General features: G+C 58.9%; 113 protein-coding genes, 6 tRNA genes, 2 rRNA genes and 1 other annotated feature (1 of these 122 cut by a window edge). Of the genes, 32 read left to right on the top strand and 89 right to left on the bottom strand.

The genetic code is table 11. The annotated features are described in order from the left end of the window. The 20 genes from mraY to EJL02_RS07940 all read right to left on the bottom strand — a co-directional run. Positions 1-622 carry the 5' portion of a phospho-N-acetylmuramoyl-pentapeptide-transferase gene (mraY, locus tag EJL02_RS08035; RefSeq protein WP_125115892.1) on the bottom strand. Its footprint begins 380 nt before the window's first position, so 622 of the gene's 1,002 nt are visible here — the first part of the coding sequence; its start codon is at positions 620-622; the stop codon falls past the left edge of the window. After that, positions 619-2,001 carry a UDP-N-acetylmuramoyl-tripeptide--D-alanyl-D-alanine ligase gene (locus tag EJL02_RS08030; protein ID WP_125115891.1) on the bottom strand — a complete coding sequence of 461 codons (1,383 nt, stop codon included), beginning with the start codon at positions 1,999-2,001 and terminating at the stop codon, positions 619-621. Before EJL02_RS08030 ends, mraY begins: the two co-directional genes overlap by 4 nt. A 50-nt stretch (positions 2,002-2,051) precedes the next feature. Next, a complete protein-coding gene (locus EJL02_RS08025) occupies positions 2,052-3,494 on the bottom strand; it encodes a UDP-N-acetylmuramoyl-L-alanyl-D-glutamate--2,6-diaminopimelate ligase (RefSeq protein ID WP_125115890.1) in 1,443 nt (480 codons plus the stop codon). 10 nt (positions 3,495-3,504) lie between these two features. Continuing rightward, a complete protein-coding gene (locus EJL02_RS08020; RefSeq protein ID WP_125115889.1) occupies positions 3,505-5,910 on the bottom strand; it encodes a penicillin-binding transpeptidase domain-containing protein in 2,406 nt (801 codons plus the stop codon). Positions 5,911-6,003: 93 nt separating this feature from the next. Further along, positions 6,004-6,465, bottom strand: a complete 462-nt coding sequence (locus EJL02_RS08015) for a hypothetical protein (protein WP_125115888.1) — start codon at positions 6,463-6,465, stop codon at positions 6,004-6,006. A 52-nt stretch (positions 6,466-6,517) separates the two neighbouring features. Next, the gene (rsmH, locus tag EJL02_RS08010) at positions 6,518-7,453 is read right to left on the bottom strand and encodes a 16S rRNA (cytosine(1402)-N(4))-methyltransferase RsmH (protein WP_125115887.1); all 936 of its coding nucleotides are present in this window, start codon (positions 7,451-7,453) and stop codon (positions 6,518-6,520) included. A 21-nt stretch (positions 7,454-7,474) separates the two neighbouring features. After that, the gene (gene mraZ / locus EJL02_RS08005) at positions 7,475-7,903 is read right to left on the bottom strand and encodes a division/cell wall cluster transcriptional repressor MraZ (protein WP_243114429.1); all 429 of its coding nucleotides are present in this window, start codon (positions 7,901-7,903) and stop codon (positions 7,475-7,477) included. 398 nt (positions 7,904-8,301) lie between these two features. Then, positions 8,302-8,757: a hypothetical protein gene (locus EJL02_RS08000; RefSeq protein ID WP_125115886.1), complete on the bottom strand. Its 456-nt coding sequence runs from the start codon at positions 8,755-8,757 to the stop codon at positions 8,302-8,304. Positions 8,758-8,760: 3 nt separating this feature from the next. Beyond that, the gene (coaD, locus tag EJL02_RS07995; protein ID WP_125115952.1) at positions 8,761-9,246 is read right to left on the bottom strand and encodes a pantetheine-phosphate adenylyltransferase; all 486 of its coding nucleotides are present in this window, start codon (positions 9,244-9,246) and stop codon (positions 8,761-8,763) included. Between the two features lies 1 nt (position 9,247). After that, positions 9,248-9,802, bottom strand: coding sequence for a 16S rRNA (guanine(966)-N(2))-methyltransferase RsmD (rsmD, locus tag EJL02_RS07990; protein ID WP_125115885.1), 555 nt, complete (start codon positions 9,800-9,802; stop codon positions 9,248-9,250). Between the two features lie 3 nt (positions 9,803-9,805). Then, positions 9,806-11,629 (bottom strand): excinuclease ABC subunit UvrC, encoded by a 1,824-nt coding sequence (gene uvrC / locus EJL02_RS07985; protein WP_125115884.1) that lies wholly within the window; start codon positions 11,627-11,629, stop codon positions 9,806-9,808. Between the two features lie 85 nt (positions 11,630-11,714). Further along, positions 11,715-11,978 (bottom strand): HPr family phosphocarrier protein, encoded by a 264-nt coding sequence (locus EJL02_RS07980; RefSeq protein ID WP_107632189.1) that lies wholly within the window; start codon positions 11,976-11,978, stop codon positions 11,715-11,717. A 205-nt stretch (positions 11,979-12,183) separates the two neighbouring features. Then, positions 12,184-14,577: an endonuclease MutS2 gene (locus EJL02_RS07975; protein ID WP_125115883.1), complete on the bottom strand. Its 2,394-nt coding sequence runs from the start codon at positions 14,575-14,577 to the stop codon at positions 12,184-12,186. A gap of 21 nt (positions 14,578-14,598) precedes the next feature. Continuing rightward, positions 14,599-15,345 carry a DNA repair protein RecO gene (recO, locus tag EJL02_RS07970; RefSeq protein WP_125115882.1) on the bottom strand — a complete coding sequence of 249 codons (747 nt, stop codon included), beginning with the start codon at positions 15,343-15,345 and terminating at the stop codon, positions 14,599-14,601. After that, positions 15,346-16,242: a GTPase Era gene (era, locus tag EJL02_RS07965; protein WP_125115881.1), complete on the bottom strand. Its 897-nt coding sequence runs from the start codon at positions 16,240-16,242 to the stop codon at positions 15,346-15,348. It abuts the gene before it with no gap. Then, positions 16,239-16,706, bottom strand: coding sequence for a diacylglycerol kinase family protein (locus tag EJL02_RS07960; RefSeq protein ID WP_125115880.1), 468 nt, complete (start codon positions 16,704-16,706; stop codon positions 16,239-16,241). The genes era and EJL02_RS07960 overlap by 4 nt, the downstream gene beginning before the upstream one ends. Before the next feature lies 1 nt (position 16,707). Beyond that, positions 16,708-17,202, bottom strand: a complete 495-nt coding sequence (ybeY, locus tag EJL02_RS07955; RefSeq protein WP_125115879.1) for an rRNA maturation RNase YbeY — start codon at positions 17,200-17,202, stop codon at positions 16,708-16,710. A gap of 15 nt (positions 17,203-17,217) precedes the next feature. Continuing rightward, complete coding sequence (locus EJL02_RS07950) at positions 17,218-18,237, bottom strand: PhoH family protein (RefSeq protein ID WP_442858007.1); 1,020 nt, start codon at positions 18,235-18,237, stop codon at positions 17,218-17,220. 210 nt (positions 18,238-18,447) lie between these two features. Next, complete coding sequence (locus tag EJL02_RS07945) at positions 18,448-19,668, bottom strand: sporulation protein YqfD (RefSeq protein WP_125115878.1); 1,221 nt, start codon at positions 19,666-19,668, stop codon at positions 18,448-18,450. Between the two features lie 18 nt (positions 19,669-19,686). Beyond that, the gene (locus EJL02_RS07940; protein WP_125115877.1) at positions 19,687-19,944 is read right to left on the bottom strand and encodes a YabP/YqfC family sporulation protein; all 258 of its coding nucleotides are present in this window, start codon (positions 19,942-19,944) and stop codon (positions 19,687-19,689) included. A gap of 88 nt (positions 19,945-20,032) precedes the next feature. Between EJL02_RS07940 and EJL02_RS07935 the strand changes: the two genes are divergently transcribed. The 3 genes from EJL02_RS07935 to EJL02_RS07925 are packed head-to-tail and all read left to right on the top strand — an operon-like array spanning position 20,033 to position 22,904. Then, positions 20,033-21,076: a hypothetical protein gene (locus EJL02_RS07935; RefSeq protein ID WP_125115876.1), complete on the top strand. Its 1,044-nt coding sequence runs from the start codon at positions 20,033-20,035 to the stop codon at positions 21,074-21,076. Positions 21,077-21,112: 36 nt separating this feature from the next. Beyond that, positions 21,113-21,352: a hypothetical protein gene (locus tag EJL02_RS07930; protein ID WP_125115875.1), complete on the top strand. Its 240-nt coding sequence runs from the start codon at positions 21,113-21,115 to the stop codon at positions 21,350-21,352. Further along, positions 21,342-22,904 (top strand): D-alanyl-D-alanine carboxypeptidase family protein, encoded by a 1,563-nt coding sequence (locus tag EJL02_RS07925; RefSeq protein WP_164510344.1) that lies wholly within the window; start codon positions 21,342-21,344, stop codon positions 22,902-22,904. Before EJL02_RS07930 ends, EJL02_RS07925 begins: the two co-directional genes overlap by 11 nt. A gap of 50 nt (positions 22,905-22,954) precedes the next feature. Here the strand turns inward: EJL02_RS07925 and EJL02_RS07920 are convergent, their stop codons facing one another. Next, positions 22,955-24,085, bottom strand: coding sequence for an FtsW/RodA/SpoVE family cell cycle protein (locus tag EJL02_RS07920; RefSeq protein ID WP_125115873.1), 1,131 nt, complete (start codon positions 24,083-24,085; stop codon positions 22,955-22,957). Positions 24,086-24,253: 168 nt separating this feature from the next. Here EJL02_RS07920 and EJL02_RS07915 point away from each other — a divergent pair, with 168 nt between their 5' ends. From EJL02_RS07915 to EJL02_RS07900, 4 genes are all read left to right on the top strand, one after another. Further along, the gene (locus EJL02_RS07915) at positions 24,254-25,924 is read left to right on the top strand and encodes a formate--tetrahydrofolate ligase (RefSeq protein ID WP_125115872.1); all 1,671 of its coding nucleotides are present in this window, start codon (positions 24,254-24,256) and stop codon (positions 25,922-25,924) included. A gap of 76 nt (positions 25,925-26,000) precedes the next feature. Next, positions 26,001-26,933, top strand: a complete 933-nt coding sequence (locus tag EJL02_RS07910) for an AEC family transporter (protein WP_125115871.1) — start codon at positions 26,001-26,003, stop codon at positions 26,931-26,933. 125 nt (positions 26,934-27,058) lie between these two features. After that, on the top strand, positions 27,059-27,550 hold the full coding sequence (locus EJL02_RS07905; protein ID WP_125115870.1) for an Lrp/AsnC family transcriptional regulator: 492 nt from the start codon (positions 27,059-27,061) through the stop codon (positions 27,548-27,550). Further along, positions 27,544-28,713: a pyridoxal phosphate-dependent aminotransferase gene (locus tag EJL02_RS07900; protein WP_206426957.1), complete on the top strand. Its 1,170-nt coding sequence runs from the start codon at positions 27,544-27,546 to the stop codon at positions 28,711-28,713. Before EJL02_RS07905 ends, EJL02_RS07900 begins: the two co-directional genes overlap by 7 nt. A gap of 57 nt (positions 28,714-28,770) precedes the next feature. Here EJL02_RS07900 and pyrE read toward each other — a convergent pair whose 3' ends face one another. The 5 genes from pyrE to ilvB form a co-directional block, all read right to left on the bottom strand. Further along, positions 28,771-29,433: an orotate phosphoribosyltransferase gene (pyrE, locus tag EJL02_RS07895; protein ID WP_125115868.1), complete on the bottom strand. Its 663-nt coding sequence runs from the start codon at positions 29,431-29,433 to the stop codon at positions 28,771-28,773. A gap of 117 nt (positions 29,434-29,550) precedes the next feature. Continuing rightward, the gene (gene ilvD / locus EJL02_RS07890) at positions 29,551-31,173 is read right to left on the bottom strand and encodes a dihydroxy-acid dehydratase (protein ID WP_243114436.1); all 1,623 of its coding nucleotides are present in this window, start codon (positions 31,171-31,173) and stop codon (positions 29,551-29,553) included. Between the two features lie 299 nt (positions 31,174-31,472). Next, positions 31,473-32,468 (bottom strand): ketol-acid reductoisomerase, encoded by a 996-nt coding sequence (ilvC, locus tag EJL02_RS07885; RefSeq protein ID WP_125115867.1) that lies wholly within the window; start codon positions 32,466-32,468, stop codon positions 31,473-31,475. Between the two features lie 60 nt (positions 32,469-32,528). Continuing rightward, positions 32,529-33,005 carry an acetolactate synthase small subunit gene (gene ilvN, locus EJL02_RS07880; RefSeq protein ID WP_125115866.1) on the bottom strand — a complete coding sequence of 159 codons (477 nt, stop codon included), beginning with the start codon at positions 33,003-33,005 and terminating at the stop codon, positions 32,529-32,531. A gap of 16 nt (positions 33,006-33,021) precedes the next feature. Beyond that, positions 33,022-34,686, bottom strand: a complete 1,665-nt coding sequence (gene ilvB, locus EJL02_RS07875; RefSeq protein WP_125115865.1) for a biosynthetic-type acetolactate synthase large subunit — start codon at positions 34,684-34,686, stop codon at positions 33,022-33,024. 54 nt (positions 34,687-34,740) lie between these two features. Continuing rightward, positions 34,741-34,988: a binding site (T-box leader), on the bottom strand. Between the two features lie 152 nt (positions 34,989-35,140). On the opposite strand from ilvB, the gene EJL02_RS07870 reads away from it, so the two are divergent. The 5 genes from EJL02_RS07870 (at position 35,141) to EJL02_RS07850 (ending at position 38,027) form a co-directional block, all read left to right on the top strand. Then, on the top strand, positions 35,141-35,815 hold the full coding sequence (locus EJL02_RS07870; RefSeq protein WP_125115864.1) for a DUF421 domain-containing protein: 675 nt from the start codon (positions 35,141-35,143) through the stop codon (positions 35,813-35,815). A gap of 1 nt (position 35,816) precedes the next feature. Next, positions 35,817-36,155, top strand: coding sequence for a DUF4363 family protein (locus tag EJL02_RS07865; RefSeq protein ID WP_125115863.1), 339 nt, complete (start codon positions 35,817-35,819; stop codon positions 36,153-36,155). A gap of 119 nt (positions 36,156-36,274) precedes the next feature. After that, on the top strand, positions 36,275-36,907 hold the full coding sequence (locus EJL02_RS07860) for a flavin reductase (protein WP_125115862.1): 633 nt from the start codon (positions 36,275-36,277) through the stop codon (positions 36,905-36,907). Positions 36,908-37,013: 106 nt separating this feature from the next. Beyond that, entirely contained in the window at positions 37,014-37,421 is a 408-nt protein-coding gene (locus EJL02_RS07855; protein ID WP_125115861.1) for a zinc-ribbon domain-containing protein, read from the top strand. 6 nt (positions 37,422-37,427) lie between these two features. After that, positions 37,428-38,027, top strand: coding sequence for an NAD(P)H-dependent oxidoreductase (locus EJL02_RS07850; RefSeq protein ID WP_125115860.1), 600 nt, complete (start codon positions 37,428-37,430; stop codon positions 38,025-38,027). Between the two features lie 56 nt (positions 38,028-38,083). Here the strand turns inward: EJL02_RS07850 and EJL02_RS07845 are convergent, their stop codons facing one another. The 25 genes from EJL02_RS07845 to EJL02_RS07725 all read right to left on the bottom strand — a co-directional run bounded on the left by EJL02_RS07845 (position 38,084) and on the right by EJL02_RS07725 (position 64,021). After that, complete coding sequence (locus EJL02_RS07845) at positions 38,084-39,319, bottom strand: CapA family protein (protein ID WP_125115859.1); 1,236 nt, start codon at positions 39,317-39,319, stop codon at positions 38,084-38,086. Positions 39,320-39,344: 25 nt separating this feature from the next. Continuing rightward, entirely contained in the window at positions 39,345-39,824 is a 480-nt protein-coding gene (locus EJL02_RS07840) for a pyridoxamine 5'-phosphate oxidase family protein (RefSeq protein WP_125115858.1), read from the bottom strand. Positions 39,825-39,905: 81 nt separating this feature from the next. After that, positions 39,906-40,781 carry a C39 family peptidase gene (locus tag EJL02_RS07835; protein ID WP_243114428.1) on the bottom strand — a complete coding sequence of 292 codons (876 nt, stop codon included), beginning with the start codon at positions 40,779-40,781 and terminating at the stop codon, positions 39,906-39,908. A gap of 333 nt (positions 40,782-41,114) precedes the next feature. Then, on the bottom strand, positions 41,115-41,438 hold the full coding sequence (hisE, locus tag EJL02_RS07830) for a phosphoribosyl-ATP diphosphatase (RefSeq protein ID WP_125115857.1): 324 nt from the start codon (positions 41,436-41,438) through the stop codon (positions 41,115-41,117). A 115-nt stretch (positions 41,439-41,553) separates the two neighbouring features. Next, on the bottom strand, positions 41,554-41,886 hold the full coding sequence (hisI, locus tag EJL02_RS07825) for a phosphoribosyl-AMP cyclohydrolase (RefSeq protein WP_125115856.1): 333 nt from the start codon (positions 41,884-41,886) through the stop codon (positions 41,554-41,556). A gap of 3 nt (positions 41,887-41,889) precedes the next feature. Continuing rightward, on the bottom strand, positions 41,890-42,654 hold the full coding sequence (gene hisF, locus EJL02_RS07820) for an imidazole glycerol phosphate synthase subunit HisF (RefSeq protein ID WP_125115855.1): 765 nt from the start codon (positions 42,652-42,654) through the stop codon (positions 41,890-41,892). Further along, positions 42,654-43,367: a 1-(5-phosphoribosyl)-5-[(5-phosphoribosylamino)methylideneamino]imidazole-4-carboxamide isomerase gene (hisA, locus tag EJL02_RS07815; protein WP_125115854.1), complete on the bottom strand. Its 714-nt coding sequence runs from the start codon at positions 43,365-43,367 to the stop codon at positions 42,654-42,656. The genes hisF and hisA overlap by 1 nt, the downstream gene beginning before the upstream one ends. Then, a complete protein-coding gene (hisH, locus tag EJL02_RS07810) occupies positions 43,364-43,981 on the bottom strand; it encodes an imidazole glycerol phosphate synthase subunit HisH (RefSeq protein ID WP_125115853.1) in 618 nt (205 codons plus the stop codon). Before hisH ends, hisA begins: the two co-directional genes overlap by 4 nt. Next, the gene (gene hisB / locus EJL02_RS07805; protein ID WP_125115852.1) at positions 43,981-44,556 is read right to left on the bottom strand and encodes an imidazoleglycerol-phosphate dehydratase HisB; all 576 of its coding nucleotides are present in this window, start codon (positions 44,554-44,556) and stop codon (positions 43,981-43,983) included. The genes hisH and hisB overlap by 1 nt, the downstream gene beginning before the upstream one ends. Next, positions 44,543-45,844 (bottom strand): histidinol dehydrogenase, encoded by a 1,302-nt coding sequence (gene hisD / locus EJL02_RS07800; protein ID WP_125115851.1) that lies wholly within the window; start codon positions 45,842-45,844, stop codon positions 44,543-44,545. Before hisD ends, hisB begins: the two co-directional genes overlap by 14 nt. 1 nt (position 45,845) lies before the next feature. Continuing rightward, the gene (gene hisZ, locus EJL02_RS14570; protein WP_125115850.1) at positions 45,846-47,480 is read right to left on the bottom strand and encodes an ATP phosphoribosyltransferase regulatory subunit; all 1,635 of its coding nucleotides are present in this window, start codon (positions 47,478-47,480) and stop codon (positions 45,846-45,848) included. 62 nt (positions 47,481-47,542) lie between these two features. Further along, positions 47,543-48,508, bottom strand: coding sequence for a DUF3658 domain-containing protein (locus EJL02_RS07790; RefSeq protein WP_125115849.1), 966 nt, complete (start codon positions 48,506-48,508; stop codon positions 47,543-47,545). A gap of 2 nt (positions 48,509-48,510) precedes the next feature. Next, a complete protein-coding gene (locus EJL02_RS07785; protein WP_125115848.1) occupies positions 48,511-48,855 on the bottom strand; it encodes a DUF6054 family protein in 345 nt (114 codons plus the stop codon). A 30-nt stretch (positions 48,856-48,885) separates the two neighbouring features. Continuing rightward, positions 48,886-53,262, bottom strand: a complete 4,377-nt coding sequence (locus tag EJL02_RS07780) for a PolC-type DNA polymerase III (protein ID WP_125115847.1) — start codon at positions 53,260-53,262, stop codon at positions 48,886-48,888. An 18-nt stretch (positions 53,263-53,280) separates the two neighbouring features. Beyond that, on the bottom strand, positions 53,281-54,339 hold the full coding sequence (ispG, locus tag EJL02_RS07775) for a flavodoxin-dependent (E)-4-hydroxy-3-methylbut-2-enyl-diphosphate synthase (RefSeq protein WP_125115846.1): 1,059 nt from the start codon (positions 54,337-54,339) through the stop codon (positions 53,281-53,283). After that, the gene (gene rseP / locus EJL02_RS07770) at positions 54,336-55,376 is read right to left on the bottom strand and encodes an RIP metalloprotease RseP (RefSeq protein ID WP_164510343.1); all 1,041 of its coding nucleotides are present in this window, start codon (positions 55,374-55,376) and stop codon (positions 54,336-54,338) included. Before rseP ends, ispG begins: the two co-directional genes overlap by 4 nt. Positions 55,377-55,411: 35 nt before the next feature. Beyond that, a complete protein-coding gene (locus EJL02_RS07765) occupies positions 55,412-56,545 on the bottom strand; it encodes a 1-deoxy-D-xylulose-5-phosphate reductoisomerase (RefSeq protein ID WP_125115844.1) in 1,134 nt (377 codons plus the stop codon). Then, complete coding sequence (locus EJL02_RS07760; RefSeq protein WP_125115843.1) at positions 56,542-57,399, bottom strand: phosphatidate cytidylyltransferase; 858 nt, start codon at positions 57,397-57,399, stop codon at positions 56,542-56,544. The genes EJL02_RS07765 and EJL02_RS07760 overlap by 4 nt, the downstream gene beginning before the upstream one ends. Before the next feature lie 24 nt (positions 57,400-57,423). Further along, positions 57,424-58,170 (bottom strand): isoprenyl transferase, encoded by a 747-nt coding sequence (locus EJL02_RS07755; RefSeq protein ID WP_125115842.1) that lies wholly within the window; start codon positions 58,168-58,170, stop codon positions 57,424-57,426. Between the two features lie 79 nt (positions 58,171-58,249). Beyond that, positions 58,250-58,807 (bottom strand): ribosome recycling factor, encoded by a 558-nt coding sequence (gene frr, locus EJL02_RS07750; protein WP_442858008.1) that lies wholly within the window; start codon positions 58,805-58,807, stop codon positions 58,250-58,252. Continuing rightward, positions 58,801-59,526, bottom strand: coding sequence for a UMP kinase (gene pyrH / locus EJL02_RS07745; RefSeq protein ID WP_125115840.1), 726 nt, complete (start codon positions 59,524-59,526; stop codon positions 58,801-58,803). Before pyrH ends, frr begins: the two co-directional genes overlap by 7 nt. Before the next feature lie 206 nt (positions 59,527-59,732). Next, entirely contained in the window at positions 59,733-60,668 is a 936-nt protein-coding gene (gene iolE, locus EJL02_RS07740; protein WP_125115839.1) for a myo-inosose-2 dehydratase, read from the bottom strand. Positions 60,669-60,866: 198 nt separating this feature from the next. Next, positions 60,867-62,039 carry an NAD(P)-dependent malic enzyme gene (locus tag EJL02_RS07735; RefSeq protein WP_125115838.1) on the bottom strand — a complete coding sequence of 391 codons (1,173 nt, stop codon included), beginning with the start codon at positions 62,037-62,039 and terminating at the stop codon, positions 60,867-60,869. A 150-nt stretch (positions 62,040-62,189) separates the two neighbouring features. After that, the gene (locus EJL02_RS07730; protein ID WP_125115837.1) at positions 62,190-63,155 is read right to left on the bottom strand and encodes a transketolase family protein; all 966 of its coding nucleotides are present in this window, start codon (positions 63,153-63,155) and stop codon (positions 62,190-62,192) included. 14 nt (positions 63,156-63,169) lie between these two features. Next, on the bottom strand, positions 63,170-64,021 hold the full coding sequence (locus EJL02_RS07725; protein WP_125115836.1) for a transketolase: 852 nt from the start codon (positions 64,019-64,021) through the stop codon (positions 63,170-63,172). Between the two features lie 546 nt (positions 64,022-64,567). On the opposite strand from EJL02_RS07725, the gene EJL02_RS07720 reads away from it, so the two are divergent. After that, entirely contained in the window at positions 64,568-65,323 is a 756-nt protein-coding gene (locus EJL02_RS07720; protein WP_125115835.1) for a DeoR/GlpR family DNA-binding transcription regulator, read from the top strand. A gap of 63 nt (positions 65,324-65,386) precedes the next feature. Here the strand turns inward: EJL02_RS07720 and EJL02_RS07715 are convergent, their stop codons facing one another. After that, positions 65,387-66,268, bottom strand: coding sequence for a helix-turn-helix transcriptional regulator (locus EJL02_RS07715; protein WP_125115834.1), 882 nt, complete (start codon positions 66,266-66,268; stop codon positions 65,387-65,389). A 337-nt stretch (positions 66,269-66,605) separates the two neighbouring features. Between EJL02_RS07715 and EJL02_RS07710 the strand changes: the two genes are divergently transcribed. Further along, positions 66,606-67,412, top strand: a complete 807-nt coding sequence (locus tag EJL02_RS07710; RefSeq protein ID WP_125115833.1) for a 5-deoxy-glucuronate isomerase — start codon at positions 66,606-66,608, stop codon at positions 67,410-67,412. A 77-nt stretch (positions 67,413-67,489) separates the two neighbouring features. Beyond that, on the top strand, positions 67,490-69,451 hold the full coding sequence (gene iolD, locus EJL02_RS07705; RefSeq protein WP_125115948.1) for a 3D-(3,5/4)-trihydroxycyclohexane-1,2-dione acylhydrolase (decyclizing): 1,962 nt from the start codon (positions 67,490-67,492) through the stop codon (positions 69,449-69,451). Positions 69,452-69,558: 107 nt separating this feature from the next. Here the strand turns inward: iolD and EJL02_RS07700 are convergent, their stop codons facing one another. The 14 genes from EJL02_RS07700 to EJL02_RS07635 all read right to left on the bottom strand — a co-directional run bounded on the left by EJL02_RS07700 (position 69,559) and on the right by EJL02_RS07635 (position 85,732). Further along, a complete protein-coding gene (locus EJL02_RS07700) occupies positions 69,559-69,963 on the bottom strand; it encodes a VOC family protein (RefSeq protein WP_125115832.1) in 405 nt (134 codons plus the stop codon). A gap of 123 nt (positions 69,964-70,086) precedes the next feature. Beyond that, positions 70,087-71,811: a solute:sodium symporter family transporter gene (locus tag EJL02_RS07695; RefSeq protein ID WP_125115831.1), complete on the bottom strand. Its 1,725-nt coding sequence runs from the start codon at positions 71,809-71,811 to the stop codon at positions 70,087-70,089. Positions 71,812-72,226: 415 nt separating this feature from the next. Continuing rightward, a complete protein-coding gene (locus tag EJL02_RS07690) occupies positions 72,227-74,170 on the bottom strand; it encodes an LTA synthase family protein (protein WP_125115830.1) in 1,944 nt (647 codons plus the stop codon). A gap of 68 nt (positions 74,171-74,238) precedes the next feature. Continuing rightward, on the bottom strand, positions 74,239-76,050 hold the full coding sequence (gene aspS / locus EJL02_RS07685) for an aspartate--tRNA ligase (protein ID WP_125115829.1): 1,812 nt from the start codon (positions 76,048-76,050) through the stop codon (positions 74,239-74,241). Between the two features lie 5 nt (positions 76,051-76,055). Next, positions 76,056-76,262, bottom strand: a complete 207-nt coding sequence (locus EJL02_RS07680) for a hypothetical protein (protein WP_125115828.1) — start codon at positions 76,260-76,262, stop codon at positions 76,056-76,058. Between the two features lie 22 nt (positions 76,263-76,284). Then, positions 76,285-77,643, bottom strand: coding sequence for a histidine--tRNA ligase (gene hisS / locus EJL02_RS07675; protein ID WP_125115827.1), 1,359 nt, complete (start codon positions 77,641-77,643; stop codon positions 76,285-76,287). 78 nt (positions 77,644-77,721) lie between these two features. Further along, positions 77,722-78,132, bottom strand: a complete 411-nt coding sequence (locus tag EJL02_RS07670; RefSeq protein ID WP_125115826.1) for a methylglyoxal synthase — start codon at positions 78,130-78,132, stop codon at positions 77,722-77,724. A 126-nt stretch (positions 78,133-78,258) separates the two neighbouring features. Further along, positions 78,259-79,002, bottom strand: coding sequence for a nucleotide-binding protein (locus EJL02_RS07665; protein WP_125115825.1), 744 nt, complete (start codon positions 79,000-79,002; stop codon positions 78,259-78,261). Positions 79,003-79,102: 100 nt separating this feature from the next. Beyond that, positions 79,103-81,403, bottom strand: coding sequence for a penicillin-binding transpeptidase domain-containing protein (locus EJL02_RS07660; RefSeq protein ID WP_125115824.1), 2,301 nt, complete (start codon positions 81,401-81,403; stop codon positions 79,103-79,105). A gap of 21 nt (positions 81,404-81,424) precedes the next feature. Then, positions 81,425-81,934 (bottom strand): rod shape-determining protein MreD, encoded by a 510-nt coding sequence (mreD, locus tag EJL02_RS07655; protein WP_125115823.1) that lies wholly within the window; start codon positions 81,932-81,934, stop codon positions 81,425-81,427. 4 nt (positions 81,935-81,938) lie between these two features. Next, complete coding sequence (mreC, locus tag EJL02_RS07650; RefSeq protein ID WP_164510342.1) at positions 81,939-82,766, bottom strand: rod shape-determining protein MreC; 828 nt, start codon at positions 82,764-82,766, stop codon at positions 81,939-81,941. Positions 82,767-82,803: 37 nt separating this feature from the next. Then, the gene (locus EJL02_RS07645; RefSeq protein WP_125115821.1) at positions 82,804-83,394 is read right to left on the bottom strand and encodes a Maf family protein; all 591 of its coding nucleotides are present in this window, start codon (positions 83,392-83,394) and stop codon (positions 82,804-82,806) included. Beyond that, on the bottom strand, positions 83,394-85,424 hold the full coding sequence (locus EJL02_RS07640; RefSeq protein ID WP_125115820.1) for a U32 family peptidase: 2,031 nt from the start codon (positions 85,422-85,424) through the stop codon (positions 83,394-83,396). Before EJL02_RS07640 ends, EJL02_RS07645 begins: the two co-directional genes overlap by 1 nt. Continuing rightward, on the bottom strand, positions 85,421-85,732 hold the full coding sequence (locus tag EJL02_RS07635; protein ID WP_164510341.1) for a cell division protein ZapA: 312 nt from the start codon (positions 85,730-85,732) through the stop codon (positions 85,421-85,423). Before EJL02_RS07635 ends, EJL02_RS07640 begins: the two co-directional genes overlap by 4 nt. A gap of 258 nt (positions 85,733-85,990) precedes the next feature. On the opposite strand from EJL02_RS07635, the gene proB reads away from it, so the two are divergent. The 8 genes from proB to EJL02_RS07600 all read left to right on the top strand — a co-directional run bounded on the left by proB (position 85,991) and on the right by EJL02_RS07600 (position 92,954). Continuing rightward, positions 85,991-86,803, top strand: a complete 813-nt coding sequence (gene proB / locus EJL02_RS07630; RefSeq protein WP_125115818.1) for a glutamate 5-kinase — start codon at positions 85,991-85,993, stop codon at positions 86,801-86,803. Further along, positions 86,800-86,952 (top strand): hypothetical protein, encoded by a 153-nt coding sequence (locus EJL02_RS14155; RefSeq protein ID WP_164510340.1) that lies wholly within the window; start codon positions 86,800-86,802, stop codon positions 86,950-86,952. The genes proB and EJL02_RS14155 overlap by 4 nt, the downstream gene beginning before the upstream one ends. 46 nt (positions 86,953-86,998) lie before the next feature. After that, positions 86,999-88,246 (top strand): glutamate-5-semialdehyde dehydrogenase, encoded by a 1,248-nt coding sequence (locus EJL02_RS07625; protein WP_125115817.1) that lies wholly within the window; start codon positions 86,999-87,001, stop codon positions 88,244-88,246. Next, entirely contained in the window at positions 88,246-88,851 is a 606-nt protein-coding gene (locus EJL02_RS07620; protein WP_125115816.1) for a CYTH domain-containing protein, read from the top strand. The genes EJL02_RS07625 and EJL02_RS07620 overlap by 1 nt, the downstream gene beginning before the upstream one ends. 209 nt (positions 88,852-89,060) lie before the next feature. Continuing rightward, positions 89,061-90,557 carry a sodium/proline symporter PutP gene (gene putP, locus EJL02_RS07615; RefSeq protein ID WP_125115815.1) on the top strand — a complete coding sequence of 499 codons (1,497 nt, stop codon included), beginning with the start codon at positions 89,061-89,063 and terminating at the stop codon, positions 90,555-90,557. Beyond that, positions 90,558-91,430, top strand: a complete 873-nt coding sequence (locus tag EJL02_RS07610; protein ID WP_125115814.1) for a ComEC/Rec2 family competence protein — start codon at positions 90,558-90,560, stop codon at positions 91,428-91,430. Next, positions 91,427-91,660: a DUF3006 domain-containing protein gene (locus EJL02_RS07605; RefSeq protein ID WP_164510339.1), complete on the top strand. Its 234-nt coding sequence runs from the start codon at positions 91,427-91,429 to the stop codon at positions 91,658-91,660. The genes EJL02_RS07610 and EJL02_RS07605 overlap by 4 nt, the downstream gene beginning before the upstream one ends. 25 nt (positions 91,661-91,685) lie before the next feature. Then, complete coding sequence (locus tag EJL02_RS07600; protein WP_125115812.1) at positions 91,686-92,954, top strand: diaminopimelate decarboxylase; 1,269 nt, start codon at positions 91,686-91,688, stop codon at positions 92,952-92,954. 41 nt (positions 92,955-92,995) lie between these two features. On the opposite strand, the gene EJL02_RS07595 is transcribed toward EJL02_RS07600, so the two are convergent. From EJL02_RS07595 to EJL02_RS07575, 5 genes are all read right to left on the bottom strand, one after another. Beyond that, the gene (locus EJL02_RS07595) at positions 92,996-93,235 is read right to left on the bottom strand and encodes a hypothetical protein (protein WP_125115811.1); all 240 of its coding nucleotides are present in this window, start codon (positions 93,233-93,235) and stop codon (positions 92,996-92,998) included. 16 nt (positions 93,236-93,251) lie between these two features. After that, positions 93,252-93,779, bottom strand: coding sequence for a hypothetical protein (locus EJL02_RS07590; RefSeq protein WP_125115810.1), 528 nt, complete (start codon positions 93,777-93,779; stop codon positions 93,252-93,254). A gap of 40 nt (positions 93,780-93,819) precedes the next feature. Beyond that, positions 93,820-94,368, bottom strand: a complete 549-nt coding sequence (locus tag EJL02_RS07585; RefSeq protein ID WP_125115809.1) for a tRNA (mnm(5)s(2)U34)-methyltransferase — start codon at positions 94,366-94,368, stop codon at positions 93,820-93,822. 60 nt (positions 94,369-94,428) lie between these two features. Beyond that, positions 94,429-95,136: an ATP-binding protein gene (locus EJL02_RS07580; protein ID WP_125115808.1), complete on the bottom strand. Its 708-nt coding sequence runs from the start codon at positions 95,134-95,136 to the stop codon at positions 94,429-94,431. Positions 95,137-95,283: 147 nt separating this feature from the next. After that, complete coding sequence (locus EJL02_RS07575) at positions 95,284-96,471, bottom strand: DUF819 family protein (protein WP_125115807.1); 1,188 nt, start codon at positions 96,469-96,471, stop codon at positions 95,284-95,286. A 206-nt stretch (positions 96,472-96,677) separates the two neighbouring features. Between EJL02_RS07575 and pepV the strand changes: the two genes are divergently transcribed. Both pepV and EJL02_RS07565 read left to right on the top strand, forming a co-directional pair. After that, a complete protein-coding gene (gene pepV, locus EJL02_RS07570) occupies positions 96,678-98,045 on the top strand; it encodes a dipeptidase PepV (protein WP_243114427.1) in 1,368 nt (455 codons plus the stop codon). A 35-nt stretch (positions 98,046-98,080) separates the two neighbouring features. Next, positions 98,081-99,172 carry a dipeptide epimerase gene (locus tag EJL02_RS07565; protein WP_125115806.1) on the top strand — a complete coding sequence of 364 codons (1,092 nt, stop codon included), beginning with the start codon at positions 98,081-98,083 and terminating at the stop codon, positions 99,170-99,172. 64 nt (positions 99,173-99,236) lie between these two features. Here EJL02_RS07565 and EJL02_RS07560 read toward each other — a convergent pair whose 3' ends face one another. Continuing rightward, on the bottom strand, positions 99,237-99,953 hold the full coding sequence (locus tag EJL02_RS07560) for a peptidoglycan recognition protein family protein (RefSeq protein ID WP_125115805.1): 717 nt from the start codon (positions 99,951-99,953) through the stop codon (positions 99,237-99,239). A gap of 135 nt (positions 99,954-100,088) precedes the next feature. On the opposite strand from EJL02_RS07560, the gene cysK (EJL02_RS07555) reads away from it, so the two are divergent. Beyond that, entirely contained in the window at positions 100,089-101,018 is a 930-nt protein-coding gene (gene cysK, locus EJL02_RS07555; RefSeq protein ID WP_125115804.1) for a cysteine synthase A, read from the top strand. Between the two features lie 79 nt (positions 101,019-101,097). Here the strand turns inward: cysK (EJL02_RS07555) and thiE are convergent, their stop codons facing one another. The 4 genes from thiE to EJL02_RS07535 are packed head-to-tail and all read right to left on the bottom strand — an operon-like array spanning position 101,098 to position 103,462. Further along, positions 101,098-101,730, bottom strand: a complete 633-nt coding sequence (gene thiE, locus EJL02_RS07550) for a thiamine phosphate synthase (RefSeq protein ID WP_125115803.1) — start codon at positions 101,728-101,730, stop codon at positions 101,098-101,100. A 12-nt stretch (positions 101,731-101,742) separates the two neighbouring features. Beyond that, positions 101,743-102,468 (bottom strand): nitrilase-related carbon-nitrogen hydrolase, encoded by a 726-nt coding sequence (locus EJL02_RS07545; protein ID WP_125115802.1) that lies wholly within the window; start codon positions 102,466-102,468, stop codon positions 101,743-101,745. Beyond that, on the bottom strand, positions 102,456-102,929 hold the full coding sequence (locus EJL02_RS07540; protein ID WP_125115801.1) for a YbaK/EbsC family protein: 474 nt from the start codon (positions 102,927-102,929) through the stop codon (positions 102,456-102,458). The genes EJL02_RS07545 and EJL02_RS07540 overlap by 13 nt, the downstream gene beginning before the upstream one ends. A 2-nt stretch (positions 102,930-102,931) precedes the next feature. Further along, positions 102,932-103,462: a DUF1836 domain-containing protein gene (locus EJL02_RS07535; RefSeq protein ID WP_243114434.1), complete on the bottom strand. Its 531-nt coding sequence runs from the start codon at positions 103,460-103,462 to the stop codon at positions 102,932-102,934. Between the two features lie 148 nt (positions 103,463-103,610). Here EJL02_RS07535 and EJL02_RS07530 point away from each other — a divergent pair, with 148 nt between their 5' ends. The 4 genes from EJL02_RS07530 (at position 103,611) to rbr (ending at position 106,718) form a co-directional block, all read left to right on the top strand. Continuing rightward, complete coding sequence (locus EJL02_RS07530; RefSeq protein WP_164510338.1) at positions 103,611-104,828, top strand: polysaccharide deacetylase family protein; 1,218 nt, start codon at positions 103,611-103,613, stop codon at positions 104,826-104,828. Positions 104,829-104,983: 155 nt separating this feature from the next. After that, the gene (gene trhA, locus EJL02_RS07525; protein WP_125115798.1) at positions 104,984-105,637 is read left to right on the top strand and encodes a PAQR family membrane homeostasis protein TrhA; all 654 of its coding nucleotides are present in this window, start codon (positions 104,984-104,986) and stop codon (positions 105,635-105,637) included. A gap of 99 nt (positions 105,638-105,736) precedes the next feature. After that, entirely contained in the window at positions 105,737-106,126 is a 390-nt protein-coding gene (locus EJL02_RS07520; RefSeq protein WP_125115797.1) for a Fur family transcriptional regulator, read from the top strand. A 55-nt stretch (positions 106,127-106,181) separates the two neighbouring features. Beyond that, complete coding sequence (rbr, locus tag EJL02_RS07515) at positions 106,182-106,718, top strand: rubrerythrin (RefSeq protein WP_125115796.1); 537 nt, start codon at positions 106,182-106,184, stop codon at positions 106,716-106,718. A 58-nt stretch (positions 106,719-106,776) separates the two neighbouring features. Here the strand turns inward: rbr and EJL02_RS07510 are convergent, their stop codons facing one another. The 5 genes from EJL02_RS07510 to gluQRS form a co-directional block, all read right to left on the bottom strand. Next, positions 106,777-107,355 (bottom strand): GerMN domain-containing protein, encoded by a 579-nt coding sequence (locus EJL02_RS07510; RefSeq protein WP_125115795.1) that lies wholly within the window; start codon positions 107,353-107,355, stop codon positions 106,777-106,779. 104 nt (positions 107,356-107,459) lie between these two features. Continuing rightward, positions 107,460-107,630, bottom strand: a complete 171-nt coding sequence (locus EJL02_RS07505) for a TA system antitoxin ParD family protein (RefSeq protein ID WP_125115794.1) — start codon at positions 107,628-107,630, stop codon at positions 107,460-107,462. Positions 107,631-107,657: 27 nt separating this feature from the next. After that, positions 107,658-107,918 carry a hypothetical protein gene (locus EJL02_RS07500; protein ID WP_125115793.1) on the bottom strand — a complete coding sequence of 87 codons (261 nt, stop codon included), beginning with the start codon at positions 107,916-107,918 and terminating at the stop codon, positions 107,658-107,660. A 32-nt stretch (positions 107,919-107,950) separates the two neighbouring features. Then, complete coding sequence (locus EJL02_RS07495; RefSeq protein WP_125115792.1) at positions 107,951-108,961, bottom strand: SPFH domain-containing protein; 1,011 nt, start codon at positions 108,959-108,961, stop codon at positions 107,951-107,953. Positions 108,962-109,067: 106 nt separating this feature from the next. Beyond that, on the bottom strand, positions 109,068-109,985 hold the full coding sequence (gluQRS, locus tag EJL02_RS07490) for a tRNA glutamyl-Q(34) synthetase GluQRS (RefSeq protein WP_125115791.1): 918 nt from the start codon (positions 109,983-109,985) through the stop codon (positions 109,068-109,070). A 115-nt stretch (positions 109,986-110,100) separates the two neighbouring features. On the opposite strand from gluQRS, the gene EJL02_RS07485 reads away from it, so the two are divergent. Both EJL02_RS07485 and cysK (EJL02_RS07480) read left to right on the top strand, forming a co-directional pair. After that, positions 110,101-111,258, top strand: coding sequence for a glycoside hydrolase family 3 N-terminal domain-containing protein (locus EJL02_RS07485; protein ID WP_125115790.1), 1,158 nt, complete (start codon positions 110,101-110,103; stop codon positions 111,256-111,258). 163 nt (positions 111,259-111,421) lie between these two features. Continuing rightward, complete coding sequence (gene cysK, locus EJL02_RS07480) at positions 111,422-112,354, top strand: cysteine synthase A (protein WP_125115789.1); 933 nt, start codon at positions 111,422-111,424, stop codon at positions 112,352-112,354. Positions 112,355-112,394: 40 nt separating this feature from the next. On the opposite strand, the gene EJL02_RS07475 is transcribed toward cysK (EJL02_RS07480), so the two are convergent. The 8 genes from EJL02_RS07475 to EJL02_RS07440 form a co-directional block, all read right to left on the bottom strand. Further along, a tRNA-Thr gene (locus tag EJL02_RS07475) sits at positions 112,395-112,470 on the bottom strand. Positions 112,471-112,505: 35 nt separating this feature from the next. Further along, positions 112,506-112,582: transfer RNA gene (locus tag EJL02_RS07470), tRNA-Asp, on the bottom strand. 16 nt (positions 112,583-112,598) lie between these two features. Next, positions 112,599-112,675 (bottom strand) — tRNA-Ile (locus EJL02_RS07465). Between the two features lie 61 nt (positions 112,676-112,736). Next, a tRNA-Asn gene (locus tag EJL02_RS07460) sits at positions 112,737-112,812 on the bottom strand. Positions 112,813-112,841: 29 nt separating this feature from the next. Further along, positions 112,842-112,958 (bottom strand): 5S ribosomal RNA (gene rrf / locus EJL02_RS07455). 75 nt (positions 112,959-113,033) lie between these two features. Further along, positions 113,034-113,108 (bottom strand) — tRNA-Glu (locus EJL02_RS07450). A gap of 76 nt (positions 113,109-113,184) precedes the next feature. Then, positions 113,185-113,260 (bottom strand) — tRNA-Lys (locus EJL02_RS07445). 80 nt (positions 113,261-113,340) lie between these two features. Then, positions 113,341-113,464: ribosomal RNA gene (locus EJL02_RS07440) — 23S ribosomal RNA — on the bottom strand; the annotation flags it as partial.

Genomic DNA, 113,464 nt, shown 5'->3' with positions numbered 1-113,464 from the left:
CGCCCGCGTCACCGCGCGCGATGCCGACGAACACAAAAAACACCGCAACCGGCAGCGTCACGCCGGCCGCCAGACCGTCGATGCCGTCGGTCAGGTTGACCGCATTATCCGCGCCGACGATGACAAACGCCGCAAAGATGATGTACAGCGGCCACGGCCAGACAAACGTAATATCGGTAAACGGGATCCAGAGGCGCGGCGCGCTGTCCGACCCGAGGAAGAGCACAAGAATGAATGCGCCCGCCACAAGGATCTGCAGCACCAGCTTCTGCTTGGGTGTCAGGCCCGCGTTTTCCTTTTTGCGGATCTTGGCATAGTCATCCACCATGCCGACCGCACCATATGCCACGGCCAGACCGAGCACCGCCAGCGAAGAAACGCAGATATGGCCCGCAAAGCTGTTGCCCGCGGCCACCGCAACGGCGATGCCGATGATGAACATAAAACCGCCCATCGTCGGGATATTCTGTTTGTTCATATGCCATTTCGGCCCGATCTCCAGGATCTTCTGGCCGAACTTCATTTTACGAAGATAACGGATCACAGCCGGACCGATCGCCGCGGTCAGCACAAACGCAACCGCACAGGCAACCAGTGCCGTATAAAGATTTGCTGGTGTCATTCTTCCACGTCCTCCCCTAAGAACATCGCAAGCGCGCGTTCCATCCGCATGCCGCGGCTGCCCTTGAACAGCAGCGCGTCACCCTTGGCGGCATCCTGCCGCAGCGCCGCGACCAACGCGGCCTGATCCTCGAACGCGAACGCCCGCTCCATTCCATTTTCCTTTGCGCCCGCGACCATCGCCTGCGCATCCGGTCCGTAGGCATACAGCGCATCCGCATGCTTGGCCGCTGCGCGGCCCGCCCTGCGGTGGCCTTCCTCCGCATAATCGCCCAGCTCCAGCATCGAACCGAGCACGGCAAAGCGGCGTCCTTCCGGCGCCATACCGCCCAGCACGGCCAGTGTTGCTTCCATCGCGTCCGGGCTGGCGTTGTAGCAGTCGGCATAAATATGGAAGCCGTTCTGCTCATAGATATTCTGCCGCATGCCGCTCGCCTCGTAGGACGCAAGGCCCTCGGCGATCTGCGCAGGCGTCTCGCCCAGCAGCAAACCAACCGCGGCCGCCGCCAGCGCGTTGAGCACATTGTGTGCGCCCGGGATCGCAAGCTTTGCGGCGAAGCGTTCGCCGCACGGCAGCGCCACATCGGGCAGATTGTTGTTTATAATATCAAATGTACCGTCTTTATGCAAGCATGCGGTCAGATCGCATGCGGAATTTTCCACACCATAGGTGACCACCCGGCAGCCAAGCTGCTCCCGTTTGTCCCACAGCAGCGGTTCATCGCCGCAGAAAACGGCGCAGCCGTCCGGCTGCAAACCTTCCAGAATTTCTAGTTTTGCCTTGCAGATGCCCTCGCGCGAACCGAGAAATTCGATATGCGAGGTGCCGATGTTGGTGATGACCGCGATATCCGGCTGCGCCGCCGCGGTCATGCGCGACAGCTCGCCAAAGTGGTTCATACCCATCTCGGCCACCATGACTTCGGTGTCCCGCGTCATGCGGAACAGAGTCAGCGGCAGGCCGATCTCATTATTCAGATTGCCTTCGGTTTTCTGGGCGCGCAGGCCCTGCGACAGCACCGCGTACAGCAGTTCCTTGGTCGTGGTCTTGCCGACCGAGCCGGTCACGCCGACCACCTTGCCGCCGCACAGCCGCCGGTAGCCGCCCGCCAGATCGAGCAGCGCCTGCGAGGTGTTTTCCACATACAGCGCCGGCACCGGATATTCCTCGTGTTCGCGGTGCGACATCACGGCAGACGCCCCGTTCTCGATCGCCTTGCCGATGAAATCATGCCCGTCAAACCGCTCGCCCTTGATCGGCAGGAACAGCGCATCAGGCGGGATAACCCGGGAATCGGTTGAAACCGCGGTCAAAACCGCGTCCCCAGCCGCTTCTCCTCCGGTCCATTCCGCTGCCTGCGCCAGCGTAAATTGTTCCATGCACTCTTTTCCCCCATTGTTGTGAATTTGCGCATCCGCTGCGCTTTTCCTTATCCTTTTTTGCTGAAGAACGACGCGACGATTTCGCGTTCGTCCATATGATGCTTGACATGGTTGACTTCCTGATAGGTTTCGTGTCCCTTGCCCATCAGCACAATCACGTCATCCTTTTTCGCATGCGCCAGCGCCCAGTGGATCGCTTCCGGGCGGTCCACGATCACCTGCATCGGAGTCTTGGTGCCCTGCATGCCTTCGAGGATATCGTCGATGATCGCCTTTGGATCTTCCGTGCGCGGGTTATCGCTTGTCACCACGCAGAAATCCGCCAGATCCGCCGCGATCTTGCCCATCTTGGGACGCTTGGTGCGGTCACGGTCGCCGCCGCAGCCAAACAGCGCGATCACGCGCCCCTTGGCAAACCCGCGCACCGCGCGCAGCACGTTTTCCACACCGTCCGGCGTGTGTGCGTAGTCGATCAGCACGGTATAATCCGTGTCGGTCGGCACGACCTCGACGCGGCCCTTGACGCCGGTCGCGGTAGCAAGCGCGTGCGCCGCGTCCGCCAGCGGCATACCGACCTGCAGCACGATACCCAGCGCTGCCAGCGCGTTTTCCACCGAGAAATGTCCGGGGATCGGCAGCTTGACGCGCGCCAGATCGCCCTTGGTGGTCGCAACAAACTCCACGCCGTCCGCGTGCAGACGGATGTTCTTCGCCGTCAGGTCGGCGGCATCCTTCTCGCACGAGAAAGTCAGGCACGGGCACTTGGCGTCGGCCAGCATGGCCTGCGCTGCATCGTCATCCAGATTGATGACGCCCTTGTCGCTGATGGTGAACAGGATCGCCTTTGCCTTGCGGTATCCCTCCATGGTCTTGTGGAAGTCCAGATGGTCCTGCGTCAGGTTGGTGAACGCGCCGACCGCAAAGCGGATGCCGTGCACACGGTCGAGCACGAGCGAATGCGAGGATACTTCCATGATGACATGGGTGCAGCCCGCGTCGCGCATACGCGCGAACAGCGCGTGCAGCTCGTAGCTTTCGGGCGTGGTGCGCTCGGTTTCGATCACCTCGTCGCCGATCAGGTTCTGATTGGTGCCGATCAGGCCGACCTTGTGCCCCGCCTGCTCGAGCATATGTTTGACCAGATAGGTCGTCGTCGTTTTGCCGTTGGTGCCGGTCACGCCCAGCATGACCATGCTGTCTGCCGGATGGCCGAACCGGTTGGCCGCGATCTCCGCGAGTGCCTGACGGGCGTTTTCCACCACGACCGCCGGCGCGCCCTCGGGCGCTTCCTCACAGACGATTGCCGCCGCGCCCTGCTCGAGCGCTTTGCCGATATACTGATGTCCGTCGGTTGCAAAGCCGCGGATCGCGACGAACAGGTCGCCCGCCTGCACGGCACGCGAATCGTACCGCACCTCGCGGATCTCCAGATCGTCCGCCGCCGTGCTGCTTTTCACCGCAACCCCGCGGAACAGTTCCTGTAATTTCATGTTTCTCCTCCTATCGGTCGTTGACGTTTGTGGTATCCGAGAACTCTACCGTTACCACCGCGCCGATATTCACCTTTGTGCCGGCCGCCGGGCTTTGCTTGCTTGCGGTTGTGCTGCCCGTGACCTGCGAGGACGCAACGCCCTTCTGTTTCAAATACAGCCCATATTCTTCCAATGTACTACGACATTCATCCGGTGTCAAGCCCGTAAGGTCGGGTACGGAGATTTGTTCGGTCGGTTTGCTCTCACCCATATACAGGATGACCTTGCCGCTTGCCGGGATGCGCACGCCGCTCGACGGCACCTGATCGGTGACCGTATCGCCGTCGCCCACCACGCGGTATTCAAAGCCCGCCTGTGCCAGCGTTGCCGCCGCCTGTTCCTCGGTCGAGCCGATCACGCTCGGAACGGTCAGTTCGCGGCGGTCGTTTTCCTCATCCGAGTAAACCGGCGTTACGCCGATGTACGGCAGCACATCCTCCATGATGCGGCCGACCACCGGTGCGGCGATCGCACCGCCGCCGTGGGGTGCGGACTCCGGCAGGTCGTTGATGGAAACGAGCACTGCGATCTGCGGGTCGTCCATCGGCGCCACGCCGATAAAGGATGCGGTATAGCGGTCTTCTGTGTCGATGACCTTGCCCTCGTCATCGTATTCGGGCAGGATCTCCGAAGTCGCGGTCTTGCCGCCGATCCGATAACCGGATACATAAGCATTTTTACCGGTGCCGCCCGATACGACCGCTTCCATCGCCTCGCGCATGTACGCCGAGGTCTCCTCCGAGATCACCTGGCGGATCACGTTGGTCTCGGTTGTCGATTTGACCGAACCGTCCGAACCGAGAACCTCCTTGACCACATACGGCTGCTTGAGCTTGCCGTCGTCCACGATTGCGCAGACCATGTTCAGCTCCTGCAGCGGCGTGACCTTAAAGCGCTGGCCGAACGATGCAACTGCCAGCGAAACCTCATTCCACGCGCTGGTATCATTCAGATCGAAGAAAATGCCCGAGCTCTCATTCGGCAGATCGATGCCGGTTTTCTCGGTCAGGCCGAACGCCTTGTAAAATTCATAAAAACGATCCATGCCGGTCTTAGCCGCGATCTGCATCATGGCCACGTTGCAGGAATTCATCAGCGCCTCAGTCAGCGTCTGCGTGCCATGGCCGCTGGTGTTCGAGCACCGGATCGGCTGCGACCAGTCGCCGACCATCAGCGAACCGCCACAATAATATGTGTCCTGTTCACTGGTCAGCCCCAGTTCATACGCCGTTGCAACCGTCATCAGCTTGAACGTAGAGCCCGGCTCGTATGTGTCGCTGACTACCGGATTATACCACATTTTATACAGCTGCTGCGACCGGATTTGTGTCAATTTATCGACCAGTTCCTCGTTTTGCTGCACGCTCTCCGGCAGGTTGGCGAGGCCGCCTTCCTGGTAATATTTATCGCTGATCTCGGCCGTGACGCCGGCCTCCGCCAGCGCGGCCTGTACATTGGTTTTGAGTTCCTCGATATAGCGCTCATCCGTAATGGTGTACGAGCTGTTCGGATCATAGTCCGGCAGCGACGCCATCGCCAGCACTTCGCCGGTCTTGACGTTCATCACGATGCCGGAAACGCCGTCGCGCGCCTGCGGGTTATCTGCCAGCGCAGTTTCCAGATGCTTTTCCAAAAAGTTCTGGATGTCGCTGTCGATGGTCAGCACCAGCGAATCGCCGTCCTGCGCGGGGATATACTGTTCGGTCTCCGGCGTCATATCCTGATTCTGCGCATTTTGCACGCGGACAATACGTCCCGCCGTGCCGGAAAGCACATCGTTGTACTGTGCTTCCAGACCATATGCGCCGTTGTTGTCGTTATCCACATAGCCGAGCACCGCGGACAGGAACGAGCCCTGCTGATAATACCGTTTGGTATCCGGCTCGGAATACACGCCCGTGCAGCCTGCCTCATCCAGCTTGGCGTACAGCTCCTTGGAAACGTCCTTATCGACTTTCTGCGCGATGATCTCGTACTCGGAATTGGTTTTCTGGACTTTCGCCAGCACCGTGTCATAATCCAAGCTCAGCTCATCGGCCAGAATCTGCGCCAGCGTCTGCTGCTGTGCCTGCGCGGAGATGCCTTTGTTCACCTTGGCCTCATCCACCACGCCCTTGGGCGAAATGACAATGCGCTCTACCTCTGCCGATTCCGCCAAAACCTGCATGTTGGCGTCATAGATCTTACCGCGGTTGGGGGTAATAAAGGTATCGCGCGTTTGCAGCGACGCGGCCTGCTGGCTGTAAAAATCATAGTGGAACACCTGCATATACAGCAGGCGAACGCCAACCAATCCAAAGCCAAGCACCACAAAAGCCAGCGTCATCATGCCGATTCGTGCGCGCATTTGATTGTTCGGTCCCTTTGCTGCCATGTGTATTCCATGCCTCCATAATTTCGATAAAAAAAGCGTAAGGAGTCAGAAGTTTCCACCTCTCACTCCCCTGTACGCATCCTATTCATTTCCTTACCGGATATATTCCACAATTGCCGAAAAGCTGTGTGCCAGACCGGCAAACAGAGAACCGAGCGAGACACCGCTGTCCGCGACCGTCACCGTATCCGGATTGGTCAGCTCGACGTATTCGATCTGGGAATTGTCCATCTTGACCATGCCGAGCGTATTGACCGCGTAATCCTCTACCTCGTCCAGATTCATGCTGTTCATCTGCTTGGTCGTCAGCGAAACATTTTCCGCCGTCAGCTCGCTGAGCAAGTCGTTCTGCTCGCCGACCTCGGCGCTGAGCTGCGTCAGCTGCATCTGACAAAACAGGATATACACCGCAGCAATCACGACAACCGCAATGCAGCCGAACAGGCTGGGTCTGACGCGTGCTTTCTTGCGGCGGCGCGGTGTGGGCGCTACGCGCAAATCACGCTTCTGCTCCTGTTTCACCGGAAAACGCTCTTCATATTGTTTGTAGGCCACGCTTTCCCTGCTGGCAGTCATCATTGCATTTCCTTTCTCCTGCGGTTGCTGTTCATATCTTTTCGCAAACACGCAGCTTCGCGCTGCGGGCTCTTGGATTCTCCCCGATCTCTTTTTCATCCGGAAGGATCGGCTTACGCGGAGTCAGCCGCACCTTCGGTTTTTTACCGCACACACAAACCGGAAATTCTTTCGGGCAGGTGCACCCCTGCGCCGCCTGTTGGAATGCTGCCTTGACAATACGGTCTTCCAAACTGTGGAATGTGATCACCGCAAGCCGTCCGCCCGGATTGAGGCAATCAATCGCTTTGTCCATCGCTTCCCGCACCGCGCCAAGCTCATCGTTTACCGCAATCCGAATCGCCTGAAAGCTGCGCTTTGCAGGATGCTGTTTTTCCCGTTTTGCCTTGCCCGGCATCGCGCCTTTGATCACATCGACCAGCTCGAGCGTGGTCTCGATCGGCTTTTTCGCGCGCTCCCGTTCGATCGCCGCGGCAATGAGCGGTGCGTACCGTTCCTCGCCGTACTCGAACAAAATCCGCCGGATCTCGTCCCGGCTCCACTCGTTGACCACCTCGTACGCGGTGAGCTTTTGCGTCCGGTCCATCCGCATGTCGAGCGGCGCGTCGTGCATGTAGGAAAAGCCGCGTTCCGCATGGTCGAGCTGCGGCGAAGAAACGCCCAGATCGAACAAAATGCCGTCCGCACCCGGCAAACCCAGCGACTCCAGCACATGGTCGATCTCCCGGAAATCGCTCTTGACCGTCGTCACGCGCTGCCACACATCATGCAGCCGGACTTTGGCATTTTCCAGCGCCTCGTCATCCCGGTCGATGCAGATCAAACGGCCGGTATCATGCAAACGCTCCGCAATGCGGAGCGAATGTCCGGCGCCGCCGGTCGTCGCATCGACATATACGCCGTCCGGTTTGATCTGAAGCGCCTCCAGGCACGGTTCAAGCAGAATGGATACGTGATGAAATTCCATACTCTCCTCCTGCCTGTCCCATTAGAAATCCATATCTTCCACGTCAGCGGCAACGCTCTCGGCATCAATTGCCTCGTTGTAAACGCGCCACTTTTCACTGTTCCAAATTTCCGCGTGATCCAGCTGGCCGATGACCACAACATCCTTTTGCAGGTCGGCAAACTCACGCAGATTTGCGGGGATGAGGATTCGTCCCTGCGCATCGAGCTGCGCATCAAACGCATTGGCAAAATAATACCGCTTAACGCGGCGTGCCTTTTCCCCATTGCCCAGACTGCGGATGCGATCTTCCAAGGCTTCCCACTCTTTTTCGGGATAAACCGCAAGGCATCCATCCAGGCCCTTGGTGACGGTGAAGCGCTCTCCCAGCTCCTCACGCAGTTTGGCCGGCATTGCCAGCCGTCCCTTTGCGTCAACGGAATGCTTGTATTCGCCCTTCACCAGATTCACACCACACTTTCGCTTTGGTGGAATCTGTGACACTTTGCCCCACTTCTCACCACCTTGTTTCCATTATAGCTGGACGCATGGTGGATTGCAAGATTTTTTTCGCATTATTTTGCAGAAGATTCTAGCCAGATATTCGTGATTTCGACGGTTTTTGCAATTTTCAAACACTTGTTCGATAGTTTTCGTTTTTCCCTGCCAAGCCCCGCCAGTGGGGGAAATTCCCACCAGTTCTCCACCCTCACGCAGGCATTCTTCCTGTTTGGTGGCAGGCGGCCGCGCCGCTCACGCCCTGTGTGGGACAAAGTGGGAAACACCTTTCACCGAGGGTGCCGGACGAGCGCGACCGTCTCCCCATAAAAAAAACAGCTGCCCAAACGGCAGCTGTTTTTTCAGTTCCATCATTTTGCCACGCTCTTGAACCGCTGGCGTGCCTTGCGCACTTCCTCCAGCGAAAGCGCCACCGCTTCCTCGGTCCGCTTGAGCGTATCTTCGCAGTACTCGTTGGCCACGCGGCGCAGCTCACGCGCCTGAATTTCCGCGTTGCCCTGCACTTCCTTGGCCTTGCGGCGTGCCGCGACCACGATTTCGGTTTCCGAAACCATCTGGCGGGCGTCTTCCTCCGCCTGACGGCGGATCGCTTCCGCCTCACGTTTGCCGGAAGCGAGCATCTCGCTGCGTTTGGCTACGATATCCTGCGCGGCCTGCAAATCATTCGGCAGCGTCGCGCGCAGCTCATCGAGCAGATCGAGCAGATGGTCACGTTCGATAATGCACTTCTCACCCGCCAGCGGGATTCCCTTAGCGTCCTGCACCATATCGTACATGCTGTTGATCAGTTCGTCCAAAGTTGCCATCGTTTAGCCTTCCTTTCTTGTGCGGCGCACAATATCCTGCATGATCCCGTCTGGGACAAAGCCGGCGACACTGCCGCCGTGTACCGCGATGTCCTTCACCACCGAGGAGGACAGGTACATATATTCCGCGCTCGTCATCAGGAAAACCGTATCCAGATCCGGGTTCAGCTTCCGATTGGCCAGCGCCATCTGAAACTCATATTCAAAATCCGAAACTGCGCGCAAGCCCTTGACCACCGCGCACGCTCCCTGCTGCTTGGCGTAATCCGCCAGCAAGCCGCCGAAGGAAGCAATCTCAACATTCGGAAGGCCGGCCGTTGTCCGTCGGAGGAACTCCATGCGCTCCTCCACCGAAAACATCGGCTGTTTGTTCTGATTATGCATCACCGCCACAATCAGCCGGTCAAACATGACCGACGCACGGCGGATGATATCCAAGTGGCCCAAAGTGACCGGGTCAAAGCTGCCCGGATAGATCGCAGTTCTCATGTTATTCATCCGTTCCGCCGTCCCGCAGACGCAGAACGGTAATCAAAGTTGCGCCATAGCGGCGCTCACGAAGGGTCTCAAACCCATGCGCGAATCGATCCTCTACTGCACTTTCGCATATTATTATACCATTTGTAGACAGAATGTCAAACGTTTCTATCTGTAATAATGCATTTTCCAAAATCCTGCCTCCGTACGGCGGATCGAGGAAAATCAGGTCGTACCCCCGCTTTGCCGCATGGGAAACAAACGCATCTGCTTCCGCGCGGTGCAGGCCGGCACGGTCCGCCACGCGGGCGGTTTCTGTATTTTTACACACGATGTTGTATGCTGTTTTGTTGTGCTCCACAAAATCACAGTGCTGCGCCCCACGCGAAAGCGCCTCGATCCCGAGCTGTCCCGTGCCCGCAAACAGGTCGAGCACCCGCGCGCCGCGCACATGATCCTGAATCAGATTGAACACATTTTCCTTGACGCGGTCGGTCGTCGGCCGGGTGTTCATCCCGGGTACGGGCTGCAATTTGCAGCCTCTTGCCGTGCCGGATACCACACGCATGGGTCAGTCCTCCTTGTGGAAATAGTCAAACACCGCCTGCGCGGCATTGCGCGGCAGGATGCGGGCCAGCTCCTGCTCGCTCGCCTGCCGGATGTTCTCAATGCTGCCGAAATGCCGCAGCAGATCGGCGCGGCGCTTGTCGCCCACGCCGGGAATCTTGTCCAGCGTTGAGCCGCGCACCTTTTTCCCGCCCAGCTTGCGGTTGTACTCGATCGCAAACCGGTGCACCTCTTCCTGGATGCGCCCGATAAGCGCAAACAGCGCGGGCGTGGCCGAAATGCCGAATTCGCTTCCGTCGGGCGCGACCAGCGCGCGCGTGCGGTGCTTATCGTCCTTGACCATGCCGAAGCAAGGGGTTTGCAGCCCAAATGAGTCGAGCACTTCCTTGCACACGCGGACATGTCCCAAACCGCCGTCGATCAAAAACGCGCTGGGCAGCGGGGCAAACTTTTCGTCCCCATCCACATAGCGCTGCACGCGGCGCGTGAGCATTTCGCGCATGGAAGCATAGTCGTCCTGCCCGTTGGCGGCACAGGCGATCTTGAACTTGCGGTAGGCGCTCTTTTTGGGCTGCCCCTCCACGAACACGACCATCGAACCGACCGTGTCCTGCCCGGCAAAGTTGGAAATATCGTATGCCTCTAGGCGCAGCGGCAGCGCCGCCATACCGGTGACGTTTTGCAGCAATTCCAGCGATTTATGCCGCCGTTCGGACTGTTTTTCGCGCCGTTCGATCTCCTCACGGGCGTTTTTTTCCGCGAGTCTGGTCAGCACGCGGCGCTCGCCGCGCTGCGGCACAGCCAGTTCGACCTTGCGTTCCGCGATCGAGGACAGATACTCGCCTACGGCGTCCTGCTCCTCGATTTCATGCGAAAGCAGCACGGTTTTGGGCACCGCGCCGCGCTGCGCATAATACTGCTTAGCAAACGAGGACAGCACCTCGGCCGGGTCGCTTTCGGTCAGGTGGAACAGGGTGTATTCCTTGTCCTGCAAGGCGCCGCCCGCATAGTGCAGCACGCACACGCAGGCGCGCGTCTGCCCCTGTACGAACGCGATCACATCCAGTTCGGCGAACGCGCCCGCGACCACATGCTGGCGCGTGCCCAGTTTCTGCACCGCGCGCAGCCGGTCGCGCAGCATCGCCGCACGCTCGAACTGCAATTCCTCCGCCGCCTCGTTCATCTTTTCGGTCAGATCTTTTTCGAGCTTTTTGGCGTTGCCCTCAAACAGATCGATCGCCTGCTCGATCAGCGCGTGATATTCCGCCGGGCTGACATTGCCCGTACAGGGTGCGCAGCAGCGCCCGAGATGATGGTTGAGACACGGACGGTCTTTGCCGATATCGCGCGGGAACACACGCGAACAGGTTTTGAGCAGCAGTGCTTCGCTGATCGTATCGATCGCGCGGCGCGCCGCCACGCGGCCCGGATAGGGGCCGAAATAGCGCGCGCCGTCATGCCCCGGGCGGGACACAACGGTGAACGCCGGATAAGGCGCGTCCGTGTTCAACCGGATATAGGGATAGCCCTTGTCGTCCTTCAAAAGGATATTGTACTTGGGCTTGTATTTTTTGATCATCGAGTTCTCGAGCACGAGCGCTTCGAACTCGCTTTCGGTGACAATGATGTCGAAATCGTCGATATGGCTGACCAGCTGCCGCGTTTTGGCGTTCAGCCGCTCGGGCGGCTGAAAATAGTTGGACACGCGGTTGCGCAGCAGCTTTGCCTTGCCGACATAGATCACCTTGCCGGTCTTGTCCTTGTGCAGGTACACGCCCGGCTGCATCGGCAGACGGCGCACGCGCTCCTTGAGCTGTTCTCTTGTCACGGTGGGACCGCCTCCTTTGCTTTGCCAAATCCTTCGATAAAAAAAGCGCCGAGCAATTCGGCGCTTTTTCTCAGGATGCGATAACTTAGTCGGTGAAATTGGACGTGATCAGTTCAACCAGAGCCGAAACAGCCTCTTCTTCATCCGGGCCGTCCGCGATCAGGTTGATGGTAGTGCCCTTGGTGATGCCCAGGGACAGGATGCCGAGCAAGCTCTTGGCGTTGACGCGGCGCTCTTCCTTCTCTACCAGGATCGTCGACTTGAACTCATTAGCCTTCTGAATAAAAAAAGTTGCGGGACGGGCATATAAGCCTACCTGATTGGTAACCTGTACCTCTTTCGAATACATAATCTGCATCGCTCCTATTTCTTCAAATCCGATATATATAGTCTATCCTCTTTTGTCGATTTCGTCAAGCCTCTTTTGCGCCCGGCGCTTTTGCGTTTTTGATGAAATTTTTCCTGCATCCTGCCGAAATATCTGGCATTTTGCCCTGTATGCCGGTTTTGCGCGAAAGGATATGCAGATTTTCATGCACATAGCGAAACCGGTTTCACCGCAGTTCCACGATCGTAACGCCCTGTTCGCCCTCGCCGTATACGCCGCTGCGCACACTCTTAACGCGTTTGTTGCTTCTCAGGTGCTGCTGCACGGCGTTTCGCAGCACGCCCGTGCCCTTGCCGTGAATGACGGTCACCGACGGCAGCCCCGCCATGATCGCGCGGGACAGAAAATTGTCCACCTCGAAGAGCGCTTCCTCCGCGCTCATGCCGCGCACATCGACCTCGCTCGCCGCCGAGCGCAGATTCAGCTCGCGCGCCGGCGCGTTCCGCCGCGGCTGCGGCGCGGGCTTTTTCGCGGCCTTGGGCTGCTCGACGAGCCGCAGCTCGTTTTCCTTGACCGTCATCTTCATCGGGCCGGCCTGCACCTGCACATTGCCGCTTTTATCCGCGGGCGCCAGCACATCCGCCAGCACGCCGCCAACATTCAGCAGGCGCACGCGGTCGCCCTTTTTGACCGGGCGCTGCTCGTCCGCCTCGACTACGCGCTTCTGCATACCGCGGCGCTGCTCATTCTCGGTCTGCGTGATGACACCGCGCAGCGCGGCCTTGGCCGCGGCGAGATTCTGGTCGGCGCCCTTCTTCTGCGCCTTTTTCTTCATGTCCTCGAGCTCGTCAAAGACGGTCTCGGCCGTCATGCGCGCGTCCTTGAGGATACGGTCGGCCTGACTGCGCGCGCTTTCGAGCATCTTGTCCGCACGCTCCTCGGCTGCGTCGCGCTCGGCGCGCATCTTATCGCGTTCGGACTGCGCCGCGGAGCGCATTTTCTGCGCTTCGTCACGCATCTGTTCGACGCGGCGGCGCTCGCGCTCAAGTTCCGCCAGCACGTCCTCAAAGCGCGCGTCCTCGGTCGAAACCTGCTCCTTGGCCCGCTCGATGATGGTCGGCTGCAGGCCCAGCCGCGCCGCAATGGCAAAAGCATTGGACTTGCCCGGAATGCCGGTCAGCAGGCGGTAAGTCGGCTGCAAGGACTGCACGTTAAACTCGCACGAGGCGTTCTCGACGCCGTCGGTCGTGAGCGCAAAGGTCTTCAGCTCCGCATAATGGGTCGTCGCCGCGACACATGCGCCCATCTGGCGCGCATAGCCGATGACCGCGACGGCAAGCGCCGCGCCCTCGACCGGATCGGTGCCCGCGCCCAACTCGTCGAACAGCACCAGATCGCCCTGCCCGCAGCAGTCCATGATGGACACGATGGTCTTCATGTGCGCAGAGAAGGTGGACAGCGACTGCTCGATGCTCTGCTCGTCGCCGATATCGGCGTAGACATGCTCAAACAGCGCGATTTCGCTCTGCTCGTTTGCCGGAATGTGCAGGCCGGAGGCCGCCATGAGCGACAATAGCCCCAGCGTTTTGAGCGACACGGTCTTGCCGCCCGTGTTCGGACCGGTGATGACCAGCGTGTCATAGTCCCCGCCGATGGCAATGTCGATCGGCACGGCCTTGTCCTTGTCCAGCAGCGGATGCCGCGCGCGCAGCAGACGGCAGCGGCCGCTGCCCTCGACCAGCACGGGCGCCGCGGCGTTCATCTCAAACGACAATTTCGCGCGCGCAAACACAAAGTCGAGCGATACAAGCGCGTCGAAATCCTGCGCGATCGCGCCCTTGTAGTTTGCGACCTCATTCGATAATTCCGCGAGAATTCGCTCGATCTCGGCTTCCTCTCGGCCCTCGAGCACCTTGATCTGGTTGTTGATCTCGACCACCTGCTGCGGCTCGATAAACACGGTCGCGCCGGTGGACGAGGTATCGTGCACCAAACCGGGCACATCGCCGCGGTGCTCGGCCTTGACCGGCACGACAAAGCGGCCGTTTCGCTGGGTGATAATGGTTTCCTGCAAATATTTGGACCGCTCGCCCGAAATCAGACGGTTGAGCGTTTCGCGCACCTTGCCCGAAATGCGCCGCAGTTCGCGGCGGATGGACAGCAGCTCGGGGCTGGCGCCGTCCGCGATCTCCTCCTCGGAAAGAATCGCGGTCGTGATCGCTTCCTCGAGCGACCGGTTGCCGGTGAGCAGACCGAAAATCGGCGTCAGTGCGGTCTTTTCCTCCTGCTCCGCGTCGTACACGAGCGCGCGGCGTGCGGTTTGCAGCAGGCTTGCCACATCCAGCAGTTCACGCGGGTTGAGCGTGCCGCCGCGGTCGGCGCGCTGCAAAATCGCACCAACCTCGCGGATGCCGCCGAACGACGGGCTGCCGTGCCGGATCATGCGGTTTTTCGCGTCCGAGGTCTGGTCCATCCAGACCTGCGCCTGCTCATGGTCGTCGAGCGGCCGCAAGGCACGGCACTTCTCCTTCGCCGCGTCGGACGCGGCCTGTGCCGCAAGCCGCTCGAGAATTTCGTAATATTCCAGTGTTTTTAAGGATTTTTCGCCTAAACGATTCATCGCAAACTCCCAAAATACAAATTATAATGCTACTGATTTATAAAACTGCAAGCTGTCGAACCCGCGGCCGAGGTGATACTGCGCGTAGGCTTCGGCCAACCGGCAAAACTGCTCTTTTGCCGCGCCGGTGAGCGCAAAGGCATACGCCTTCTGCGGCTCGGCCGACAGCGCGTGCAAGATCGCTCGCAGCGTGCCGTCCGCCAACCGTTCGTACCCGCCGATGCGCGCGGCGCACTTCGCGTCCGCCGCTGTACCTGCCCGCACGGAAAAGCACACGGGCGGCTGCGCGATCGGCTGTCCGCACACGCCGCAGCCGGCCAGATCGGGCGCATAGCCGCTTTCGGCCAGCACACGCCACTCAAACGCCGCCTTGACCAGCAGCGGATCACGTTTTTTGCCTTCGAGCGCGTGCAGCGCGTACAGCAGCAGACGGCTGACCGCCGGACTGTCCTCGTCCGGCCCGGTCACCGTACCGGCAAGCTCGGCCAGATAGCACGCGAGCGCGTACCGCTCGATATCCTCGGCAAGCGAAAAGAACGAGTGCACCAGATCGGCGTCGCGCAGCGCGTATTTTCCGCCCCGCTCGGACAGGATCAGCTCGGAATAACAAAACTGCCGCGCGGCAGGGTTTTGTTTTTTGCCCCGCCGCGCGTTTTTATACAGAATTTCGCTTTTGCGGCCGTATTCGGTCAGCACGGTCAGATAACGGTCAAAGTCGCCGAAATCCACCTCGCGCAGGATGAGCGCGCGCAGTCTGACCTCCGCCATTTACTGATCCTCGTAACCGAAGTTGCGCATCTGGTACTGATTGTTGCGCCAGCCCTCTTTGACCTTGACCCAAAGTTCGAGGAACACCTTGGCATCCAGCATGCGCTCGATATCCGCGCGCGCCTGCCGGCCGATTTCTTTGAGCATCGCGCCCTGCTTGCCGATGATGATGCCCTTGTGACTGTTCTTTTCGCAGTAGATCACCGCGTTGATCTCGACCAGGCCGTCCTCACGCTCGTTCCAGCGCTCGATGCCGACGGCCACGCCGTGCGGCACCTCGCGATCGAGCAGGCGCAGCATCTTTTCGCGAATGATCTCGGCCACGAGCTGCCGCTCGGGCTGGTCGGAGACCATATCCTCCGGGAACAGCTGCGGTCCTTCGATGGCATATTTGTCCACCTCGGAGAGGAAATCCTGAAGGCCCTCGCCCGTGCGCGCCGAAACCGGCACGACTGCGTCAAAGTCATGCGCCTGCGAATAGGTCGCGATGACCGCGAGCAATTCTTCCTTCTTGATCGTGTCGATCTTGTTGATGACCAGAATGGATGGCATGTGGTGCTGCTTGATCTGCGCGATCAGGCTTTCCTCCGCCGGGCCGATGTTCGCGATCGGCTCGACGACCAGCGCCGCCACGTCCACCTCGGACACGGTATCGGTCACGACCTTGCACATATAGTCGCCCAGACGGGAGCGCGGCTTGTGCAGGCCGGGCGTGTCCAGAAAGACATACTGCGTGTCCCCGCGGCTGAGTACGCCCGTGATGCGTGTGCGCGTGGTCTGCGGTTTGCTGGACACGATGGCAACCTTCTGCCCCACCAGCTTATTGGTCAGCGTGGATTTGCCGACATTCGGGCGGCCGACCACCGAGACGACCGCGGTTTTTGTAATCTTACTCATTGTATTCTCCCATAATGAAATATAAACCAAAGCGCGGCCGGTACGGTCACCAGCAGCGCCATCACAGCCCAAAGATGCGCCAGCAGGAATTGTACCGCCGTCCACAGCACCCCTTCGCCGAGGAAAATGCACACACCGACCGCGACGCATGCGACCGCGCACACGAACACGCCCGCCGCCGCGATATCCTTGGCATTGCGCACAAACCCGTCGTATCCGCTGGCCTGCCGGTCGCACAGCCGCTCAATGGCGGTATTCATCAGCTCCGCACCCATGGTCAGGCCGAAGCAAAGACACAGGATCGCGCCCTCGGCCGCGTTCGCGCGGCCCATCAGCGCAAAAACGGTCACATAAAACGCCGCGACCATATGCACACGGAAGTTGCGCTCGCCCTGGATGCACAGCCCCAGCCCGCGCAGGGCATGCTGAAAGCTCTCATGCAGTTTTCGGATGTTCTTGCCCATATCAGTTCTCTCTGGTCAGGCCGAGGAAGGTGAGGTTGTCCTCCTCCTTGGCGCGCATCAGGCGGGTATCCTCGTCGTTCCTCTCGTGGTCGTATCCCAGCAGGTGCAACACGGAATGTGTGGTCAGATAGCCGCACTCACGCGCGGGCGAATGGCCGAACTCGGCGGCCTGCTCGACCGCACGCGTATAGCACAGGATCATATCGCCCAGCATGACGCAGCCGGTGTCCGGCTCGGCATCCAGTTCCTCCTGCGGCTCGCCGTTATAAAATTCGTACATCGGGAAGGACAGCACATCGGTCACGGCGTCCTTGTCCCGGTATTCGGCGTTCAGCTGCCGGATGGCGTCCGCGTCAACGACAGTCACGTCGATCTCCGCGTCAAACGGCACGCCCTCGCTCTCGAGCACGCGCGTTGCACAGGTCTGGATCAGCTCGCGCACGCCCTGCGCATCCTCCACTTCGGTTTCAAACCCGATTTTGATCTGATGGTTCATCTCTGCATCCTCTTTTTATCGCTTGTCCTCTTTGCGGCGGGCGGGCAGACGCTTGGCCTGCTGCCGTCCCTTGCCCTTTTTGCCCTCATATTCCGCATATGCCTTGACGATGCGCTGCACCAGCTCGTGACGCACGACGTCCTTTTCGGTCAGATAGCACTGGGCGATGCCCTCCACCCCGTCAAGCACGCGCAGCGCTTCCTTCAGGCCGGACTGTTTGCCGTCCGGCAGGTCAATCTGGGTGATATCGCCCGTGATGACCGCCTGCGAGCCGAAGCCCAAGCGGGTGAGGAACATCTTCATCTGCTCCGGGGTCGTGTTCTGCGCCTCGTCCAGGATGATGAAGCTGTCGTCCAGCGTGCGGCCGCGCATGTAGGCCAAGGGCGCTACTTCGATCGAGCCGCGCTCCTGATACTTGGCGAAATTCTCCGCGCCGAGCATATCGAACAGGCCGTCATACAGCGGCCGCAGATAGGGATCGACCTTGCTTTGCAGGTCGCCGGGCAAAAAGCCCAGCTTTTCGCCCGCCTCAACCGCGGGACGCGTCAGGATGATGCGGGAGACCTGCTTATCCCGGAACGCCGCGACCGCCGCGGCAACGGCAAGGTAGGTTTTGCCCGTGCCCGCCGGGCCGACGCCCATGACGATCGTATTTTTGCGGATGGCTTCCATATAGCGTTTCTGGCCGAGCGTCTTGGCCTTGACCGGCTTGCCCTTGGCCGTGATGCATAGCACGTCGCGGCTCATGGTATGCACTTCGGCTTCGCGCCCGTCGCGCGCGAGCCCAATGACATACTGCACGGTCTGCGTGCCGACGGCCTCGCCCCGCGCCGCCATGGAAACCAGCGCCTCTATGGTGCGCCCGGCGATCTCGACGTCCGCCGGCTCGCCCGAAATCTTCAGTTCGGTTCCCCGGCTGACGACCGACACGCCCAGTTCCCGCTCGATCAGCTTGATATTCTCATCAAATGCGCCGAAAACCGAAATCAGCAGTTCGGTTCTCTCCACCTGTATTGTCTTTTCTATGGTTTGCACCTTGCTTTCCTTGAAATCTCGTCCGAAGCCACGCTTTCGGACGAAGGATTGCACCGCAGCAATACTGCGGATGCAGCCTCTATCGAAAAAAGTTCCTATCGAAACTTTTTTCTTTTCCTGTATAAAAACCGAGATGCACGCTCCCGGTTTTTATGAACCGCGCGGCACACCGCACGGTTCCATTTCATACGCGCTGCGGCGCGGAGGCTACTATGCCCCATCTTCTTCCGGCGGCTTCTCCGGAATCGTGCTGTCGTCCACGGCTTCCACCCCGATCTGCTCGACCGCGTGCACGGTCAGATCCAGTACCGCCGCGCCGTTCTGCTCGGTGAGCGTTTCGCTGTGTTCGGTGACCGAACCATCGATGCCAGAGGCAATGTCCTCGAGCGCTCGCGACAGCATATCAACGCGCAGGTCCTCCACCGCATCGGTTTGCCCCTCGCGCTCGTAAAACACATAGGTCTGCACGACCAGCGACACCGGGAACACCACGCTGTCCGACAGGCGCAGCATTCTGGTTTCTATTATTTTATCACAGGTACCCCCGGCAATTCCACTCCCAATATATAAATTTAACCGATGATTTCCCAAAACCAGCGCATACTGCCGTTTGATTTTCCCGGTGTACGCCTTGTTTTCGGTCTCGAGCGCACGCGCCGCCGTCACATGATGCACGGTGTACGCCTCAATCTCGCCGCGCGCATGCGCCAGACGGTAATTGCCGCCTTCGCGCGTGGGCGGCACCAGACCGCTGATGAGCGTGTCGCCCGTCTGCACCGCGTCGCCCGCCTGCACCATCGGCTGCCCCTCGAGCGCCTTGACGCTCTTGACCACGCCCTCGCGCGCGGCCACCACTTTGACCACCGCGTCCTGATCGATCTTCTCTGCGGGCGGCGTCACCCCGTAAGCCTCCACGGTCAGGCTGTTGCCGCGGATATTGAGCGACAAAAACGTCATATTGGGCTGCATCGCACGCATCTTCCAACGGATGCTGCGCGTATCCAATGCGCTGATCCGCGCGCCGACATGCACCCCCAGCTCTTCCAGCTGCTGCATCACCTCGGCCTGATCGAGCGCCGGGTCGATATGCGTCTCGATCGACCAGATATGTGCGCTCAGCACCCAGCAGAGCAGCACAAACAGCGCAAACCCGCCCCACAATACCGTGCGCGGCCGCAGCCGCTGTGCCACAAACGGCGCGCCGCGCCGCTGCACGATATGCACCCGACAGCCTGTGCGTCCCATATACCGCCGCAGCGCGCGGAAATCCGCAACCGACAGCGTAGCATACATTTCGTCCCACGCCGTACGCTCCATCCGCCGCAAAGTTAATTCCTTCGCGGCGCACAAATTGAGAAACCGCGGCAGGCTCGCACCCGTCACGCGCACGCGCACCTGTCCGCGCGCCAGATGCCAAAGCCGCGCGATCATCGTCCTGCCCCCTTTCCGTTATCCCGCTGTGGTATACTCCACCGAGACGATCGTCCCGGTCACCGCCAATTCATCCAACGAAAGCGCCGTCAACGCCAGCCCCTCTCCCACGATGCGCACCTCGCAGCCGCTGCATTTGACGCGCAGCAGCCCGGATTCATACTCCTGTATGCCCCGGTGGTTTTCCACCACCACGCGGCTGTTGCCGATGATCTCCACGCGAGGCCGCGCGTAGTGCAGGTCGTCGAACAGCTCGCCCAACCCGTCATGCGCCATGTGCGTCCCTCCTCTGCCCCGCTATTGTATGCATCGGCCGCATCAAACTTGCCTGCCTCGCATATTCTGAGGCATCGGGGGTGTGTCCATGAAACTGCTGATTTCGCTTGCGCTGTTTGCTGCATTCCTGTTCTGTCCGGCGGCGTGCGCCGAAGGCGTGCGCGACGGGCTTTCGCTTGCCGCCGGACAGGCGCTGCCCGCGCTGTTCCCCTTTTTTCTAGCCAGCGGCCTGCTGACACGCAGCGGATTGGCGCAGGCGCTCAGCCGCCTTGCCGCACGCCCGCTTTGGGCGTTGTACCGCCTGCCGCCCGCCGCCGCACCGGCTGTCATTCTCGGGCTGACCGGCGGCTATCCGGTCGGGACGGCGACCACCGCCGATCTGCTGCGGCAGGGCGCTCTTGCGCGCGACACCGCCGCCCGTGTCAACTGCTTCTGCAACTGCGCCAGCCCCGGCTTCTGCATCGGGCTGGCGGGGCTCGGCATATTCGGCAGCGCGCGCACGGGCGCGGTGCTGTACGGCATCCATGTGCTGGCTGCCCTGTTGGTCGGCCTGTTCGCCGCGCGCGCAGACGCGCCCGTTCTTCCGGCGCCAACCGCCCGCACGACGGAGCAAACCGCCCGGCAAAGCTTTTCCGCGATGTTCTGCGCCGCCGTGCAGCAGGCCGCCGCCACCGCCCTGACCGTCACCGCGTTCCTGACGGTTTTCTGCATCCTGCTGCACCTGATTCAGCCTGTGCTGTCCCAGCTTCCGTATGGAAACGCCGGCGCCGGCCTGCTCGAGCTGACTTCGGGGCTGGATGCGCTCGACCCGCTGCCGCTGCCGGACAGCGTCAAGCTGACGCTGACCTCCTTCCTTCTTGGGTTCGGCGGCCTGGCCGTGCAGTTTCAGGCGCGCGCCCTGGCCGAACCCGCCGGTCTGCCCATGCGCGGCTTTGCCGCCTGCAAACTGCTGCACGGCGCGCTGTCCGCTGCGCTGACCGCCCTGCTGACGCGTGTTTTTCCCACCGCGCTTCCCGCTTTTGCCCCCACGGACGCCGCAGCCGCGCCGCATCCTCATCTCTTTCCCTTCCTGATATTGCTTTTGGTGATGTTTGCAATTTGGTCTGGAAAAAAAGCGAAAAATAAGATATAATGGGTCACAGAATACTGGATTGGAGTGACCTTACGCATGAGGCTGAAAAAGCTGCTGCGAAAAGATATCGAACCGCGCTGCACCTACTGTGCGCATGGCACGCCGCTGGCCGACGGCCAGCGCATCGCCTGCCGCCGGCGCGGCGTTGTGGACGGCACGGACCACTGCCGTGCGTTCCGATATGATCCCCTGCGACGGGTGCCGCCCAAGCCGGCGGCGCTGCGCGGACACTTTACAGATGCTGACTTCTCGCTGGGGGATACCGATGAAAAATAAAATGATATGGAACCGTTTTGCAGCGCTTGCGCTGTGCTTTGTTTTACTGTCCGCCGCCGTGCCGCTGCCGCAGGCGCTGGCCGCGCCGGACGACGACCAATCCGTGTCTGACACGACAGATACCACTGATTCGGCCGACACCGCAAATTCCGATGGCACGGACAACTCGGACAGCGATACCGCAAATTCCGACGGCACGGACAGTTCGGACAGCGATACCGACGGCACTTCGACCACCGCGCAGAACAACGACGCAAACGTCATCGCCGCCGCGGCCAACGCGCCTTCCATCACCGCCAAATCCGCTTTGCTCATCAGCCCGGACTCCGGCATGGTGCTGTATGAAAAAAATGCCGACGCGCGCTGCTATCCGGCTTCTACCACCAAGATCATGACCGCGCTTTTGACGCTCGAAAACGTGAGCGACCTGAGCGAAACCGTCACCGCGGAGGCTTCTGACTTCGAGCATGTCACGGCCGACAGCTCGAACGCGGACATCAAAGAGGGCGAAGTCGTCACGGTGGAGGATCTACTCTATGCGCTCATGCTGCCTTCCGCCAACGAAGCCGCGTACATGCTGGCCCGCCATGTTGGCGGCAGCTGGGAAAACTTTGTCGATATGATGAACGCGCGCGCCGCCGAGCTTGGCTGCACGGGCACCCATTTTTCCAACCCCTGCGGCCTGCATGAAGAAGACCACTATTCCACCGCGCGCGACCTGTACAAAATCGCTTATGCGGCGATGCAGGACGAAACCTTTGCCAACATCGCTGACACCGTGCAGTATCGAATGAGCAAAACCAATATGCATGAAGAGCGCATCATCTACACGACGAACATGCTGATTTTCAGTTCGTATGCCTCCTATTCCTATCCGTACTGCAAGGGCATCAAAACCGGACACACCTCGCAGGCGGGCAACTGCTTCGTCGGCTACGCGGAATACGGCGACGCCAAGCTGTATTCGGTCGTGCTGGGCAGCGCCGACCAGTCACCCCAGTATCCCGAAATCGCTGCCAGCTTCACCGACACCAGTTCGCTCTGCAAATGGGGCTTTGAGAATTTCACCTCCAAAACCCTGGTCAAGCAAGGCGATACCATCAAGCAGATCGGCGTAGCGCTGTCCACCGATACGGACAAGCTGGTGCTGACCGCCAAAAACGATCTGGTTTCTCTGGTGCCCAAGGATCTGGATATTGAGGAGCTGACCAAAAACCCGGTGATCACCGCGCCGGAAAGTGTGGACGCCCCGATCAAGGCGGGCGACATCATCGGCAGCGTCACCTATTCTTATAACGGTGTGGATTACGGCACAGTCGAGTTGGTCGCGCTGAGCGACGTAGAAATGAGCCGCGTGCTGTATTATGCAGACAAGCTGAGCAACTTCTTCCAGAGCACGGTATTCAAGGTCATCCTGATCGTGCTTGCGGTATTCGTAGTGTTGTACATCCTGTTCAACCTGACCTTCGGCGGGATCCGCCGCCGCAGACAGCGCAAAAACCTGCGCTCGCGATATGAAAATTCCAACTATCAGCGCAGACGCCGCAGATAAACAAAAAAGAACCGTCCCCGTGGGGACGGTTCTTTTTTTGTCTGTGAGGGCTATTGCAGCCAGGATGGTTTTTCACGCATCCGCACGCCCGCCGCGATACCGAGCGCGGCATACATTGTCACAACTGAGGTACCGCCGTAGGAAAAGAACGGCAGCGTCAGGCCCATAACCGGCAGCAGACCGACGTTCATAAAAATGTTCATAAACGTCTGGAACAGGAACATGCCGCCCACACCCACGGCAAGCAGCGCGGAAAACGTGGTGGAGGCACGGTAGGAAACATAAAACAAGCGCAGAATGAGCAGCGCCAGCAGACAGATGATCAGCATGCAGCCGAGAAAGCCCAGCTCTTCGCCCGCAACCGAAAAGATGTAGTCGGTCTGGTTTTCCGAAACCAGCTGCATCTGGGTCATTGTGCCGTGCGTCAAGCCCTGTCCGGAAAACTGGCCGGAACCGATGGCGATCTTGCCGTACGTCGCCTGCATGGAGGCGTCAGTATCGATCGACGGGTCAAACAGCACGAGGATACGGGTCTTTTGGTAATCCTGCAGCACGAAATTCCACAGAATCGGGATGCTGATGATGCCAAGGCCAACACCCGCCCCCAGCCACTTGAGCGACAGCCCCGCGGCAAACAGCATGATGAGCGCAATCATGAAATACTGGATCGCCATGCCGGTATCGCCGGACGCGATGACGACCGCGCCCATCATAATCAGCGTGTGCAGGCCGATGACGAACAGCCCGCGCCACTCGCTGATGTGTTCCTTGATTTCGGAAATGTGCGCGGCAAGCGTACAGATGAAAATCAGCTTGCCAAGCTCGCCCGGCTGCAGGCTGGTCACGCCCAGATTGAGCCATGCGCGCTGGCCGTTGACTTCCTGCCCCAGCGGCGTAAACAGCAAAAACTGCAACCCGATGTTGACTAGCACAAAGATCTTCCACCAGCCACTCATCGCTTCCAGATCGATCAGGCTCATCACCACAAAAGCGCCCAAGCCAATGATGATCGCCGCGCCCTGCACAATCAGGTTGCGCGTGCTGCCGTCGAGCGCCGTCGCGGGATTGAGCGTTGCCGAGTAGATCAGCACCATACCATATCCCGAACAAATCAGTGCCAATATTGCCAAATACAGGTCGGTGTTTTTGATATAATGCGTGATCGTTTTGAAAACGTCCATGCCGACCCTCCTTTTTGTTCAAAATCATATACGCTTTATATCATACCACAACATGCCTGCTTTTTCGAGTCACAAATTCGGCAAATTTTTCTCGGGATTCGCTGGAAAACTGTGCAGAACATTGTTATAATAATGTCACTGTGTAAACTTTACAGGGGAGGAAATGCTATGTTATCCGATATTGAAATCGCACAGGGCTGCCAGATGCGCCCGATCACCGAAGTTGCCGCATCTGCCGGTCTGGATGCGGAAGATCTGGAATTATACGGGAAATATAAGGCAAAGCTGTCCGCCGACGTCTGGAAAAAGACGGCGGACCGTCCGGACGGTAAACTAGTGCTCGTCACCGCCATCAACCCCACCCCCGCGGGCGAGGGCAAAACCACCACGACCGTCGGTCTGGGTCAGGCGATGGCAAAGCTCGGCAAAAAGGCCATGATCGCGCTGCGCGAACCCTCGCTCGGCCCGGTATTCGGCATCAAGGGCGGCGCGGCCGGCGGCGGCTATGCGCAGGTCGTGCCGATGGAGGACATCAACCTGCATTTCACCGGCGACATGCACGCCATCACCGCGGCCAACAACCTGCTGTGCGCCATGCTGGACAACCACATGCAGCAGGGCAACGCGCTGGGCATCGACCCGCGCCGCATCACCTTCACCCGCGTCATGGACATGAATGACCGCGCGCTGCGCAACATCACCATCGGTCTGGGCGGCAAGGTCAACGGCGTGCCGCGTGAGGACCACTTCATGATCACGGTCGCCTCCGAAGTCATGGCGATCCTGTGCCTGGCTTCCGATCTGGAAGATCTGAAAAAGCGCTTCGGCGACATTCTGGTCGCCTATTCCTATGCCGGCAAGCCGATCTATGCGCGCGACCTGCACGCGGAAGGCGCGATGGCGGCGCTGATGAAGGATGCCATCAAGCCCAACCTCATACAGACGCTCGAAGGCACGCCCGCGCTGATGCACGGCGGCCCGTTTGCCAACATCGCACACGGCTGCAACAGTGTGCAGGCTACCAAGCTGGCGCTCAAGCTGGCCGACATCGCCATCACCGAGGCGGGCTTCGGCGCGGACCTCGGCGCAGAGAAGTTCATGGACATCAAGTGCCGCAAGGCCGGCATCGCCCCTGACTGCATCGTCATCGTGGCGACCGTGCGCGCGCTCAAGTATAACGGCGGCGTACCCAAGACCGAACTGAACACGCCCAACATGGAAGCGCTCGAGCGCGGCATCTGCAATCTGGACGCGCATCTGGACAACATGAAGAAGTTCGGCGTGCCGACCGTGGTTGCGATCAACGCCTTCCCGACCGATACCGCCGAGGAAATGGATTTCATCCGCCAGCACTGCGCAGATCGCGGTGTGCGGGTTGCGCTCTCCGAAGTGTTCGCCAAGGGCGGCGAAGGCGGCAAGGCGCTGGCCGAGGAAGTTCTGGCCGTACTGGACGAAGGCAAGGCCGACTTCCACATGCTGTATGAGGACGAGCTCCCGCTCGAGGACAAGATCCGCAAGATCGCCAAGGAGATCTATGGTGCGCTGGGCGTCACCATCGCCCCGGCGGCCCACAAGGAACTGATGAACATCACCGAAATGGGCTACGGCAACCTGCCGGTCTGCGTTGCCAAGACCCAGTATTCGCTGTCCGACGACCCGGCGCTGCTCGGCCGTCCGACCGAATTCGTCGTCAACGTCCGCTCGGCGCGTTTGGCCGCGGGCGCGGGCTTTGTCGTTGTCGAGACCGGCGCGATCATGACCATGCCGGGCCTACCCAAGGTGCCGGCCGCCGAAAAGATCGACGTGGACAAGGATGGCAAGATCACCGGCCTGTTCTGATCCGAAAAGTCCAATCCATACGCAGAAGCCGCCCATTGGCGGCTTCTGCATTACATGAAAAAAATGGGGGCGCAATATGGAAATCAGCCTGATTCTGGCGGAACAGATCGTGCAGCTTTTTCTCATCCTGCTTATGGGCTACATCATCGTCAAGGCCAAGCTGCTGCGCACGGAGGACAGCCGCAGCATCTCGGTCGTCATGGTATATGTCGTGACGCCCTGCGTCATCATCAATGCCTTTCAGGTGGAGTATACCCCGCAGGTCATGGGCGGACTGCTCTATTCCTTTGTGTTTGCGGGGGCAGCGCACGCGCTGTTCCTGCTCGTTTCCCGCGTGCTTGCCCGCCCGCTTCGGCTGGACGTCATCGAACGCGCCGTGATCGTCTACACCAACGCCGGTATCCTTGTGATCCCGCTGGTCAACGCCCTGCTCGGGCCGGATTATGTGATCTATTCCTGTGCATTCATCGTCATCCAGCAGATCCTCATCTGGACGCACTGCCGCAGCCTGCTTTGCGGCGCCGGCAGCATGGAATGGAAAAAGATCCTGCTCAACGTCAACATCATCGCCATTGTCATCGGCTGCGCGCTGTTTGTGCTGCGCATTGAACTGCCCGACTTTGTCAACCAGACGCTGGACACCACCGGTTCCATGCTCGGCCCGCTGGGCATGCTGCTGGCCGGTATGGTCATCGCGGACGCACCGCTCCGCCAGCTGTTCACCGCGCCGCGCGGCTATCTGGCCGCGGCGCTGCGCCTGCTGTTCTGTCCCCTGCTGACCGTGCTGCTGTTCCGTGCCGTGGGCGCGGCCGGTCTGATCCCGGACGGCAAAAACATCCTGATGACCGTATTTCTCGCCTGTATCACGCCCGCCTGCGCGACTGTCACCTCGCTTGCGCAGCTGTACGACCGCGACGCGGCACATTCGAGCGCATTGTATGTGCTGTCCACCCTGCTGTCGATCGTTACCATGCCGCTGATGATCGGCGTGTATGACTGGCTGATCTGAGATTTGCCAAAGCGGTCGCTGCACAGTGGACAAGTTCGTCCGGTCTGGTGTATAATAGCCGTACGACGGTGATTTCCCGCTGTCGTACACCTTGCAAAAATCAACTGAAATGGGAGGTTGTTATCATGGAAAATCCCGAAAAGCTGCTGGATTTGCTCAGCCAGGATGCACGCCTGACCCCTGCCCAGCTTGCCGCCATGACCGGCGCGAGCGAAGCAGAGGTTGTCGAAGCCATCCGTGCTTTTGAAAAGAATTCTACGATCCTGGGTTATAAAACCGTTGTGGACTGGGACAAAACCGCCAAAGAGAGCGTCACTGCGCTCATCGAGGTCAAGATCACCCCGCAGAAGGGCATGGGCTTTGACGAAATCGCCCGCCAGATCTATTCGCACCATCAGGTGGAAAGCGTCTATCTGATGAGCGGCGGCTTTGACCTGACGGTCATCATCAAGGACCGCTCGATGCGCGAGGTTGCGCGCTTTGTCTCCGAGCAGCTCGCCCCGATGGAGAATGTCCTTTCCACCGGCACGCACTTCATTCTGAAAAAATACAAGGATTACGGCGTGGAATTTGACCCCTCCGATAACGATAAAAGAGAGGTCATGATATCATGGTAGATTACGAACAGCTCCTGTCCAACCGAGTGAAAGAGGTCAAGCCGTCGGGCATCCGCAAATTCTTTGATGTGGTTGCAACCATGCCCGATGCGATCTCACTCGGTGTGGGCGAGCCGGACTTTGAAACCCCGTGGCAGATCCGCCGCGCAGGCATCCAGTCGCTGGAGAAAGGCCAGACCTTCTACACCTCCAACTGGGGCCTTGCCGAGCTTCGCCGCCAGATCGCGGCGCTGACCCGGCGCAAATATCAGATCTGCTACGATGCGGACAAAGAGATTCTGGTTACCGTGGGCGGTTCGGAAGCCATTGACAACGCCATCCGTGCGCTGGTCAACCCCGGCGAAGAGGTGCTGATCCCCGAGCCTAGTTTTGTCTGCTACACGCCGCTGACCCAGATGGCGGGCGGCGTGCCGGTCCCGCTGCCGACGCGCGTGGAAGATCAGTTCAAGCTGACCGCGGACGCGCTGCGCGCCGCGATCACGCCGCGCACCAAGCTGCTCATCCTGCCCTACCCCAACAACCCGACCGGCGCGATCATGACGCGGGACGAGTTGGAGGCGATCGCCGCTGTGCTGCGCGACACCAACATCGTGGTGCTGTCGGACGAGATCTATTGCAGCCTGACCTACGGCAAGGAGCCGCACGTCTGTTTTGCCGAACTGCCCGGCATGCAGGAGCGCACGATCGTCGTGGACGGCTTCTCCAAGTCCTATGCGATGACCGGCTGGCGTCTCGGCTGGGCGATGGGCCCGAAGGAGCTGATGCGCCACATCTGCAAGGTGCACCAGTTCGGCATCATGTCCGCACCGACCACCGCGCAGTTCGCGGGCATCGAAGCGATCCGCTCGGGCGAGGACGATATCGAACGCATGCGCACCCAGTATGACATCCGCCGCCGCTTCCTGCTCGGCGAGCTGCGCTCGATGGGGCTGGAATGCTTCGAGCCTCAGGGCGCGTTCTATATGTTCCCGTCGATCACCTCGACCGGTCTGTCCTGCGAAGAGTTCTGCGAGCGGCTGCTGCGCGAGCAGAAGGTCGCGGTCATCCCCGGCAACGCCTTCGGCGCAAGCGGCGAGGGACATGTGCGCATTTCCTATTCCTACTCCATGAACCATCTGCGTGAAGCCTGCTTCCGCATGCGCAAGTTCCTGCAAAGCCTGTAAAGATAGCAAAACAGCCTGTTCCGTTGGGAACAGGCTGTTTTTTATGCCGTTTTCGCGTTAGAATACGCAGTACTGCGCCATGTAGGCGTCCATCAACGGCAGCAGATCGGCGTATTCCGCCTTGTCCGCCAGATACTCGCGGATATCCTGCACCGTGACAAGCGCGTGCACCTGGATGCCGAACTCTTCGCCGACTTCCATGACCGCGGTCTTGCCCGGGGTCGTGCCGACCTCGCAGCGGTTGACCGAGATGAACATATCGGTCACCTTGACATCCGCGCAGCCCTTGAGCACCGGCATGGTCTCGCGGATCGCGGTGCCCGCGGTGATGACATCCTCGATGATGATAACGCGGTCGCCGTCCTTAGGCTTGTAGCCGACGATGTTACCGCCTTCGCCGTGATCCTTGGCTTCCTTGCGATTGAAGAAGAACGGCTTGTCGATGCCGTAATTGCGCGCGAGCGCGCCGGACACCGAGGTCGCCAGCGGGATGCCCTTGTACGCCGGGCCAAACATCGCGTCAAAATTGTCGCCGATGGTCTCCTTGACCAGCGCGGCATAGAACTCGCCCAGACGGGAGTTCTGCAAGCCGGTCTTATAGTTGCCGGTGTTGACAAAGTACGGGGTCTTGCGGCCGGACTTGGTCGTAAAATCGCCGAAGCGCAGCACGTCCGCGCTCATCATAAACTCGATAAATTCCTTTTTCGCTGCTGTCAGCATAACGCGTTCCACCTTTATTCTCATTTGTAATCAGTATACCAGATTTCTCCGGCGGAAACAAGCCGCCGCCGGCAGTTAAAAAGCCCAAAGCAATCGCTTTGGGCTTTTTGATTTGCCTTATCGGAGAACCGCACCCTGATCAGCCGAGGTGACCAGCCGCGAATAGCGGTACAGCCAGCCCGACTTGATGTTGGGTTCGCGCGGCACGAACTTGGCACGGCGTGCCTCCATCTCCTCGTCGGAGATCAGGACATTCACCTTGCTGTTCGGGATGTCGATGGCGATGCGGTCGCCTTCCTGGATCAGCGCGATCTCGCCGCCCGCCGCAGCTTCGGGCGAAACGTGACCGATCGACGCGCCGCGGGACGCGCCGGAGAAGCGGCCGTCCGTGATGAGCGCGCAGTCCTTATCGAGCTGCATGCCCGCCAGCGCGGAGGTCGGGTTGAGCATCTCACGCATGCCGGGGCCGCCCTTCGGGCCTTCGTAGCGGATGACCACGACGTCGCCCTTGTGGATCTCGCCCGCATAAATGGCCTTGATCGCGTCGTCCTCGGAATCGAACACGCGCGCCGGACCTTCGTGCACCATCATCTCAGGCGCAACCGCCGAGCGCTTGACCACACAACCGTTCTTGGCGATATTGCCCCACAGCACTGCGATGCCGCCGGTCTCGGAATACGGATTCTCGAGCGGACGGACGACTTCGGGGTTCTTGTTGACCACACCCTCGAGGTTTTCGCCGACCGTCTTGCCGGTCGCGGTGATAAGCGACAGGTCGAGCAGATCGCGCTTGGTGAGCTCCTTCATGATGGCCGGCACACCGCCCGCCATGTACAGCTCCTCGATGTGATGCGGGCCGGCCGGCGCAAGATGGCAGATATTCGGCACCTTGGCGGACAGCTCGTTGAGCATGTTCAGATCAAGCGGCACGCCCGCCTCGTTTGCCAGCGCCAGCAGGTGCAGCACCGAGTTGGTCGAGCAGCCGATCGCCATTTCGCAGGTCAGCGCGTTGCGGAACGCCGCCGGCGTCAGGATGTCGCGCGGCTTGATGCCGCGGCGCAGCAGCTCCATGATCTGCATACCCGCGTGCTTGGCCAGATGGATACGCGCGGCGTGAACGGCCGGGATCGTGCCGTTGCCGGGCAGCGCCATGCCGATCGCCTCGGACAGGCAGTTCATCGAGTTTGCCGTGTACATACCCGAGCACGAACCGCAGCCCGGGCACGAGCCGCACTCGCATTCCTCAAGCTTGGCGTCGTCGATCAGGCCGGCCTTGTAGGCGCCGACCGTCTCAAACGTCTTGGACAGCGAAATCTCCTGTCCGTCATAGTGGCCGGCCAGCATCGGGCCGCCGGAAACGATGATGGACGGGATATTCAGGCGCGCGGCTGCCATGAGCATGCCGGGCACGATCTTGTCGCAGTTCGGAATGAGCACGAGCGCGTCAAACTGATGCGCCTGCGCCAGCGTCTCCACGCTGTCCGCGATCAGCTCGCGGCTGGGCAGCGAGTATTTCATGCCGATGTGGCCCATCGCGATGCCGTCGCACACGCCGATGGCCGGAACCAGAACCGGCGTGCCGCCTGCGATGCGCACGCCTGCCTTGGCAGCGTCCGCGATCTTATCCAGGTTGATGTGGCCGGGAATGATTTCGCTGTATGCGGAAACCACGCCGATGATCGGCTTTTTCATTTCTTCGTCAGTCAAACCGCAGGCACGCAGCAGCGAACGGTTGGGCATACGCTCTGCACCCGCAGTGATGTTGTCACTTCTTTTGGACACGGGGATTCCCTCCTTTGTGCGAAACAGGCGGGCGGAAACCCGCCCGCCTGTGCGCATGTTTCTTTTCACGCGCCACCGGCGCGCATTTCACAGAAAAACAATGCTCGCATTGCTTTTCGTAAAAAGTCAGGACATGTGCCTGACTTTTTACACCCCGATTTAGCCGCCTTGGGCGGCGTCGTTCGGGTATCGAAAAGCGGTTTCCTTGGGAACCGCTTTTCGTATATAGGGGGCTTATGAAGCCTCCTATACGGTTTTTACTTCTTCAGCCAGCTCATCATGCCGCGCAGCTTCTTGCCGGTCTCCTCGAGCTGGGTATCAGCCTCGAGTGCACGGGTAGCCAGGAACTTCGCACGGCCGCCGGCCTTGTTCTCCTGGATCCACTCGGAAGCAAAGGTGCCGTCCTGGATCTCGCGCAGGATCTTCTTCATTTCCTTGCGGGTCTCCTCGGTGATGATGCGCTTGCCGGTGCGGTAATCGCCGTACTCCGCGGTGTCGGAGATGGAGTAACGCATCTTGGCAAAGCCGCCCTCGTTGATCAGGTCAACGATCAGCTTCATCTCATGTACGCACTCGAAGTAAGCGTTCTCCGGTGCATAGCCAGCCTCAACCAGCGTCTCAAAGCCAGCCTTCATCAGCTCGCAAACGCCGCCGCACAGAACAGCCTGCTCGCCGAACAGGTCGGTCTCGGTCTCGGTCTTGAAGGTGGACTCCAGGATACCCGCACGGCCGCCGCCGATACCGCAAGCGTAAGCCAGTGCGATATCCATTGCCTTGCCGGTTGCATCCTGATATACGCAAGCCAGATCCGGAACACCCTGGCCCTCGGTGTAGGTACGACGAACGATGTGGCCCGGGCCCTTCGGCGCAACCATGATAACGTCAACATCCTTCGGCGGGATGATCTGCTTGAAATGGATGTTGAAGCCATGCGCGAATGCAAGGCAGTTGCCCGGCTTCAGGTGCGCTTCGATGGACTCCTTGTAGATGTCCGCCTGCTTCTCATCCGGTACCAGCATCATAACGATGTCGCCTGCTTCTGCAGCTTCAGCCGGGGTCATAACGGTCAGGCCGTAATCCTTGGCCTTGGCTTCATGCTTGGAGCCCGGACGCAGGCCAACGACAACATTGACACCCGAATCCTTCAGGTTCATCGCATGTGCATGGCCCTGAGAGCCAAAACCGATGATAGCAACGGTCTTGCCGTCGAGCAGGGACAGGTTGCAGTCCGAATCATAGTACATCTTTACCATTTTTAACTCCTCCTAAATATATGTAGGTTTAATTAGGAAAACAAATTGAATACGCCGCCGTTATTTCTCAATCGCGGTGACGCCCGAACGGCTCATCTCCAGCACTTCAAAGTTGGAGATGACGTCCAGAAATGCATCGATGCGGCTGGGCACCTCGGACAGTTCGACAATCATCGACTGTTCGGTGGATTCCACGATGTGCGCATCATACAGCTCGCACAGCTGACGGATCGCGTCGCGCTCGCTGCCGCTTTCGGCGCGGAGCTTGACAAAAACCAGTTCGCTGCAGCAGGAGTCGTCTTCCTGCAAATGATCGACGCGCTGGACTTCTTCCAGCTTGAGCAGCTGCTTGATGATCTGCTCCAAGATGGGTTCGTCGCCCTGCACGATGATCGACATGCGGGAGATCTTGGGATCGGTGGTCGCCGACACGGTCAGCGAATCGATGTTGTAGCCGCGGCGGCCGAACAGGCTGGACACGCGCGCCAGAACGCCCGCGTTATTCTGTACGGTCACGGAAAGGATATATTTTTCCATTGTCTCTTCTCCTTTCTCAGTCCGCCACGATATCGTCCACCGTACCGCCCGCCGGAATCATGGGCAGCACGCGTTCGTCCTTGTCAATGCGGCAATCGATCAGCACCGGGCCGGTGCGCTGCAGCGCATCCGCCAGTGCCGCACGCAGCTCCGCGATATTGGTCACGCGGAAACCGCGGCCGCCGAAGGCTTCGGCAAGCTTGATGTAATCGGTCTTGCGATACAGATTGGTCTGGGAATAGCGTTTTTCGTAGAACATGGTCTGCCACTGACGCACATTGCCCAGCACGTTGTTGTTCATAATGATCGTGATGATCGGCAGATGGTAGGTAACCGAAGTGCACAGCTCGTTGAGGTTCATGTGGAACGAGCCGTCGCCGGTGATGTGAACCACGGTTTTATCCGGGAACGCAATCTGCGCGCCCATCGCCGCACCATAGCCAAAGCCCATCGTGCCCAGACCGCCGGACGTCAGGAAATGACGCACCTTGGTGCAGCGGTTGTACTGCGCGGACCACAGCTGATGCTGACCGACGTCGGTTGCGACGATCGCGTCGTCCCCGATCATATCGTACAGTGTGCGAATCAACTGATGCGGATGGATGACGCTGTCGTCGTCCTTGGGCACATAGTCGAGCGTTCTCTGCCACTCGGAGATTTGTGCGCGCCACGCATCGTGCTTTGCTTCCTTGACGTACGGCAGCAGAGATTCGAGGAAGTTCTCCGCATCGCTGACCACCGCATAATCCACACCGATGTTCTTGTTGATCTCGGCCGCGTCGATATCGATATGTACGATCTTTGCGTGCGGGGCAAAGCGGCGGGTGTTGGTTGCCACACGGTCGGAGAAACGCGCGCCGATACAAATCAGCAGGTCGCTCCGCTCAACCGCCCAGTCCGCCGAAACCGTGCCGTGCATACCGATCAGTCCCAGGCTCAGCGGCTCGGTGTCCGGAATGCAGCCGATCGCCATCATGGTGTGTGCGGAAGGGATATCCGCCCGGCGCATCAGCTCGAGCAGCGCTGCACCGGCGTTCGCCGTCTCCACGCCGCCGCCGTAGTAAATGACCGGACGTTCGGACTGCGCGATCATCCCGGCAACCGTCTCCAGTTGCTCGGGGGTCACGTTGTAGGTCTCATGCACTTCGACCTTGGGGGCCGGAATATATTCACACTCGGCGCTTGTAACATCCTTCGGGATATCGATCAGCACCGGGCCGGGTCGACCGGACGCGGCAATGCGGAACGCGCTGCGGATGGTATCCGCCAACTCCTCCACATGCCGTACGACGAAATTGTGCTTGGTGATCGGCATGGTGATACCGGCGATGTATACCTCCTGAAAGGAATCTCGCCCGATCAGGCTGGTGCCGACGTTGCCGGTAATGGCAACCATCGGAATGGAGTCCATATATGCCGTTGCGATGCCCGTGACCAGATTGGTCGCGCCCGGGCCGCTTGTTGCCAGGCACACGCCAACCTTGCCGGTTGCGCGGGCATAGCCATCCGCCGCGTGGGCTGCGCCCTGTTCATGGGCAGTTAAAATATGTCGAATGCGGTCGCTGTTTTTGTAAAGCGCATCATAGATATTGAGGACCGCGCCGCCCGGATAGCCGAAAATCGTATCGACACCCTGTTCTACCAGCACATCCACCAAAATCTCAGAGCCGTTCTTTACCATGCGAATCCGCCTCCTTTCTTCAAAATCTATAAAATAAAAAAGCCTTCGCCTCTCCAAAGAGACAAAGACTATTCCTCTGCGGTACCACTCTTCTTGCCGCGCACGCAAACCCATGCTGCGACCACTCAACCCGATCTTTAACGCAGATCACACGGAACACCTTACACGGGGCCCTGTTTCATCCCTTTTCAGACATTCGGCTCACGGAGGACTTTCGCACTTTCCTTTCTCCACCGCCTCGCACCACCCGGCGGCTCTCTCTTGCGGATTCCAGACGCTACTTTTCCGGTCATCGCCAACTTGCGTTGTTCAAAATGTAATTCATATTATAGAACGGCCTGACGCGATTGTCAACAACTTTTTCGTATTTTACTTTGTTAAATTCCTGCACAGGTATAAACTGCTGTTTTTGTGCCATACTACCGGTAAATTCTGATAGAAGAGAGGCTCAAACATGGCCGTTCCCCTGCTGCGCACCCTGATTTTATATTTCGCGGTCATCCTGGCCGTCCGGCTGATGGGCAAACGCCAGATCGGCGAGCTTGATCCGTCCGAGCTGGTGATCACCATTCTGGTTTCCGATCTGGCTGCGGTTCCGATGCAGGATCTGGGCATCCCGATCTTTGCAGGGCTGGTGCCGATTGCCACGCTGATCGTTTTGGAGATCCTGCTCAGCTGGGTCGCGCTCAAAAGCCGTGCGTTCCGGCGGCTGCTCAACGGCCAGCCGGCCATCATCATCCGCGGCGGCCGGCTGGATATCCCCAAGCTGCGCGAAATGCGTCTGACCACCGACGAGATCATCGAAACGCTGCGCAAGCAAAACGTTTCCTCAGTATCCGACGTCAAATACGGCGTGATTGAACCGGACGGCACGCTGTCGGTCATCCTCAAACAGCCGCAGCAGCCGATCACGGCGGAAATGCTGGGCATCACGCCCAAAGACACCGGCCTGCCGCTGGTGGTCGTGTCGGACGGCAAGCTGGTGCGCCGCTCGCTCCGCCTGCTGCATCTTGACCCCAAGGACATCGAAAACCGTCTGAAAAACCAGAGCATCGCGCTGTCCGACGTGTTCCTGATGACGCTCGACGACTGCGGCAACAGCTTTATCCAGAGAAAGGAGCGCCACTGATATGCGGCGGCTATACGTTGCGCTCGTGCTGCTGGCGCTGCTTATTTTCGGCAGCTGGTGGAGCCTGCACACCGTTGAGCAAACGGTCGGCGGCATTGTCAGCGAAATCCAGGCGGGCGATCTGGAGCAGGCCCACCAGCGTTGGGACCAAGCACAGCTTTTGCTTGGGTCGCTGCTGCTGCACGACGAGATCGATCAGGCAGACCGGTTGTTTGACCGCGTCCTCGCCGCGCACAAAACCCAAAACACCGAGGATTTCCTGCTCGACCGCACCGAGCTGATCGCCCAACTGAACCATCTGCCCGAACTGGAACGTCCCAGCCTGATCAACCTGTTATGATTCTCCAAAACCCATCCTGCAACTTTGTTGATTTTGATGTAGCTTTTCCTTTTGAATTATGATAGTATTAATTTGTAATTAGTATTTATTTTCATTATGACAAGAAAGGGAGCTGCACCATGAACAACGCCGCTTACAAAAAGCTCGATTACAGTCTTGCCCTGATCTCCACTGCGGCCGACGGAAAAAACTTCGGCTGCATCATCAATTCGCTCCATCAGGTTTCTTCTTCCCGCCCGCCGAAGTTCACGCTGTCGCTCAACAACGATTCGGCCACCGGTGCGGCGCTGAAGCAAAGCGGTGTTGCCGCCGTCACCCTGCTCGCGCAGGACGCCGATGAGAAGATCGTCAACGAATTCGGCTATAAATCCGGCCGCGCGATCGACAAATTCGCCTCCTTCCCGTTTGAAACGGATGCAAACGGCTGCCCGTTCCTGAAAGACGGCATGGTCTCCCGCCTGAGCCTGCGTGTGACCGAAACGGTCGCCATCGGCTCGTACACGCTGTTTATCTGCGATCTGACCGACGCCGAGGTGCTCGCCGACGGCGACTGCCTGACCGTCAAGGCACTTGAGAGCCGCGGCAAGGACGCGCCTCCCGCCGCGCCCGTTTATCACGAAGTCGGCCCGGACGCCGGCTGGAAGTGCACGGTCTGCGGCTATGTCCGTCTGGACGAAACCATCCCGGACGACTATGTCTGCCCGATCTGCCGCGCGCCGCGCAGCAAATTCGTCAAGCGCAGCGAAGCATAAGATTTTATAAGCGTGCAAAACCGCATCCCGCTGTCAAAACGGGATGCGGTTTTCTTGTCTTTTACCGCGCGCTGTGATATGATGAAGCAAAGGCAGGTGGAATACTATGAAAAGCATTAAACCTGGCCGCGGCCCCTCCATGATGGGCGGCTTCGGCTCGATTTTCGGTATCGTGTTCGGCATCTTCTGGACGGTGCTCGCCGCATCCATGACCAAAGGCTTGGGTCTCATCGGCATCATCTTCCCGCTGTTCGGCGTGCTGTTCGTCATCATCGGTATTTTTAACGCCGTTTACAATTTCAAAAACGCCACCGGGAAAAACCGGTATTCCTCGTTTGACATCACGGATGACCGCGAGGAACCCGACCCGCTCAACCAATATTTCGGCGACAAGCCGGAACACACACCGGATGCCGCGCCCACAGGCAGCAGCTTCTGCCCCTATTGCGGCGCACCGGTGCAAGATGATTTTGCCTTTTGCCGCAAATGCGGCAAAGCTTTGCCAAAGGAGTAACCCGCTATGAAAAAAGTCCTGTTCGTCAACGGCTGCATCCGCGGCGGCCAGTCCCGCACCCTGCGTCTGGCGCAGCGGCTGGTCAGCCGCATCCCGGATGCGGAAATCGAAGTGCTGCTGCTGCCTGCGCTGCATCTGACGCCTTACGACGCCAAGGATATCGCGGAACGCGACGCGCTGTCTGCTGCCGGTGCGTTCGGTGCGCCGTTCTTCGCGCTTGCCAACCAGTTCAAAACGGCGGACGCGGTCGTGCTCGCCTGCCCGTTCTGGGACATGAGCGTGCCGTCCATGGTGCGCAATTATCTGGAACGCCTGTGCGTCACCGGCCTGACCTTCCACTACGGCAGCGACAACTACCCCGTGGGCGATTGCCGCCTGACGCGCTTTGTCTATGTCACCACGCGCGGCGGCATTGTGGATAACCGCGATCCCGTGCTGGCCGACCACGCTTCCGCCTATCTGCTGTCCCTCTGCAAACTGCTGTCCGCCGGACGGTTTGACACACTTGCAGCCGAAGGGCTGGATATCGTCGGCAACGACGCTGAGGCACTGCTTCGCGCGGCAGAAAACCAGGCAGAAGAGATGGCGCAGCACTTCTGGGACTGATTATTTGCATGCAGATACAAAACTAGCCGGAGATCGAAAGATCTCCGGCTGTTGTTTTATGCTGTTTTCAGGGAGAGTGTCTCCTCCGTTCCGAAAATCGTGCGCAGATCGGCCAGTCCCTGTTTCAAGTTCTGATAACCGGTCTCCCCGATGATCGAGGTATCGCCGTTTTCGTAATCCTGCATGGTGCGCTTGATATCGAGCAGCCGGTAACAGCCCTCGTTCGACGCATCCGGATGCAGCATATACATCGGAATATACTCGCAGGCCGACACGGTCACTTCGCCGGTCTCGCCGTCCTTGGTCAGTTCCAGATTGACTGCTGCGGTCAGATTGGTATAGGGGTCGTGCTGATTGGAAATGAAGTTGCCCAGACAGTAGCACAAATATCCGGTCCGCCCGTCGGGCAGCTGCCGCAGTTCCATCGGCTGCGGCACATGCACATGACCGCCCAGCACGAGTGTCGCGCCGTTTTCAAACAGAAAATCCGCCAGCTCTCTCTGCTGGTCGCTCGGCGTCCGGCTGTATTCCTGTCCCCAATGCATAAACACCGCGATCGCATCCGCATCGGTCTGCTTGGCGCGCGCCAGATCTGCGGCAATGCGGTCATAATCCACCTGACTGCAATTGGTCAGATAGTCGGTCGTGTAAACGTTGACACTGTAAGGATGCTCACCCAGCGGCAGGCCGTTTGTGCCGTAGGTGTACCCCAGCATCGCCAGCCGAATGCCGCCCACATCCACCACCTTGACCGTGTCGTTTTCCTCCTGCGTGCGGTAAGTGCCGACGTGATCCATCCCAGCCTCGTCCAACACATCCAGCGTGCGCACCAGCCCGTCATGCCATGTATCCAGGCTGTGGTTGCCCACCGTGGAAAGCAGGTCGAACCCGACCGTCTTCAGATCGTGTGCCAGCTTGTCCGGCGCGCAGAACTGCGGATAGCCGGAATACGGCGGACCGTTAAACGTGGTTTCGAGACACGCAACCGCATAATCCGCCTGCTCGTAATACGGCCGCACCTGCTCAAACAGATAGGTAAAATCATGTTGGCCGGATGCGCTGTCGTATGCCTCGTTGATGATCGGCATATGAATCACCAGATCACCCGCCACGCACAGCGTTGCGACCGTATCCTGCACAGCCGGTTCGACTGGCTCGGCAATTTCCGGCGCGGGCGGCGGCGCAGCGGCCTGCGGCTCTTCCTGCTGCACGCCGAAAAACACCAATGCACCCGTTGCAGCGACCAAAACCAGTATGGACAACCATCCGATCCAGCGATTTGCCTGCTTCATGGTTCATTCCCCCTGAACCCGTTTGTTATTTCGGCAGCTTGCGCGAACCCTCAAACGAATCGGCATGCACCCAGAACACCTCGGCGACGCTCAGCGCCGGGTCGGTATAGCTCCAGCCGCCGCGGCCGGTCTGGTGCTGCATGATGATGTCAAAACCGCGCCGTTTTTCCTCGTTGTTCTGTGCAAACTGGATGTTGCCGTAGCCCACGACCGAAGAAAATGCATAGCTGTACCGGCAGGCCAGATCGCCCTCGCCGGTCAGACCCATTTCGGTATCCATCTCAAAGCACACGCGCGCATCCGCACGCAATGCGTCGATCTTTTTGCCCTTGAGGCCGCTGTGGAAATAAAGCGTCAACCCGTCCTCATCCCATGTATACCCGAAATTGAGCGGGATCACATACGGCGCACCGTCCGCGATCATCGCCAGCCGACAGGTTTTGCATGCCTGCAAAATCGGCTCGATATTCTCCCGTCCCGTGATTTCTCTGTCTTTTCTACGCATTGTTTTTCACCTCTGCACAAGCATATCACGTTTGATGGCAACAGGCAAGCAAAAGGGACGCAAAAGCGTCCCTTTCTTCCCTTATTGAAGTGAGCAGGCCCACAGCGCGGCAATCTGGTCGCTCAGCCGGTCATACGACCATGTTTTTTCACTGCGTTTGATGCTGTTCGGATCGCATACCTCATATTCTCCGTTCTCGGCGCACCCGGTCAGCACAATAAAATGCCCCTCAGTCGTAAAATCACCCGGCAGCATCGAACAGATGACCGGCTGTCCTGCGTCAAGCGCGGCGTCGATCTGCGTTTTATCCAGCGACAGCTGACGGCAGCTGATACCGAAGGCTGACGCGCCCTCGCTAAGCAGCGACCAGCTTGTCCCCTGCCCCGGTATGTAATACCCGTGTTCCGCCGCATACTGCGCTATGCGGCACGGCGTGACTGTGCGGTCCCCGGTCAAATAAGCCGCCGCCATGGACAGGCTGGTCGGCGCGCAGCCGCTGACCGCGATCATGCTGCCGCCGTAATCCTGATATCCCCATCGTTCGTCCCATTGCAGCAAAAGCGGCACGGTGTCGAGCGGTTCGCTCAGGCTTTCGGCCGGCGCATCCGCGTGATGCGCGGGATAATCCAGCACAAAGTCCAGCGTTTCACGGTTGCCCGCAAGCAGATCGAGCAGCGCCGGCGGATAATTCTCCGGATGCTGCAAAATTTCGTCCGCACGGCTGTCAGTCATCGACAGCCGGAAAATCGCCGCCGCTGTGCCGCTTTGGACATCCACGCCGTCCCGCTGCCAACGCAGGGCAGCAGCACCGCCGCACGCGGCACGCGGCACAAACAAAATCGCCGCGCCAAGCAAGAACAGCGCAAACAACAGCCGAAACGGATGCCGACGGCGCGCTCGGCGACGTGTATGCCGTCTGGCCGGGCGGGGCGCCGTCCGCGGTGCCGCAGTTTTCACCTGTACCGTCCTATAACGAGTCGTCATAACAATTTCCTTTCCCGACAGACCCTTCCGGGCCTGTCTCTGTCCATGTATCCAGTATATCCATATACTCTTTCGATTTCGCCAGGAAAATCCTTAAAATTTTCTGAAGGCCGTCACGACTGCAATCGCCAGTCTCTACTGATACAGAGTCAAAAATCCCCCGAATCGTTGCGGTTATGCCGCGTTTTTTCGGGGGAAATTTTTCTCCTCCTGCCTACCATACGATCGACCGCCCGTTTTTCTGACAGCAGTATCATTTATTTTTATCCATTACACGGAGCAGGAAAGGAAATTGTTCGGTTTTTCTCAGGTATTGTGATCGGAAACGTGGAACTTCTTCAGGTTGCCGATCTTCTGCGCGCGCACGTCCATCTCCTCGCAGACCTCTGCGAGCGTCACGCCGCATTCGTTCATCATGACCATCATGTGATAGAACACGTCGTTGATCTCACCAACCAGTTCGGTTTTATCGCCGTTTTTCGCAGCGATGATGGTTTCCGCGCACTCCTCGCCCACCTTTTTGAGGATCTTATCCAGACCCTTGTCAAACAGGTAGCAGGTATAGGAATTCTCCTGCGGTTCCGCGCGCCGCTGCGCGATGACCGCTTCCATCTGTTCAAACGAATTCATATCGTTTCTCCTTCTTTTTTACTATCTTATCGTCTGGTGACCAGCAGCACGACCGCTGCGATCACCACAATCGCCACAACGGCAGCACCCAAAATCGTCACCAGTGGAAACGCCATTAGGACTGCGCTCCCTTCTCCCACAGCGTCGTGTAGAAGCAGGTGCGGTTGCCCGTATGACAAACCGGGCCCTTGGGCGTGCCGACATAAATCAGCGTATCGTCGTCGCAGTCGGACAGGATCTTTTTGACGAAGATGAAATTGCCCGACGTTTCGCCCTTGTTCCACAGCTTCTGCCGCGAGCGCGAGAAAAACCACGCTGTGCCGGTGTCCATGGTCAGCTGAAGCGCCTCCTCATTGGCGTAGCCCAGCATGAGCACCTCGCCGCTGACCTCATCCTGACAGATGACCGGAATGAGCGGCGCTTTGACAAAAAATTTGCTCAAATCCATCGTTTACAACCTCACCGGAATATTTTTTTCACGCAGATGCGCCTTGACCTGACCCACGGTCAGCTCACCGTAGTGGAACAGGCTTGCGGCGAGCGCCGCATCGCAGCCCGTTTTCTCAAACACTTCGGAAAAATGGTCGAGCGTACCGCAGCCGCCCGAGGCGATCACCGGGATGCCGACCGTATCCACGACCGCGCGCGTCAGCTCGAGGTCAAAACCGCTCTTGGTGCCGTCCTTGTCCATCGAAGTCAGCAGAATCTCGCCCGCGCCGCGCTCGTACACCTCTTTTGCCCACGCGACCGCGTCCACGCCGGTCGGCGTGCGGCCGCCCGCGACATATACCTCAAAACCCGAGGGTGTTTTACCCGTCTTTCGACCGTCGATCGCGACGACGACGCACTGGCTGCCGTATTTTTCCGCGGCGGCGTCCACCAGACCGGGATTTTTGACCGCGGCCGAGTTGACCGAGATCTTATCCGCGCCCGCGCGCAGAATATCGCGGAAGTCGTCCACCGTGCGGATGCCGCCGCCCACCGTGACCGGCACAAACACCTCGCGACAGGTGCGGCGCACCACGTCCGCGATCGTGTCGCGGCCGTCGCTCGTGGCTGTGATGTCAAGAAAGACGATCTCATCCGCGCCTTCGGCGGAATAGAATTTCGCCAGCTCCACCGGGTCGCCCGCGTCGCGCAGGCCGACGAAGTTGACGCCCTTGACCACCCGTCCGTCCTTGACGTCCAGACAGGGGATGATTCGTTTGGCCAGCATTATTCGGCCTCCTTAATCGCCGCGGGCAAATCCAGCTTGCCCGTGTAAACCGCCTTGCCCGCGATGGCCGCGTCGATGCCCAGCCGCTTGAGCTGACGGATATCTTCCAGCGTGGACACGCCGCCCGACGCTGCGATCTGGCAGTGTACGGTTGCGCGCAGAGCAGCCAACTGATCGAAGTTCGGGCCGGCGAGCATGCCGTCCTTGTCGATATCGGTGAAAATGATGGTTTTCACGCCGTAAGACTCCATGCGCTCGGCAAACGAGATGTAATTCTCGCCGCTGTCACCCAGCCAGCCGTCCGTGCGCACGGTCTCGCTCTTTGCGTCAATACCGACCGCGATCTTATCGCCGTACTTTTTGACCGCCTCGGCCACAAACTGCGGGTTGCGCACCGCCGCCGAGCCGATGATGACGCGCGAAACGCCCAGCGCAAGCGCGGCCTCGATATCGTCCATCGAGCGGATGCCGCCGCCCAGCTCTACCGTCGCGCCGGTCTCGCGGATAACCCGCTCGACCACGCCGTAGTTGGCGTGCGAGCCATCCTTGGCCGCGTCCAGATCGACCATATGGATCAGGGTCGCGCCCGCTGCGATAAACTTGCGCGCGGTCTCAACCGCATCCTCGGCCACCTTATGCACGGTATCATAATCGCCCTTTTTCAGGCGCACACACTGCCCATCCTTCAAATCAATCGCCGGGATAACCTTCATTTTCCCACCTCCGTCAGTTTTGCAAAGTTTTGGAGCATATGCAGCCCCACTTTCCCGCTTTTTTCCGGGTGAAACTGGCACCCAAACAGGTTGCCGCGTGCCACCATGGCAGGAACCCGCGCGCCGTAATCGGTCACGGCGGCAAGATCGTCCTCCTGCGCAGGGCACGCCATAAAGCTGTGCACAAAATACACATAATCGCCGTTCGAGACGCCCTCGGTCATCGCGTTGGGACGCACAATGTCCAGTGCGTTCCAGCCGATCTGCGGCAGCTTGAGGTCGGTCCCAATGCGCTCGATCCGGCCGGGCAGCAGGCCCAAACCTTCGCAAAGGCGCACTTCGTCCGACTCCTCGAACAGCATCTGCATGCCGAGGCAGATGCCGAGAAACGGCTTCTCTTTTGCCGCGCGCAGCACCGCATCGGTCAGGCCGGACGCATGCAGTGCGGCCATTGCGTCCGGAAACGCGCCGACGCCGGGCAAAATCACGCCGGAAGCCCCGTCGATGACCGCCGGGGTGTCCGCTACTTTATTCTCATAACCCAGGAAATCCAGCGAGTTATGCACACTCATCAGATTGCCTGCGCCGTAGTCCACAATTGCAATATAACCCATTACAGTACTCCCTTTGCGCTCAGTACGCCGCCGCCCGTCACCGCGACCGCCTGCCGGAGCGCGCGTGCCAGCGCCTTGTACAGCGCTTCGGTGATGTGATGTGCGTTGTCGCCGTATTCGGCCTTAAGGTGCAGCGTCAGTCCTGCGTTGACTGCCAGCGCACGCATGAACTCGACCGTCAGGCAGGTGTCGTACTGCCCGCACATCGGCTGCGGCATGGGTGCGTCAAACACCAGATACGGACGGCCGGAAATATCCAGCGCGCAAAAGCCGAGCGCCTCGTCCATCGGCACAAACGCCTGCCCGAAGCGCGCGATGCCCGCCTTGTCGCCCAGGCATTGCGCGAGCGCCTGCCCAAGCACGATGCCGCAGTCCTCGACCGTGTGATGGCCGTCCACTTCCAGATCTCCCTTGCACTCGAGCGTCAGGCCGAAGCCGCCGTGTACGGCAAAGGAATTGAGCATATGGTCAAAAAAACCGATGCCGGTGTCGATCTTGCGTTCGCCGCCGTCCAGACTCAGTGACAGCGTGATCTCGGTCTCCTTGGTTTTGCGCGTGATCTCAGCCTTTCTCATGCTCGTCCTCCTCCGCAAAGCGCACCGCGATGGAGTTCGCATGCGCGTCCAGATGCTCGCTCTGCGCCAGTGCGATGATGTCCTGCGCATAGCCTGCAAGTGCATCGCGTGTGTACTCGATCACGCTGGTTTTCTTCAAAAACGTATCGGTCGAAAGCGGCGAGAAAAACCGCGCGGTTCCCGAGGTCGGCAGCACATGGCAGGGGCCTGCCATATAGTCGCCAAGCGGCTCGGGTGCATACTGTCCGAGGAAAATCGCGCCTGCGTTGTGCAGGTACGGCAGCCACTCGCGCGGATTGGCGGTCACGACTTCCAAATGCTCGGGCGCGACCACGTCCGCCATCTTGCAGGCGTCCGCAAGGTCGTCAAACACGATCGCGCAGCCGTAGTTCGCCACGCTCTCCGCAATGATCTCCCAGCGCGGCAGCAGCTTAGCCTGCCGCTCCATCTCGCACGAAATTGCCTGCGCCTGCGCCATCGAATCGGTCAGCAGGACGGCAGAGGCAAGCCGGTCGTGCTCGGCCTGACTGAGCAGGTCAGCCGCGACCCAGGTCGGGTTAGCCGTGTGGTCGGCAATGACCAGCACCTCGGAAGGACCGGCGATCATGTCGATGTCCACCGTGCCGAAGGCCAACTTTTTCGCTGCCGCGACAAAAGCGTTGCCCGGACCGACGATCTTATCCACCTGCGGGATGAAGCCCGCGCCGTAAGTAAGTGCGGCGATCGCCTGCACGCCGCCGATCGCGATGACGGTATCCACGCCCGCGATTTTCGCCGCCGCGAGCACCTCATTGGACAGGTTTTCGGTCGGCGGGGTGACCATGATCAGCTCACCGACGCCCGCAACCTTGGCGGGCACCGCGTTCATCAGCACGCTCGACGGGTAAGCCGCCGTGCCGCCCGGCACATACAGGCCGACGCGCGCAAGGCCGCGCACGGTCTGGCCGAGGGTTTCGCCCTCGCTGCGCTTCCACTCCCAAGATTTCGCGAGCATCTGCTCGTGATAGTCGCGGATGTTGGCCGCCGCCTTCTCAAGCGCCGCGATCAGCGCGGGCGAGCAGGCCGCATAGGCCGCGTCCAGCTGCGCCGGCTCGATGATGTACGGCTCACGCTTATCAAATTTCTTTGCATATTCGCAGACCGCATCCCAGCCGCGCGCCTTGACGTCGTCCATGATCGCGCGGACGGTCTGCTCGATATCCCCGCGCGCACCCGCCGCGCGCGCTTTCATCTCGCGGATCTGCACCTGTTCGGCCTGCCCGTCCGCGAGCACGGTTTTCAAAAACATATTATCCCTCCAAACCGCTTTCCAGATCGGAAATCACCTTTTGGATGGCGGCTTTTTTCATCTTCGCGCTCGCCAGATTGACGATCACGCGCGCCGAGATCGGCGCGACGTCCTCGATAACCTCGAGGCCGTTCTCCTTGAGCGTTGTGCCGGTCTCAACGATATCGACGATCGCGTCGGCCAGTTCCAGCAGCGGCGCCAGCTCGACCGAACCTTCGATCTTGATGGTTTCAACGTCCATGTTCTTCTTGTTGAAGAACGCCTTGGTCACCGCCGGATACTTGGTCGCGATGACCGGGGTCTTATAACCGCCGTATACGTCCTTGCCCTTTTTGGTCGCCAGCGCAAAGCGGCACTTGCCGAAGCCCAGATCGACCATCTCGTAAAAGCTGCCGCCCTTTTCCATGATCGTATCCTTGCCGACCACGCCCATGTCGCACACGCCGTGTTCGACATAGGTGATGACGTCCGCCGCCTTGGCCAGCACGATCTCCACGCCTGCGTCCGGCAGGGCGAAGATCAGCTTGCGAGAACCGGCTTCCAGCTCGGAAATATCATAACCCGCCGCCTTGAGCAGCGAAAGCGTCTTCTTTTCCAGACGGCCCTTGGTCAGCGCGATCCGCACCGTACCGCGGCGGGTCGCCGCTTCGGGGCGCGCCGCGCCTTGCAGGCTTTCCGCGACGCTCTCCACGTCGATGCCGAAGCCGCCCGCAGGCAGATCCTTGCCGAATTTCGCACACAGTGCGTTATACCGGCCGCCCGACAGGATCGCCGCGCCCGCGCCGCCGATATAACCGCGGAACATCACGCCGGTGTAATAATCCATCTCGTGCACCAGACCGAGGTCGATCATGATGCGACTGCCGTATCCCGCCTCGTCCAGCGCCTTGTACAGCCGGCGCAGATAGGACACCGCGCCCAGTACGCGCACGTTGCCGGTTAGCGCCTCGACCTGATCGAGCACCTCCATGCCGCCGAACAGCTGCGGCATCGCGCCCAGTGCCTTGGCAGCAGGGCGCTCGCCGTACGGCGCGAGCGCGTCGCCCAGCGCCGCGAACGACTTGTTTTCGATCAATCGGCGAATGCTTTCCGCCGTCTGCGCATCCACGCCCAACTCTTCGATCAGCGCCTTGTAGATCTCCGCGTGACCCAGCTCAATGCGGAAATTATCCGCCCCCGTGCTGGTCAGCGCGCTGAAGGCTGCCGACAGAATATCCTGATCGGCTTCCAGGCCGTCCGCACCGATCAGCTCCGCGCCGACCTGCAAAAACTCGCCTTTGTGCCCGTGTCCGCCCGCAACCGAACGGAACACCTTCTGGCTGTAATACAGCCGCACGGGCAGCGCCGCGTCGTCCAGGCGGGTCGCCGCGATGCGCGCGATCGGCGTGGTATTGTCCGGCCGCGCGACGCAGATGCGTCCCGAACGGTCGATGATCTTGAGCATGTTCTCCTGATCGAGTTCAGGGTTTGCCTGCGCAAACACATCGAAATACTCGACCGCAGGCGTAATGACTTCACTGTATCCACAGCCCTCGAGCGCCTCGCGCACCGCGCGTTCGGTCTGCCGCAGCGCGCGGCAGGACGAAAACAGCAGATCGCGCGTCCCTTCGGGTGTGGAAATACGAAAACGGTTCATGGCCGCAAAACTCCTTTATCGCTTTATCGCGTTAAAATAATACCATACCTATCTACCAGCTGTCAACCCCCGATTTTGCGGATGACCATGTCGCGATAGGTCGCGCCATCCTGCACGATGGTGAGCCGCCCCGCCGCGCCCAGCGCGCGGATGCGCGAAAAAATCAGCATATCGCTCACGCGGTTGCCGGTCTCATCGAGTTTTGCAATGGCGCGGCCGACTGTCAGTGCGGCCACATTATCCTCCTCCGGCACGCAGGACAGGATGCTTGCATCGTAGAAATCCGCCGGCACTGACTGCACTTTGCCGTCCACGATCGCGCGCAGCGGCGTGTTTTCCTCCTGCATGCGCGTCCACTCGGTCAGGAGTGCCGCCTGTTCGGTATCGGTCAGCAGGCGGCGGCGCTTATAAAAATACGGAAGAAGATTGGGCGCGGCTTCGCCCACTTTCGAGAAATACGCCATGCCTGCGCGCGGCGACCGCTCGACGCGGTCCTGCAAGCTGCGCTGCTCGATCCGCGCCGCATAGCGGCGCAGGACAAACTGCGGCATCAAACGCCATACGGCATTTTTCACCCGGCTGCCCGTGATCACGCCGACGGCGGACCTACCGCGCACCTGATCGTTCGCCCGCTTGATTTCCGATACCGGAATCCAGCCGATCTCGACCACCCAAACCGGAAGATGCCTTTGCTGCAACCGGCTGACCACATATCGCAGGCCGCACTGCTCCAAGGCATTGCCGCCTGCATACCAGATAAGCGCCTCATCAATGGCATCCAACTGTTTAAGCGTTTCCCAGTGCCGCGCCTGATACTCCGCCTGCCACTTGCCATCCAGTTCGGGGTCGCCGTGCCACGGCGTCAGAATAGCCGCGCGTGCAGCACGATCGGTCACGTCGCGGATATCGCCCTGAGAGTAGTCGTCCGCCAGCGCAAGGATATGCCCTGCATCCATCTCCGCATCGAGCGATTTGCATGCCTCCGCCAAGCATCCCTTGGCGCTGTCTCCGAAGCAGATCCAGTACATGGTCACACACCTCCGCCGTAGCTCTCCGCCAGTTCGATGACCTTGTCCAAAAAGCTCTCCTCGCCAATTGTGTTGAGCTTCCAGAACACCGCCTGACTGCCGCCCGAGGTGATCGCGGACAGGAACAGCTGATTCCCGCTGCCCGCAAGCGTCACATTCATGCTCACGCGGTTGCTGCCTGACCAGCTGAAACGCTCGAACACACGCACCGCCACGCGCACGCCATTTGCGGTCCATTCGCTGCCATCCTCATACGAGGCCGACGCACTGCCGTTCATGATACCATCAAACAGGTAATCCAGAAATGCGTCAAAATCGCCGGTGAGATGCTTTTCATACTTTGCCATGGTGGTATCCTCCTTTTATCGTCTGCAAATTTACGCAAACAGGGAAATCTGGGTGGTCTTGGGCATCGAGCCCAGCGCGCCGATCTGGTCAAGCAGTTCGACGACCGCTTTGGATGCCTTGGGGCAGCGCACGGCCATCTCCTCCGCTGAGAGGAATTTGCCGTTTTTCCGCTCCTCCACGATGTTGAGTGCTGCCTGCTCGCCAATGCCCGGCATGGACGTGAACGGCGGGATCAGGCCTTTTTCGGTGACCAAAAAGTTGGTCGCATCCGACGTGTAAATATCCATCGGCTCAAACACAAAGCCGCGGCGGTAAAACTCATGGCAGACCTCAAGCGTGGTGGACATTTCCTTTTCCGCCGCTGTGATGGTCTTTTCCTTTTCCTTGACGGCAAGCTCGCGCAGCTTGTCCTGCACGACCTTGTCGCCCTTAATCATGCACGAAGCGTCAAAGCCCTTGGCGCGCACCGAGAAATACGCCGAATAGAACGCAAGCGGCCGGTGCACCTTGAACCACGCGATGCGGAACGCCATCATAACGTACGCGACCGCGTGCGCCTTCGGGAACATGTATTTGATCTTTTTGCACGAATCGATGTACCAGTCGGGCACGTTCTGCTCGCGCATGGCCGCTTCCATTTCCTCGGTCAAGCCCTTGCCCTTACGCACCGACTCCATCGTCTTGAACGACAGTTTGGGCTGCACGCCCTGCAAAATCAGGTAGTTCATAATATCATCACGGCAGCAGATACAGCCGGACAGCGGAATCCCCTGGCGCACCAGCTCGGCCGCGTTGCCCAACCATACGTCCGTGCCGTGCGACAGGCCGGAAATCGAAACCAGCTCGGCAAACGTCGAGGGATGCGTCTCCTTGACCATGCCGCGCACGAACTTGGTGCCGAACTCGGGCACCGCCAAACAACCGAGGTCGCCCAGAATCGGGTCGGTGTCCGGGTTTTCTCCGGTGTAGCGCAGCGCCTTGCACGAATGGAACAGGCTCATGGTCTCCGGGTCGTCCAGCGGAATCTCTTGCGCGTTGACGCCGGTTAAATTTTCAAGGTGCTTGATCATGGTCGGATCATCGTGTCCCAGCTCGTCGAGCTTGAGCAAATTCGCGTCGATCGAGTGATATTCAAAATGGGTGGTGATGATATCCGAATCCGGGTCGTCCGCCGGATGCTGCACCGGGCAGACGTCATAAATCTCGATTTCCTTTGGCACAACGACGACGCCGCCGGGATGCTGTCCCGACGTGCGGCGCACGCCCGTGCAGCCCGCGGCAAGGCGGTTTTCCTCGGCACGCGAGCACTCGATGCCGCGCTCATCCATGTACTTTTTGACATAGCCGTAGGCCGTCTTTTCCGCCACCGTGCCAATCGTGCCCGCGCGGAACACATGGTCGTGACCGAAAATCTCGCCCGTGTACCAATGAATGCGCGACTGATATTCGCCCGCGAAATTCAGGTCGATATCAGGCACCTTGTCGCCCTCGAAACCGAGGAAGGTCTCGAACGGGATGTTGAAGCCCTGCTTGGTGAGCGGCTTGCCGCACTTGGGACAAATCTTGTCCGGCAGATCGACGCCGCAGGAGTATTCCTCGTGCCACTCGACGTATTTGTCATCCGGGCACAGGTAATGCGGCGCAAGCGAATTAACCTCGGTGATATCCGACATAAACGCCGCAAGCGACGAGCCGACCGAACCACGCGAGCCGACTAGATAACCGTCCGCGAGCGACTTGGTCACCAGCTTCTGCGCGATGATGTACATGACCGCGTAGCCGTTGCCGATGATGGAATTCAGCTCGCGGTCGAGCCGCGCCTGCACGATCTCGGGCAGCGGGTCGCCATAGATACGCTTGGCTTTTTCGTAACACATGTTGCGCAGGTCGTCCTCGCAGCCGTCGATATGCGGCGGATAGTTTTCACGCGGCACCGGACGGATGACATCGCACCGGTCCGCGATCATATTGGTATTCTTGACGACGACCTCATACGCGCGGTCCTCGCCCAGATAAGAAAACTCTTTGAGCATCTCGTCGGTGGACTTAAAGTACAGCGGCGCCTGATTGTCCGCGTCACCGAAGCCCTGCCCCGCCATCAGGATGCGGCGGAAGGCCTCATCCTCGGGTTCGAGGAAGTGCACGTCACCGGTCGCGCAGCAGGGCTTGCCCAGCTCGTCGGCGAGCCGCAGGATGTCGCGGTTCCAGTCGCGCAGCTGCTCGTCATCCTTAGCCATACCTTTCGCAACCATGAACTTGTTATTGCCGATCGGCTGAATCTCCAGATAATCATAGAAGGACGCGAGCCGCTTGAGCTCATCCCACTCCGCGCCGCCGGTCAGCGCGCGGAACCCCTCACCCGCCTCGCATGCCGAGCCGAAGATCAGCCCTTCGCGGTGGCGAATCAGCTCGCTTCGCGGCATGATCGGCCGCTTGTTGTAATACTCGAGAAAACTCTTGGAAATCAGCTGATACAAGTTTCTCAGGCCCGCCTGATTCTGCACCAGAATGATGAAGTGATAGCGCGGCAGGTTTTTCAGCTTGTTTTTGCGGTCGGTCGTCGCGGCGAGGACAGGGTTAATGTCCGCCGTGGTGACCGCGTGCATCTCGTCTTTCAGCCTCGCCAGCAGTTTTACAAAAATACGTCCCAGCACCGCCGCATCCTCGCTTGCGCGGTGATGCTCGAACGGGCCGACGGCCAATTCTTTTGCCAGAATGTTCAGCTTGAACTTATGCAAGTGCGGCAGCATCAGGCGGCTCATTTCCAGCGTATCGATCGCGGTGAATTCCCGCTCGATGGCGAGCCGCTTGCAGGCCGTGCGCAGAAAGCCCATATCAAAGCCCGCGTTGTGCGCGACAAGCGGATACTTGCCCTCGCCCGCCCACGCAAGGAACTTGGGCACGGCTTCGGCAAGCTCGGGCGCGTTTGCGACCGTCTCATCCGAAATGCCGGTCAGCTTGGTGATCTCCTCGGGAATCGGCTTGTGCGGGTTGACATAGGTCTGGAAAGCGTCCTGAATCGCGCCGTCTACGACGCGTACCGCCGCAATCTCGGTGATTTCCTCACTCGCGGGATTGAGGCCGGTGGTCTCAAGGTCAAAGACGATAAATGTGCCGGTCAGCGGCTCCTCCGACTTGCCGCGCACAACGGACAGCGTGTCCTCATCGTTGACATAATACGCCTCAATACCATAGATGATCTTCATGTCCCCGATGATGTCCTTCTGCTTGCCTTCCTGCGCATGCAGCGCTTCCGGGAAGGCCTGCGCGACGCCGTGGTCGGTGATCGCCATGGCACGGTGCCCCCACTGCGCCGCGCGGCACAGCAGCGACGCGGTCGAGGACATGCCGTCCATCGCACTCATATTGGTGTGCAGATGCAGCTCGACACGCTTCATCCCCTCGGCCTTATCCTGCCGGACGGGCTTTTTCGCCTTGACGATGCCGGTCGGCTCGAGCACCATCTCCTTGGCATAGGTATCGTACACCATCTTGCCCTGCACCGTGCAGTACAGGCCGTTCTTGATCTTGGATGCGGTATCGCCCGCCTTATCCGCGGCAAGGAACTTGGACACGCGCACGGAATTGGTGCGGTCGGTCATATCAAATGCGATCTTGACGTAGTCCTTGCCGGTTTTCTTGCTGTGGATGTCCTTGTTGTCGGTGAAGAACACCTCGCCCTGAATGGTGACCATATCGTAGGCCGCGATCGCCTCGTTGACCGAAATGATCGGGTCCTGCATCAGCTTGCCGAAGATCAGGTCGTCCTCGCGCACCTTTTCCGTACGCGGGCGCTGATAGCCGGTATGCTCCGGTTTGGGCGCGGGACGCGGCTTTTTCGGCTTGGGCACGGCAGTCGCTTCCGCTGCGGCCTGTTCGATCGCTTTGTGCAGGATCTCCTCACGCTGCGGTGCTTCAGACGCCGGCGCGCAGTCGCAAACCTCCACGCACACCGCATGCACCGGACACGGCCGGCCCAGTTCGCGCAGGATGCGCGCTTCCAGATGGCGCAGCGCGCCCGCAAAATGCTTTTCGCTCACCTCGTCCATCGGGATTTGCAGCGCGCCGTCCGCATACTCCCATTTGCCGCAGTCGAGCAGCCCGCGCGCGGACGGCATGCGATATGCCATATCCTCATACAGCGAGCGGATGTACTCCACCGTCAACCCATCCGGCATGGAATAGCGCGGTTCGATGCACACACGGTGCAGACCGTACTGTTTTGCGATCTGTTTTTCCGCTTTCGCGATGGTTTTTCGGCTGATGACCCGTTTCAGGCCCAGTTCGACCACCATCACCGTGTTATTATCCCCAAACGCGAGAGAACGCACCTCGCCCGAGGCAAGGTGCTGTTCTTCTTCCGTCCATTTGCAGTTTTGAAATAAGTCTATCAGTTTGCCAGCCAATTTGACCGTTCCTCCGGATTATGCTCCAAAATGCTTGATCTCCTCCATCAGCGCGTCCACCAGCTGCTCCTGCGGTACCTTTTTGATGATCTCCCCCTTGCGGAAGATCAGGCCGACGCCGTCGCCGCCCGCGATGCCGAGATCGGCTTCGCGCGCCTCGCCCGGGCCGTTGACCGCGCAGCCCATCACGGCCACTTTGAGCTTTTTGCCGTGGATGTCCATGCAGCGCTGCTCGACTTCCTTGGCGATGCCGATCAGGTCGATGCGCGTGCGCCCGCAGGTCGGGCAGGAAACGACGTTGATGCCGTCCTCCGCGCGGCCGACCGCCTTCAAAATCGCCTTGGCCGCGTAAATCTCCTTGACCGGATCATCGGTCAGCGACACGCGGATGGTGTCGCCCACGCCCAGCGCGAGCAGGCCGCCGATGCCGGCCGCGGACTTGATCGTGCCCATGTACTCAGTGCCCGCCTCGGTCACGCCGAGGTGGAGCGGATAGTTCGTCTTTTCGCTTGCCAGCAGATAAGCCTGCATGGTGTACGGCACGGACGACGACTTGATCGAAATGCAGATATCGTCAAAGCCGCAGTCGTTCAGCAGACCAACGTGATAGAGCGCGGACTCAACCATCGCCTCGGGTGTCGGGCTGCCGTATTTTTCAAGAATATGCTTTTCGACCGAACCCGAGTTGACGCCGATGCGGATCGGGATTTTACGCGCCTTCGCCGCCTGCACGACCGCGTGCACGCGGTCCGCGCCGCCAATGTTGCCGGGGTTTAAGCGGATCTTATCCACGCCCGCCTCAATGGACGCGAGCGCGAGCCGATAGTCAAAATGGATATCCGCCACGACCGGGATGGGCGACTTCGCGCAGATTTCTTTGAGCGCCTCGGCCGCCTGTGCGTCCGGCACGGCACAGCGCACAATATCGCAGCCGGCCTCCGCCAGCGCGCGGATCTGCGCGAGCGTCGCTTTCGCGTCGCGTGTGTCTGTATTCGTCATCGACTGCACCGCGATCGGCGCGCCGCCGCCGATGGGCACATCCCGCACCATGATCTGTTTGGTCTGTTTCATGTTCATGAACCTCCCGCAACAATGCGCAAAATATCCTGTCCTGTCACATACACCATCAGCGCGAGCAGCAGCACCAGCCCCGCCGCGTGAATATATCCTTCATACTTGGGCGGCACCGGCTTGCGGCGCACCGCCTCAATGATAAGGAACAGCAGCCGTCCGCCGTCCAGCGCGGGCAGCGGCAGCAAATTCATCACACCCAGATTGATCGAAATGAACGCGACCAGCTGGAAGAACGAAATCATGCTGTACTTTGCCGTATCCGCCATCACCTCGGCCACGCCGACCGGCCCGGACAGCTGATCGACGCCGACCTGCCCGGTTGCCAGCATGCCGAGACTTGCCCAAACCATGCGCGCATAGCTCACCGAAGTGCGCACCGTCATGCTCAGATGCATTCCGATGCTGTCCGGCTGCTCGGCAAAGGTCAGGCCGATCATTTTGCGGCCGTCTCCGGCATCGATGGTCGCTTCCAGTTTGACCGCAGGCAGCGTGACCTTCTCGCCATTTCGCCGCACCACAACTTCATACGTCGTATCCTTGCCGCGCGCCAGAGCGGTTTCAAAGTCGCTGCGCAGCAGGATTCTGTATCCGTCCACTTTGAGGATCTCGTCCCCGGCCTGGAGGCCGCCTTGTGCCGCCGCCGTGCTCGCCGGGTCCACCGACGCCAGCGTCGAGACGATATAGCCGCCGTCCGGCCCGTTGGGCCGCATGACCGCCAGCACGATCAGGAAACCGACGAGGAAGTTCATCAGCGCCCCCGCGGCCACGATCAGCATGCGGCGCGGCAGGCTCGCCTTGCCGAATGCATGCTCGTTCTCGCTTTCGCTGTCTTCCCCTTCCATCACACACGCGCCGCCAAACGGCAGTATTTTCAGGCAATACAGCGTGCCGTGATACTGTTTTTTCAGCAGCGTCGGCCCCATACCGATCCAAAACTCATTGACCTGTACCCCTCCGCGCTTGGCCGTGATGAAATGTCCGAATTCATGCACGATCACCAGCACGCCAAACGCCAGAATAGCAAGTATGATTTGCAGCAAAACACTTCTCCTCTCAAAGGACAGAATCCACCGCGTCAGGCAAGCACGATCTCCCTTGCGGCGCGATCAGCCGCCAGCACATCGTCCAGCGTGATATTGCCGCGGTACGGGATGGTATCCAGCGCATGCGCGACGCATGCGGCGATATCGGTAAACCCGATGCGGCCCTCCAAAAACAGGCCGACCGCCGCTTCGTTTGCACCATTGAGCACCGCGCCGCGGTCGCCCTTCTGCGCCGCCGCCTGCCACGCGAGGCCAAGCGCCGGAAACGCCTTGTCATCCGGCTGGAAAAAGGTCAGCTTGGCGATCTCCGCGAGCGACAGATGCGGCACCTTGCACGGCACGCGCGCCGGATAGGTCAGCGCGTACTGGATCGGCAGCCGCATATCAGGCAGGCCGAGCTGCGCGATCACCGCACCGTCGGCAAACTCCACCGCGGAATGCACGATGCTTTCCCGATGGATGACGATTTCGATCTGCTCGGGCGGCACATCGTACAGCCACATGGCTTCGATCAGCTCAAGCCCCTTGTTCATCATGGTTGCCGAGTCGATCGTGATCTTCGCGCCCATATGCCAGTTCGGGTGCTTGAGCGCCTGCTCGCGCGTCACCGACCGCATTTCCTCCGCCGTCTTACCGAAAAACGGGCCGCCCGACGCGGTCAGAATGATCTTGGAAAGCGGGTTGCCGTGCGCGGCCTGCGCGCACTGGAAAATCGCCGAATGTTCAGAATCGACCGGCAAGATCTTGACGCCCTTTTCCCGCGCCGCGCGCATCACCAGTTCGCCCGCACACACGAGCGTTTCCTTGTTCGCCAGCGCGATATCCTTGCCCGCGTCGATCGCGGCCAGCGTCGGCAGCAGGCCGACCATGCCGACCACAGCCGTCACGACAATGTCCGCGCCCGACTCCGCCGCGCAGGCGATCAGGCCGTCCATACCGCCCAGCACTTGGATCTCCGTGTCCGCGAGCTTGACCTTGAGGTCTGCCGCCGCCGTTTCGTCAAACGCGCACACCATCTTGGGATGCAGCGCGCGCGCCTGCTCTTCGAGTAAGTCTATGCGCCGATTGGTCGTCAATGCGACAACTTCGGCGTCAATCGAGGGCAAAATATCGACCGTTTGCGTGCCGATCGACCCAGTTGAGCCCAAAATCGCAATTTTTTTCATAAAGCACTCCCTTGCCAGAGGATCCGGAACAGAATTTCCGCGAACGGCGCGACAAACAGGACGCTGTCAAACCGGTCGAGCACGCCGCCGTGTCCCGGGAAGATATGGCCATAGTCCTTGATGCCGGTCTGACGCTTGATGACCGAGAACGACAGGTCGCCGATCTCGCCGAGCACCGCGCCGACCGCGCCCAGCACGGCCGCCGACCAGAGCGGCATATCCAGATCGAGAAATACATTCATCAGCAGTGCTGCCAGCACCACCAGCACCGCGCCGCCGATCACGCCGCCGACCGCACCTTCGACCGTCTTTTTCGGACTGACGACCGGTGCAAGCTTATGCTTGCCGAAAAACATGCCGGAAAACAGCGCGCAGGTGTCCGCGCCCCACGCCGCGAGCAGCGGCAGCAGCACGATAAACTGTCCCGCGCGGAAATCGGTATCGAGGATGGGCTGGAAATCCATTTGGTAAATGCGCAGCAGGCTGAGCATGAGATACGGCACGATCAGCGCGCCGAAAAAGCCCCACGCGACCTGCGACACATTCATACTGTCGTGGAATTTCAGTTCGATCGCAAACGAGCCGACCAGCATCACGAAAACCAGTCCCTGCACTACGGCGGACAGGCTGACCGGCAGCCCTGTCACATGGCCGACCGCCAGGCCCAGCGCCACCAGCATACACAGCAGCAGTTCCAGCCGATTGTGCACCAGTTTGGTGGACCCAAGCACCTCATACGTCGCCAAAACGCACAGCGCCGCGATCGCGATCTCCAGCACGATCGAAGGGAACACATACAGCGCGAGCAGCACAAACGCAAAACCGACCACGCCGAACAACACTCTTGCTTTCATAGCTTTACACCTCGCTCCGTCCGTTTATACACCGCCGAACCGGCGATTGCGCTTGTTGAACGCATCGATCGCCGCATCCATATCGGCGGTCTTGAAGTCCGGCCACAGCACATCGGTAAAATAATACTCGGCATAGGCCGACTGCCACAACAGGAAATTCGAGGTGCGGATCTCCCCGGACGGGCGGATGATGAGATCCGGATCGGGCATGTGCGCGGTATACAGATGCGCGCTGATGGTGTCCTCGGTGATATCCTCGGGCGCGAGCGCGCCGGTTTTCACCTGCTCGGCGAGCGCACGCACCGCGTTTTTGATCTCGTCCCGTCCGCCGTAGTTGATGCACAGGGACGCGGTCGCCGCGTCCGGCCCCAGCCGGTCGGCGATCTCATCCACCTCGCGGATCTGCGCACGGATATCCTCGGGCAGCGGTGTCAGATCGCCCAGCACGCGCACCGCGACGCCGCGCTGGAACATGGTTTCCGCCGCCTCTTTGAGGTACGCGCGGAACAAATTCATCAGCGCATTGACCTCTTCCTGCGGGCGCTTCCAGTTTTCCGTGGAAAACGCGTAAACCGTAAAATACTGCACGCCGATATCCTTGCAATAGGTCGCGATCGTGCGGAAGGTTTCCGCGCCGACCTTATGCCCGGCCTGCCGCGGCAGCCCGCGCTTTTTCGCCCAGCGGCCGTTGCCGTCCATGATGACCGCAATATGACGCGGCACCGGACGGTTTTCCGGCTCCGCCTTCTTTTTCCGTGTGAACAGACCCAAATTTCTTCCCCCATGCAAAGAGGCGGCGATCCCGCCGCCCCCCAATGTGATTTTATTTGATCGGAAACCGAGAAATGGTTTATACCTCGGCCAGCTCCTTGGACTTCTTGGCGACCATGCCGTCAATCTCCTTGACGTACTTATCGGTCAGCTTCTGCATCTTCTCTTCGCCCTCATGCAGTTCGTCCTCGGTCATTTCGCTCTTCTTCTGCGCTGCCTTGAACTTATCGATCGCATCGCGGCGAATGTTGCGCAGTGCAACCTTGGATTCCTCGCCCGTCTTGGAAACGCCCTTGATCAGTTCCTTACGGCGTTCCTCGGTCAGCGGCGGGAAGTTCAGACGGATCTGCTTGCCGTCGTTCTGCGGGTTGATGCCCAGATCGGAAACCTGGATCGCCTTCTCGATCGCCTTGAGGATCGAGCCGTCCCACGGCTGGATCGCGAGCGAACGGGGATCGGGCGTGGAAATCGCCGCCACCTGGTTCAGCGGGGTCGGCGCGCCGTAATACTCGACCGTGATCTTATCGAGCACGGCGGGGGTGGCGCGGCCTGCGCGAACGGCTGCCAGTTCCTTGGCGAGCACGTCGAGCGTTTTCTTCATTTTTTCCTCGTATGCGTTGAGCTGAGCCTTCATGATTTGTCCTCCTCTACGATCGTGCCGATCTTCTCACCGTTGACTGCACGATAAATATTTTCCGGATCGGAAAGTGCAAATACCAAAATCGGAATATGGTTATCCATGGAAAGCGAAGTCGCGGTCGTATCCATAACGCCGAGCCCCTGATTGAGCACGTCCATATAGGTCAGGCGGTCGTACTTCTTGGCATCCGGGTTCTTGGCCGGATCGGAATCGTATACGCCGTCCACATTTTTGGCCAGCAGGATGACTTCCGCGCCGATCTCCGCCGCACGCAGCACCGCCGCAGTATCGGTCGAGAAGAACGGGTTGCCCGTGCCGCAGCCGAAAATGACCACGCGGCCCTTTTCCAGATGGCGCGTTGCACGCTGCCGGATATACGGCTCCGCGATGCGGTTCATCTCGATCGCGGTCTGCACACGCACCGGCACGCCGCGCTGCTCGAGGGCATCGGCCAGCGCCAGCGCATTGATGGTCGTCGCCAGCATGCCCATATGGTCCGCGCGGGTGCGCTCCATCTTGCCGCCGCCGTCCTTGACGCCGCGCCAGAAGTTGCCGCCGCCGACAACAATGCCGATCTCGCAGCCCTCTTCATTGCATTTTTTGATCACATCGCATACCGGACCGATCACGTCAAAATTCAGACCGAAATGCTTATCGCCCGCAAGCGCCTCGCCGCTGATTTTGATCAGCACGCGTTTATATCTCTGTGTTTCCATGATGCACTCTCCTTGCTTCATTTTCCCGCTTTCTATTCTACCCTATAACCGCTTATTTTGCAAAGGGTTTCGCTATGGATTTTACAATTTATGCACAACTGTATCATGCATTGTACCAGTCTGCACCATTCTGCCGGCGGCATCCTGTACGGCACAAAAAAATCCCGCTCCAAACGGAGCGGGATTTTGGATCCACAGCGGGAAAATTACTTCTTGAGAACGACTTCGCCGCCCAGACCGGTGTGCGCGGTGATGTACTCGCGGCCCATCTTGGCGTACTCGAACGGATTGGCCTTCGCCGGATCCTGCTCAGCCTCGACCATGATCCAGCCGGTGTAACCAGCCTTGTCCAGCAGGTCGAATACCTTATCGAACTCAACGCAGCCGTCCGGATCGCCCGGAACGGTGAACGCGCCAGCGCGAACCGCGTCGAGGAAGGACCAGTGCTCTGCACGAGCCTTCTCAACCATCGGCATACGCATGTTCTTCAGGTGAACGTGACCTACACGGTCAGCGAACTTCTCGAGCATCTTGACCGGATCCTCGCCTGCGAAGGTGAAGTGGCCGGTATCGAAGCACAGGAATACGTACTTGGGATCGGTGTTCTCCATCAGGCGGGTGGTTTCCTCAACCGTCTGGCACACGGTACCCATGTGATGATGGAAGCAGGTACGGATGCCGTACTTCTCCATGGACAGCTTGCCCAGCTTGTTCAGGCCGGTGGTGAAGCGGTCCCACTCCTCGTCGGTCAGGACGCGCTTGTTCTCCATATCGAGAATCGCGGTGTCGAGCTTGCCCTGGATAGAGCCGGACTGCTCGGATACATTGATTGCAGTTGCGCCGACGTAGGAAAGGTAATCCAGTTCCTTGATAAACTCGGCCTCAACCTCTTCGTACGGCTTGTCAACCAGGAAAGAGGAGAACCACTTGGACGCGATGGTCATGTTGCGCACGTCGAGCATGTGCTTGAGGACTTCCTTATCCTCCGGATACTTATGGCCGACTTCGCAGCCATCGAAGCCCGCGAGCTTCATCTCGGAAATGCACTGCTGGAACGTGTTCTCATCGCCAAGATCCCACATATCATCGTTGGACCAGCCGATCGGGCAGATACCCAGCTTTACTTTCTTCGGATCTAACATGTGTTATTCCCTCCATTTTCATCTCTCATACCGCATGCTTTCGCATGCGCCATTACTATCCTTATTGTACTCAACTATATTGCAAAAGTCAAACGCATTTTTGCACAGAAACGCCCTGTGCAAAAAACTTTTTCAGCAAATTGCACAGTTCCGCCGTGCACGGGCACGCAGCGCCCTTTTCCGCGACAAAAAGCCGGCTCAGATGCGCGCCACACCCGAGTCGCGCGCGGCCTGTGCCACGGCGTCGGCAACCGCGCGGATGACCTTTTTGTCAAATGCCATCGGCATGATATATTCCGGAGTCAGCTCCTCGTCCGAGACGCAGTAGGCGATCGCCTTGGCGGCGGCGAGCTTCATCTCCTCGTTGATGTCGCTGGCGCGCACATCGAGCGCGCCGCGGAAGATACCTGGGAACGCGAGCACATTGTTGATCTGGTTCGGATAGTCCGAACGGCCGGTGCCGACCACCGCGGCGCCGCCCTTCTTGGCGTCCTCCGGCCAGATTTCCGGCACCGGATTGGCCATTGCAAACACCATCGGGTTCTCCGCCATGGTGGAAACCATGTCGCTGGTCAGCACCTGCGGTGCCGACATGCCGAAGAACACGTCCGCACCCTTGATGGCATCGGCCAGCGTGCCGGTCATATGGCTGCGGTTGGTGACCTTGGCCATCTCGGCCTGTGCGGGATTGAGGCGCTCATCACCCTCGCAAACGATGCCGAAGCGCTCGACCATGGTCACATCGCGGATGCCGAGGAACATCAGGAACTTGGTCACCGCGATCGCGGCCGCGCCGCAGCCGTTGACGACCATTTTGATGTCCTCTACCTTGCGGCCGGTCAGGCGGCAGGCGTTGATGAGCGCCGCGCCGCAGCACACCGCTGTGCCGTGCTGGTCATCATGGAACACCGGAATGTCGCAGACTTCCTTGAGCTTGCGCTCGATCTCAAAGCAGCGCGGCGCGGCGATATCCTCCAGGTTGATGCCGCCGAACGAGCCGGAAATCAGCTGGATCGTGCGTACGATCTCGTCCACATCCTTGCTCTTGACGCAAAGCGGGAACGCGTCCACATCGGCAAACGCCTTGAACAGCGCGCATTTGCCCTCCATAACCGGCATGCCGGCCTCCGGGCCGATATCGCCCAGGCCCAGCACCGCCGTGCCGTCCGTGATGACGGCAACCAGATTATGGCGGCGGGTGTAGGTATAGCTCAGGGACGGGTCGTCCTTGATCTTAAGGCACGGCTCGGCAACGCCCGGCGTATACGCGATCGAAAGATCTTCCTTGCTGTTGACCTCGCAGCGCGCGACGACCTCGATCTTGCCGCCCCACTGCTCATGCGCCTTGAGGGCGCGCTCCTTCAAATCCATAGTGTTTCCTCCATCGGTTTTGTGCACAAATTTTCTTAGTATAATTTTACCGCAAAATCCCAGCCCTGCATAGGGGCAGAATGGACAAAGCCGCGGCAAAACCGGAAAAAGGCGCGCTGCTTGTGCAGCGCGCCTTTTGATCTGTTTGGATTACTTGCGGGAAATAGCCTTCTTGGCAGCCTCAACAATGTGAGCGGCAGTCAGGCCGTACTCCTCACGCAGGAAGCTCTCCGCGCCAACCTGGCCGAAGCGATCCTCGACGCCGACCATTTCCATCGGAACCGGGCAGTTCTTGATGACAACGTTGGCAATCGCGGAACCCAGGCCGCACTTGACCTGATGGTTCTCAGCGGTTACGATCGCGCCGCACTCCTTGGCGGAGTCGATGATGAGCTGCTCGTCGAGCGGCTTCCAGGTGAACATATCGATCACCTTGGCGGAAATGCCCTCAGCGGCCAGCTGCTCCTGTGCCTTGAGTGCTTCGTCTACCATGATGCCGGAAGCGATGATGGCAACGTCCTTGCCTTCCTTCAGGGTCACGCCCTTGCCGATCTCGAAGTCCGAGCCGTCCGCGTAAACGGTGGTGAACGCCTTACGGATCATGCGCATGTAAGAGAACTTGCCGGAAGCGGCCAGCTTCTTGGTCAGGCAGTTGATCTGCGCATAGTCAACCGGATCGATTACGATTGCGTCCGGAATGGACAGGTACAGAGCGCAATCCTCGAACGGCATATGGGTGCCGCCGTTGTATGCTGCGCATACGCCGGGGTCGGAACCAACAATATGTACCGGCAGCTTGGCGTAAGCGGCGCTCATGAACGCCTGATCGAATGCACGGCGGGAAGCAAAGCAGCCGAAGGAGTGCACAAATACGGTCTTGCCGGTTGCGCACAGGCCGGCGGATACGCCTACGGCGTTGGCTTCCGCAATACCTGCGTTAATGGTACGCTCCGGGAAAGCCTTTGCCAGCTTGCCGGTGTTGATGCAGTTTTCGAGGTCACAGTCAACATGCATGACCGTGGGATCCTTTTCCATCATCTCGAGCATCGCGGAAACGTAACCGTCGCGGTTTGCACGAGAATCCTTTTCGTGTTTGCCAATCAAAGTAAAGCTCATGTTCGTACCCTCCCTTACTGTGCCTTGATCTCAGCGAGCTGCTTCTCAGCGTAAGCAATGGCTTCGTCCCACTGCTCCTTGGACGGCTGAGAAGAATGCGCGCCCGTACCGTCAGCAAAGGTAGCGCCCTTGCCCTTGACCGTGTTCAGCACAATGCAGGTCGGAACGCCCTTGGTCGCATAAGCGGTCTGGATAGCGTCATAAATCTGCTCTACATCGTTGCCGTCTGCGCACTCGACTACGTTCCAGCCGAACGCCGCGAACTTCGCGCCGATGCCCTTGGCATGCTTCATAACCTTTTCGCATGCGCCGTCGAGCTGATACTTGTTATCATCAACAAAGCAAACCAGGTTGTCCAGCTGATAATGTACCGCGAACTGAGCAGCCTCCCAAACCTGGCCTTCGTCCGCCTCGCCGTCGCCGACAAATACGAATACATGATTGTCGCGGCCGTCGATCTTGTTGCCGAGCGCCGCGCCCGTTGCGGTGGACATGCCCTGGCCGAGCGAGCCGGTGGTCAGGTCAACACCGGGGGTCTTGGTGCGGTCGGTGTGGGACGGGAAGTTGGTGTGCGGCTGGTTGAGCGTGTAAGCGTTCTCCAGCGGATAGAAGCCCTTCAGGCCGAGGGTGGCATACATCGCCGGGCCGGCATGACCCTTGGACAGTACGCACCAGTCACGATCCTCCCAACGGGGGTTCTTCGGATCGATCTTCATTACGTCACCATACAGAACGGCCAGCGCGTCAATGATGGACATCGAACCGCCCACATGGCCAAAGCCGAGCGAGCCGATGGTTTTCAGGGTTTCCAAACGGATTTCCTGCGCAAATACGCGAAGCTCCTGCATCTTTTCTGCTTTCTGCATTGCATACACCTGCCTAATTCAAAATATTTTCTCTCCGCGGAACAGGTTCCGGCGACAGCGGCAACTGGCCGCTGTATATCGATTACAGTGTATCACCAAGCTACCCAGATTTCAACCAAAATTCACACATTTGTTTACAAAAATTCCATCCCCGGTTTTGTACCCTTCGGAATTATTTATAAATTTCCGCTGGCAATTTTTCGAAATTTGTTTGTTATGTCTTGGTTGTGTTTCTATATTTTTTTGGTTATCTCGCGAGTAGAATCCAATTTTGTACCTGTAACAGCAGCCCATGCCTGCATCGAACGCATATGACCAAAAAGCAACCAGATTTTGTGCACGCAGAAATATTTTTATTTTTATTTTTCCTATCTTAAGAGGAAAATAATTGCTGCGTTCACGCCCCCGCACAGGATTGTGTTACATTAATAACGCAATTGGCAGTTTTTCCCCCTCTTTTGGACCAGTAGACATTTTAAGCAATTTTTGATACACTAAAGAAAGTTATTCTGGTTAATTTTCGGGTAAGATTGGGGAACATGGAAGATGAAAGTCAGCCGTCTCAATTCAATTGAACAATATGTGATCTCACGCGAGACCGTCAGCATTGATGAATTATGCGAGGTTTTCGGCGTTTCCAAAAACACCATCCGCCGCGATTTGAACGAACTTGAGGTGCGCGGGCATATTACGAAGGTTTACGGCGGCGTCACCGCCACCGTGCCCTCCGGCGCTGTGCCGACCCCCATCCGTTCCGGCCTCAACCCGATCGACAAGTCCCTCATCGGCCGCCTGGCCGCCGAGGAAGTTGCCGACGGCGACACCATTTTTATCGACTCCGGCACGACGACACTGTGCCTGCTGCGGTTTCTGGTGGCGAAAAAACGCATTACGATCATCACGCACTCGCTCGGTGCGCTCAGCGAGGCATCCAAGTATGATAACCTGAACATCATCTCGCTCGGCGGCATTTACAGCCCGACGACCGACTCGTTTGTCGGTCTGTCCACGATCGAAGCGCTCAGCGCCATGCGCATCAATAAAGCATTCATGGGCGCTACCGGCGTTTCGCTGACCGCCGGCATGACCAACACCACCTTCCTCGAAGCCGAGATCAAGCGCGCGGTCGTACAGCGTGCGGACACGATCTACGGCATGGTGGACTCCTCCAAGATCGGCAAGGAAGCCATCGTCACCTTCTGTCACCTCAAGGATCTGACCGCTTTCATCACCGACCGCGAACCGCCCAAGGAATATGTGGACCTGTGCCGGCAGGAAAACGTCAAGCTCCGGTATGAATAATCTCTGATCCTTCCGTCACACGAACGGGCGGCTTCGGCACTGCGCCGAAGCCGCCCGTTTTTGTTATGCCAGACTGTTTTTGCGATAAGTTGAGGGCGAAACGCCGTAGACCGAACGGAAACGCTTGATAAAATAGCTGAAATTGTCAAACCCAACGTTGAATGCGATCTCCATCACCGGCAGGTCGCTTTCGCGCAGCAGGCGCGCCGCCTGCTCGATGCGCAGGGAATTGATATGCTGCGTGAACGTCCGGCCGAAATTCTCCCGAAAGAAGCTGCTGAAATACTGCGGCGACAGACCGAAATGCGCGGCCACCGCGGTCAGCGACAGCGGTTCGGTAAAATGCGCGCCCAGATACCCGACGATCTCCTTGAGTTGGCGCGCCTTGTAGTCCGCGCCCGGTCGCACCCGCCGGCCGGTCAACAGGCCGGCTTGGGCGCACACCGCCACAATGCCGAGCAACGCCGCTTTGACCGCCAGCTGATACCCCGGCGCCTGTCCCAGGCAGGCGCGCACAATCTGCGCCAGCAGGGCGCGCACCTCCCGCTGTCCGGTCTCACCCACGCGCAGACAGGTGGCAAACCGCAGTCGGCCCTCCGCGAGCGGCGCAAGCAGCTCGGTCTCCGCCTGATCGGCACGCGCAAACTGCAGGAAATCCGCCGCAAACACAAAGGAACGGAACTGATTTTCCCGTCCCGCCGCGCGGATTTCGTGCAGTTCTTCCCCCGCGGCAAAGAACACATCCCCGTGCTCGCCTTCATACACATGGTCCGCGATCGTCAGCGAAACATGTCCGGCGTCCACCGTGATGATCTCGAGTTCCGGATGCCAGTGATAGGGGATGAAATCGCTGTCATCTGCCTCGCTGCCGTCCAGCGCAGGGTAAATCTGAAACGGAAACGCCTGCGTACCGTGTTCCCGTTTTTCCCGCCTTGCCGCGTCCATTTCATCCCTCCGCTTTATTCCTTAAAATAGTGTTATTGTTTGTGAAGATATTGCAAGCATTTTTGCCGCTATCTGCTATAATTATAGTCGCAAACGGGAACAAACGCAAGAGTACGGAATCCGAAAATCGTATTTTTGTTGTATCATTTGACAGAAGAACCCAGCCGGTTTTTGTGCTAAATGCCAAAGAGTTCCCCCGCAGCTTGGAATGCGTTGAAAGCATTTGGCGCTGCATGTTATAATAAGAGTTGGACAGCCCTGTACGGCTGACCGCCAACCGCCCGGCCCAACCGCCGGACGCTGTACCAAAAAAATCTTTTTTTGGAGGGAAACAGTTATGTACATTGATAAGCAAGTCAAGCGCGGATACAACGAGTATATCCGTCTGGACGAAGGCATCGGCAAGGATGCCATGATGGACGTTGCCCTGCTCGTCATGGAGGATGGCGACACCTACTCCTTCGAGGAGCCGGAAAAGGAACTGGCTGCGCTCGTATTCGACGGCAAGTGCACCTTCGAGTGGGATGACCAGACCTACGACGTAGACCGTCCCAATCCGTTCGATTACAACCCGTCCTGCCTGCATGTCTGCAAGGGCACCAAGGTGAAGATCACCGCGCACGGTCCCTGCAATATCTATATCCAGAAGACCATCAACGAAAAGACCTTCCCGAACAAGATGTATAAGCCGGAAGACACCGACACTTGGGCGCGCGGCAATCAGGGCGAACTGATGGGCTGCATCAAGCGCGACGTGCGCACCTGCTTCGATCTGGACAACGCCCCCTACTCCAACATGGTGCTGGGCGAAGTTGTCAACCTGCCGGGCAAGTGGTCGAGCTATCCGCCGCATCATCATCCGCAGCCGGAGTGCTACTTCTACCGCTATGACAAGCCGATGGGCTTCGGCGCTGGCTGGGGCAACGGCGAGATCTACGAGACTCACCACAACGGTCTGGCTATCATCACCGACAAGATGCATTCTCAGGTCACCGCACCGGGCTACTCCTGCTGCTACGCTTGGGGCATCCGTCATCTGCCGGGCAATCCGTGGGACAAGACCCGTATCGACGACGAGGAGCATCTGTGGCTGCTCGCGGACGATGCCAACGATCACATCTGGCACTGCCCGACCGGCAACTGATCAGCTGCTTCGCCGATCGGCTTAGATTAAAGAAGAAAGAGAATTCTTTTTAGGAGGAAACAAAACCTATGAAGCATATGGAAACTGTACGCCTGACCGCTTCTCAGGCACTCGTCCGCTTCCTCGAGAACCAGTATGTCAGCTACATTGACATGGATGGCAACGAGCAGGAGCACAAGTTCGTCAAGGGCATCTTCATGCTGCCCGGCCACGGCAACGTTGTCGGCTTTGCCAACGGCGTTGAGCAGGAACTGAAGGACATGGTTGTCTATCAGGGCAAGAACGAGCAGGGCATGGCGCTGGCTGCTGTCGGCTATGCCAAGCAGATGCGCCGCAAGCAGATCTTTGCTGCTACCTCTTCTGTCGGCCCCGGCGCATGCAACATGGTAACCGCTGCTGCGACCGCTACCGCCAACAACATTCCGGTTCTGATCCTGCCGGGCGATATTTACGCTTCCCGTCAGCCTGACCCGGTTCTCCAGCAGATGGAGCAGCCGCAGAACCTGACCATTTCCGCACACGACGCGTTCCAGGCTGTCACCAAGTACTGGGGCCGCATCAACCGTCCGGAGCAGGTTATGACCGACATGATCTCCGCGATGCGCGTGCTGACCGATACCGCCAACACCGGCGCGGTTGCGATCTCCCTGCCGCAGGATGTACAGGCAGAAGCTTACGACTACCCGGTTGACTTCTTCAAGAAGCGCGTATGGCGCATCGACCGTCGTCCGATCACCAAGTATGCACTCGAGAAGGCCGTTGAGGTCATCAAGACCGCAAAGAAGCCGCTCCTGATCTGCGGCGGCGGCGTACGCTACGCAGAAGCGCACAAGGTATTCAAGAAGTTCGCTGAGGACTTCGGCATTGCCTTCGGCGAGACCCAGGCGGGCAAGAGCGCGGTTGAATGGACCCACGAGCTCAACCTCGGCGGTCTGGGCACCACCGGCGGCATCGCGGCCAACAAGCTGGCACACGAGGCGGACGTTGTCATCGGCGTCGGCACCCGCTACACCGACTTCACCACCGCTTCCAAGTGGCTGTACCGCACGGACGCCAAGTTCGTCAACATCAACCCGTCCGAGTTCCAGGCATACAAGATGGACGCTACCCCGGTTGTGGCTGACGCCAACGAGGCACTGACCGCCATCGGCGAAGAGCTCAAGAAGATCGGCTACCACACCGACGAAGAGTATGCCAAGACGATTGCGGCTTACCGCAAGGAGTGGTTCGACGAGGTTGATCGTCTGGATCACTGCACTTACACCGACAAGGATTCCTTCATTCCGGAAATCAACGACGCAAACCGCGAATGCGTTGAGAAGTACATCGAGGACACCGGCTGCAAGCTGTGCCAGACCGCGGTTCTCGGCACGATCAACCACCTGATTGATGACGATGCCATCGTTTGCGCAGCGGCTGGTTCGCTGCCGGGCGACATGCAGGGCATGTGGCGTGCACGCAAGATCAACACCTATCACATGGAGTACGGCTACTCCTGCATGGGTTACGAAATCGCTTCTGCTCTGGGCGCGAAGCTCGCTTGCCCGGACAAGGAAGTTTACGCAATGTGCGGCGACGGTTCGTTCGATATGCTGCACTCCGAGCTGATCACTTCCGTTCAGATCGGCAAGAAGATCAACGTCATGCTGTTTGATAACGCTTCCTTCGGCTGCATCAACAACCTCGAGGTTGGCCAGGGCAACGCCTGCATCTGCACCGAGAAGAACATGCTCGAGCCGGGCGTGACCAACGGCATTTACAAGGGCAAGGTCATCCAGGTAGACTATGCGGCAATCGGCGCGGCTTACGGCTGCAAGACCTACACCGTCAAGACCATGGATGAGCTCAAGGCTGCCATCGAGGACGCCAAGAAGCAGACGGTTTCCACCGTCATCGACATGAAGGTTCTGCCCAAGACCATGTCCAAGGGCTACGAGAACTGGTGGCGTGTTGGTGTACCGGAAGTTTCTACCAAGCCGGAAGTGCAGGCTGCGCGCAAGGCGATCGAAGATCACCTGTACGAAGCTCGTCACTATTAATACTCTCTCCTCTTCTCAACAAAGAGCGCCTTCGGGAAACCCGAAGGCGCTCTTTTCTTTTGCGTTTTTCACTCGAGGATTGCCGTGCGCTGCACAGCTATCCATCCTCAAAGCATTTGCAGCAGCTCGATCTGCTCCCCGGACGGGCCGGTGAAGAACCAGTTCTGCAGGCCGCCGAAGGTATCCGGCAGCACCTTTTTCTCCGGCGTCATAAACGAGATCACACCGGCCTCCTTGATTGCAGCAGCCGCCTTGTCCAGATCGTCCACATAGACCGCAAAGTGCGGGATGCTGCCCTCTCCTGCCGGCACCAGCTCGCCCGCAGGCGGCTCGATCAGCTCCAGCAGGAAGCCGCCGAACTCCACCAGCGCCAACTTCTTCTCCCCTGTCGGCGTCGCGACGCCGTCCCGCTTGTAGACGCTGCCGCCGATCTTTTCATAAAACGCAATGCTCTCTTCCATGTCCGCCGTGTAGATCGCGACATGGCCCAAGCCCTTATACAATTCCTTCATGTCAGTCAACCTCCTTGTTATTCTATTTTACCATATCCGTGCAGCACTGCAAAGCGCTTTCCCGCTGTAAACGACAAAAAGGGCCGCCCCAACGGGCAGCCCTTTTTTATGATAAGTACCTTTTTATTCCTGCACCATTTCGGTAACCGCCGAAGCCGAAGCCTGGTTTGCCTGATAGCGCTCAAAGGTAGAAGTATCGCTCTTGCCGAAGCCAAGGGGCGAGAAGATGATATACGCCGCAACCATGATCAGCAGCGTAATGGTCGCCCAGATCTTGCCGTTTTTCCACGGCGTCATATCGACTGCCTTGGCATCGTGCAGCACGAAGTCCTCCGGACGCGGGTTCTTCTTGACGATGACCCACATCAGCAGCATGTCGAACACGAACAGGATCGCGGTGAAGTACAGATAGTGGATATCGTTCAGCGCCGGGATGATGTCACGCAGGACGAACTGCAGCAGGAAGTACAGCACAACGTGCACCGGAATGACGATCTTGGCTGCGATGGACGGAACCTTCTTCCAGAAGAAGCCGCACAGCAGGCAGACGAAGATCGGCGTGTTGAACGCCGCGAAAGCGGAGTTAACAAACGTGGTAATACCGGTCATGTACAGCATGAACGGGCTCATGATAGTAGAAACGATTGCAACGATCGTACCGAAATTCTGGCCAACCTTAACCATGTGCGCATCGGACGCGGTCGGGTTGAAGATCGGACGGTGAATATCCAGTGCGTAAATGGTGGATGCGGAGTTCAGCACCGAGTTGAACGAAGAAAGGATGGCGCCGAACATAACGGCCGCAAAGAAGCCCAGTACCGGCTTCGGCATAACCTGGGAAACCAGCATCGGGTAAGCCGAGTTGCCGTTGCCCCAATCCTGACCCGGATAAGCCAGCGCGCAGATAACGCCCGGCACAACGATGATCAGCGGCGTCATGATCTTAAGGAAGCCCGCGAATACCGCGCCCTTCTGTGCTTCCTTCAGGTTCTTTGCACCGAAGGTACGCTGAATGATGGACTGGTTGGTCGCCCAGTAGTACATGTTGTTGACCAGCAGACCGGTCAGCAGCAGCGGCCACGGAAGCCACGGCTCGGGCGAGTTATATTCGTTGATGGAGTTCAGGTAAGCCGGATCGGTGTGCAGGAACTTGTCAAAGCCGTCCATAAAGCTGCCGTCGCCGCCCAGCTGGCCGGACAGGAACATCAGGCCGAAAATCGGCACCAGCAGACCGCCGACGATCAGGCCCAGACCGTTGATCGAGTCGGACAGTGCAATCGCCTTCAGGCCGCCGAAAATTGCGTAAATCGAACCGACAATTGCGGTCGCAACACACACAATGGCGATGGCTGCGAAATAAGAAATACCAAGCACCTTGTCCAGGCCGAAGATGTTAACAAACACTTCTGCGCCGGCATACAGGATATTCGGCAGCATGATGACAACATAGCTCAGCAGTACGATGATCGAAACCAGACGGCGGCTGCCCGCGTCATAGCGCTCCTCAAAGAACTGCGGTACGGTCGTCAGACCGGTCTGTAAGTACTTCGGCATCAGCACGAACGCCAGAATAACCAGCGCGATGGCCGAGGTAACTTCCCAGCCCATCGTACTCATACCAACACGAACCGCCTGACCATTGTTGCCGACCAGCTGTTCAGCAGACAGGTTGGTCATCAGCAGAGAACCGGCAATAACCGGGCCGGTCAGACCGCGGCCGGCCAGATAGTAGCCGTCCTGCGTATCCAGATTATCTCCACGGGTTTTCCACCAGGAGATGATCGCGACGAGCGCCGTGAATGCCACGAAGGTGATCGCGGTGAACGCCAAGGAATTAAAAAACTGCATGCTTTTCTCCCCTTCTTGTTTTTCTTTCTTTCCTGGGTCGGAGGAATTCCATCCCATACACTCCCCAGCAAGATGGAACCGATTTTGCGGGCGCGCGCACGCAAACACCATAAAAAAACAGATCGCCAGTTTTCACCGAAGATCCTGAAGTGTGCACTCGCTGCTCCTCCTATGTCCGTCATCCATTTTAACACTATGTTCCTATCTTGGCAAAACTTTTTTAAGTTTTTTCCAGCACTTTGTTTGATTGCACATAAACAGCAAAACCTTTTTGTCTAAATTGAACTAATATTTTTCCTTTTTTACAACAATTTACTCATTTTATCATCATTTTCATACTCAAAACCCACCATTTTAGTTCTCTCCATTTTGCACAAAAACGGCGCTCCACGCAAAGCGTGGAGCGCCGTTTTCCTCATGGTTGATACCAGGAATCGTCTCGTTTTTTTGTGTCGAACAGCTGCGCATACTGCATCATCTGATATGCATCCAGCGTCTCACATTCCTCTGCGGTTTCCGAGTCATACCAGCTGCCATCCTGCATGTAGTACCCGTAATTATTAATGCGCGGGATCTGCTCCCGCACGGACAGGCGCAGCTGATCGTATCCCGAGGTGGAGCATCCCAGCGCATCCAGCGCGAACGCCGTCAGGTAATTGGCGCTGATCTGCACATCGGTCTGCTCGGCAATATCGTAGTTGGCCCAAATGAAGAACGGTGTGACCATCTTCTTCTGCTTCTCTTCCCGGCTGCGGTTGGCGTCCGTGTTGCCGAACAGATCGTCATAGAACGCGCTCGGCACATTCGGCTGGTGATCGCCGAAGAAAATGATCGCCGTCGGCTCATCCACCGACGAAAAATAGTCGATCAGTTCTTTGATGGCATCATCGCTGCGCCTTGCAAGCGAAAGGTACTCGTCCACTTCCGGATATTTCCCCTCGTATTCCCCCGTCAGCCAGATCGTCTGCTCGAAATTGTCCGTATCATCCGGCACATATCCGCCATGGTTCTGCATGGTCACGTTGAACAGGAACAGCGGTGTATCCGCCGGCTTGTTTTCATAGACCTCGATGATCTTGCGATAATCCTCGCTGTCGCTGATGAAGCTGCGCAGACGTTCCGCATCCGATGAAAAATCGCCCTCATACAGCTGAGTTACAAACCCAAACCGTTCATACACCTGCTGGCGATTCCACGACGTAGCGCGGTATGGGTGCAGCGAAACCGTCTGGTAGCCCTGCTCCGACAGACCGGACACCACCCCCGGCGTCGCGCTCTTGACGTACATCTGGTACGGTGAGCAACCGAACGGTAAGAATGCCATCGTGTCCCCCGTCAGCACCTCAAACTCGGTGGTAGCGGTGCCGCCGCCAAAGGTCGAAACCAGAAGGTCGCCCGTAATCGTATTCTCCCGCCCCGCGAGCGAATGCAGGAACGGCAGATAATCCTCATTGGTCTCAAACGCGCCGACGTCCTTCAGATCCGCAAACGACTCATTCATCACCATGATGATGTTGGGTCGCGTTTCACCCTGCTCACCGCTGTATTCCTCCGTGATCTCGCTTAGCGCCTCCGCCGAATAGCCTGTCGGCTGCTCCACAATGGCGTTGCCCGCCGTGCGGCAGAAATAGTACCACTCGCTGTACTCCAGATTGCCCTGCCAGAAGCCAAAGCTGTTGCCCGCGAGCCGAAGCCCATACAGCCAGCAGCACAGCAGCAGCGAGCAGGTGAGGAACTGCCAGCGGCGCGGCGTCGCCCTGCGGCGCATCCGCCACACGGCGAAGCAGAACAGCACCGCAATTCCCACGGTGACCAGCACGGAAAACTCGATCGGCACAGAATAATTCGCCGCCACGTTTTTTGCCGTTCCGATGGCAAAAATATCGCTCAGCAGCACCGGTGTGCCGCGGAACACGGTTACATAATGGTCGATCAGCGCATACAGCAGGGTCACGCCCATGCCGATGCAGGTGGTCCAGCGGATGCTGCCGGCAAATACATAAATCAGACCGAAAATCGCCGCATGGTACACATATCCCTGCCAGATGGCCGTATTGCCGACGATGATGCCGCCCTTGACCACAAACTCGGTCAGCAGCAGCGCAAACGAACTGGCCGACAGCAGCACCAGAATATCATGGATCGCCAATTCCGGCCCGGTCGCCCGTCTGCGCGGACGCAGCAAAAAGGGCAGCGCCGCCAACACCCCCAGCGGCTTCTGGCTTTCCGGCCGGTAAAAAATCGTGCCCTTGCGCAGCAGATACACCGCCGCATAGATCAGCACCAGCGCCAGCACGGCGTTGACGATATAACTTAAAATTTTCCTGCTTTTTGCTTGTTCTTTACATTTGGGGTGCACGTTAGCCTGTCTCCTTTGCAAAACGGGAAAGCCGCTACGGGCCTGCCGCAGCGGCTTTTCTGCTTGTTTTACGCTTCCGTGTCCTTCTCCACGCGGGTCACCGCGATGGACAGGTCGTCAAGCTGCTTGGCGTCTACCACATCCGGGCAATTCATCATCAGATCGGATGCGTTCTGCACCTTGGGGAACGCGATCACGTCGCGGATGGAATCCAGACCCGCCAGCAGCATGCACAGACGGTCCAGGCCGTACGCCAGGCCGCCGTGCGGGGGCGCACCATACGAGAACGCGGTGATCAGATGGCCAAACTGCTCCTTGGCGCGCTCTTCGGTAAAGCCGAGCGCTTCGAACATCTTGGTCTGGAGTTCGGGATCGTGGATACGGATCGAACCGCCGCCCAGCTCGCAGCCGTTGAGGATGATGTCATACGCCTTGGCGCGCACCTTGGCCGGGTCGGTGTCCAGCAGCGGGATATCCTCGTCCATCGGCGCGGTGAACGGATGGTGCATCGCAACCAGACGGTTTTCTTCCTCGCTGTACTCGAACTGCGGGAACTCGGTGACCCACAGGAGCTTGAAATCGTCCTTCTTGGCAAGGCCGAGGCGCTTGGCCAGCTCGCAGCGCAGCGCGCCGAGCGATACCAGCGCGGTCTGCTCGGAAGCGTCCGCCACAACGAACAGCACGTCGTTTTCGTGCATGTCGGCGCGTTCCTTGATGGCCGCGATCTCCTCCTCAGAAAGGAACTTGGCAAAAGAGGAGGTCATCGTGCCGTCAGCCGCGACCTTCATCCACGGCAGGCCCTTGGCGCGGTAAGTCTTGACGAAATCGGCCAGCTTGTCGATCTCCTTGCGCGGGAACTTGTCCGCGTAGCCGTTGATGTTAATCAGACGCACGGTGCCGCCGGCTTCGATCGCGCCCTTGAACACGCCAAAACCGCAGTTTGCCGCGATATCCGAAATATCCTTGATCTCAAAGCCGAAACGTGTATCCGGCTTGTCCGAACCGAAGCGATCCATCGCCTCGCGCCAGGTCAGGCGCGGCAGCGGCAGCTGGATGTCGATATCCAGCACTTCCTTAAACACGCGCTTCAAAAAGCCTTCGTTGACTGCAATGACATCGTCCTGCTCAACAAAGCTCATCTCCAGGTCGATCTGGGTGAACTCAGGCTGACGGTCAGCACGCAGGTCCTCGTCGCGGAAGCAGCGGGTGATCTGGATATAGCGATCCATGCCCGCCAGCATGAGCAGCTGCTTGTACTGCTGCGGGGACTGCGGCAGCGCATAGAACTTGCCCGGATGCACGCGGCTGGGCACGAGGTAGTCGCGCGCGCCCTCAGGTGTGGACTTGGTCAGCATCGGAGTCTCGATCTCGATGAAGCCCTGCTCATCAAAGTAGTTGCGGGCCACCTGCGTGACGCGGTGGCGCAGCATCAGGTTCTTCTGCATGGACGGACGGCGCAGGTCCAGATAGCGGTACTTCAGGCGCACCTGATCACCGACTTCCTTGGTGTCGTCGATCTCGAACGGAGTCGTCTCCGCCTTGGACAGAATGCGGATATCCTCGGCAATGATCTCGACCTCGCCGGTCGGCATCTTCTTATTGATCGCGGCCTCGTCGCGCGCCACCAGCTTGCCGCGCACCGCAACCACAAATTCGGTGCGGCAGGTAAAGGCGATGTTGAACAGGTCGGCGTTGACCGACTTGTCAAACGTGCACTGCACGATGCCCGCGCGGTCGCGCACGAGCAGGAACAGCACGCCGCCGTTATCGCGCACGCGATCCACCCAACCGTTGACCGTGACTTCCTGACCCGCGTCGGCCAGGCGCAGATCGCCGCACATATGCGTGCGCTTCATGCCCGCAATGGATGTGTTATTCATGTTTATCAGTCCTTATTCTCTGAATTTTCTTGCTTTATTACAGGGGAAATATCCGTCACATAGGTGAGCAATGCAAACAGCAGGCCGAGCACGATAGCTACATAGCCCAGGATCACAAAACCGATGATCCACCAGACAGCCGAACTCAGCATGCACAGGATACAGGCGAGAAATTTCGTACAACTCCAAATGAATTGCGCATTGTCCTTCATAGCCGATTCCCCTCTCCCATATTTACTTGTCGCAGATGACCTTGCCCTGATTCTTGGCAGCCAGACCGTCCCGGATGCGGGCGATTGCGTCCGCGAGCGAGACCTTGACCTGCTCGCCCGAGTCCATATCCTTGACCGCGATCACATTTTCCTTAATTTCATCCTCACCGAGGAAGATGACATACGGGATGCCCAGCTTGTCGGCATAACCGATCTTGTGCTTGAACTTTTTCTGTTCGCTGTACAACTGCGTGCGGATGCCCGCCTCGCGCAGGCTGGTCGCCAGTGCAATCGCCGCGCCCATATCGTCGGTCATCGGCAGGATGAGCACATCGGCGGGCGCCTTGTTCATGCTGTCGTTCAGGTAGCCCTGCTCGCCCAGCACATAGAACAGACGGGTCAGGCCGATCGAAATGCCCACGCCCGGCAGCTGCTTGTCCGTGTAATACTCTGCCAGGTTGTCATACCGACCGCCCGAGCAGATCGAACCGATCTCCGGGTGGTCGAGCATCGCGGTCTCATACACCGTGCCGGTGTAGTAGTCCAGGCCGCGCGCGATCGTCAGGTCGATCTCGAAATGATCCGCCGGCACGCCGAATGCGGTCATGTACTGCGCAACCGTGCGCAACTCGTCCGCGCCCTGATCGAACACCTCGTTCTTGCCCTTGTAACCGTCCAGCGCGGCCAGAATGCCCTCCGTGCCGCCCGGCGTCTGGATGAAGGCCAGCAGTTCGTCCGCCACAGCGTCCGCCACGCCGAAATCCTCGACCAGAATGGCCTTGACCTTTTCCGCACCGATCTTCTCCAGCTTATCGATCGTACGCATCACATCGCCCGCCTGTTCGGTCAGGCCGAGGATGGCGAAAAAGCCGTTTAATACCTTGCGGTTGTTGATGCGGATCTTGAAACGCTCAAGCCCCAGCGAAGTGAAGGTTTTATAGATGATGCTCGGCACCTCGGCCTCGTTGATGATGTCCAGCTTGCCGTCGCCGATGACGTCGATATCCGCCTGATAGAACTCGCGGAAACGGCCGCGCTGCGCGCGCTCGCCGCGGTAGACCTTGCCGATCTGGAAACGACGGAACGGGAAGGTCAGCTCGCCGTAATGCTGCGCGACGTACTTGGCCAGCGGCACCGTCAGGTCAAAACGCAGCGACAGGTCGCTGTCGCCCTTGGTGAAGCGGTAGATCTGCTTCTCGGTCTCGCCGCCGCCCTTGGCCAGCAGCACCTCAGAGGACTCGATCAGCGGTGTGTCCAGCGGATAGAAGCCGTACAGCGCATAGGTTTCGCGCAGCACCTGCATGATGCGTTCCATCTGCACCTGCGGTGCGGGCAGCAGTTCCATAAAGCCGGACAGGGTTCTGGGTTTCACTTTTTCCATAGTATTTTGATTCTCCTCAAGACAGACGATTGCACCGAATAGGCCCCTCTGCCCATCCGGTGCATTGCTTGCTGTCGATTATTTTTTATTCTTGGGATTGACAATGTTACGCCAATCCAGATCACCGCGGTCGAGGCCAAGGATGAGCATTTCGGCCGTTGCGGAGTTGGTTGCGATCGGAATGTTATGCATATCGCAAAGCCGTGCAATGGCGTGCACATCCGGCTCGTACTGGGAGTTGGACATCGGATCGCGGAAAAACAGAACAAGGTCGATCTCATTGTAAGCGACACGGGATGCAATCTGCTCTTCGCCGCCCTGCATGCCCGCCAGACATTTATCGATTTTCAGTCCGGTTGCTTCTTCCACAAATTTGCCTGTTGTGCCGGTTGCACAAATATCATGCTTTGCCAGAATACCACAATACGCCATACAGAACTGAACCATCAGCTCTTTTTTCCGGTCGTGCGCAATAAGCGCTATGTTCATTTCCGAAACATCCCCTTTCCAAATACCACATATATGCTGTTTCCACTCTCATTTTGCGTCAAACAACCTGCTTGGCTTATGATGTTTAACAGAAAAGATGCTTTGCTGTGTCAAATGCTGTTTGTATCAGATGCGAAGCAGCGGGACCCGCTCGCCATCCAGCCGGCGCGCAATGTTGTGAAACGCGCGTGCCGCACCGGAATGTTTGACGGACAGAATGCTTTTCCCACTGTTTCCGCAGGAGATCAGATCCACATCCTCCGGCACAACGCCCAAAAGCGGAAGCCCCGCTTCGTCCATCGCGTCGTCGATATTGCCTGATTTGCCGCGGCAGATGAGCTGCGGACGCACCCGGTTGAGCACCATGCGGATACGCTGGATGCAATATTCCTCTTCCAGCTTGCGCGCGCACCGCTCCGCGCCGCGGATGCAGGCACGGTCGGTCGCCGTGACGACAACCGCCTGGGTGGCAATATGCGCCAGAAAAGAAAGCTCCGCCGGCAGGCCCGCGGGGCCGTCAATCAACAGATAATCAAAACCGGCTTCCTCCGCCTGTACGGCCAGTTGTTCCATGCCGCGCTCGCTGAGCGCAGGCAAGGCCACCGGCGCCGTGAGTAAGTACAGGGTCTGATACTCCGGATGCCGCGCCATGGCGTCTCCGAGCGGCACAGCGCCGCCCGCCACATCGGCAAAGGAATAGACCACTCTGTCCGACATGCCCAGCACGATATCCAGATTCCGAAGGCCGCAGTCGCCGTCGATCAGGAGCACGCGGTGGCCAAGCTGCGCCAACGCAGCGCCCACGCCCGCAGTAAAGGAGGTTTTCCCTGTGCCGCCCTTACCGGACGCGACCAGAATCACCTTCAACATACCGCCTCCGAAATAGAAAAACTTATATATTGTATTATAAACTACGAGCCGTTAATTTACAAGCATTTGTGCAAATATTTTATTGCACTGACACATTCTGTCAAGGAACCATCGTGTTTTCGTCCTGCACGGACTCGACCGTATCCGGCTCTTCCTCGGCAAAATACGCATCCAGAATATCACGCACGACCGGCGCGACCGCAGAACCGTGTCCTGCGCCCTCGCCGACCACGCAAATGACGATTTCCGGATCGTCAAACGGCGCGAAGGCAACAAACAGGCCGTTCGTATAGTTGATTTCCACGCCGTCCTTATATTCGGTCATTTCCGCCGAACCGGTCTTGCCGCCGACCTTGATCGGGTAATCGGCAAAGGTGGTCGCCGCGGTACCGCCCTCTGCGGTAACCTCGCTCATGCCCTGCATGACGAGGGCGCGCGTGGCGTCCGAAAATTCGATCGTACCCAACACTTCGGGCTGTTCTTCCTCGACCACGTCGGAATAATCGTAGGTTTTGATGCTCTTGACCAGCGTCGGCTTGTACAGCGTACCGCCGTTGACCACAGCGGCCATATAGTTTGCCAGCTGCAAGGGGGTGAACAGGTTATCCGACTGGCCGATCGCCGCGTTGACATCGTCGCCGCCCTGCCACTCGCGCAGTGTAGGATCATTTTTGCGGTTGGCATCGCGTTCGGTCGGGCCGGCCGCCTGACCGGCGCTTTCGCCGATCTCAATGCCGGTCACATTGCCGAGGCCGAATTTATCGCACCACTGTTCCAGATGCGCACCGGTCAGCCGCTGGCCGACATTGTAGAAAAACACGTTGCAGGAATATTTGATCGCCTGCGTGACATCCAGCGTCATCGGCTGCTCATGATTCTTACAGGTAAACTTCTGACCGCCGTATTCAAACGTGCCGTCGCAGGTAAAGGTGGTGTTCGCATCAATGATGCCTTCCTCCAGCGCCGCGATCGCGGTAAGCACCTTAAAGGTCGAACCGGGCGGATACAGACCGCTGGTCGCGCGGTTCAGTTCCGGACTTCTCGAGTCGCTGGAGATTGCATCATAGTTCTTGTTGTAGTTTTCCAGATCATAGGTCGGATAGGACGCCATAACCAGCACTTCACCCGTATCCGGATCGAGCGCGACCGCCGCGCCGCCGCGGCCATAGCCGGAAACATAATTGGCCAGCGACCGCTCGGCAACGCCCTGCAGTTCCAGATCAATGGTCGTGATGACGTTATCGCCCGGCTGCGGTGCATACGAGTTAGTATGGTCAGTGACGCTGTCGCCGCCGAGATCGGTCTCCACCGTACGCGAGCCGGCCGTACCATGCAGGTAGCTCTCGAGCGCCGCCTCCAAACCGGTCTTACCGATCGTGTCGTTCATGGTGTAGCCCGCTTTATCCTTGTACGGGCCGCCATGGTCGGTGCCTTCCCACTCGGTCTGCCACATCGGACCCACCGTGCCCAGCAGGTGTGCGGCATAGGTGGTGTCGTACTTACGGATCGCTTCGCTCTGCACATCCACGCCTTCATATTGCTGATGATGTTCCTTGATGTAAGCAATCAGATCCATGGACACGTTGTCCGCCAGCGTAAAGGTCGCATTATTGCTGAAATTCACGCGGCGCATGCTGTAATACAGGCCGACAAGCGTGCGTGCGTCCGCGTCGGACAGGCCGGTCGGCATGCCCAGGTTGTTTTCCATATAGGTGCGCATCGCACTGATGAAATCGGACGCAGAGATAATGGTCGTCGCGTCCAGCGCCGCGACCTGATCGATCGTGTTGCCGTCCGCATCATACTTCGGATTTTGCTCATTGGCCGTGCTGGCCGCTGCCTTCGCGTCCTTCACCGCCTGCAAACCGAGCGTGTCCGCACTGTCCTTGATGTAATCCGACAGCGCCTTGCGTTCGGAATCGCCCGATTCTCCCACAAACTCGTACGGCGCCGTATCCGTAATGGGCATGGTGTCATTGAGCACCGCGGAATCGCTGTTATCCGTCGTATTCGTTTCGGTTCCGTCTTCCGTAGTGTCTTCAGTGCCGTCCCCGGCATCGGTTCCGGACGCGGTTGTCGTCCCGTCCGCCTTGACGCGATTGGCCAGATCCAACAGGATCTCAAAGCGGTCCTCCTTATCCTCCCAGAAGGAGGAATAGATCAGCACCAGCGAAAAACCGGTCTGGTTGGTCACCATCGCGCGGCCATACCGGTCGAGAATCTCACCGCGGGCCGCCGAAACAGTGGACGTTGTCGTCAAAAAGCTCGCCGAACGGCGCACATAGCTTTCTCCGTTGATCAGCTGCAGCTGGACCAGCTGTCCGCCTGCCAATCCCACGCACAGCAGCAGCATGCAGCACAGCACGAGCAGACGGCGCAGCAGTTGTGATTTATTTACCATAGGGGTTCCTCTTTTCGCTTCTCATCGGTTGGCGAACTTCCGGCTGATCTTCTGCATCGGCCAGTAAACGATGAAACAAAACAGACAAGCGAGCAGCGTTCCGCCGATGATCTGGCGCAGCACCAGACCGAACGAGGCGCCGGCCTGCGGCAGCAGATAGGAGAAATACCGCAGCAGTCCGAGCACGATCATTTCGAACGCCGTCATCAGCACCATGGAAACATAGCTTCCACTGAGCGTCAGGCGGCTCATCTCCCCGGCAATAAAGCCGAAAATCAGGAAGAACAGCGGATACAGGCCGTCGATGCCGATAAAGCCCAGATCGTAAAACAGACCCACTGTGATACCGATGATCACGCCTTCCACCGGGCCGTCCAGCAGCGCCGCCGCTGCGACCAGCGCGGGCAGCAGATCCAGATGGTAGCCGCGGATCGACCAGGTGCCGAACAGGCTGGTTTGCAGCACATAGATCAGCAGCGCGATCAGAATGTACAGCAGGATCTTAGGAATGGATAATTGTTCTCTCTGCATGTGCTCACTCCGTAGTATCCGTAAAGTCGGTGACGATGGAAACGCTCGATACCGTATCCACGTCCACAAACGGCTTGATAACCGCATAATAGGAAATGCCGTTTTCCTCCGGCAGCACGCTTTCGACCGTGCCGATCATGATGCCCTTGGGGAACAGGCCGCCACGGCCGGATGTTTCCACCGTGTCGCCGATGACCACGCTGGAATCCTCGGTCAGGTAGCTCAAGCGCAGGTTGCCTTCCGCCATCAGGTCGTAATTGCCTTCGGCAATCGCGGTTTCGCGCGTGCGGGTAATCAGCGCACCGCATTGCATCTCCACATCGATCACGGTCGTGACCTCACAGGTGTTGGAATACACCTCGCTGACGTAGCCGACCATGCCGTCCACCGTCGTGACCAGATCTCCCTCTCCCACGCCGTGGGACGAGCCCTTGTCCAGGCTGAGCGTCATCGCCCAGTCGCCCGGGTTGCGGGCAATGACCTCGGCGTTGATGGTCGTCAGCTCGCGCGTGCGTTCGGGCTGGCCTGCCGCCGCGCGCAGCTGATTGTTCTCCTCAATGACCAGTTCCGCGTCGCGCACAGTCTGCTCCATATCGCGGATCTGCTTTTTCAGCTCCTCGTTTTCCGCCTTGAGGTTGTCAAACTCGGTAAAGTAGCCCAAGCCCTTCCCCAGTGCCCCGGTCACGCCGGAAGCCAGCCGCTGCACAGGCGTGGTCACAAAGCTGACCGCCCGCGTTATCGGAGACGGGTTGCCGGTCACGCCGCTGTACAGCGCGGACAGGATGCACAGCAAGATCACGATCGCTACGCCGACCACAAAACGGGATCCCACTCTGTTACGTCTTCGCAAGAATCCTAAACTCCTTTCATTATTCCATACAGCGCTGGCTGTCGGGCATTTCCCGCGCCAGCTGCCGCAAAATCACATGCAGCCCCGCCACCGGCAGGCCCATCACGCTGTAATAATCTCCCTCAATGCCCTCGATGAGCAGCGCGCCGTGCCCCTGAATGCCGTACGCGCCCGCTTTGTCCAGCGGCTCGCCCGTGGCAAGATAGGCCGCGAGCTCGTCCTCCGCAAAGTTACGGAACGAAACACGCGTGCGGGTACACAGCGTGCGCGCGTCACCTTCGGGCGGCAGCACGGCCAGCCCGGTCAGCACCTCGTGTGTGCGGCCACGCAAACGGCGCAGCATATCCGCCGCCTGCGCCGCATCCGCCGGTTTGCCCAGCGGCAGGCCGTCTATCGTGACCATCGTGTCCGACCCGATGCACACGGCCTCGGGATGCAGCCGCTGCGCTGCCTGCGCTTTAAGCAGGGACAGGCGCACGACCTCCTCCGAAAGCGGCGCGCCGGGACGCAGCGTTTCATCCGCATCCGCCGGACAGACGGTAAATTCCTCGGTGATCAGCGCCAGCAGCTCGCGCCTGCGCGGCGAGCCGGACGCCAGAACGATTTGCATTATTCGACTCCTCTTTTGTACAGTCCGTTGGTGAATTCCCCTTCCATGGGGTTGCCCTCGAGGAACGCGCAGGCAATGCGCGCGCACTCCTCCGGCGTTTCGATCGTAAACAGCAGCCGCGCGGTCTGTACGCCAAGGCGCACCACATTCTCCCGCAGGCACAGCGGGCGGTTGCCCAAAAGCGTATTGCGGCAGCCGTACTCGGGCAGCAGTGCAAAGCGCTCGCCGCGCCGGTCGGTCAGATAGGTGATCCCATCCTTGCAGCTGCACTTGCCGCCGTGCTGACGGCGGATCGCGCAGTTTTCAAAAATCATCAGCGGCAGATGGCCGTAGACGATCATTTCGGTTTCCAGCGGCCCGCGCATATCGCGGATCTGCGCCAGACGCGCTTCAAACGACAGCGTCTGCCGCTGCACACCCAGTTCAGCCAGCGCATACAGGGTTTTGCTGTTGAACGCGTTCAGGCCGAAGTCGCCGTGCACGGCAAAGCCCAACCGCCGCGCCATGGCGATATGGCCGAGGTTGCCCGCCAGCACGGTTTTTGTGCCGCGGCTCATGGCCTCGCCCAGCAGCATCTCGATCTCGGGCTGCTCCGCATCCGAAAAGACGCGCGGTAGCACGGCCGGCAGGCCGGTCTGTGCGGCAACGTCCAGCGGGACATAGATGGTTTCCAGCCCCAGCCCACGCAGCGCATCCGCCTGCGCGCGGGTGCGCACGGACGCCGTATACCCGCAGAAGCCAGTGCGCGGACGGCTGTCGTCGTCCCGCTCGAGCAGCGCACCTTCCAGCCAGTCGCGCGACGGCGGCGCCGCACGCTTGGCCAGCAGCAGAGCAAGCGCATCGCGCCGCATGCCGTTGATCACAGACGCGGGCAGCGCAAGGCCGTCCTCGATCTCAATGCGTAAGTTTTTGATATAAAACGGTGTGCCGCCTGTTTTGCGCAGCGACTTTTCCACCATCTCCGGCGTGGTCGGCCGGGTACGCGCCTGCTCGACCGGCGCCGCGGACGAAACGCCGTCCGCACTGAGCACCGCGCCCGTATCCTCGCGCGCGGTAAAGCACAGCGAAACCGGCACGAGCGGCGCTTCCTTGCCCTCGGCAAAACGATGCGCCGCCTCGTCGTACAGCGCCTGCACCTCGTGCAGCGGCACATCGGTCTTGGTGCCGAACATGCGGTCGCCCTTTTTGCCGGTGTAATAGCCGTCGGTGAACCCGTCGCGCGAAAAGACACGCCGCAGCGTGTCGCGTTCCTCCGGCGTCGGGTTCCGATGCTCGCGCAGCAGATCAGCGTAAATTTGGGTCACGATCGCGGTGTATTCCGGCCGCTTCATGCGGCCCTCGATCTTGAGCGAGGACACGCCGAGGTCGGCCAGCTCCGCCACATGCCCGGCCAGCGCCAGATCCTTGAGCGAGAGCGGATAGCCGCCGTCATACGGCAGGCGGCAGGGCTGCGCGCACAGACCGCGGTTGCCCGAGCGCTGCCCGATGACCGCGGACAGATAGCACTGCCCGGAATAACACATGCACAGCGCGCCGTGCACAAACACCTCGGTTTCCACGCCCGCTTGCTCGGTGATCAGGCGCACCTCGTCCCGCGTGCACTCACGGCTGAGCACAACGCGCGAAAAGCCGAGGTCGCGCGCCTGCTTTGCGCCGTCCAGCGTGTGAATGGTCATCTGGGTGGAGGCATGCAGCGCAAAATCCGGCGCGTGCGCATGGATCAGGCGCGCCAGACCCAAATCCTGCACGATCAGCGCATCCGCGCCCGCCTCATACAAGAATTTCGCGTCGCGAAGCGCCGCGTCCAGTTCGCGGTCGCCGGTCAGGATATTGAGCGTGATGTTGGTCTTGACCCCGCGCGCCCGGCAGTACGCGATCGCGTCCGCCATTTCATCGGCCGAAAAGCCCTGCGCGTTGCGGCGCGCGTTGAACGTGCCGAAGCCCATATACACCGCGCCCGCGCCCGACTGCACGGCCGCGCGCACCCCTTCCGGCGAACCGGCAGGGGCCAGCAGTTCTACGTTACTCATTTGCGGCGGTTCCCCGGGTGGTTCCCGCTGTTGCGATTGACCTGCTGCCGCAGGGCGGTGTTCTCCGCCTCCAGCGCGCGGCACTTGGCCTCGGCAGCTTCGGCCGCCGTTTTCGCCTTGATATATTCGTCGGCGAGGTTGACTGTCGCCAGCGCAAGCGCCCGCGTGGACGCGAAAGCCGCCGAACCGCCGCACTCCGCGATGGTCTGCTGCGCCAGCTCCGCCACCTCGTTCATATATTCCACAGATTCCTCCGCCAGCATGGTATATCGCTGTCCTGCGATCTGTATGGTCACTCGGTTTGCCATGCAAATCCTTCCTTTCGCAAAATAGTCGTTCAAAAGGCATAATTTGATAAAATATAGTATACCACAACCCATCCCCTTTTGGAACACAAAATCTGTGCAAAGATGGGCGTTCGGCCTGCGGTTTTTTGTACAAAGCGATGCCGGGACGCGAATTTGTAAAAGATTTTTGTTTTCCTTGTACGGTGCGCTGCACTGTGCTAAAATAAGACTGAATTATTCCGTCCGGACGAGATGCCGGACAGTCATTGGGGGAAAACTATGCTGCACATCAACGAGGTCCGCCGCATCGTGGTCAAGGTGGGTACCTCGACGCTGACATACGAAAACGGCAAGCTCAACATCCGCCGCATCGAACGGCTCGTGCGCACGATCAGCGACCTGCAAAACCGCGGGTTCGATATGGTGCTCGTCTCCTCGGGCGCAGTAGGCGTGGGCGCGGCCAAGCTCGGGCTGGGCGGACGCCCTAGGGAACTTGCCATGAAACAGGCCGCCGCAGCGGTCGGCCAGTGCGAGCTGATGCATATTTACGACAAGATGTTTCTGGAATACGGCATCAACGTCGCCCAGATCCTGCTGACGCGCGAAAACATCATCGACGACGACCAGCGCGAAAACATCCACAACACGTTCACCGCGCTCATGCGCACGGGCGTTGTGCCGATCGTCAACGAAAACGACACGGTCGCCACCGCAGAGCTTAAGCACATCGAAAACTTCGGCGATAACGACACGCTTTCCGCCGTGGTTGCGCGCATGTGCGACGCGGATCTGCTGGTCATCTTCTCGGATATCGACGGACTGTATGATTCCGACCCGCGCAAAAACCCGCAGGCCAAGCTGATCGGTCATGTGACCAAGATCGACGCCAAGATCCGCCGCATGGCGGGCGGCGCAGGCTCGGCCCACGGCACGGGCGGCATGGCCACCAAGATCACCGCCGCCGAGCTTTGCATGGACGCCGGCATCCCGATGCTGGTGGCCAACGGCGACAAGGACGACATTTTATATGACATCGTAGACGGCAGGCCGGTCGGCACGCTGTTTGCACGGGAGGAGGAAGAACACGTATGACAAAATTCCATTTTCACCGGTTGACCGATGTGCTTTGCAGCGGCAATCTGCGCGTGTTCTCCAAGGCACAGGTCGCCGCGGCGCTCATCGGCGCGGCCATCGGCGCATTCCTGGGCGTACAGGCGTACTGCAACGGCTGGCTGGGCTGATTTTACGCCATCCTGCAACCATTTTTTCCAAACGAGGTGAAACGCCATGCGGCAACTGCTGGAAATTGCTGAAGATGCACGCCGCGTCAAACACGCGGTAGCAAAACTCGGCACAAACGATAAAAACCGCGGCCTGCTCGCTATCGCGGACGCGCTCACGACGCACGCGGACGAGATCATCGCCGCCAACCGCATCGACATCGAAAACGGCCGCGCCGCCGGACTGGCGGACGGACTGATCGACCGGCTGATGCTGGATGAAAAGCGCATCAAGGGCATCGCGGAAGGCTGCCGGCAGGTGGCCGCCCTGCCCGATCCGGTCGGTGAAGTGCTGGGCATGCACAAACGCCCCAACGGCCTGCTGATCGGTCAGAAGCGCGTACCGATGGGCGTCATCGGCATCATTTACGAGGCGCGCCCCAACGTCACGGTGGATGCGGCGGCGCTGTGCTTCAAGGCAGGCTCGGCCTGCATCCTGCGCGGCGGCAAGGAGGCGTTCCACTCCTCCATGTGCCTGACCCAGCTCATGCGCGCGGCGCTCGAAGCCGAGGGTCTGCCCGCGGACGCGATCAATCTGGTTGAGGACACCTCGCGCGACAGCGCAAACCAGATGATGAAGCTCAACGGCTATCTGGATGTACTCATCCCGCGCGGCGGCGCAGGGCTGATCCGCGCGGTCGTACAGAACGCGACCGTCCCGGTGATTGAAACCGGCACGGGCAACTGCCATGTGTATGTGGATGCGTCGGCTGACCTCGACATGGCGCAGAGGATTCTGGTCAACGCCAAGTGCCAGCGGCCGAGCGTGTGCAACGCGGCCGAAAGCCTGCTGGTGCACAAGGACGTCGCAGCCGACTTCCTACCCATGGCGGCGGCCGGACTTGCGCCCGACGGCGTGGTGCTGCACGGTTGCCCGCGCACGATGGCGATTCTTGGCGACACGGTGCTGCCCGCAACCGACGAGGACTACGGCCGTGAATATCTCGGCTACGAGATCTCCTGCAAGGTCGTTGACTCGCTCGACGAGGCGATCGACCACATCAACCGTTTCAACACCGGCCACTCCGAGTGCATCGTCACCCGGGACTACGCCTCGTCGCAGCGGTTTCTCGACGAAGTGGATGCGGCAGCGGTCTACGTCAATGCTTCCACCCGCTTCACCGACGGCTTTGAATTCGGTTTCGGCGCGGAAATCGGCATTTCCACCCAGAAATTGCACGCGCGCGGCCCGATGGGCCTGACCGCGCTGACCACCACCAAATATATTATCTACGGAAACGGACAGGTGCGCTGATGAACAAAACCATGGAGAAGGAATACAAGTGGCGCGCCGATGAGGAGCTTTTGGGGCAGGCGCTTTTGTGGGCCTCCTCCCGCATCGGCACGCAGAGCCGGACGCTGCACATGCGGTCGCAGTATTATGACACGGCGGACGGCTTGCTGCGCCGCCAGCAGGCCGCGCTGCGCCTGCGAAAAGAAAACGACCGCAGCGTTTGCTGCATGAAGCTGCGCAACGAAAACACGCCCGACGGCATGCGCGCGCACGAGGAATACGAGTGCTTGGCGCAGACGGTCGCCGAAGGACTTGCTATTCTGCCCAAAAAGGGCGCGCCGCTGACGCTGTGCGCGCAGGCGCTGGCCGCCCCGCTCGAGCAGATCTGCACGGTGGACTTCCGCCGCTGCGCGATCCTGCTGCAGCAGGACGACACCGTGTGCGAGCTTGCGCTTGACCAGGGCACTTTGCGGCACGGGGATAAAACCGCGCCGCTGTGTGAGATCGAGCTGGAATATGTCGCCGGCAGCGAGGACGCGTTCCACGCGCTGGCCGCCGAGCTGGCCGACCACCTCTCGCTCATTCCCGAACCGGAAAGCAAGCTGGTCCGGGCCATGAAACTGTAACACCGACCTGCAAAGGGGCTGCCGGACCGGCAGCCCCTTTTTTGCTGCGCGCAGCGCGCAGACGTTTCCGATAACTGCCGCGAAAGAAATCTGCATAAAATTGTGCAAAGCGTATATTTTTATCCGCCCGCGCAATTCTCTCCCCGCGTTCTTGCAAAAAATGCAGTTTCCATGTATAATAAACATGAATTTTGGGAGGGTAAATACACATGAACTTTGACAGCATCATCACGATCGCCGCATTCGGCGTATACCTGATCTTCATGATCTGTATCGGTATGTACTTCATGGGCAAAAGCCGTACGACGACCGATTACTTCCTCGGCGGCCGCAAGCTCGGCTCCTGGGTCACCTCGATGAGCGCCCAGGCCTCGGATATGTCCGGCTGGCTGCTGATGGGTCTGCCCGGCGCTGCCTATCTGTCCGGTATTTCCGCCGGCTGGATCGCCATCGGCCTTGCCGTGGGTACTTACCTCAACTGGCTGCTGGTTGCCAAGCCGCTGCGCCAGTATACCAAGGTCGCAAACGACGCGATCACGCTTCCGCAGTTTTTCAAAAACCGCTATCAGGATGAAAGCGGCATGATCTCGGTCATCGCGGCCGTATTCATTCTGGTGTTCTTCCTGTTCTACACGGCGTCCGGCTTTGTTTCCTGCGCCAAGCTGTTCTCCTCCGTGTTCGGCATCCCGTATCTGGTGTCGCTGCTGGTGGGTGCAGTCGTCGTCATTTCGTACACCTTTGCCGGCGGCTTCTTCGCCGTTTGCTGGACCGACTTTTTCCAGGGCCTTCTGATGTTCTTCTGCGTCATCGCAGTCCCGACGATCGCCATCGGCTCGCTCGGCGGCCCGTCCGACTTTCTGTCGCAGGTCGAATCCTTTAACCCCAACTTCCTGAACATGTTTGTGGACGGCGAAACCAATACGCCCTACACCGCGCTCGGCATCATCTCGCTGCTGGCATGGGGCCTTGGCTACTTTGGCCAGCCGCACATTCTGGTGCGCTTTATGGGTATTTCGTCGCCCAGCGCCATCAAGAAGTCCCGCCGCATCGCTACCATCTGGGTACTGATTTCGCTGACGGCCGCGGTTCTGATCGGCGTTTCCGGCCGTATGTTCCTCGGCGACGGCCTGCTGGTCACCGCCGGCAACGAAGAAACCATTTACATCAACATGGTCAGCCGCATTTTCCCGGTCTTTATCGCCGGCATCTTCCTGTCTGCGATCCTTGCGGCCATCATGTCCACGGCGGACAGCCAGCTGCTGGTCACCGCTTCCGCCATCACGGAAGACTTTTACCATAACAAGATCCGTCCGAACGCTTCGGCGTCCGAGCTGATGTGGGTTTCCCGCATCTGCGTCATCGTCGTTGCGCTGATCGCTGTTTTCATCGCCACCAACCAGAACAGCACCGTACTCGGTCTGGTCGAATACGCGTGGGCCGGTTTCGGCTCGGCCTTCGGCCCGCTGGTGCTCTGCTCGCTGTTCTGGCGCCGCACCAACAAGTACGGCGCGTATGCCGGCATCATCGTCGGCGGCGTGGTCGATCTGGTCTGGGCACAGCTGTCCGGCGGCATCTTCGAACTGTATGAGATCGTGCCCGGCTTTGTCTGCGGCCTGATCGCCATCATCGTGGTCAGCCTGCTGACCCCCGCACCGAGCAAGGCAGTCACCGATCAGTTCGACTCTTACCGCAGCTGCGAAGAGTAAATGAAACGCAGGCTCCGGCTGGTTCTCTGGTGCGCGGCCGCTGTGGCCCTTGTGCTCAGCGGTTTGGTGCAGGTATCCGACCGCCTGCTCCCTCAGCCGGCACTGACCCAAGACACTGCTGTGCATTTCATTGACGTCGGCCAAGGCGACGCGGCGCTGCTGCTTTCGGGCGGGCAGGCCGTGCTGATCGACGCGGGCACCGCGCAAAGCGGCGCCGCGGTTGTCCATTACTTAGAGGAACTCGGTGTCACCCGGCTGTATGCCGTGGTTGCCACCCATCCGCATGCCGACCACATCGGCGGCATGGCGCAGGTGATCGACGCATTCCCGGTCGAGCATTTCTACATGGGCCGTGAGATGCAGACCACCTCCGCATATTCCAACCTGCTGGATGCGCTGGAAGCACAGGGCGTCCAACCAACCATTCCCACTCCGGGCGAAGAACTGGTTTTTGATTCCGGTGCTTCGCTCACCTTTCTCGGCCCCGCAGACGATGTGCCGGACGGCAATCTCAACGACCGTTCGCTCATCACGCTGTTTCGGACCGATACGCAGGAAGTCCTTTTCATGGGCGATGCCGAAGCCGCTGCCGAGCAATCGCTGCTGGCGCACTATCCCGCGCTTCGCTGCGATGTGCTCAAGGTGGGCCATCATGGCGCGGCGACCTCGTCCTCGACCGCCTTCCTGCAAGCCGTACAGCCATCCGTTGCCGTCATCTCCTGCGGCGTAGACAACGACTTCGGCCACCCCGACCCGCAAACGCTGCAAAATCTGTCCCTTGCGGGGGTGGATGACGTCCGCATCACAGCAGAATGCGGCACCGTGATCCTCCCGCTTCACCCACCGTCATCAAGCAAGGAGAATGCTGCATGAAACAGACCGGTATTGTCGATCGCTTTGAAGGCGATGATGTGATTGTTGAAATCGATGGAAAAATGGTCAATTTCCCCCGCGCCGACGCGCCCGCTATGCTGGGCGAAGGCATGGTCGTCATCATCCGGGACGGCCGCATCGCGGAGATCGACCAGATCGAAACCCAACGGCTTGAGGACGATATGCGCCGCCGGTTCGAGCGCATCCTCGGCAAGCAATCCGATGAGTAAATCCTAAAAGGAAAGGCGAAAACCAATGGAAAAGAAACCCTTTTTGACTCTGGAGCAGGTCCAGGAAATCACCAAGACCTACCCCACCCCGTTCCACATCTATGACGAGAAGGCCATCCGCGAGAATGCCCGCAAGGTCAAGGCGGCATTTGCGTGGAACCCGGGCTTCAAGGAGTATTTTGCCGTCAAGGCGACCCCCAACCCGCGTCTGGTCCAGCTGCTGCACGAGGAAGGCTTCGGCTGCGACTGCTCGAGCTACACCGAGCTGCTGCTAAGCAAGGCATGCGGCATCACCGGCCACGACATCATGTTCTCCTCCAACGTCACCCCGAACGAGGACTTCAAGCTGGCCAGCGACCTTGACGCGATCGTCAACTTTGACGACATCACCCACCTCGACTATTACGACAAGGTTGGCGAGTGGAAGGAAACCATGTCCTGCCGTTTCAATCCCGGCGGCGACTTTGTGCTCGAAAACGAGATCATGGACACCCCGCAGGAAGCCAAGTACGGCATGACCCGCGAGCAGCTGATCGAAGCGTTCAAGTATATGAAGACCAAGGGTGTCAAGCACTTCGGCATCCACGCGTTCCTCGCCTCCAACACCGTGGCAAACGAGTATTACCCGGCGCTGGCCCGCATCCTGTTCAAGCTTGCGGTTGAGGTGCGCAAGGAAACCGGCGTGCACATCGCGTTCATCAACTTGTCCGGCGGCGTCGGCATCCCGTATAAGCCGTGGCAGGAGCCGAACGACATCATGGCCATCGGCGAAGGCGTGCGCCGCGCATACGAAGAAGTGCTGGCACCGGCCGGCATGGACGACGTTGCCATCTACACCGAGATGGGCCGCTTCATCCTCGGGCCTTATGGTGCGCTGGTTGCCAAGTGCATCCACCACAAGCACACCTACAAGGAATACGCCGGTCTGGACGCTTGCGCGGCCAACCTGATGCGTCCCGCCATGTACGGCGCTTACCACCACATCACTGTGCTGGGCAAGGAGAACGCCCTGCACGACCGCACCTATGACGTCACCGGTGGCCTGTGCGAAAACAACGACAAGTTTGCCATCGACCGCAACCTGCCCCGCATCGATATCGGCGATTACATCTATATCCACGATACGGGCGCGCATGGTTTCTCGATGGGCTACAACTACAACGGCAAGCTGCGTTCGGCAGAACTGCTGCTGCGTGAGGACGGCTCGGTCGAGCTGATCCGCCGCGCGGAAACCCCGAAGGATTATTTCGCAACGCTGGACTTCACCGGCCTGTTTGACGATATCCTGAAGTAACACAAATAAAAAAGCGTGTACGCTTTCGCGTACACGCTTTTTTATATGTTTTGCAGCAGCAGCGCGGCGGCAAGCGCCAGCAGCACAAAGGTCAGCGCGCGCAGGATGCGCAGCATACGCTGCTTTTTCGGGCTTTCCCGCTCCCACCCTTCGGGCGGCGGCGTCAGCTCCTCGATCGTCTCCGTGCCGTCCGGCTTATGGTCGATCAGCCGCACATGACAGGTATTGCAGACGGTAAACCCCTTGCGAAACTCCGCCCCGCATTTGGGACACCAAGGCATGTGCCTCGCCTCCTTCTCAGTTGGTCACAAAATACAGCAGCACAAGCGCCACCACGATAATGCCCGCCACCACCGGCAGCAGTTTGAACGACGTATTGTCCTCCATCGGCTGCTCGGGCATTTCCATCGCCTGCTCCTCCGCCAAACGGGCCAGCGCATCCTCATCCATCGGCTGTTCCGCCAGATCGTGGTTCATTTCGTCAATCAGCGCACGCGCCTGTGCGGTTTGGCTGGCATCCACAACGATTTCCACGCCGAACCGCGCATCCGCGCCGGCGTAGGCCTGGATCTGCCGGAAGGCTGCCGGCCGGTCGATCACGACGATATCGTGATCGCGCAGCATATCACAGATCGTCTCCGCTTCCAGCCGGTTTTGCGCCGTGTAAACCGCGATCGGTTTTTCCATGCCGTCCGGCAGGACAAACTGCTCCCGCTCCGGCACTTCATTTTTTTCGGGCAAGGTATCCACCAGCGGCACATGGCAGGTGCTGCACTCTGTGAACCCTTCCCGGTACTCTGCTTTACACTTGGGGCACCAAGGCATGATGCATCCCTCCTTACCTGCCGATTATAGCATATCCCGGCTATTCTTTCCAGAGAAAAATCGGCAGCGGCGGATCGTGCTTCCGATTGAGCCAGTCGCAGGCCAGAACAGTGAACGATCGGTCATTTAACGACTTTAAGTGCTGCAAAACGGCATTTTTCTCATCATATCCATTTTCTTTTCCGTAATAGAGCGCGAGCGCCATCACGCCGCCCGGCCGCAGCAGAGTCAGTCCCGCGTCGATTGCAGGGATGGACGACGATGCCGTAGTAAAGATTTTCGGGTCGCCGCCCGGCAATCGACCGAAATTGAACACAATGCAGTCCACGCTTTCGGGCGCGGCGTAACGCGCCATGTTGGCGTGGCTGTCCAGCACCACCTCGGCGGTCAGCCCCTCGGCGTCCAGCAGCGCGCGTGTCTGATCCACTGCATCCTGCTGCACGTCAAACGCCAGCACCCGCCCTTCCGGCCCAACCAGCCGGCACAGCAGTGCGGTGTCGCGTCCCTTCCCCGCCGTCGCGTCGATGCAGAACGCGCCCGGCTTTACCTGCCGCCGCAGAAAATCATGCACCACATCCAATGTATTCATACAAAAACCCCTCCGTTTGTGTTACCCATTGTACCACAAACGAAGGGGTTTGCCTATGCTTTACTGTTCCAGGATGTGGCCATCGGTCGATACGACAACCACCTGCCACGGCAGGAACTTGCCGCTCGCCTGCAAGGCGGTGCGTACCGCGTGCTCGATGCCGCCGCAGCACGGCACCTCCATGCGCACGACCGTGACGCTCTTGATATTGTTCAGGCGGATGATCTCGGTCAACTTTTCGCTGTAATCGCCCTCATCCAGCTTGGGACAGCCGATGAGTGTGATCTTGTTCCGGATGAAGTCCTGATGGAAGTTTGCATATGCATACGCCGTGCAGTCCGCTGCGACGAGCAGGTTTGCGCCGTCAAAATACGGGGCGTTAACCGGCACAAGCTTGATCTGCACCGGCCACTGGCGCAGCTGAGAATCCATCGGCGCAGCAGCCGCCGGTGCGGACGCCGCCGTGCGTTCGATGGCGCGTGCCTGACTGCCGGGGCAGCCGCAGGCCAGCGGCTGCTGTGCCGCCTGCTGGGCGCGCTGATTCGCCTGCACCGCAGCTTCGTCATAGGGTGCAGCTTCGCGCTCGACAAAGGTGATCGCGCCGGTCGGGCAAACCGGCAGGCAGTTGCCCAAACCGTCACAATAGTCGTCGCGCAGCAGCTTTGCTTTGCCGTCCACCATGCCGATCGCGCCTTCATGGCACGCGCTTGCGCACAGGCCGCAGCCATTGCACTTTTCTTCGTTGATCTCAATAATTTTCCGCAGCATAGATCCATTCCTCCGTTTGTTCCGTGTTTGTTGGCACCAGTATAACCGTTTGGCCGCATATCGTCTGTTGTTATAACAACAAAACTGCAAAAGACATAAAAAACGGCTGTCTCAAAACTGAGACAGCCGTTTTTATTCCAAGCAAGATCAGGCGAACAGTTTCATAATATTCGCCGTCAGGATACCGCCGCCGGTACCGATGATGTAGCCCATCAGCGCCATCAGCACGCCGACCGGTACGAGCGCGCCCGAATAAGACGCTGCCAGAACCGGCGCGGACGCCGTGCCGCCGATGTTCGCGAGCGACGCCACGCCGCAGGTGAACATATCGAGCTTGAAGATCTTTGCAATGATGACCAGAATGATACCATGGATTGCCAGAATCATAAATCCGGAAATGATCCACGCCGGCGCATCGGTCATCTCCAGCAGGCTTGCACGGGAAGCAAGCAGCGCGATGACGATGTACAGCATGACATTGGAAAGCTCCGCCGCACCGGCAATTCTGCCAATCGGCGTGACCGCCGCGACCAATGCGATGACGGTAACCACCAGCACGGTCCAGGTTGCGGAGTCGATCCAGGGCGTGCCGCCGCCCGTGATCACACTCGTCCAATCATAAATCATACCGCCGATATTCTGCGAAAGCGCAGAAACCAACAGCGCGCCGCCGATCAGGAACAGCAGGCCGGGGAAACTCATGTGCTTGTCCTCTTCCTTCATTTCCTGCTCCAGACGAGCGCAAACCTCGTCCAGCGTTGTGGTGGACGCCTTGGTCCATTTGTTAAACTGCGGTGCAAACGTGATGGCCCACAGCAGGAACATGACCCAAACCGAATAGTCGATTGAGTCGATGACCAGCGCATAGCCCATATCCGCCTCGGAAATATGGAGCGCCGCCTGCACGGCAACCATGTTGCCCGAACCACCCATCCAGCTGCCGCACAGAGCGCCGAGTGCCTTCCATGCCTCGGAACCGAGCACGCCATTCATGATTGCATAGGTTGCAATAAAACCGATCGCGATCGAAATGCTGGCTGCAAAGAAGCCGCCCAGCATACGCGGACCAAGTTTGAGCACCTTGCGGATGTCGCAGCGCAGCAGCATCAGGCAAAGCATTGCGTACAGAATGTTGTTTTTCAATGCACTGTATGCGCCCGAAGTCGCCTCCATATCCCATGCGCCTACCGTACACAGCAACATGGTGAGCAAATACAGCAGCACAACCGGCGGTACGAACTTGAAAAACTTCCATTTGGTCACTTTTTCCGCACCTACCAGCACTGCGGCCAGGAAAACCAACACCGCAATATAGGTAAAGCCGTTGGTAATCATCTGTTTTCATCCCTCACTTTTTATTCTCTTTTTTCCCTCCGTCCCGGCTTCCCGTGTGCCGCAACATCGGATTGTTTCTTCAGTATACAGGAAAAACACTTTTTTTGCAAGGTCTTGCAAGCAATTTGCACAGAATGATTTGCAAATTCGTCGTGCATCCTGTACAATATGATATGGGATTGTTCAGAACCCGTTAAGGAGGGAAAATGATGGAATGCAAAACCTATATCCGGGCGCACGCGGATGACCTGCTGAAGGATCTGACCACGCTGATCCGGATCCCGAGCGTTGAAGGCGAACCCACGCCGGATGCACCGTTCGGCAGCGAGGTGGCACGCTGCCTGCACGAGACGCTCGCACTGTGCGACCGTCTGGGCTTCCGCACGGTCAACATGGACAACCGTGTCGGCTGGTGTGAATATGGCGAAGGCGACGAAATGATCGCCGTACTTGGTCACTTGGATGTTGTACCCGCGGGCGACGGCTGGCAGGCCGCCGAACCGTTTTCGGGCGAAATCAAAAACGGCCGCATCTACGGCCGCGGCACGATGGACGACAAGGGGCCGACGGTCGCGGCGCTGTACGCACTGGCCGCGCTCAAGGACGCGGGCTTCGTCCCGTCCCGCCGCATCCGCATCCTGTTTGGCACCAACGAGGAGACCGGCTGTCAGGACATGGTGTGGTATCTTGAGCATGGCGGCGAAGTGCCGGTCATGGGCTTTACGCCGGACGGCGAATATCCGATCATCAACGGCGAAAAGGGCATCATGAACTGCACCTATGCCCGCAAGCTGAACCAGACCGGCGCATACCGTCTGACCCGCTTCGAAGGCGGCACGGCATCCAACGTCTCCCCCGCCTATGCGGTGGCGGAGCTTGCCTGCCCGGCGGAGGCGGCCGGCAAAATTGCGCTGGACAAGGTGACGGTCACGGCCATCGACGGCGGCATCCGCGTGGAAGCCGAGGGCGTATCCGCCCACGGCTCGACCCCCGAACAGGGCGAAAACGCGATCGGCCGTCTGGCGCTTGCGCTCACCATGCTCCCGCTCGAAGGCGATCTGGCCGACTGCATGGCGTTCCTCGCGGACCGCATTGGCATGGAAACGCGCGGCGAATCGCTGGGTATCGCCATGCGCGACGACCTGTCGGGCGACCTGACGGTCAACCTCGGCGTTGCAGCCTTTGCCGACGACACGCTTTCGCTCACCCTGTCCGTGCGGTATCCGGTCACCAAGACCTATGACGAGGCGCATCCGCGCATGGAGCGCGCTTTCTCGCTCGGCGGTTTCCACGAAACCAAAATGAAGCACAAGGCCGCCATCTATATGCCGCCCGAAAGCGAGCTGATCCGCAAGCTGTCCAAGGTTTACGAAGAGCAGACCGGCGACAAGGCGGTGCTCAAGTCGATCGGCGGCGGCACCTATGCCAAGTCCATCCCCAATCTGGTCGCGTTCGGCCCGATCTTCCCGGGCGATGAGATCCGCGAGCACAAGCCGGACGAATACATGGAAACCGAGCGGCTGCTCCAAAACGCGGAAATTCTGGCCGCTGCCATGTATGAACTGGCAAAATAATTCTGATTTCTGTTACAGCAAGGAGTTGACAACTGATGAAAATCACAAAAATACGGCTGGGCCGCATTACCGTCCCGCTGCGCGTACCGTTTAAGACGGCGGTGCGTTCGGTTTCGTCCGTCGAGGACGTGATCGTGGAGATCCATACGGACACCGGCGCGATCGGCTACGGTGAAGCGCCCCCGACCGGCGCAGTCACGGGCGACACCGCCGGCGCGATCATCGGCGCCATTCAGGATCACATTGCGCCCACCATTCTGGGCCGCGAAGTGGACGACTTCGAAAACCTGATGCTCGCCCTGCAAGGCTGCATCCTCAAGAACACCAGCGCCAAGGCCGCAGTCGATATGGCGCTGTGGGATCTGTACGGCCAGCTGTACCACATCCCGGTCTACAAAATGCTCGGCGGCAGCCGCAACAAGATCGTCACCGATATCACCATCAGCGTCAACGACCCGGAAGAAATGGCGCGCGACGCACGCAACGCGGTAGACCGCGGCTATGACTGCCTCAAGTGCAAGGTCGGCAAGGACGCACCGCTCGACCTGCGCCGCCTGCAGGCCATCCGCGCCGAAGTCGGCTACGACGTCAAGATCCGCATCGACGCCAATCAGGGCTGGAAGCCCAAAGAAGCCGTGCGCATCCTCGGCCAGATGGAAGACGCCGGACTCAACATCGAATTTGTCGAGCAGCCGGTTGCCCAGCACGACCTGACCGGCCTGAAGTACGTCACCGACAACGTGACCATCCCGGTCATGGCGGACGAGAGCGTACAGAACGCGGCGGACGCGCTGACCATTATGCAGATGCGCGCAGCCGATCTGGTCAACATCAAGCTGATGAAGGCCGGCGGCCTGTACAACGCGCTCAAGATCGCGTCCGCGGCCGAGGTATACGGCGTCGAGTGCATGCTTGGCTGCATGCTCGAAGCCAAGATCAGCGTCAACGCGGCGATCCATCTCGCCTGCGCCAAGCAGGTCATCACCAAGATCGATCTGGACGGCCCGGTGCTGTGCACCGAAGACCCGATCCTCGGCGGCGCGGTGTTCAACGAAAAGGACATCACCGTGTCGGATGAGCCCGGCCTCGGCATCAAGGGCATCGAAAAAGTCACTTACCTTGACTAAATCACCTTTTCTATAAACCCATGGAAAACGGCGAAAGCAGATTGCTTTCGCCGTTTTTCGTCACTCAATCCCCATAAATGCCCGCACGGTCATTAATCACCAGCACGCGCAGCATCTCCTCGGGCAAATTGAGGTTGCCCTTTTCTTCGCCTTGCAGCCAGCCCTTACGCACCAGTTTATCCACCGTTGCGCGGCCCCAGTCGGGCACGGCTGCCGCCGTCGTGTATACCGTCTTGCTCTGCTCGATCAGCTGCTTGACTTCATCTGCCGTCATATCGTCCACCTCCTCGGTCAGTCTGCGTTTGAAGTCCTGCCACGCCGCTGCATTTTCCACAAACGGCGCCGGACAATTCTTGTGCGTCACATCGTAATGCCGCACCACATGGTCAGGCGCAATGCCGTATCGCGCCATCAGCGTGCGCACCAGCTGCACGGCCTGATCCACGGTGCCAGAACGGAAGTAGTACTTCCCGTCCTGCATCCGGCTGCACAGCTCGATGCCAATGCTGTTGGCGTTGCGGCAATACGGGTGGAAATAAGTACCCTTGGTGCCGCAATGCCACGCGATATCCGCGTCGCGCACGGACTGCCAAACCTCGTTTTCGTCCACAAAATAGTGCGCCGAGGTCGAAATATTCTCACGCGTAAAATAATCCGCATTGTTTTTCGCCGTATCGCCGTCATTTGCGGTAAAATGGATCACCAGATAGTCGATCTGTGCCTTGCCGCGCGACGCCGCCAAGTAATTCCCCGCATTTGCCTGCTGAAAATGAATTTCCATCACATTTCACCTCCTCCCTGCATAAACTCCAAAAAAAGAAGAGCAGATTGACACTTTTTGGTCAATCTGTTCTATCCTTATGCAAAAAGTTGTGTTATAATGTATAGCAGACATGTTTGAGAGGAAGATTTTTCGATGATATGCAGCAACATTCTGGAAGCAGTCGGCCATACGCCGATGGTACGTTTGAACCGCATGGTTCCAGCAGACTGCGCTGAGGTGCTCGTCAAGTTCGAGGGCCTGAACGTCGGCGGTTCCATTAAAACGCGCACTGCACTCAACATGGTGGAAGATGCCGAGCGCAAGGGCTTGATCAAATCGGACACCATTATTGTAGAACCCACCAGCGGCAATCAGGGCATCGGCCTTGCGCTTTGCGGTGCGGTCAAGGGCTATACGGTCAAGATCATCATGCCGGATTCGGTTTCCGAAGAACGCCGCAAGCTCGTGCAGCACTACGGCGCGGAAGTGATTCTGGTACATGATGCCGGCAATATCGGCGATTGCATCGCGGAATGCCAGCGAATTGCAGACGAAATGGCTAAAAATGACCCCAAGGTCTTTGTTCCGGGTCAGTTCGACAACCCGGCCAACCCCGCGGTTCATCGCCATCACACCGCCACCGAAATCCTGGAGCAGGTTGGCGGCCCGATCGACGGTTTCTGCTCCGGCTTCGGCACAGGCGGCACGATCAGCGGCATCGGTGAAGTGCTCAAAGCACAGAACCCCCAGCTTGAGATCTGGGCAGTAGAGCCGGAAAACGCGGCCATCCTGTCCGGCGGCTCGATCGGCACGCATTTGCAGATGGGCATTGGCGACGGCGTCATCCCCAAGAACCTGAACACAAAGATCTACGATCACCTGTACATCGTCACCGATGATGAGGCCATCCAGACCGCAAAGGATCTGGCCCGTCTGGAAGGTTTGATGTGCGGCATTTCGAGCGGCACCAACGTTGCCGCCGCGATCCAGCTTGCCAAAAAGCTCGGTCCCGGCAAAACCGTGGTCACTGTCCTGCCCGACACGGCGGAGCGTTATTTCTCCACCCCGCTGTTTCAGGATTGATCCGCATTTTTCATCCAAACGGCAATCAAAAAGGCTTCGGAACTTTCGTTCCGAAGCCTTTTTCTGTATCTTAGCCGGATCAGCGTTTGTGCTGCGCCAAAAACTTTTCTTTGATTTGTGCCGCCGCTGCACGCGGGTCCTCCGCTTTCATCACCGCGGAAACCACCGCGATGCCCGCGATCGGGCTACCTGCCAAAACGTCCATATTTTCCGCGTTCAATCCGCCGATCGCCACCACCGGAATGGGCACCGCGCGGCAGATTTCGTCCAGCGTGGACACCGGCGTGACCTTAGTCGTCACATGGGTCGTGGTCGGGAAAATCGCACCCGTGCCGAGATAATCCGCACCGTCGGCATAGGCTGCCTGCGCCGCTTCCACGGTCTTGGCGGTCGCACCGACGATCTTGTCCGGCCCCAGCAGCTTGCGGCACACCGCAACCGGCAGATCGCTCGCCCCGACATGTACTCCCGCCGCGTCGCACGCGATGGCCACATCCACGCGGTCATCGATGATCAGCGGCACCTGCCAGCGGTCAGTGATCGCCTTGACCTGCTGCGCCAGCGCCAGATAATCCCGGCCGCCCGTATCCTTTTCGCGCAGCTGAATCAGGGTTGCGCCGCCCGCGCAAGCCTGATCGACCGCGTGCAGCAGGGTTTCCGTCGTATGATAAGTGCTGTCCGTAATGACATACAATGTGGGATCAAATTGCATGATGATTCTCCTTCAAATTGTGATATGCAGCAGGCCGCTGCCCTCGTCCAGCGCTCCCAGCGTGCGGCCATCCGCGGCAAACGCCGCGCTGTGGCCGATAAAGCATCCGGGCGCATCCTGATCCACGCCGAGCACGGTCATGCTGTTTTCAATGGCACGCGCGCAGAGCAGCGTGCGCCAGTGCAATACCTTGTTTTCACCGGCAGCCCAGCCCGCCGGAACGAACAAGACCTCCGCCCCTGCCTGCTTTTGTTCCGCTGCGAGCGCAGGAAAACGCAGCTCAAAACAGGTAATGATACCCAGCTTGCCAGCCGGTGTCTGCACCGGCACAAACGGCATTTCCCCTGCCCGGCACTCCTCGGATTCGCGATAGCCGAAAGCGTCGTACAGCCGCTGCTTGCGGTGCACGCCACGCAGCACACCGTCTGCATCCACCACCACAATGGTGTTATACGGCAGGCCGTCCGTTTGCTCATACATCCCTGCCGCAAGCCACAGGCTGTATTGCCGCGCCAGCCGCGCCAGCGCCTGCACAAACGCGCCATCCAGTGACTCCGCCGCTTGCCGGATGTGTGACCGTCTGTTCACTTTTGCGTAAAACATGCTGTATTCCGGCAGAAACAGCATACAGGAGTCGGATTCTCTTGCTTTTTGTGCGAACGACTCTATTGTGCGCAAGTTGGCCTGCTTGTCCTCTCCGGCGCCGAACTGCGCCAAGGAAACGGTTATTCCCGCCATCCCTTGCACACATCCACCCAGGCTTTATAGCCGGAAAACTTCTCGAGTTCGGGGATGGTCAGCTCGATGGCGGAATTGGACGAGCCGCAGGCAGGAAACACGGTTTCAAAGCGATGCAGCGATTCATCCAGAAAAACGGTCACCCCATCGTTGATGCCGAAGGGGCACACCCCGCCGACCGCATGACCGATTTCCGGCTCCACCTCTTCAAAGGCAAGCATCTTCGCTTTGCAGCCAAAGCGCGCCTTATAACGCGGGTTGTCGATCTTGGTATCCCCTGCGGCCACAATCAGGATCACCCCGTCCCCAGTGCGGAACGACAGCGTTTTGGCGATGCGCGCCGGCTCGCAGCCAACCGCCTGCGCCGCCAGCTCGACCGTCGCCGACGACGTATCAAATTCCAGCACCCGATCCTCTGCGCCGAACTGGCGCAGCCAAGCCTTTGCTCTTTCAATGGACATCTTTATTTCCCTCCGGTTTGTTCCTCTATGCCGTCGATCATGCTTTCACACAACCGGCGCAGATAAGACGCGATTTCGCTGAGCGCAAGGCACAGCATCAGCCGTCCGTTTGGGTCATCCACGTCCGACGGCACAAACGCATCCAGCATCGGCGGGATGCTGTCGCGGATGCGCGCTTTATCCTCCAGCAGATGCGCATAGCAGGCTTCAAAATCCACATCCTCGCGCCCGGTCAGCGCTTTGACATCGCTCAGACGCAGGTTCTGCTTCAAATGATACACGCACAGCAGCTGCATGATCTGCTGACGCGTATACTTTTTGCCGCGCACCGGCGTGATCAACCCTTCTTTGACATAATTATTCACCATCGTTTTGGTCAGCAGCTTATCCGATGGATTTCTCTTATCAGCGGACAGATGCTGGTCGAACAGCGACAAGACCTGATCCATATACAGATCCAGCTGCGGCACATCGGCCGGCAAAATATCCTGATCGGAAAAAACCCGCTCCAGAATTTGACCAAAGTCCGGCATGATTTTCACCTCATTTCCTCCTCATTATAATCCTTCCAGCTCCCGCATGCAAGTGGGACGGCAAAGTGGACAAAATGGAAATTCTCTGGTATACTTATGGTTAGAAAGGCAGGGTTTAGAGATGAAAAAAAGGGGTTGGAAACGTTTTTTGACAGCTTTTACCTGCATGGCTATCGTCTTATCCATGATCGGCAGCGCAGGCGCAGCACCGGCAGGCAAGAACCTGACCATTTTGATGTACCATGATCTGACAGAAGATCCGAATGCCACCAACAGCATGACCATTACGGTGGATCGGTTCCGTCAGGACATGGAGTTTTTGCAGGAATTCGGGTATACCCCCTTGCTCCCGTCGGATTTGGTGGAAATCACGCAGGGCCGGGCGCAGATGCCGGACAAACCCGTGATGATCACGTTTGACGACGGCTATCGCTCGAATTACGACTATGCTTATCCCATCCTGATGGAGACCGGTATGAAAGCAGCCATCGCCGTGGTGGCGCGCAATATCCAGCCGGACATCGCCGCCAGCCCATCGCGGCGCTCGCTCACTTGGGAAGAGGCACAGGAAATGGTATCCAGCGGTCTGGTGGAGATCGGCTCGCATACCTATAACCTGCACAATCCGCAATACGGCGGCAACAATGCGCCCGACGGCATCAACGGTGTGATGCGTCTGGCCGGGGAATCCGAAAACGCCTACCGTCTGCGCGTAGGCAGCGACCTGCAAACCAGCATTGAACTCATCAAGCAGTACACCGGCCAGCAAAATGTGCTGTATTTCTCCTATCCCTATGGTGCCTATGATGGCTGGATGCCTTCGATCCTGCGCAACAACGGCATTTTAATCAGCACCCTGACCAACGCGGGACAGGCGCATCCGTTCTCGTCCCTGTACAACATGCCGCGCTACGGCATCCACATGGACAAACCGGTGTCCGCCCTGCTGCAGCAAACCGCCACCGCAACCCCCACCGCCGCGAAGGTATCGGTTAACGGAACGGTCACTTCGCTGCCGGCTTATAACATCGGCGGCAACAATTATGTACGCGTGCGCGATGTGGCCGTTTTGCTCAAGGACACGGCAAGCGGTTATGACGTGCAGTGGAACCAAAGCACGCAGCGCGTCGAGCTGACGTCCTTTGCCCCCTATACGCCGATCGGAACGGAAAACAAACCGCTTGCATCCGGAAAACGCACGGTTCGGTCGATTACCGAACCGACCATGGCGGACGGCAGCCTGCACATGGTAGCCGCTTACAACATCGACGGCTATACCTACTATAAACTGCGAAGCCTCGGCGATCTCTGCGGATTCCTTGTGGACTGGGAGGAAAGCGCGCACACCGTTGTGGTCATCGCATAAAACAAACCATGATACACCTGTGGAAACACAGGTGTATTTTTTTACCGATCGGACACAATAATTTCATCCAAAGCTATTGCATTTTCCCTTTGATGTAGTATTATATTATACGTTAAATAGTTTTATAAACCATATCTTAAAAGGAGTGATACGATATGCCGCGTGTTTTTCTCAAGGCACGGGAACCGTTTTCCAGTTATTCACACTTTGTCGGCGCAGTGCTGAGCGGGATCGGTCTGCTCGCCATGCTGCTTCGATTGGGCGCAACCGGTTCGTCAAACAGCCAGCAAGCCGCCTCGGTCGTCATCTTCTGCCTGTCGCTGATCGGGCTGTACTCTGCCAGCTGTGTGTATCATTATTCCTGCCGGGAGGAAAAAACGCTGCGCCGCCTCAAAAAGCTCGACCACAGCATGATCTATGTGCTAATCGCCGGCAGTTACACCCCGATCGTGCTTTGCTACATGCAGCCGCCGCACAACTATGTATTTCTTGCCTGCATCTGGCTGATCGCCGCGACCGGCATTGCCGTCAAGCTGGTCTGGATCGATGCGCCGCGCTTTCTCGGCACTGCACTGTATCTGGCGCTGGGTTGGGCAATCGTCTTTGATTTTGGCGTCGTGCTCTCCATGCCAGTTCCCGCGATCCTGCTGCTGGCGGCCGGCGGGATATTCTATACGATCGGCGGGGTGATCTATATTACCAAACGCCCCAACCCCACGCCCTTGCTCGGATTCCACGAACTGTTCCATCTGTTCGTGATCGCCGGCAGCGTCTGTCACTATCTGATGGTCTTTCTCTACGTCCTGTAAGGCAAAACCTGCCGGATGATACGATTCGTGCTTGACAATGGTATAAATTAAGTATATACTCTAATTAATACTTTATACTATTAGGAAGCAGGTGACAGCATGCAGACCAGAAATACGGTGCAGCGTCAAATTGTTTTGCAGACCGTCCTGCAGATGCACGACCATCCCACTGCGGACAACGTGTATGCTGCCGTGGCGGCTGAACATCCTTCCATCAGCAAGGCTACCGTTTACCGCAACTTAAACCAGCTCGCTTCGCAGGGCGAGATCCGCCGTGTCCCTGTGCCGAACGGCGCGGACCGGTTTGACTTCAACACCAGCGAACACTACCATGTCCGATGCGAAAAGTGCGGCGCCGTTTATGACGTGCACATGCCGCATATCGAAAACCTGCTCGAGCAGGTGGAAGACACCTCGGGCGTGCAAGTCCTGCGGTATGATATCCTGTTCGAAGGCATCTGCAAGGATTGCCAGGAGAACCAAGCGTGATTTCCGGCAGCCAAAAGCTGTCTGAAAAATACTACAATGTGAGGAGTAAGTGATTATGGCAAATTTGAAGGGAAGCAAGACGGAAGCAAACCTCCAGACCGCGTTCGCGGGCGAATCCATGGCGCGGAATAAGTATACCTACTACGCCTCCAAGGCCAAGAAGGATGGCTATGTGCAGATCTCCAAGATCTTCGAGGAGACTGCGAATAACGAAAAGGAACACGCAAAGATCTGGTTCAAGCTGCTTGAGGGCATCGGCAGCACGGCGGAAAACCTCAAGGCTGCGGCCGCGGGTGAAAACTACGAATGGACCGACATGTACGCGACCTTTGCCAAGGAAGCGCACGAAGAAGGCTTTGAAGATATCGCATTCCTCTTTGAGCAGGTCGGCGAAATCGAGAAGGAGCATGAGGCGCGTTACCTCAAGCTGCTCTCCAACGTGGAAGGCAATCTGGTCTTCTCCCGCGACGGCGACTGCATTTGGCAGTGCTCCAACTGCGGCCACATTGTTGTCGGCAAGCAGGCGCCCGAGGTTTGCCCGGTATGCGCGCATCCGCAGGCATATTTCGAGCTCAAGGCAGAAAACTACTAAGCATATCTCATGCAAAAAGGCTTCGGAACGAAAGTTCCGAAGCCTTTTTCTGTTGCACTTAGTTGGTGGCCTCCAGCGGGTAATCATAAATTTCATGTCCGCTTTCGAGCGGCGCACCATCCACCGTGATGATGACGCTGTTCACGCCGCGCGCCTGCACGAAGGTATTGACCAGCGAATAGATCAGCAGGCTTTCCCCGGTCGTACCGGAAGAGCGCACCGCGTCGCCGTATACCGCGTTCATATCCAGTGTCAGCACACCATCCGCCGTCGAAGAGGACTGCACCGCCGCGCCCTCGGGCAGCGAGCCCGCCGCAATCAGCGCATCGACCAGCGCCTGATCGGAATCATCCGCCACGTCCGTGCCGACCGGCGTGAGCGTTTCGCCCTGCTCATCCGGCACATAGACAACCGCGGAATCCCCGCCCGTCGGGTTGGGGTTTTCCGGCTGCACCGGATTTTCCTGCTGTGTATCATCCGGGGTGTCCGGTTCGTCCGGGGTGGTCGGCTCCACCGTCTGGTTCGGCTCCGTCGTATCCTCCGGCTGCTGTCCGCTGACATATCCAAAAACGCAGGCCGCCGCAACCACGATCACGATGATGACCACGGCCAAAAATATTTTTAACTGTCTGCTCATGGAATTCTCTCCTTTCTGCCTGCCGCAGCTCACATCGCTGCGGAGGATGTGCAGCTATTATACCACACCCATACGCCCGTGGGAAGAGCATTCCCGCTGCAAGTTCAATCCTTCGGTCCTTGCTTTTTCCGGCGGCGTACCGCTTCGGTGAGCAGATATTCGATCTGCCCGTTGACCGAACGGAACTCATCCTCGGCCCAACGGGCGATCTCATCATATAACGAGGCAGACAGCCGCAGCGGCACCTGTTTTTTTGCTTTTTCCTTGTCGGCCACGGCTGCACCTCCCCTTGTTCAGACCGATTATCGCATTTTGCGCCAAACCGCGCGAATGAAAAACACCAGATACCCCAAACACAGTGCAGCCAGTCCCCCACAGACCAGCCGCACCGCAATGCCGCCGTCAATTGCCACTGCGCAGAGCAGCATGAACCCACCAAGCGTCAGCATAAACAACGCGATCAGCACCGCCAGCACAATCCGCAGTACCTTGGTCACGCGCCGGGACTGTGCGCCCGTCACGACCGCATCCGCCGCGAACCCCAGAAGCAGATCCAGAAGCATCCGTTCCAGCCTCCTCTCTTCCTACCTCTATTTTAATAGATCGAACCCGAATTGACAACCGGCTGTGCGTCTTTCCCTGCGCACAAAACGACCATCAGGTTGGACACCATCTGCGCCTTGCGCTCGTCATCCAGTTCGACCACCTGCTTGCGGCTAAGCTCATCAAGCGCCATTTCGACCATGCCGACCGCGCCTTCGACGATCATCTTGCGCGCGTCCACGACCGCGCTGGCCTGCTGCCGCTGGAGCATCGCCGCCACGATCTCGGGTGCGTACGCAAGCGTCGTGATGCGGGCTTCCTCGATCTTCAGGCCCGCGCATTCCACGCGCTTCTGGATCTCCTCCGCCAGCACGCCCGCGATCTCCTGCGACGAGCCGCGCAGGCTCTTTTCGTCGCCGCCCTCGGACACGTCATACGGATACAGGCGCACGGTGTTGCGCAGCGCCGCATCCGACTGAATGGACAGGAACTCCTGATAATTATCCACCGCGAACACCGCCTTGGCCGTGTCCTCGATGTGCCAGATGACCGCGATACCGATCACAATCGGGTTGCCGAGCAGGTCGTTGATCTTCTGCTTGTCATTGTTGAGCGTCATGGTCTTGAGCGACAGCTTTTTGCTCATGGACGCCGCCTTGACGATCTTGCCGCTCGACGGGTTTTCGTCCTTGGACAGATGGGTCAGCGCCGCTTCGCTTGCGCTCTCCACCGCCGGGTTGACCGACGCGCAGAAGGGGTTGACGAAGAAAATGCCCTCACCCTTGAGCGTGCCGATGTACTGGCCGAACAGCGTCAGCACCAACGCTTCGTTCGGGCCCAGCACCTTGATGCCGCAGGCCAGCAGCCAGCTCGGTACGCATAAGTACACGATGCCGACTGCGAGCATTGCGCCCGCCTTGCCGCCCATTTCATCCATCTTCATGATGCCGAACACGATCAGGGCAATCGCTGCAATGCACAGCAGCACATCCAGCACCAGGACCCCCAATCCATTGGGCGCGCGCAGCGTCTTTTCCTGATATTCTACCTGTTTTTCGTTCATATCCTATCCCTCGCAATCATATCAATTTGATATCATCATAATACAACCGTCCATCCATGCTGTCAAGAGAAATTTTGACAAAAAGAAAAGCGCCCGCTTGGGCGCTTTATCTGAAGATATCCGGCAAATACAGGTCATGCCGCGGAACCTTGGCCCAGTCGAAGGACAGAACCAGCTCGCGCGCCGCGACCGGCTCCGGCCGGTCGATCAGACCGGCAGCGCAGGCCAGCGCGCCAATCACCTGCTCGGGCGAAAACCGCTGCCGCAGCAGGCCGAGGTCGAGATCCTCATCCCGCTTGGACAAGCGGCGGCCGTCATGGTCGCACAGCAGCGGCAGGTGCGCAAACCGCGGCGGCGTAAATCCAAACTGGCGGTACAACCAGATCTGACGCGGCGTGCTGGAAATCAGATCCGCGCCGCGCACGACTTCGTTGACGCCGGTCAGCGCGTCGTCCACCACAACGGCCAGCTGATAAGCGAATACGCCGTCCGACCGGCGCACGATGAAATCCCCGCACTCCTGTGCGAGGTTCTCCTCGTAGTCCCCCCAAACCGCATCGGTGAACCGTACGACCGTATCCGGCACGCGCACGCGCGTGGCCGGTACGCGCGTCTTGCGCTTTTCCGCCACCTGTTTGGGTGTCAGATCGCGGCAGGTGCCCGCGTAAATCACGCGCCCATCCGATAAATGCGGTGCGGAAGCCGCATGCAGCGCAGCACGCGAACAAAAACAGGGATAGAGCAGCCCTTTCTCGCGTAAAATGGCCTCGTAATGCGCATAGATGTCCGACCGCTCGGACTGATATGGCACTTCGCCGTCCCAATCCAGCCCAAGCCAGCGCAGATCATCCATAATTAAATCCGCAAAGCTGCGCGGGCAGCGCATGGCATCCAGATCCTCTATCCGCAGCAAAAACTGCCCATTCTGCTGCCGCGCACTCAAAAACGCCAGCAGTGCGCACAGCACGTTGCCCAAGTGCATGCGTCCGCTCGGGCTGGGCGCAAAACGTCCGATGGTCTGCATCCCGGTTTCTCCCCTTTCCATCCCCTCAGTCCCCTTATCTTACCACAAACACAATATACTTTGCAACGGCCTGCCCGCTCCTGTATAATGGGAGCAAGGAAGGAAGGTGCTGACGATGAAAAAACGCTTGCTCTGTTTGCTGCTCGCGTTCTGCCTGCCGCTCGGCGCAGCCAGCTGCGGCCATACGTCCCACGACGCGGCGGATGACGTCTCTGCAGCTCAGCCCGCTCCCGATCCGGTTCCTGAACCGGAAGAGCCTGACCCCGCGGAAACCTATGTCGATTCCCTCACGCTGGAACAGCAGATCGCGCAGATGTTCTTTGCGCGCTGCCCGGATGTGGATGCGGCACAGCTTGCCGCACAGTACGATATCGGCGGCTATATCCTGTTTGGCCGTGACTTTGAAAACCAGACCCCGGACAGCATACGCGAGACGATCGCGTCTTATCAGCAGGCCGCTGCGACGCCCATGCTGATCGGTGTGGACGAGGAAGGCGGCACGGTCGTGCGCGTCAGCGCCTATCCCAGCTTCCGCGCAAGCCGCTTCCAATCTCCACAAGCTCTTTTCGCCGAAGGCGGCCTGGATCGCATCCAAAGCGACACAAAGGAAAAGGATACCCTGCTCGCCTCGCTTGGCGTGAACGTCAATCTCGCGCCCGTGTGCGACGTCTCCACCACCCCGGCCGACTTCATCTATGCCCGCGCCTTCGGGCAGGACGCAGACGCCACCAGCGACTATGTCCGCAGGGTGGTCGAACAGATGAACGAGGACGGCATGGGCATGGTGCTCAAGCATTTTCCCGGATACGGCAGCAATGCCGATACGCACACCGGCATCGCGCAGGACGACCGTCCGCTGTCGCAGTTCCGTTCCTCGGATTTTCTGCCCTTTACCGCGGGCATTGAGGCCGGCGCACAGGCCATCCTGGTCAATCACAACATTGTTTCCTGCATGGACGGCACGCTGCCCGCATCGCTCTCCCCCGCAGTGCATCAGATCCTACGGGATGAACTCGGCTTTGACGGCGTTGTGATGACCGACGATCTGGTCATGCAGGCCATCACCGACTACACCGGAGGCGCGGACGCAGCCGTGCTGGCCGTACAGGCGGGCAACGATATGTTGATCTCGTCCGACTTTGTCACGCAGTACAACGCTGTGCTGACCGCCGTGCAGGACGGGACGATCTCCGAGGATACCATCCGCGGCGCCGCCATCCGGGTGATCCGCTGGAAAATGCAGCTGGAGCTTCTGGATACCAGCAACAGCTGATCCCTTTTGACAATTTCATAGCACAACCACACCGCAAAACACAGCGCCCCTACAAAATAGGGGCGTTTTTTTAAATATCTCTTGACAAAATCCAGTTTTTCCTGTATGCTCAATTCATATAAAACACCTATGAATTAAGGAAATATGAAAGGTGGTACACCACATGGCAGATATCAAGCACAGCTTTGCCGAGCTGATCGGCAACACGCCCCTGTATGCAGCAGATAAGTTTGCAGAAAAAACCGGCGCCGAGGCGCAGATCCTCGCAAAGCTCGAATACTTCAATCCGGCAGGCTCGGTCAAGGACCGCGTCGCCAACGCGATGATTGCCAAAGCCGAGGAGAGCGGTGCGCTTAAGCCGGGCGCGACCATCATCGAGCCGACCAGCGGCAACACCGGCATCGGTTTGGCTGCGGTCGCAGCCGCCAAGGGCTATCGCATTATCCTGACCATGCCCGAAACCATGAGCGTTGAGCGCCGCAACATGCTCAAGGCATATGGCGCGGAGCTGGTACTGACGGACGGCGCCAAAGGCATGTCCGGCGCAATCGCCAAGGCGGATGAGCTGGCAAAGGAGATCGAGAACAGCTTTATCCCCGGTCAGTTTGTCAATCCAGCCAATCCTGCAGCACACTATGCTTCCACCGGTCCCGAACTTTGGGCACAGACCGATGGCAAAATCGACATCTTTGTTGCAGGCGTTGGCACCGGCGGCACCATCACCGGCGTAGGTTCTTATCTCAAAGAACGCAATCCGGATATCAAGATCGTCGCAGTCGAGCCGGATGAATCCCCTGTCCTGTCCACCGGCAAGGGCGGTCCGCACAAGATTCAGGGCATCGGCGCAGGCTTTGTACCGGAAGTGCTCAACACCAAGGTGTACGATGAGGTTATGCGCATCAAGGGAGAGGATGCCTTTGCTACCGCGCGCGTGTTTACACACAGCGAAGGCCTGTTCATCGGCATTTCCTCCGGTGCGGCACTGCATGCGGCAGTTGCGCTTTCACAGCGGCCGGAAAACAAGGGCAAAACCATTGTGGCCCTGCTGCCGGACACCGGCGACCGCTATCTGTCCACGCCGCTTGTCAGCGACTAAAAGAACAAAAGAAAAAGCCTGTCGAAAGACAGGCTTTTTTTGGAGCTGCTGACCGGATTTGAACCGGTGACCTCATCCTTACCAAGGATGCACTCTACCTACTGAGCTACAGCAGCAAAAAACAAACGGCGATCAAAGAATCGCCGTTGTATGGCGACCCGGATGGGACTTGAACCCACGGCCTCCAGCGTGACAGGCTGGCGCTCTAACCAACTGAGCTACCGGGCCGAATATCAAATTAATTTGGTGGGCCTTCGGGGACTCGAACCCGGGACCGACCGGTTATGAGCCGGTTGCTCTAACCAACTGAGCTAAAGGCCCATATCAGGGATTGACAGTACTTTGCCGCCACGTATTATGGTGGCGGCAAAGCCTTATCAGATGGCTCCTCAAGTTGGACTCGAACCAACGACCCTGCGGTTAACAGCCGCATGCTCTACCAACTGAGCTATTGAGGAATGTCGAGCGGATCAAAGCGATCCGCTGGTGTGCGCGTCGAGTTATCTTCCCGGGCCGTCGCCAGCCAAGTATTGTCACCGTAAACGAGCTTAACTACTGTGTTCGGAATGGGAACAGGTGTACCCTCGTCACCATTGACACGCACTATATGAGAAATGCTTTCGCATTTACTCGCTTGTATAACATACCATACCGCCTACCATCTTGTCAAGAGAAAAGATGGTGACCCGTGGGGGAATCGAACCCCCGTTTGCGGCGTGAGAGGCCGCCGTCTTAACCGCTTGACCAACGGGCCATTTCAGCGAACTTCCCGGTATGCCTGGCACCACCGTGGGACTGCACTTTCCGTCCAATCCCACAGCGCACCATTCTGGTACACCATCACGGGCTCGAACCGTGGACCCACTGATTAAGAGTCAGTTGCTCTACCAACTGAGCTAATGGTGCATCTTTGAAGATTTACACCTTCAAAACTGAACAATAACTTGGCAAGCTAAGAGTCTTTTCTGAGATTGCCTCTAATCTTTGAGGTCAAGCCCTCGGCCTATTAGTATCAGTCCGCTGCATGCATTACTGCACTTCCACTCCTGACCTATCAACCTTGTAGTCTACAAGGGGCCTTACTCCCGAAGGATGGGAACACTTATCTCG

This window comes from Agathobaculum sp. Marseille-P7918, from assembly GCF_900625105.1.
Classification (GTDB): domain Bacteria; phylum Bacillota; class Clostridia; order Oscillospirales; family Butyricicoccaceae; genus Agathobaculum.
Note: the sequence above shows the minus strand (reverse complement) of the source record. Positions and strands in the feature narration are given on the sequence as shown.

What these genes read in the sequence shown, in the direction of transcription:
- EJL02_RS07915 (WP_125115872.1), top strand. Translation starts at nt 24,254, where the DNA reads ATGTTATCCGATATTGAAATCGCACAGGGCTGCCAGATGCGCCCGATC.
- EJL02_RS07605 (WP_164510339.1), top strand. Translation starts at nt 91,427, where the DNA reads ATGAAACAGACCGGTATTGTCGATCGCTTTGAAGGCGATGATGTGATT.
- hisS (WP_125115827.1), bottom strand. Translation starts at nt 77,643, where the DNA reads ATGGAAAAAGTGAAACCCAGAACCCTGTCCGGCTTTATGGAACTGCTG.
- EJL02_RS07975 (WP_125115883.1), bottom strand. Translation starts at nt 14,577, where the DNA reads ATGAATCGTTTAGGCGAAAAATCCTTAAAAACACTGGAATATTACGAA.
- EJL02_RS07900 (WP_206426957.1), top strand. Translation starts at nt 27,544, where the DNA reads ATGGTAGATTACGAACAGCTCCTGTCCAACCGAGTGAAAGAGGTCAAG.
- era (WP_125115881.1), bottom strand. Translation starts at nt 16,242, where the DNA reads ATGAGTAAGATTACAAAAACCGCGGTCGTCTCGGTGGTCGGCCGCCCG.
- rsmD (WP_125115885.1), bottom strand. Translation starts at nt 9,802, where the DNA reads ATGCGTGTGGTATCCGGCACGGCAAGAGGCTGCAAATTGCAGCCCGTA.
- EJL02_RS07600 (WP_125115812.1), top strand. Translation starts at nt 91,686, where the DNA reads ATGGAAAAGAAACCCTTTTTGACTCTGGAGCAGGTCCAGGAAATCACC.
- EJL02_RS07760 (WP_125115843.1), bottom strand. Translation starts at nt 57,399, where the DNA reads ATGAAAGCAAGAGTGTTGTTCGGCGTGGTCGGTTTTGCGTTTGTGCTG.
- EJL02_RS07535 (WP_243114434.1), bottom strand. Translation starts at nt 103,462, where the DNA reads ATGCCGGACTTTGGTCAAATTCTGGAGCGGGTTTTTTCCGATCAGGAT.
- gluQRS (WP_125115791.1), bottom strand. Translation starts at nt 109,985, where the DNA reads ATGCAGACCATCGGACGTTTTGCGCCCAGCCCGAGCGGACGCATGCAC.
- EJL02_RS07725 (WP_125115836.1), bottom strand. Translation starts at nt 64,021, where the DNA reads ATGCAGAAAGCAGAAAAGATGCAGGAGCTTCGCGTATTTGCGCAGGAA.
- EJL02_RS08000 (WP_125115886.1), bottom strand. Translation starts at nt 8,757, where the DNA reads ATGGCAACTTTGGACGAACTGATCAACAGCATGTACGATATGGTGCAG.
- EJL02_RS07660 (WP_125115824.1), bottom strand. Translation starts at nt 81,403, where the DNA reads ATGGTAAATAAATCACAACTGCTGCGCCGTCTGCTCGTGCTGTGCTGC.
- hisH (WP_125115853.1), bottom strand. Translation starts at nt 43,981, where the DNA reads ATGGGTTATATTGCAATTGTGGACTACGGCGCAGGCAATCTGATGAGT.
- EJL02_RS07860 (WP_125115862.1), top strand. Translation starts at nt 36,275, where the DNA reads ATGAACAACGCCGCTTACAAAAAGCTCGATTACAGTCTTGCCCTGATC.
- EJL02_RS07700 (WP_125115832.1), bottom strand. Translation starts at nt 69,963, where the DNA reads ATGAAGGAATTGTATAAGGGCTTGGGCCATGTCGCGATCTACACGGCG.
- EJL02_RS14155 (WP_164510340.1), top strand. Translation starts at nt 86,800, where the DNA reads ATGACAAAATTCCATTTTCACCGGTTGACCGATGTGCTTTGCAGCGGC.
- ybeY (WP_125115879.1), bottom strand. Translation starts at nt 17,202, where the DNA reads ATGAACCATCAGATCAAAATCGGGTTTGAAACCGAAGTGGAGGATGCG.
- proB (WP_125115818.1), top strand. Translation starts at nt 85,991, where the DNA reads ATGCTGCACATCAACGAGGTCCGCCGCATCGTGGTCAAGGTGGGTACC.
- EJL02_RS07575 (WP_125115807.1), bottom strand. Translation starts at nt 96,471, where the DNA reads ATGATTACCAACGGCTTTACCTATATTGCGGTGTTGGTTTTCCTGGCC.
- EJL02_RS07625 (WP_125115817.1), top strand. Translation starts at nt 86,999, where the DNA reads ATGCGGCAACTGCTGGAAATTGCTGAAGATGCACGCCGCGTCAAACAC.
- EJL02_RS07695 (WP_125115831.1), bottom strand. Translation starts at nt 71,811, where the DNA reads ATGCAGTTTTTTAATTCCTTGGCGTTCACCGCGATCACCTTCGTGGCA.
- EJL02_RS07910 (WP_125115871.1), top strand. Translation starts at nt 26,001, where the DNA reads ATGGAAATCAGCCTGATTCTGGCGGAACAGATCGTGCAGCTTTTTCTC.
- EJL02_RS07585 (WP_125115809.1), bottom strand. Translation starts at nt 94,368, where the DNA reads ATGAATACATTGGATGTGGTGCATGATTTTCTGCGGCGGCAGGTAAAG.
- hisI (WP_125115856.1), bottom strand. Translation starts at nt 41,886, where the DNA reads ATGGATTTGAGCAAATTTTTTGTCAAAGCGCCGCTCATTCCGGTCATC.
- mreD (WP_125115823.1), bottom strand. Translation starts at nt 81,934, where the DNA reads ATGCAGAGAGAACAATTATCCATTCCTAAGATCCTGCTGTACATTCTG.
- aspS (WP_125115829.1), bottom strand. Translation starts at nt 76,050, where the DNA reads ATGAATAACACATCCATTGCGGGCATGAAGCGCACGCATATGTGCGGC.
- EJL02_RS07635 (WP_164510341.1), bottom strand. Translation starts at nt 85,732, where the DNA reads ATGGCAAACCGAGTGACCATACAGATCGCAGGACAGCGATATACCATG.
- thiE (WP_125115803.1), bottom strand. Translation starts at nt 101,730, where the DNA reads ATGCAATTTGATCCCACATTGTATGTCATTACGGACAGCACTTATCAT.
- rsmH (WP_125115887.1), bottom strand. Translation starts at nt 7,453, where the DNA reads ATGGAATTTCATCACGTATCCATTCTGCTTGAACCGTGCCTGGAGGCG.
- EJL02_RS07595 (WP_125115811.1), bottom strand. Translation starts at nt 93,235, where the DNA reads ATGCCTTGGTGTCCCAAATGCGGGGCGGAGTTTCGCAAGGGGTTTACC.
- EJL02_RS07720 (WP_125115835.1), top strand. Translation starts at nt 64,568, where the DNA reads ATGAAAGTCAGCCGTCTCAATTCAATTGAACAATATGTGATCTCACGC.
- pyrH (WP_125115840.1), bottom strand. Translation starts at nt 59,526, where the DNA reads ATGGAAACACAGAGATATAAACGCGTGCTGATCAAAATCAGCGGCGAG.
- EJL02_RS07645 (WP_125115821.1), bottom strand. Translation starts at nt 83,394, where the DNA reads ATGCAAATCGTTCTGGCGTCCGGCTCGCCGCGCAGGCGCGAGCTGCTG.
- ilvD (WP_243114436.1), bottom strand. Translation starts at nt 31,173, where the DNA reads ATGCCCAACCGTTCGCTGCTGCGTGCCTGCGGTTTGACTGACGAAGAA.
- EJL02_RS07510 (WP_125115795.1), bottom strand. Translation starts at nt 107,355, where the DNA reads ATGAGCAGACAGTTAAAAATATTTTTGGCCGTGGTCATCATCGTGATC.
- cysK (WP_125115804.1), top strand. Translation starts at nt 100,089, where the DNA reads ATGATATGCAGCAACATTCTGGAAGCAGTCGGCCATACGCCGATGGTA.
- EJL02_RS07855 (WP_125115861.1), top strand. Translation starts at nt 37,014, where the DNA reads ATGAAAAGCATTAAACCTGGCCGCGGCCCCTCCATGATGGGCGGCTTC.
- EJL02_RS07790 (WP_125115849.1), bottom strand. Translation starts at nt 48,508, where the DNA reads ATGTACTGGATCTGCTTCGGAGACAGCGCCAAGGGATGCTTGGCGGAG.
- EJL02_RS07715 (WP_125115834.1), bottom strand. Translation starts at nt 66,268, where the DNA reads ATGGACGCGGCAAGGCGGGAAAAACGGGAACACGGTACGCAGGCGTTT.
- EJL02_RS07865 (WP_125115863.1), top strand. Translation starts at nt 35,817, where the DNA reads ATGCGGCGGCTATACGTTGCGCTCGTGCTGCTGGCGCTGCTTATTTTC.
- EJL02_RS07560 (WP_125115805.1), bottom strand. Translation starts at nt 99,953, where the DNA reads ATGGAAATTCATTTTCAGCAGGCAAATGCGGGGAATTACTTGGCGGCG.
- iolE (WP_125115839.1), bottom strand. Translation starts at nt 60,668, where the DNA reads ATGTTAGATCCGAAGAAAGTAAAGCTGGGTATCTGCCCGATCGGCTGG.
- EJL02_RS07520 (WP_125115797.1), top strand. Translation starts at nt 105,737, where the DNA reads ATGCAGACCAGAAATACGGTGCAGCGTCAAATTGTTTTGCAGACCGTC.
- EJL02_RS07930 (WP_125115875.1), top strand. Translation starts at nt 21,113, where the DNA reads ATGAGGCTGAAAAAGCTGCTGCGAAAAGATATCGAACCGCGCTGCACC.
- EJL02_RS07680 (WP_125115828.1), bottom strand. Translation starts at nt 76,262, where the DNA reads ATGAAGGACAATGCGCAATTCATTTGGAGTTGTACGAAATTTCTCGCC.
- EJL02_RS07840 (WP_125115858.1), bottom strand. Translation starts at nt 39,824, where the DNA reads ATGCGTAGAAAAGACAGAGAAATCACGGGACGGGAGAATATCGAGCCG.
- EJL02_RS07845 (WP_125115859.1), bottom strand. Translation starts at nt 39,319, where the DNA reads ATGAAGCAGGCAAATCGCTGGATCGGATGGTTGTCCATACTGGTTTTG.
- EJL02_RS07945 (WP_125115878.1), bottom strand. Translation starts at nt 19,668, where the DNA reads ATGATCGCGCGGCTTTGGCATCTGGCGCGCGGACAGGTGCGCGTGCGC.
- hisE (WP_125115857.1), bottom strand. Translation starts at nt 41,438, where the DNA reads ATGAATTCGTTTGAACAGATGGAAGCGGTCATCGCGCAGCGGCGCGCG.
- hisB (WP_125115852.1), bottom strand. Translation starts at nt 44,556, where the DNA reads ATGAGAAAGGCTGAGATCACGCGCAAAACCAAGGAGACCGAGATCACG.
- EJL02_RS07960 (WP_125115880.1), bottom strand. Translation starts at nt 16,706, where the DNA reads ATGGGCAAGAACATCCGAAAACTGCATGAGAGCTTTCAGCATGCCCTG.
- cysK (WP_125115789.1), top strand. Translation starts at nt 111,422, where the DNA reads ATGGCAGATATCAAGCACAGCTTTGCCGAGCTGATCGGCAACACGCCC.
- EJL02_RS07540 (WP_125115801.1), bottom strand. Translation starts at nt 102,929, where the DNA reads ATGTCCATTGAAAGAGCAAAGGCTTGGCTGCGCCAGTTCGGCGCAGAG.
- EJL02_RS07980 (WP_107632189.1), bottom strand. Translation starts at nt 11,978, where the DNA reads ATGTATTCGAAAGAGGTACAGGTTACCAATCAGGTAGGCTTATATGCC.
- coaD (WP_125115952.1), bottom strand. Translation starts at nt 9,246, where the DNA reads ATGAGAACTGCGATCTATCCGGGCAGCTTTGACCCGGTCACTTTGGGC.
- rbr (WP_125115796.1), top strand. Translation starts at nt 106,182, where the DNA reads ATGGCAAATTTGAAGGGAAGCAAGACGGAAGCAAACCTCCAGACCGCG.
- iolD (WP_125115948.1), top strand. Translation starts at nt 67,490, where the DNA reads ATGGAAACTGTACGCCTGACCGCTTCTCAGGCACTCGTCCGCTTCCTC.
- EJL02_RS07670 (WP_125115826.1), bottom strand. Translation starts at nt 78,132, where the DNA reads ATGAACATAGCGCTTATTGCGCACGACCGGAAAAAAGAGCTGATGGTT.
- EJL02_RS07730 (WP_125115837.1), bottom strand. Translation starts at nt 63,155, where the DNA reads ATGAGCTTTACTTTGATTGGCAAACACGAAAAGGATTCTCGTGCAAAC.
- EJL02_RS07935 (WP_125115876.1), top strand. Translation starts at nt 20,033, where the DNA reads ATGAAACTGCTGATTTCGCTTGCGCTGTTTGCTGCATTCCTGTTCTGT.
- ilvN (WP_125115866.1), bottom strand. Translation starts at nt 33,005, where the DNA reads ATGGAAAAATATATCCTTTCCGTGACCGTACAGAATAACGCGGGCGTT.
- ilvB (WP_125115865.1), bottom strand. Translation starts at nt 34,686, where the DNA reads ATGGTAAAGAACGGCTCTGAGATTTTGGTGGATGTGCTGGTAGAACAG.
- EJL02_RS07590 (WP_125115810.1), bottom strand. Translation starts at nt 93,779, where the DNA reads ATGCCTTGGTGCCCCAAGTGTAAAGCAGAGTACCGGGAAGGGTTCACA.
- putP (WP_125115815.1), top strand. Translation starts at nt 89,061, where the DNA reads ATGAACTTTGACAGCATCATCACGATCGCCGCATTCGGCGTATACCTG.
- pyrE (WP_125115868.1), bottom strand. Translation starts at nt 29,433, where the DNA reads ATGCTGACAGCAGCGAAAAAGGAATTTATCGAGTTTATGATGAGCGCG.
- EJL02_RS07610 (WP_125115814.1), top strand. Translation starts at nt 90,558, where the DNA reads ATGAAACGCAGGCTCCGGCTGGTTCTCTGGTGCGCGGCCGCTGTGGCC.
- EJL02_RS08030 (WP_125115891.1), bottom strand. Translation starts at nt 2,001, where the DNA reads ATGGAACAATTTACGCTGGCGCAGGCAGCGGAATGGACCGGAGGAGAA.
- hisZ (WP_125115850.1), bottom strand. Translation starts at nt 47,480, where the DNA reads ATGAACCGTTTTCGTATTTCCACACCCGAAGGGACGCGCGATCTGCTG.
- EJL02_RS07925 (WP_164510344.1), top strand. Translation starts at nt 21,342, where the DNA reads ATGAAAAATAAAATGATATGGAACCGTTTTGCAGCGCTTGCGCTGTGC.
- EJL02_RS07485 (WP_125115790.1), top strand. Translation starts at nt 110,101, where the DNA reads ATGAAAAAACGCTTGCTCTGTTTGCTGCTCGCGTTCTGCCTGCCGCTC.
- EJL02_RS07850 (WP_125115860.1), top strand. Translation starts at nt 37,428, where the DNA reads ATGAAAAAAGTCCTGTTCGTCAACGGCTGCATCCGCGGCGGCCAGTCC.
- EJL02_RS07495 (WP_125115792.1), bottom strand. Translation starts at nt 108,961, where the DNA reads ATGAACGAAAAACAGGTAGAATATCAGGAAAAGACGCTGCGCGCGCCC.
- ispG (WP_125115846.1), bottom strand. Translation starts at nt 54,339, where the DNA reads ATGAACATGAAACAGACCAAACAGATCATGGTGCGGGATGTGCCCATC.
- EJL02_RS07640 (WP_125115820.1), bottom strand. Translation starts at nt 85,424, where the DNA reads ATGAGTAACGTAGAACTGCTGGCCCCTGCCGGTTCGCCGGAAGGGGTG.
- EJL02_RS07785 (WP_125115848.1), bottom strand. Translation starts at nt 48,855, where the DNA reads ATGGCAAAGTATGAAAAGCATCTCACCGGCGATTTTGACGCATTTCTG.
- hisF (WP_125115855.1), bottom strand. Translation starts at nt 42,654, where the DNA reads ATGCTGGCCAAACGAATCATCCCCTGTCTGGACGTCAAGGACGGACGG.
- EJL02_RS07580 (WP_125115808.1), bottom strand. Translation starts at nt 95,136, where the DNA reads ATGCTGCGGAAAATTATTGAGATCAACGAAGAAAAGTGCAATGGCTGC.
- EJL02_RS07710 (WP_125115833.1), top strand. Translation starts at nt 66,606, where the DNA reads ATGTACATTGATAAGCAAGTCAAGCGCGGATACAACGAGTATATCCGT.
- hisD (WP_125115851.1), bottom strand. Translation starts at nt 45,844, where the DNA reads ATGTTTTTGAAAACCGTGCTCGCGGACGGGCAGGCCGAACAGGTGCAG.
- EJL02_RS07620 (WP_125115816.1), top strand. Translation starts at nt 88,246, where the DNA reads ATGAACAAAACCATGGAGAAGGAATACAAGTGGCGCGCCGATGAGGAG.
- hisA (WP_125115854.1), bottom strand. Translation starts at nt 43,367, where the DNA reads ATGAAGGTTATCCCGGCGATTGATTTGAAGGATGGGCAGTGTGTGCGC.
- pepV (WP_243114427.1), top strand. Translation starts at nt 96,678, where the DNA reads ATGATGGAATGCAAAACCTATATCCGGGCGCACGCGGATGACCTGCTG.
- EJL02_RS07735 (WP_125115838.1), bottom strand. Translation starts at nt 62,039, where the DNA reads ATGGATTTGAAGGAGCGCGCCCTCAAGGCGCATGAGCAGTGGGGCGGC.
- EJL02_RS07565 (WP_125115806.1), top strand. Translation starts at nt 98,081, where the DNA reads ATGAAAATCACAAAAATACGGCTGGGCCGCATTACCGTCCCGCTGCGC.
- trhA (WP_125115798.1), top strand. Translation starts at nt 104,984, where the DNA reads ATGCCGCGTGTTTTTCTCAAGGCACGGGAACCGTTTTCCAGTTATTCA.
- EJL02_RS07870 (WP_125115864.1), top strand. Translation starts at nt 35,141, where the DNA reads ATGGCCGTTCCCCTGCTGCGCACCCTGATTTTATATTTCGCGGTCATC.
- EJL02_RS07940 (WP_125115877.1), bottom strand. Translation starts at nt 19,944, where the DNA reads ATGGCGCATGACGGGTTGGGCGAGCTGTTCGACGACCTGCACTACGCG.
- recO (WP_125115882.1), bottom strand. Translation starts at nt 15,345, where the DNA reads ATGGCGGAGGTCAGACTGCGCGCGCTCATCCTGCGCGAGGTGGATTTC.
- ilvC (WP_125115867.1), bottom strand. Translation starts at nt 32,468, where the DNA reads ATGGTAAAGATGTACTATGATTCGGACTGCAACCTGTCCCTGCTCGAC.
- EJL02_RS07905 (WP_125115870.1), top strand. Translation starts at nt 27,059, where the DNA reads ATGGAAAATCCCGAAAAGCTGCTGGATTTGCTCAGCCAGGATGCACGC.
- EJL02_RS08025 (WP_125115890.1), bottom strand. Translation starts at nt 3,494, where the DNA reads ATGAAATTACAGGAACTGTTCCGCGGGGTTGCGGTGAAAAGCAGCACG.
- EJL02_RS07920 (WP_125115873.1), bottom strand. Translation starts at nt 24,085, where the DNA reads ATGGACGTTTTCAAAACGATCACGCATTATATCAAAAACACCGACCTG.
- EJL02_RS07765 (WP_125115844.1), bottom strand. Translation starts at nt 56,545, where the DNA reads ATGAAAAAAATTGCGATTTTGGGCTCAACTGGGTCGATCGGCACGCAA.
- EJL02_RS08020 (WP_125115889.1), bottom strand. Translation starts at nt 5,910, where the DNA reads ATGGCAGCAAAGGGACCGAACAATCAAATGCGCGCACGAATCGGCATG.
- EJL02_RS07500 (WP_125115793.1), bottom strand. Translation starts at nt 107,918, where the DNA reads ATGCTTCTGGATCTGCTTCTGGGGTTCGCGGCGGATGCGGTCGTGACG.
- EJL02_RS07545 (WP_125115802.1), bottom strand. Translation starts at nt 102,468, where the DNA reads ATGGCGGGAATAACCGTTTCCTTGGCGCAGTTCGGCGCCGGAGAGGAC.
- EJL02_RS07665 (WP_125115825.1), bottom strand. Translation starts at nt 79,002, where the DNA reads ATGTTGAAGGTGATTCTGGTCGCGTCCGGTAAGGGCGGCACAGGGAAA.